Below are 109,963 nucleotides of genomic sequence, written 5' to 3'. Positions count from 1 at the left end.
GGGATCACCTAAATCCTGTGGGAGCGGGCTTGCCCGCGAAGAGGCCCGACCAGACACCGCAGAACCCAACGGTTATTCCCCGGAGAACCGCAATGACTGACACCCCCATGACCCCCACCGAATTCGAAGCGGCCCTGCGCGTCAAAGGCGCCTATTACCACATCCATCATCCATTCCACCAAGCGATGTACGCCGGGCGCGCCACCCGCGAGCAGATCCAGGGCTGGGTCGCCAATCGCTTCTACTATCAGGTGAACATTCCACTGAAGGACGCGGCAATCCTCGCCAACTGTCCGGACCGCGACGTGCGGCGGGAATGGCTGCAACGGATTCTCGACCATGACGGAGTCCCCGGCAGCGAAGGCGGCATCGAAGCCTGGTTGCGTCTGGGCGAAGCGGTGGGGCTGGATCGCGAACAAATTCTCTCGCAAGAGTTGGTGCTGCCGGGTGTGCGATTTGCCGTGGACGCCTACGTCAATTTCGCCCGCCGTGCTTGTTGGCAGGAAGCGGCCAGCAGTTCGCTGACCGAGCTGTTCGCGCCGCAGATCCATCAGTCTCGGCTCGACGCCTGGCCCAGCCATTACCCATGGATCGACCCGGCCGGTTACGACTATTTCCGTACGCGCCTGAGCCAGGCCCGGCGCGATGTCGAGCATGGTTTGCGGATCACCCTGGCGCATTACGTCACGGTCGAGGGCCAGCAGCGCATGCTGGAGATTCTGCAGTTCAAGCTTGATGTGCTGTGGAGCATGCTCGACGCAATGAGCATGGCCTATGAGCTGGACCGCCCGCCGTATCACACCGTCACCACCGATCGGGTCTGGCACCGGGGGATCGCCCTGTGAACGCGGTCGAACAGCAACCCGGCCCACCGTTGTGGCTGTTGGCGGAGCTGACCTATCGCTGCCCGCTGCAATGCCCGTATTGCTCCAATCCCTTGGATTTCGCCCAACAGGGTGAGGAGTTGAGCACAGAAGAGTGGATCCGGGTGTTTCGCGAAGCCAGGGAGATGGGCGCCGCGCAACTGGGGTTTTCCGGTGGCGAGCCGTTGGTGCGCCAGGACCTGGCCGAGCTGATCAAGGCCGCGCGGGATATGGGTTACTACACTAACCTGATCACCTCGGGTATCGGCCTGACCGAGCAGAAGGTCCGCGACTTCAAGGTCGCCGGGCTGGACCACATCCAGATCAGCTTTCAGGCCGCCGACGAAGCGGTCAACAACATGCTCGCAGGATCACGCAAGGCCTTCGCCCAGAAACTGGCCATGGCCCGGGCGGTGAAAGCCCAGGGCTACCCGATGGTGCTGAACTTCGTTACCCATCGGCACAACATCGACCAGATCGCGCAGATCATCGAGCTGTGCCTGGAGCTGGAGGCGGATTTCGTCGAGTTGGCGACCTGCCAGTTCTATGGCTGGGCCGAACTCAACCGCGTCGGCCTGTTGCCGACCCGCGAACAATTGCAGCGCGCCGAGCGCATCACCAACGAGTATCGCCAGCGGCTTGAGGCCGAGGGCCACCCGTGCAAGCTGATTTTCGTCACCCCGGACTACTACGAAGAGCGCCCCAAGACCTGCATGAATGGCTGGGCCAACCTGTTTCTCGACATCACCCCGGACGGCACGGCGTTGCCTTGTCATAGCGCGCGTCAGCTGCCGGTGCAGTTCCCCAATGTGCGCGAGCACAGCGTCGAACATATCTGGAACGACTCCTTCGGTTTCAACCGGTTTCGTGGCAATGACTGGATGAAAGAGCCGTGCCGTTCCTGCGATGAAAAGCATAAGGACCTGGGCGGATGCCGCTGCCAGGCGTTCATGCTCACGGGGGACGCGAGCAACGCCGACCCGGTGTGCAGCAAGTCGCCGCACCACAGCGTCATCCTCAAGGCCCGGGACGAAGCCGACGCGCCGGGGCAGGGCATGGAACACCTGACCTTGCGCAATGAAAAGGCTTCGCGGCTGATCTATCGCGGATAAATCGAACAGCACCACGTAAGCCGTCATGCGATCTGTAGCAGCTGGCGAAGCTTGCGTTCGGTGGTAGCAGCTGTCGAGCTCGCGAGGCTGCGTTCGGCTGCGAAGCAGTCGTAAAATCCAGCCATTTCGGTGCGTCAGGGACACCACGGCAACCGGACTCGCGACTGCTGCGCAGCCGAACGCAGCCTCGCGAGCTCGGCAGCTGCTACAACGAATGCGTCGCGGCTGAAATTGGCTCCCACAGGGATCTTCGTGCACCCCGGGTAGTTGCTACCCATTGGTCTGATTGCATTCGCAGCCGGATGCTTTAGTGTTGGCTTTACCTTTCAAAACAATAAAAACAGGCTTTCCAATGAGCCAGAATCTCAGTCAACTGCGTAAATTCGTTTCACCTGAAATCATCTTCGGTGCCGGCTGTCGGCATAACGTCGGCAACTACGCCAAGACCTTCGGCGCCCGCAAGGTGCTGGTGGTCAGCGACCCCGGTGTGATCGCCGCCGGTTGGGTCGCGGATGTCGAGGCCAGCCTGCAAGCCCAGGGCATCGATTACTTTGTGTACAGCGACGTTTCGCCCAACCCGCGGATCGAGGAAGTGATGCTTGGCGCCGAGCTGTACCGGGAGAATCACTGCGATGTGATCGTCGCGGTCGGCGGCGGCAGCCCGATGGATTGCGGCAAGGGCATCGGCATCGTCGTCGCCCACGGGCGCAACATTCTTGAATTCGAGGGCGTGGACACCCTGCGCATGCCCAGTCCGCCGCTGATCCTGATCCCGACCACCGCCGGCACGTCGGCCGATGTGTCGCAGTTCGTGATCATCTCCAATCAGCAAGAACGCATGAAATTCTCCATCGTCAGCAAGGCCGCGGTGCCGGACGTGTCGCTGATCGACCCGGAAACCACCCTGAGCATGGACCCGTTCCTGTCGGCCTGTACCGGCATCGACGCGTTGGTCCACGCCATAGAGGCCTTCGTTTCCACCGGACACGGGCCGCTCACCGATCCCCATGCGCTGGAGGCGATGCGGCTGATCAACGGCAATCTGGTGCAGATGATCGCCAACCCGAACGACATCGCCCTGCGGGAAAAGATCATGCTCGGCAGCATGCAGGCCGGGCTGGCATTCTCCAACGCGATCCTTGGCGCGGTGCACGCCATGTCCCACAGCCTCGGTGGATTCCTCGATCTGCCTCACGGTTTGTGCAACGCGGTGCTGGTGGAACACGTGGTGGCGTTCAACTACAGCTCGGCGCCGGAGCGCTTCAAGGTGATTGCCGAGACCTTCGGCATCGATTGTCGCGGCCTGAACCACCGGCAGATTTGCGGGCGTCTGGTCGACCACTTGATCGCCCTCAAACACGCCATCGGCTTCCACGAAACCCTGGGCCTGCACGGGGTGAGTACGTCGGACATTCCGTTCCTGTCGCAACATGCCATGGATGACCCCTGCATCCTTACCAACCCGCGCGAGTCCAGTCAGCGCGACGTCGAGGTCGTCTATGGCGAAGCCCTCTGACGAACAGCAACGGGCGCTGACCGGGTTACTCGGGCTGGGCAATCACTCGGCGCGCAAGAGTCATTACCCGGAACTGGCCGCGCGCCTGGATGAACTGGAGGCCGAGCGCAATCGCTACAAATGGTTGTTCGAAAACGCCGTGCACGGAATCTTCCAGGCCAGCCTGCAGGAAGGCATGCGCGCCGCCAACCCGGCGCTGGCGCGGATGCTTGGCTATCAGGACCCGCAGGAGGTGCTGTTTTCCCTGACGGACCTGGCGGGCACGCTGTTCGTCGGCGGCGCGCAAGAGCTGGAAGGCATCGGCGAAGTCCTCCAGCGTGAGCGCAGCCTGCTGGGCTATGAAACCCAGCTGCGGCGCAAGGACGGCACTGTCCTCGACGTGTTGATGAACCTGCTGCTCAAACCGGATCAGGAAGGCCTGGTGGAGGGGTTCGTCGCCGACATCACCGAACGAAAACAGGCCCAGGAGCGCTTGCAACAGCTCAATGATCAACTGGAGCAACGGGTCACCGCGCGCACCAATGAGTTGCTGGAAGCCGCCGAAGCCTTGCGCGACGCCCGTGATGCCGCCGAAGCGGCCAATCGCAGCAAGGACAAATACCTCGCCGCCGCCAGCCACGACTTGCTGCAACCGCTCAACGCCGCGCGTTTGTTGATCTCGACCTTGCGCGAACGGCATTTGCCCGACGTCGAACAGGTGCTGGTGGAGCGCACCCATCAGGCACTGGAAGGGGCCGAAGACCTGCTCACCGACCTGCTGGATATTTCCCGGCTCGATCAGGCTGCGGTGAAACCGGACATCGCCCTGTACCGCCTCGATGAATTGTTCGCGCCACTGGTCTCGGAGTTTCAGTCGGTGGCCGCGGCGACCGGGTTGAACCTGCGGGTGCACATGGGTGATTACGCGATTCATACCGACTTGCGCCTGATGACCCGCATTCTGCGCAACTTCCTCAGCAATGCCTGCCGCTACACCGACGACGGCAGCATCCTGCTGGGTGCCCGGCGCCGGGGCAACGCGCTGCGAATCGAAGTCTGGGACACCGGGCGCGGGATCCCGGCGGATCGTCTCGACTCGATCTTCCTCGAATTCAACCAACTGGACGTTGGCCGCGCCGCCGATCGCAAGGGCGTGGGCCTGGGACTGGCGATTGTCGAACGCATCGCCAAGATCCTCGATTACCGGATTCAGGTGCATTCGCGGCCAGGGCGCGGTTCGATGTTCAGCATCGAGGTGCCGATTTCCCGTGAGATTCCACTGCCGATCAGCCAGGCCGCACCGCAGCCGAGTACCGGCAACCCGTTGCCGGGCCGGCGCCTGTTGGTGCTGGACAACGAAGTCAGCATCCTTGAAAGCATGAGCGCGCTGCTCGGGCAGTGGGGCTGCGAGGTGGTCACCGCCACCGATGAGGCCACCGCGCTGGCGGCCTTGCAAGGGCAGGCGCCGGAACTGATTCTGGCGGATTACCACCTCGATCACGGGGTGGTGGGCTGTGAAGTGGTCCGGCATCTGCGCGAGCATTTCAGCCGGACGATACCAGCGGTGATCATCACCGCCGACCGCACCGATCAGTGTCGACGCTCGTTGCAGCGACTCGACGCGCCATTGCTGAACAAACCGGTGAAGCCCGGCAAGTTGCGTGCGGTGTTGAGTCAGTTGTTGGCGTAGCGAGCCTTGAAAAGATCGCAGTCTGCGATCTTTTCATTCCAGTTTTGGCGGTGATTTGGCTCAGTGGTTGTACGCCGCCTCGGTGTTATCGATCAGCGGGTTCTTTTCGGTCAGCACGATCTGGGCAATCTGATCCTTGCGCATGAAGCTGACCTTCGGATGGGACTTGGCGTAACGGATGAAACGTTCCACCGCCTCGACCATCGCCGGGGTGCCGCCGATCCGGTCATGCAGGCTCACCGACATCATCCGCCGCCGGCTGGCGCCTTCGGCGTACAGGCGGTCGAATTCCAGCACCAATTGCCGGTAGAACTGTTGCGCCGAGAAGTGCCGGCCTTCAATCAACACGATATCGTTGTTGCGCAGGGTGTAAGGCACTACGGCGAATTTCTTGCCACGAACCAGTGTCACAAACGGCTCGTCGCGGCTGACGTCATCGATGTGATAGGTGAAGTTCAGATCCTGCAGCACTTTCAGGGTATTGGGGCTGCGCCGCAGCCAGTTGGCGTTGTAGCCCACGGAGCGCTGGCCGGTGAGTTTCTGCACCGCGTCGACGCCGTCGCCGATGAAGGCTTTCTCTTGTTCGTAGCTCATGTTGTAGGAGTCGGCCCAGCGCATGCCGTGGGCGGCGACTTCATGGCCTCGGTCGGCGATCGCCCGCACCAGTTCGGGGTGTTTCAACGCCGCTTCGCCCACCACATGGGACGTGACCTTGATGCCGTTGCGGTCCCATAAGTCGAGCATCCGCCACAGGCCTTCCTTGTAGCCATAGTCGAACCAGGTCTGTGCCGGCATGTCCGGGTAACCCTTGGGCAATGGAGTGCCGGAGAACGGACTTTCGGCACCGTCGGGCTGGCCGCCGGTTTCGAATTGCATAGAGAACGAAATCACCAGTTGCGAGCCATCCGGCCACGGGCGTTCCTGGGCGAACGCGAGGGACGGCAGCAGCAGGGCGGCGGCCAGCAGATTTTTCAGCCAGCGGGGGGAGCGTTGCCAATGGGCAGTGGTCATAGGGGGCACCTTTTGAGTTGAACAGTGCCGTGAGGGTGTCATTTGGCGCACCCCGGAAAAATCCGCCGCGAGCGAGAAGACTTTTAAACAGAATTTACGAATCCCGCCGTACACATAATCCAGTATGGGAGCGGGCCTGTGGCGAGGGATTTGTGTTTCAGCTGTGGCAAACTGATCACACTCCTTGAACCAAGGCCACTGAATGAATCACTACACCCCGCGCGACTGGCAGCCCCACGAGCGGCCCAGCCTGCCCGGATCGCCCTCGACGCCGTTGCACTCCAACCCCAGGCGGCTGGCCTACGCGCTGGTGGGTGTGTTGGTGGCATTGACCGGTGGTCTCGGCAACTCGCTGGTGGTCGCCAACCTTCCGTACCTGCAAGGCGCGCTGGGCGCGACCACGGCCGAGATGGCCTGGCTGCCGGCGGCTTACGTGATGACCAACGTGTCGATGAACCTGCTGCTGGTGAAGTTTCGTCAGCAGTTCGGCCTGCGGGCGTTCACCGAAGTGTTCCTGATGCTTTATGCGCTGGTGACCTTCGGCCATCTGTTCGTCAACGACCTGAGTTCGGCGATCGCCGTGCGCGCGGCCCACGGCATGGTCGGCGCGGCGTTGAGCTCGTTGGGCCTGTATTACATGATTCAGGCCTTCCCGGCGAAGTGGCGGATGAAGGCGCTGGTATTGGGCCTCGGTACCTCGCAACTGGCCTTGCCCATGGCGCGGTTGTTCTCCGAAGACCTGTTGCAGATCGCCGAATGGCGCGGGCTGTATCTGTTCGAACTGGGCTTGGCGCTGTTGTCCCTGGGCTGCGTGTTTCTGCTGAAACTGCCGCCGGGTGATCGCTTCAAGACCTTCGAAAAACTCGACTTCCTGACCTTCGCCATCCTCGCCAGCGGCGTGGCCTTGCTTTGCGCGGTGTTGTCTTTGGGGCGGATCGACTGGTGGCTCGAAGCGCAGTGGATCGGGGTGGCCTCGGCGGCTTCGATCGTGTTGATCCTCACGGGCCTGGCCATCGAGCACAACCGCAGCAATCCGATGCTGATGACCCGCTGGCTCGGCAGCGGGGTGATGATTCGCCTGGCCCTGGCGGTGATCCTGATCCGCATGGTGACGTCGGAGCAGTCCACCGGGGCGGTGGGGTTCATGCAGGCGCTGAACATGAGCAGTCAGCAGCTGCACAGCCTGTATGTGGTGATGTTGATCGGCAGTATCGCTGGCCTTGCCACCAGCGCCCTGACCATCGACCCCAAGCACCTGATCATGCCGCTGAACATCTCCTTGGCGCTGATGGCGGTCGGTTCGGTGATGGACAGTTATTCGAACAATCTGACCCGCCCGGAAAACCTGTATTTCAGCCAGTTTCTGCTGGCCTTCGGCGGGACGTTCTTCCTTGGTCCGACCATGGTCTACGGCATGCGCAACGTGCTGTCCAGCCCGCGCAACCTGGTGAGTTTCTCGGTGCTGTTCGGTATCTGCCAGAACCTCGGCGGCCTGATTGGCGCGGCATTGCTGGGGACGTTCCAGATCGCGCGCGAGAAGTTTCATTCCAGTCACATCGTCGAGCAACTGACCTTGCTCGACCCGCGTGTGGCGGCGCGGGTCCAGAGCGGCGGCAACGCGGTCAGCTCGATGATCGCCGACCCAAGCCTGCGTAACCTGCAGGGCATCCGCAGCCTGGCCGCAGCGGCCACCCGCGAAGCCAATATCCTGGCCTACAACGACGTGTTTATGCTGATCGCCGTGATTGCGGTGCTGACCATGATCTGGATTTCCATTCGCGCCCTGTGGCTGATGAGCACTACCCAAGCCGTTGCCCCGGCGCCTGCCACTCCAACCAAACAAACCAGCGGTGCCACTTCTTCATGACCGAACCGACCACCACGACCACCAACACTATTGCCGCCACCCCCGAAGGCGTGACGCCGCCGTCCTCGCCGGGCACCGAACCGCGTTCGCTGCGGGTGCGGATCATGTCGTCCCTGGGCTTTGCGGCAATTGCCATCGTCGGTGTACTGATCGTGTTGTACGCCTGGCAACTGCCGCCGTTCAGCAGCGCGGTCGAGACCACGGAAAACGCCCTGGTGCGTGGGCAGGTGACGATCATCGGCCCACAGCTCAGCGGTTATGTGTACGAAGTGCCGGTGCAGGATTTTCAGTTCGTGAAGGCCGGGGATTTGCTGGTGCGTCTCGACGACCGCATCTACAAGCAGCGTCTCGATCAGTCCCTGGCGCAACTGGCGGTGGAGAAAGCCGCGCTGGCCAACGCGGTGCAGCAACGCAACAGCGCCGAAGCGACCATCAAGTTGCGTCAGGCTGCGGTCGCCGATGCCCAGGCACAGTTGCACAAAAGTGAAGCGGATCTGCGCCGTAACAAAGAGCTGGTCGGTGATGGTTCGGTGTCGAAACGCGAGCTGGACGTGACCCTGGCCGCCAACGCCCAGACCGTTGCCGCCGTGGCGCAAGCCCAGGCCAATCTGGACATTGCCCGCCAGGATCTGCAAACGGTGATCGTCAATCGTGGCTCGCTGGAAGCGGCGGTGGCCAGTGCTGAAGCGGCGGTGCAACTGGCGCGGATCGACCTGTCGAACACCCGCGTGGTGGCGCCGCGCGACGGTCAACTCGGGCAGATTGGCGTGCGCCTTGGCGCCTACGTCAACTCCGGGGCGCAGCTGATGGCGCTGGTGCCGAACCAGTTGTGGGTGATCGCCAACATGAAGGAAACCCAGATGGACAACGTGCGGGTCGGTCAGCCGGTGAGCTTCACCGTCGATGCGCTGAACCACCAGAAATTCCACGGGCGGGTGCAGCGGATTTCACCGGCCACAGGCTCCGAGTTCAGTCTGCTGCAGGCTGACAATGCCACGGGCAACTTCGTCAAGATCGCCCAGCGGGTGCCGGTGCGGATCAGCGTCGATGCCGATCAGGAGCAGAGTGAGCGGCTGCGGCCGGGGATGTCGGTGGTGGTGAGTATTGATACCGCTGCGCCGATTACCCCTGACTGACACCGCCCTTGTAGGAGCGAGGCTTGCCCGCGAAGAGGGACTGTCAGCCGACATCAATGTTGAATGACAGACCGCTTTCGCGGGCAAGCCTCGCTCCTACAGGGGAGGTGTGTTTCAGGTGGCGATCATTGGGGGCAGGGTGCCCAGCAGTGAAACCGCCGCCACCGCGCCGATCCCCAGTAACCATTCCAGCACAACGCTGGCACGCAGCAGGCCCGGGCGCTGTTGGCAATCCTCGATCCGCAACCGATTGAACAGCGCCAACCCCAGCATCGCGATCACCAGCACAACCTTGATCAACAGAATCAGCGCAAACCCGGACAGCAACGGCGTCGGCCAGAACACGCCGGTCAGTACGCGCACGTTGATCAGGCCGGTCATCACCAACCCCGCCACCAACGTGTAACCGATCCCGCTGAAGCGTTGCAGTATCGCGCTCAAGGGATGATCGTCCGGTTGGCGCAGGATCATCACCAGCAACATCAACCCACCGAGCCAGGCGCCGACGCACGTCAGGTGAACAATCTGGTTGAGGATTAACAGTTGGCCTTGCAGGCCATCGAGCATGGCGCCATGACCGACCGGGGCCAGGGTCGCCAGCAGCAGGCTGGCAAGGCCGATGCGCCAGGCCATGTTGGAACGCCAGGGCGTCAACAACAATGCCACGAGCAACAGATTGAGCAGCAGATGCCAGCGCCACACCTGACCGAAAAAGGTATTGCTCAGCACCAGGCTCAGCGTCGCCGGGTCGAATGCCGCCTCCGGGGAACTGGCCATGCTGGCGGTGATCAGTAGCAACCAGCCGACGCCGCTGAGTAACGCCACCACGCTGAGCCAGCGGGTCACTCGCGCCAGTGCCGGATCCAGCCACTTCGTTTCGCGGCCCAGCAGCAAAGGCCTGAACACCCAGGCCCCGAACAACATCAGCACCACGGTGAAATGCAGGAAGCGGCACAGCACCAGCGCATCGGTCATGAATTACTGACCCACCTTGAAGCGGTAGGCGCCTTCACTTTTATGGGTGTCGACCGACACGGCGTGCCATTCGACTTTGTAATCACCTGCGGCCAACGGCGCTGCCGGGGTGACGACCAGGGTTTTCTTGTCGCTGCCTTCGGTGGAGAGGCTTTTTACCGGTACGTCGGCACCGTCCTTGCTGATCGTCACTTTGGTGAATGTCGCTTCAACCCCTTCGGAAAACACCAGGCGCAGTTCCGTAGGCGCGCTCACCGTGCTGTCGGCCGCCGGGGTCTGGCTTTTCAGATGGGCGTGGGCAAACACCGATGAGGCGGCGAGCAGCGAGCCGAGCAGGGCAGTGGTGGTCAGGGCGTTCTTGAGCAGCATCGTGAAGATCTCGCAGGCTAGTTCAAAGTGGCGGGCAGTTTACCTGCCGCAGGGCCGCTCTACGAAGTTTCGTTTTCCCCTGTCGCCGCGACGTAGAGCGGATGCTAGTCTTGAGCAACGCTGTTGTCAGGGAGCCCTCATGGGCAATCACAAGATCGAGATTCGTCGCAGTAACGTCGAAAAAATCCTGTTGGCGGCCGAAAAGGTCTTCGCCGAAAAAGGCTTCGGCAGCACCGCCATGGCCGACATCGCCGCCGAAGTGCAACTGCCGCGCTCCAACCTGCATTACTACTTCAGCACCAAGAGCGAGCTGTACAGCGCGGTGCTCCTGGGTTTGCTGGATGTCTGGAAGCAGGACGCCCTGTGCTTCGAAATGTTCGACGACCCGCGCGTGGTGCTCAGCAGCTACATCCGCGCCAAGATGAACCATTCCCGCAGCCGGCCGTACGGTTCGAAAGTCTGGGCCAACGAAATCATCCACGGCGCGCCGACCCTCGGTGAGAAGCTGGACGCGAGCCTGTACGACTGGGCCAAGATGAAGGAAGCGAAAATTCGCCAGTGGGTGGAAGACAAACGCATCCTGCCGGTAGAGCCGTCCAGCCTGCTGTACATGATCTGGGCCTCGACCCAGCACTACGCCGACTTCGATCATCAGGTGAACATCCTTAATGATCATCAGCCGTTGTCGGACATGCAGTTCGAGCGGGCGGTGCAGACGGTGACCAGTGTGATCTTGCGCGGGATCGGGTTGGAGCCTTGAGGTTGGTGGTGCGGCTGCCGACCTCTTCGCGGGCAAGCCTCGCTCCTACAAATTTAGCGTCGATCATTTGATGTGGCTCGACATTAAACTGTAGGAGCGAGGCTTGCCCGCGAAGGCGTCAGTTCAGGCAACGCTGCGTTCAGACCGTGACATGGTAGGGATTGCGCGGATCATGGTTCCAATCCAGAAACGGCTTGCCCGTATCCACCGGCACCATCTCGATGCAATCCTGCACCGGGCAGGTGATCTGGCACAGGTTGCAGCCCACGCACTCCTCATCGATCACTTGATATTTATGCGTGCCATCGGCCTGTTTGAAGCTGGCAATCGCCTGGTGCGAGGTGTCTTCGCAGGCGATGTGGCAGCGGCCGCAACCGATGCACGCCTCCTGGTCGATTTTCGCAATCACCTGATAGTTGATGTCCAGGTACTTCCAGTCCGTGGTATTGCCCACTGCGCGCCCGGAAAAATCCGACACGCTGGCGTAGCCCTGACTGTCCATCCAGCGTGACAAACCGTCCTTCATCTCCTCGACAATCCGGAAGCCATGCAGCATCGCCGCCGTGCACACCTGCACCGAACCGCTGCCCAGGGCAATGAATTCCGCCGCATCGCGCCAACTGCCGATGCCGCCAATGCCGCTGATCGGCAAGCCCTGGGTCTGCGGGTCGCGGGCGATCTCGGCGACCATGTTCAACGCAATGGGCTTCACCGCCGAGCCGCAATAACCGCCATGGGTGCTTTGACTGCCGACGGCAGGGTTGGCGACCATGCGCTCCAGATTGACGCTGGTGATCGAGTTGATGGTGTTGATCAACGACACCGCATCGGCGCCACCACGGTGGGCGGCACGGGCGGCGACGCGGATGTCGGTGATGTTCGGCGTGAGCTTGACGATCACCGGCAACGAGCAATAGGTCTTGCACCAGCGAGTGACTTGTTCGACGTATTCCGGCACCTGGCCGACCGCCGCGCCCATGCCCCGTTCCGGCATGCCGTGGGGGCAGCCGAAATTCAGTTCGATGCCATCGGCCCCGGTGGCTTCCACCAGCGGCAGGATGTTTTTCCACGACTCTTCGACGCAGGGCACCATCAGCGACACGATCAGTGCGCGGTCCGGCCAGTCCTTTTTGACCTGGGTGATTTCCCGCAGGTTGATTTCCAGGGAGCGGTCGGTGATCAGCTCGATGTTGTTGAAGCCCATCACTTCACGGTTGGCACCGAAGTGCGCCGAGTAGCGTGACGACACGTTGACCGCCGCCGGGTCTTCCCCCAGGGTTTTCCAGACCACGCCGCCCCAGCCGGCCTCGAAGGCACGGACCACGTTGTAGGCTTTGTCGGTCGGCGGCGCGGAAGCGAGCCAGAACGGGTTGGGGGCCTTGATGCCGGCGAAGACAATCGAGAGATCGGCCATTTACGCAGCCTCCACGTTGAGCATGAGTTGAGCGTTGATCGCCTCGGCGGCCAGCTTGCCGTGCTGCACGGCTTGCACGGTGAGGTCCTGATCGAGGCTGGTGCAGTCGCCACCGGCATACACGCCGGGAATGCTGGTGCGCAGCTGTTCGTCGACGAGGATGCGATCGCCCTGACGCTTGAGTTCACGGGCCAGCGGGTCGGCGAGGGCGGAAGTGTCGAAGGTCTGGCCGATGGCTTTGAAGATCGCGTCGGCGGCCAGTTCGAAGGTTTCGCCGGTGGTTTGCAGGCGACCTTCCACCAATCGGGTACGGGCGAAGCGCATGCCGCGCACATTGCCCTGATCGTCGAGCAGCACCTCTTGGGGTTGCGCCCAGGTCAACAGCCGCACCTGATTGGCCTTGGCGATGTCCTGTTCGTGAGCGGTAGCGGCCATGTCCGCGACACCACGGCGGTACACCAGGTTCACGTCCCGGGCACCGAGACGGGCCATTTGCACGGCCATGTCGATGGCGGTGTTGCCGGCACCGAGGACGATGCAGCGCTCGGCCAGCGGCAGTTGCGTCAGGTCATCGGCCTGGCGCAGTTCGCGGATGTAGTCGGTGGCGGGGAGCAGGCCGGGGGCATCCTCGTTGGGCAGGCCCAGTTGTTTGCTGGCGGCCAGGCCCAGGCCGAGGAACACCGCGTCGAATTGCTGATGCAGTTCGCTAAGGGTCAGGTTATCGCCGAGCTTCTGCCCGTGGCGAATCTCGATTCCGCCAATCCCCATCAGGAACTCAAGCTCCTTCTGCGCGTAATCGTCCACCAGCTTGTACTTGGCGATCCCGTATTCGTTGAGGCCGCCGGCCTTTTCCCGGGCCTCGAAAATCACCACGTCATGGCCGTGCATGGCGCTGCGGTGCGCGCAGGACAAACCGGCCGGGCCGGCACCCACCACGGCGATGCGCTTGCCGGTTGCGGCGGCGCGCTGGAACGGGTGTTCGCTGAAGTGTGCGTTGTCCACGGCATAGCGTTGCAGCAGGCCGATCAGTACCGGCGCGCATTCCTGGGCGTTGTTGCGCACGCAGGCTTGCTCGCAGAGGATTTCCGTCGGACAGACCCGGGCACAACTGCCACCGAGGATGTTGGCCGAGAGGATTTTCTGCGCCGCACCCTGCACGTTTTCCTGATGGATATTGCGGATGAACGATGGAATGTCGATGTCGCTTGGGCACGCGTTCACGCACGGCGCGTCGTAGCAATACAGGCAGCGCGAGGCTTCCAGATGTGCCTGACGCTCGTTGAGCGGCGGCGCCAGGTCGGTGAAATGGCCGGCGAGGGCGACCGCGTCCTCATGGGGATGCGGGAGGTGGTTCAAGGTCTTGATCACGGTGTTGGCCTCACGGTTAATTGAGGTACTGCCTCTGGTGGGCATTGGTTTTGTGTTGTCTGGGCCGGCTTCTTCGCGGGCAAGCCTCGCTCCTACAGGGGAACGCATTCCAAATGTAGGAGCGAGGCTTGCCCGCGAAGGCCGAAGGCCTCGATTTCAGCGTTTTACTGCGGTCGGCTTGTGCAACTCAGCGCGCTTGCTCAGCAAATCAAACACCGCCGGATACGCCGGCCGTTCGATATACCGGCCCGCGCCACGCTCGGCGCGCAAATCACCATCGGCCCACACCACGCGACCCTGGCTGACGGTATGGCTCGGCACGCCGCGCACGGTCTTGCCTTCAAAAATGTTGAAGTCGACCTGCTGGTGGTGCGTCTTGGCTGAAATCGTCCGTGTGCCTTCCGGGTCCCACAGCACCAGATCGGCATCGGCACCGACACGGATCGCACCTTTGCGCGGGTAGAGGTTGAAGATCTTCGCGGTGTTGGTGGAGGTGAGGGCAACGAAGTGCTGCATCGACAAACGCCCGGTGTTCACCCCTTCATCCCAAAGCACCGCCATACGGTCTTCGATACCGGCGGTGCCGTTGGGGATCTTGCTGAAGTCGTCACGGCCGGCGGCTTTTTGCTCGGCGCAGAAGCAGCAGTGATCGGTGGCGGTGGTGTGCAGGTTGCCCGCTTGCAGGCCGTGCCAGAGGGCTTCTTGATGACCGCGCGGGCGGAAGGGTGGGCTCATCACGTAACCGGCGGCGGTTTGCCAGTCCGGGTGTTGGTAGACGCTGTCGTCCAAAAGCAGATGCCCGGCCAGCACTTCGCCGTAAACCGGTTGGCCCTTGGCGCGGGCATAGGTGATTTCGTCGAGGGCTTCCTTGGTCGAGACATGGACCAGATACAGCGGCGTGCCCAACGTTTCGGCAATGCGAATCGCCCGGCTCGCGGCTTCACCTTCTACCTGCGAAGGTCGTGATAGCGGATGCGCTTCCGGCCCGGTGATGCCCTGGGCCATCAACTTGCGTTGCAGGTGATAGACCAGCTCGCCGTTTTCCGCGTGTACGGTCGGCACCGCGCCCAATTCCAGACAACGCTCGAAACTCGCCACCAGCGTATCGTCGGCGGCCATGATCGCGTTCTTGTAAGCCATGAAATGCTTGAAGCTGTTGACCCCGTGCTGGCTGACCAGCTCGGCCATTTCCTCGCGGACTTGCTCGCTCCACCAGGTGATGGCGACGTGAAAGCCATAGTCAGACGCCGACTTCTCGGCCCAGCCGCGCCATTGATGAAAGGCCTCCATCAATGATTGTTGTGGGTTGGGTATCACGAAGTCGATGATCGACGTGGTGCCACCGGCCAATCCCGCCGCGGTGCCGCTGAAAAAGTCTTCGCTGGCCACCGTGCCCATGAAGGGCAGTTGCATGTGGGTGTGCGGATCGATGCCGCCGGGCATCAGGTATTGGCCGCTGCCGTCGAGCACTTGCGCATCGGCGGGAACATCGAGGTTTTCACCGATGGCTTTGATCACGCCGTCAGCGCAATAGACGTCGGCGCGATAACTTTCATCATGGGTAATAACGGTGGCGCCACGGATCAACAGAGACATTCCGAGTTCCTCGCAGGCATGACCGACTATTGCCGGTTCTAGATGTTTTATATGAAGCAGACGCCAATCGGTGTATTCCTGTCAGCGCTGTCAAGAATAGACGCTAGCTGCAGTTTGTGGATTGAGCAAGAATATTTTTTATAAGCTTATTACTGTTTTAACTGTTTGATAAATAACGATAAAAAATGAAAATCACCAAAATGGTGAGACCGCTCACCATTTTGACGCACTTGACAGGTTGGAAATATGGTCAAGATTTTCTATGTGAAATCAGCCGGTTGAGGATGGTCTATGGTTGATGCGCAACCTTTCAAAAAAAGATCGACGCACCAGATTGAGTCCTGACTGTTCGGACAACTTGCCTGGCATTCGGCCTGAGTGACGTGGCAACTGACCAGGGACTCGATAGTTGAATAAATAAAGCTGATTAACATCAGTTGGTTAGCGAAGTTTTATGGCACTGCCCGAGGCGCAAGCGGGGCACCCGGCACGTTTATTGATGCCGCCGCTGACACCGTGGCCGGTCCGTAAAAGTTGTCAGTTTCTCCGGCCATCGTCCGGCTCGCGCACGCTGCGCCAGCCCCTGATGAGCAAAAATAATCAAAAAAACAGTGGAGCGGCCATGCAACAGATCAGATCGCAAGTGACCGAGCGCGACGGCTTGTTTGAGCTCGAAGCCGGCAGCGATGTCCTCGACAGTCCCCGATACAACCACGACATGGCGCCGACCAAGGTGCGCGAACGAACCTGGAACAAATGGCACATCACCGCATTGTGGGTCGGCATGGCGATCTGCGTGCCGACTTACACCCTCGGCGGTGTGCTCACGGCCTACTTCGGCCTGACCGTGGGCGAAGCGCTGCTGGCGATTCTGTTCGCCAATATCATCGTGCTGATCCCGTTGACCCTGAATGCCTTCCCCGGCACCAAGTACGGCATTCCGTTTCCGGTATTGCTGCGCTCGTCCTTCGGCATTCTCGGTTCCAACATCCCGTGCCTGATCCGTGCCCTGGTGGCGTGCGGCTGGTTCGGCATCCAGACCATGTTCGGCGGGCTGGCGATTCACCTGTTTCTCGGCTCGGTGTTCGATGGCTGGAAGGCCCTTGGCGGTACCGGCGAGGTGATCGGCTTCATGCTGTTCTGGGCCTTGAACCTGTGGGTGGTGATTCGTGGCGCGGACTCGATCAAATGGTTGGAAACCCTCTCGGCGCCGTTGTTGGTGCTGGTGGGCGTGGGGCTGTTGGTGTGGGCCATGCCGAATGTATCGATGACCGAGTTGCTGGCGATCCCGGCCAAGCGTCCGGAAGGGGCCGGCGTGGCCAGTTATTTCGCCGCCGGGCTGACCGCCATGGTCGGCTTCTGGGCCACGTTGTCGCTGAACATTCCGGACTTCAGCCGCTACGCGAAAAGCCAGAAGGATCAGATCGTCGGGCAGATTATCGGCTTGCCCCTGACCATGTTCCTGTTCGCCTCCCTCGGTGTGGTGATGACGGCGGCGTCGGTGAAACTGGTGGGCGTCACTGTCTCTGATCCGGTCACCCTGATCGGCCATATCCAGAGCCCGGTCTGGGTCGCACTGGCCATGGCGCTGATCATCATCGCCACTTTGTCCACCAACACCGCGGCCAACATCGTGTCGCCGACCAACGATTTCCAGAACGTCGCCCCCAAATACATCAATCGCACCACAGCGGTGATGCTCACGGGGTTGGTCGGGTTGGCGCTGATGGCCCATGAGCTGCTGAAAAAGCTCGGGCTGATTGTCTCGGATCTAAGCCTGGAGACGGTGTATTCCAACTGGCTGCTCGGCTATTCGAGCCTGCTGGGGCCGATCGCCGGGATCATGGTGGTGGACTATTTCCTGATCAAGAAACAGGAGCTGGATCTGGCAGGCCTCTACCGCGACGACGTGTACCCGGCGTGGAACTGGTTCGGCTTCATTGCATTCGGTGTGCCGGTGGTGTTGACGCTGCTGTCGCTGGGCAGCGATGCCTTCAGCTGGTTCTACAGCTACGGCTGGTTCACCGGCTCGGCCCTTGGTGGGCTGATTTATTACGGGTTGAGTGTGATGCGGCCGAGTCCTACTGCCGTGAAATCTGCGGTGTGAGCACCGGCCTCATCGCGGGCAAGCCCGCTCCCACATGGATTTTGTGAACACTGAAAATCCCTGTGGGAGCGGGCTTGCCCGCGATGGCGCCCTCACAGTTACCAAAAATTTGCCTGAAGAAATCCATAACAACTGCCTGAGGAGATCACCATGAACGCTGCCATAGACGTTCTGCAATCCACCCATCAGCACATCAACCGCGACCGTCTGTGGCAGTCGCTCATGGAACTGGCCAAGCTCGGCGCCACGGTCAAGGGCGGTGTCTGCCGGCTGGCCCTGACCGACCTCGACCGCCAGGCGCGCGATATCTTCGTGAAGTGGTGCGAGGAGGCCGGTTGCACGGTCAGCATCGACGCCGTCGGCAACATCTTCGCCCGTCGTCCGGGGCGCAATCCGAACCTGCCACCGGTAATGACCGGCAGCCACATCGACACTCAGCCCACCGGCGGCAAGTTCGACGGTTGCTTCGGCGTGCTGGCCGGGGTCGAAGTCTTACGTACCCTCAACGACCTCGGCGTGGAAACCGAAGCGCCGCTGGAAGTGGTGGTCTGGACCAACGAGGAAGGCTCACGCTTCGCCCCGTGCATGATGGGCTCCGGCGTGTTCGCGGAAAAATTCACCCTCGAGGAAACCCTGGCCAAGGTCGATGCCGAGGGCGTGACTGTCGGCGAAGCCTTGAACGCCATCGGTTACGCCGGGCCGCGCCAGGTCAGCGGTCATGCTGTGGGTGCGTACTTCGAGGCGCACATCGAGCAAGGCCCGATTCTTGAGGACGAACACAAAACCATCGGCGTGGTGATGGGCGCGCTGGGGCAGAAATGGTTCGACTTGAAACTGCGCGGCGTCGAAGCCCACGCCGGTCCGACGCCAATGCACCTGCGCAAGGACGCGCTGGTCGGCGCCGCGGTGATCGTCGGCGCGGTCAATCGCGCCGCGCTCGGTCATCAACCCCATGCCTGCGGCACCGTCGGCTGCCTGCAAGCCTATCCCGGCTCGCGCAACGTGATTCCCGGCGAAGTGCGCATGACCCTGGACTTCCGTCATCTGGAACCGGCGCGACTCGACTCAATGATCGCCGAAGTCCGCCAGGTCATCGAAACCACCTGCGAGCAACACGGCCTGAGCTTCGAATTGACACCCACCGCGGACTTCCCGCCGCTGTACTTCGACAAGGGCTGCGTCGAAGCGGTACGCGGTGCGGCTCAAGGGCTCGGTCTGTCGCACATGGACATCGTCAGTGGAGCAGGGCACGACGCAATCTTCCTCGCCGAACTCGGCCCGGCCGGGATGATTTTCGTGCCTTGTGAAGGCGGCATCAGCCACAACGAAATCGAAAACGCCGCGCCGGATGATCTGGCCGCCGGGTGCGCCGTGTTGTTGCGGGCGATGCTGGCGGCGTCGCAGGCGATTGCCAGTGGTAAGCAGGCGGCTTGACCACTGGCTTGGCGGGGATGCTCAACGGCGGGTTTGCAGCGCTTTGAACATCAGCATCCCCGCCAGCATGGCGATGGCGAACACCCAGGCCTGCCAGTGCCCCGTCGGCAACAACACCAGTGCCGGGCCGGGGCAGATGCCGGCAATACCCCAACCGATGCCGAAGAGCAGGCTGCCACCGATCAGGCGTCGGTCCAGCTCACGGCTGACCGGCAATTGCATAGGCGCACCCAGCAAGGATGTCGGTTGTTTCATGGCCCAGTGAAACGGCCCCCAAGCCACGGCAATGGCGCCGATCATGACCAGCGCCAGTGACGGATCCCACAGGCCGGCAATGTCCAGAAAACCCAGCACTTTGGCCGGATTCGCCATGCCGGCCAGCAACAGGCCGACGCCGAACAGCAGGCCGGCGAGGAAAGCGGTCAGTTTGCGCATGTTCAATACCCCAGCAGATGGCGCAGGACGAACACCGTCACGAAGCCTGTGAACATGAAGCTCAATGTCGCGGCAATGGAGCGCGGTGACAGGCGCGAGATACCGCACACGCCGTGACCACTGGTGCAGCCGGAGCCATAACGAGTGCCGATGCCGACGCACAATCCAGCGATGATCAGCCCCACCGTACCGGTTTTGAATTCGATGGTCGGCCACACATGAAACAGCGCCCACACCAACGGTGCCGCCAACAGTCCAAGCAGGAACAGGGCTTTTTCACCTCGTCCTGAATCATTACGCTCAAGCAGGCTGCCCAACAGCCCGCTGATCCCGGCAACTCGCCCGTTGGCCACCACCATTACGCTCGCGGCGAGGCCAATCAGCGCTCCTCCCGCGAGGGCAGACCAGGGGGTAAAGTGAAGAGAATCAAACACCATGGCAACTCTCCGTATAGACAAAAAGCGGCACTAAACCACTCTTTCCCTATTGAGCATAGGGCTACTTTGGGAGGGCCGCGGGTGCCGGGCTTTTTGCACTATCACAAACGTCTGCGGTCGTAATCTTCACTGGGCAGCGCGCAAAAGTGCCGCCGCAATTGTGGAGTTCCAATGAGCCAGGACGTCCTGAGCACTGAAACCAATCGCCGCCAGTTGCAGCAGATCATCGCCGGCCTGTCTGATGGGGTGATTCTGCTGGAGCTCGACCAGACCATTCTCTGGGCCAATGACGCCGCGCTGGCCATGCACGGCGTCAGTGAGATTGGCGAGTTGGGGGCCAATGCCGGGGAGTACGCCAAGCGTTTTGCCTTGCGTTATCGCAACAATCATCCGGTAGCGATCGAGAACTATCCAATCAGCCGCGTGGCCCGTGGCGAGACGTTCAGCGATGTGATGGTAGAGGTGACGCCGCTGGAAAATGAAGAGCGCACCTGGGTTCACAGCGTGCGCAGCATGGTGCTGGCGGACCGTGCCGGTGAGCCGGAATCGTTGGTGCTGATCATGAACGATGTCACCGATTGGGCCAGCGCCGAGCAGCGTTTCGAAAGGACCTTCAACGCCAACCCGGCCCCGGCGGTGATCTGTCGCCTCAGTGATTTGCGCTACATCAAAGTCAACCAGGGCTTCGTGGACATGACTGGCTATGCCCGGGATCAGGTGATCGGCGCTTCGGCTTATGAGCTGGATGTGCTGGAGCGCGCCGAGAACAAGGACTTGGCTAAGCAGCGTTTGCGTGACGGCGCCACCATTCCGCAGATGCAGGCCGAGCTGCGATTGGCCGACGGTGGCAGCAAGCAAGTGATCGTTGCCGGGCAACCGCTTGAGCTCAACGACGAAGCTTGCATGCTGTTTTCCTTCGTCGACATGGAGCTTCGGCACAAGGCCGAAATCGCCCTGCGCCAGAGCGAGGAACGGTTCGCCAAAGCGTTTCGCCTCACTCCGGTGCCGATCCTGGTGTGCCGCGCCGCCGACCAAGTGGTGATGGACGTCAACGAAGCCTTTCTCGAGTCTCTGGCGTACCCCAGTGATGAGGTGCTCGGCAAGACCGTGGCGCAACTCGGTTTCATTGATGAAGCGGGCGCTCGCACTCGACTGTTTACGGCTCTGGAGAAGACGGGGCGGGTGGATCGTGTCGATGTCAGGGTGCGCAGAAAGGATGCCGGGCTGATTGATTGTGCGGTCTCGGCGGACACCGTGAACATTCAGGACGGCTCTTGCTACCTGCTGGTGTTGATGGACATCACCGAGCGCAAACGCACCGAGCTGGAGTTGGTGTCGGCGATCGAAGAGGTGATGAAAGATGCGTCCTGGTTCAGCCGCACGCTGATCGAAAAACTCGCCAATGTGAAAAATGTAAATTCGCCACAGTTACCCAGCGTGTCGTTCACTGACCTGACCGCCCGGGAGCGCGACGTGCTCGGCCTGATTTGTGAAGGCCTGGCCGACAAGGAGATCGCTGCACGCCTGAAACTGGCGCCCAATACGGTGCGCAATCATGTTTCGACGGTGTACTCCAAACTCGATGTGCATAGCCGTAGCGAGGCGATTGTCTGGGCCCGCGAACGAGGTCTTTTCTCCGGCGAGAGGCGGACCAAGGGCCAACGTTAAGGTGCAAATGCACTAATGCGGGTGGTGCATTTTAATGTGTTGATCAGGTGAGGCTTTTTTCTAGGCTGTCGGGGTGCGAGACGTGGCTTGGGCCCGTTGTCGCGTCCTCTTCGATGCAGCTGAAGGAACAACCTCATGGGTGCGAAAAGAACAAGCGGGCAGTCGATTTTGCGTCGTCGCCAAGGTGAGTCGGGATGAGTTACCTGGTGCAATTGCGTATGCAGTTGGAGCGGAGCTTTTTGCCGTTGGCCTGTGAATGTGCGCTTGCCGGGGATAATTCGTTGACGGTGAAGCTTTACCATCCGGCGACAGGGCAGGTGGATCTGGTGGTCAGCGGGTTGAACGTGGCGACGCTCCGGACGCCGGAGGCAGTGGCGGCGTTGATTGAAGAGCTGCGCTATGAGCTTGAAAGCAGTGGCTTGAATCGATCCTCCGCTCTTTAGGCGTCATATCCCGCAGGCCTGCGGTAATGCAGTGGTTACTGTCTTTCTGGCATTGGCGGGTAGCTAAGCTATAAGGAATGCGAGGGTATTTCTTTTCTGTGACAGGGCCGCGGGTTCGCGGGATGGTTTTCGAGTCGCGGAAAATGTCGATTACTTACCGCGGGTCAGCCTATGAACAATTTTGGGAAATGTGCTTTTTCACCACTGTCGCTCGCACTCTGCATGGCGATTCTGGGTGGTTGCGCCAGTCCACCGCCTCCACCCCCGGCCGTACCGCCACCGACACCGGTTCGTACCTGTTCGACCACCGAAAGTACCGATGTACAGGGTGATATGAGGGCTGAAGGGCAGGTGACCCGAACCACGACCCTGACCCGTTGCGTCACTCAGTAAACCGGGTCCGGTGTACCGCCAGTAGCACGTGCAACTGGCGGTGTATGACCTGAGCGTCGGTTCAGACTTCCTCGATCCTGACCCACCGCGACTCCCGTGCCGCCAGACGAATCGCCGTCGCCAGGCGTTCGACTTCCCATGCCTGCTCGAAATCCGTGCCGTCCTGACCGTGGCCGGCCAACGCCATTACCAACTCATGCACTTCAAGGGTCTTGAGTTCGTTGTAACCCAACTGGTGCCCCGGCGCCGGGCTGAAAGCGGCATAACCCGGCAAGTCCGGCCCCGCCAGCAGCCGTTGGAAACCGTCTTGTCCGGCACGATACAGCCGCAGTTCATTCAAGCGTTCCTGATCGAACGCCAGGGTGCCCTGGGTGCCGCTGATTTCAAAACTCAGGTGATTCTTGTAACCGTGTTTGAGCCAGCTGCTGCTGAACGTCCCTCGCGCGCCATTGGCGAACCGCAGCAACGCGTGGACCTGATCGTCGACCGCGACCTCGCGTCGTTCCTGACCACCCGCCGTCACGGGGCGCTGCGCATGCACGGTCTGGGTATCCGCGCACACCGCCTCGACGTCGCCCAGCAGATGACGGGCCATGGCCAGCAAGTGACTGCCCAGGTCCGCCAGGGCGCCGCCGGCGTAATTGGCGTCGCAGCGCCAGGACCAGGGTGAAACGGGATCGGCCATGAAGTCTTCGCTGAACTCGCCCTGGAAACTGATGATTCGCCCCAGCGCGCCGTTTTGAATCAAATCCCGAGCCAGGCCGATGATCGGGTTGTGCTGATAGTTGTAACCCACCCGCGTCACCACGCCTGCGGCTTTGGCTGCAAGGCGCATGGTACTGGCCTGCTCGAGGCTCACCGCCAGCGGCTTTTCGCAATACACCGGTTTACCGGCGGCGATGGCAGCCATGGCCATGGGGTAGTGCAGATGATTGGGGGTGGTGATGGCGATCAGGTTGACCTTGGGGTCATCGATCAGCTGTTGCCAGTCGCTGTGAGCAGCATCGAAGCCCCAGGCGTCGGCGCAGTGACGGGCGCGCAGCGGGTCGGCGTCGGCAAGGGCGGCGAGTTTGAGCTTCAGCGGCAATTCAAAAACAGCGCTGACATTGCGAAAGGCCAGGGCGTGGGCGCGGCCCATGAAACCTGTGCCGATGAGTCCGATACCGAGTTCGCGCATAGCCGGGGTCCTTTGGATTTTTATTTTCAGGAGGGCTATTTATGGAATAAAAATTCGTAACATGCAATAAAGTGGAATAAATATTCTTTTTTACGGGGTCAGGAAGCACTGGGAATGGCTACATCGCCTTGCGTCATTACCTACAGCAACGCCGGAATCTGCTGGCTTGTGCGTCGGCTAATTCGAAGGATCTCGAAAAAACGGCCTATGTTTTTATTGATGGTGATCGTCACGAAGCAAAGGTTGTACGTGATTCTGCAGGATTCCAGCACGGCGGCATTGGTTGGCTAACGAATGGTAAATTTGCAAGCCGCGTCACCGACTATCTGTGTTGAAATCCAGCACCCACATGGCCGCGTCAAAGTGAACTGGCCAACTGAAAATGCTGCTGTCTGCGCAACCTTTCTCCGAGACCTGCTGAGATGATTCGCATCGACTCCATCTGGCTCGCCACGGAGCCGATGGATATGCGCGCGGGTACCGGGCCATAGTTGGCAACCTATCTCGTTACGCAAGGCTTTATGCAAGGAGGCATAATAATGACATCCATAAATTTCCATTTCATCGACGCGCGCGGCGCGCTTATCGATCACCGTGATTGGCTTCACACCCGCCTGTTAGAAACCTACGCAAAAGCAACTGCGTTGATGCCGTTGCGCCCACTTGATGTGATAGTGAAAGCTGGCACTCATGTCATTCCAGAAAAGGGGCATCTAGGATATGCGTCGGAACCAGGTCTTATTTTTTTGACCGTAGATCCTGCAAGTGACATTTTCAGAGCAAACCAAGACGCGTCGCTCGAACGAATGTTTGCACATGAACTTCACCATGCCGCCCGATGGGATGGGCCAGGTTATGGATCATCATTAGGTGAAGCGCTTGTTTCGGAGGGGCTGGCGGGCGCTTTTGCACAGGAAATCTGTGGTGGTTTACCTGAACCATGGGAGCGCCTCGACGTGTCTGACATTCGACGCCATATCGGAATGGCGGAAAGCTACTGGAGTCGCAAGGATTATGGTCACGACGCGTGGTTCTTTGGTGCATCTGACCTCCCAAGATGGTTGGGCTATTCCCTTGGATTTCAGCTCGTAAAACGATTCCTGTTGGAGCATGAGGGCAGTACATCTTCTAGTCTCGTGGAGATAGAGGCACAAGTGTTTCGTGGAATGCTCGCAGTTATCTAAAACATTCGGGCTTAGGTCATCAAAATGGCCCCGCCAGTCATTGCTTGCCAAGGCAATGACATTACGCAAGACGGGATTGCCGGGCGTGTACGCCGTACTTGACCCTATGCGTGGAGAGCTGGTTGATAGCGTATGCCCGGACTTCAGCGCGATGAGTTTTTCGAACCAGATTCAGCAGTTCCACACCCGGATTTCGTCAGTGGGGATGACACCATCGCGGCTTCACGCAGCGCATTTATAGCGAATGCAATTCCACTCTTCGTAATCCACCCACCTAGGCATGTAGAGGTCATTGCTTATACGTGAGTTTCTGCACTTGCCCTGTAACACTTTTCAGGCCTGATTTCGGTAATTCAAGCGTATGGAACTCGACGCCCATTGAGTCAGCGTGGTGTCGCTTAAGCAAGTAGAGCATGTCGCCAGACTCTGCTACCTGGCATCCCTCGTACTGGTCGAGATTTGCGTAAACCACTTGGCGAACCATACATTCGGAAGCGAGTTCCAGCGCCGCCGCCCGTCCTGCGTTCGATGGCACCCGCACCAAGAGATACCAAGCAGACATCAGCAGAAACGCGAGTATGCAAATGGAGCCGACAACCACAAACGCGCCTCGATTTTCAACAGCCCGGTCGCGCATGTTGGCCATCCATTTCGGCACTATGACGGGCTTGCCCGTGTCGTTTCCTGGTTTCTCAAAAAGTACCAACAGAAGGGTTACTGTTCCGACCAGAGCCATTGCGAACACCAGAGCTGCAAGGAAGGACCCAAACCCGGCGGCTCCGTAGGCCACGAACTGCTGCGCGCTGATGCTCACCCGATCAATCGGCACATCCAGTGTTAGATAAAATTTCTCCAGGTGTGCAAAACCGCTAAGGGTAAAAGCTCCCACCATGCTCGCTATAAACAGGGCTGCGTCGATACGCAGATGCTTTCTGAAGCTGCGGAGGCTTTCCTCTCTTGTGATGCGGTCCGTCAAAATGTTGATCTCCTTAAAGTAGTCAGGCTGAGCGTTGCCCCACGAGTATCATGGGGGACTTCCTGATGGTCGAGTTGAAGCCATTTCTCAGACGCTATGACCGGCCATCAAATAAGCTGCTGAGTAGACTTTCCATATCTGATTTTGTAGTGGGCGCGAGCGTAACTGGCTGGCCGAGAGCCGCCCATCCCGACACGAAGTTATTCAGCGATCACACCTATTCGGCTTGCAACGGCTAGCGTCGTTGGTCGATCCCGCTATCATGCATGGCGTAGATCACGAATGTAGATAACGCTATGCCAAAATTGTCATTCGCCGTCAGAATTTTGTTCGCATGCTGCCTTTTCATCGCAACCGCTAATCACATTCATGCAGACGTTTCGCATGGGTTGCTCTGGGACTACGGATACGGGCCTAGCGCTTACTTGGCTAGCCGTATTTTCTGGGGGGCGCTTACGTTTTTTGACCCGCTCGCAGCATTGCTACTGTTCATCAAGCCAAGAGCCGGAATCGTGCTTACGTTAGCGATTATTTTGGTCGACGTGACCCATAACACTTTATACGTCGCGTTGAATCAACAATGGCTGGAGCCGTTTTACCTGTCCCAGGTAGCTTTCCTTGCCACAGTATTCCTACTCTCACCCATCGCTTGGAATCGCCCTATTCGAGGCGTAGCGCTCACCAATCCAGTCCGAATGTGATTCGCTCCATTTATGAAGTAGGAACTCTTCGATCTCACGCGGCTGCCTACGCATCGGGCGAGTGAAGTTGCTGACCTTCCGCCAAATAATTGGGCAATCAAATCACAGGATTAAAGGGAATTAACGATGGAAATAGATCACATTTTTATTTGTGTGAGTGATGACGGGCGAGGCGCTGACGCTCTGAAAGCCCTTGGGCTCGCTGAAGGGACGTCAAACGTACACCCAGGCCAAGGCACTGCCAATAGAAGGTTCTTCTTCCGAAATTCTTTCATTGAGCTTTTACATCTCACCGATGAAAAAGAAGCTCAAAGTCAGTTAACGGCGCCAACCCAACTCTTTGACCGACTCAAGTGCGCAGATGGAGTCGCCGCGCCCTTTGGAATTTGCTTCAGACCATCCACCGTAGGCGAGAAGCCAATATTTCCGGTCTGGGAATATCGACCTGTTTACTTACCAGCTGCCCTGAAAGTCGACGTGGGGCGTGCGCCTGTATCCGAACCGATGTGGTTTTTTCTTTCGTTTGCCAAGAGACCAGATGAGGCTCCGATTGAGCGAGCGCAGCCGTTTGAACATCCCAACGGCTTTCGCGACATTACATCTGTGCGAGTTAGCACCCCCAACAGCCAAGCTTTTTCTACCCCTGCGAACTGCGCAAATCAGCTGAAAGGATTTGAAATTGTTCATGGTGATGAGCATCTGGTCGTATTGGAAATCGATCATGGCGCAAGTGGCCAGACACACGATTTCCGTCCTGGGTTGCCGATGATTATGAACTGGTGATGGATTGGCCTAACTATTCAGCCGACATCTCGTTCTGATCCCAACGCTGGGGGCGCTGGTGTGTACGTCATTGAAGTTTAGATTCAGCAGCGCGGTTGGCCGGGAGCTTATGAGTACGCTCCCCCCAAAAACCGATATGGCTCTGCGAAGTTGCTGCCACATAGATGGAAATAGGCTTAGCTCCGTAGAGCGTTTTTTGGCTCAGTGCGTGCTGTGCTGTGGACTAGAATGAGAACCTCACTCATTTGGATAGGGACGGATGTGAATGGAAGCGTTAGCCACTTTTGCTACTAAGAATTTCAAACCAACAGGCCTGAGCCCAACCCCCGAGATTACTACCTCCTTACCAGTGTCTATCAGCACCATGGAGAAATGCTACTCAGGTGCTATCGACGGTGTTTCCTCAACAGTTTTTACTGCGGCGTTCGATCAGACGACCAGGACGGGCAGTTACATCGCTATTGAGAGCTTCAAAGGTGCGGTGAATGGAAAAGAAGGCGCCTTCAATTTCATCCACTCTGCCTCCACAACCGGCACTGATCGGGCAGATGAGTTTTTCTGCATAGTCGGAGGCAGTGGTACAGGTGATTTGAGAGGGATATCGGGATCAGGAGGGATCAAAGTCGATACCGATGGCACGCACCATATTTGGTTGAATTACCAACTCGAATAGGTCAGAAGTAAGTTTTGAGGTAATGCCGCAGAGGACCCCGTTGCCCTAGATGTTGCATCAGGGTGGGTGTCTTCACCGGATGCTTACGCTGGATTTGACTGGGAAGCCGGTTGAGTTTGTGCAGGGGGAATAGAGTCGTTCCTGGGTCCAGTCCCTCGAATACAAACCATTACCCGACACCCGATGCATCTCAGAAACAGGCGAGAGTCTTCCACGAGCCCTCCGATCAAACACCAAAGGCAGCCCTGAGGCTGCCTTCGGTTTATTCGCAAAACCGAATCAGGACAGGAACCCGCCATCCACATTCAGCGAAACCCCGGTCGTATAGCTGGAAGCATCACTCGCCAGGTACAACACCGCACCGGCCATTTCACTCGGATCCGCCACGCGCTTGAGCGGAATCTGCTGCAATGCGGTGTTCAAAATTGCCTCGTTCTTCACCAGCGCCGATGCAAACTTGGTATCCGTTAGACCCGGTAGCAGGGCGTTGCAGCGAATGCCGAACTGCGCGCATTCCTTGGCGAACACTTTGGTCATGTTGATCACCGCTGCCTTGGTCACCGAGTAGATGCCCTGGAAGATCCCCGGCGAGATGCCGTTGATCGAGGCGACGTTGATGATGCTGCCACCGCCGTGTTCGCGCATCAGCTTGCCGGCTTCCACCGACATGAAGAAGTAGCCGCGAATGTTCACGTCGACAGTTTTCTGGAAGGCGCTGAGGTCGGTGTCGAGCACGTTGCAGAACTGCGGGTTGGTCGCGGCGTTGTTGACCAGGATGTCCAGGCGCCCGAATTGTTCGCGGATGGCGGCGAATACCTGGGTGATCTGTTCCATCTCACCGATGTGGCAGGCAATGGCGGTGGCCTTGCCGCCGGCGGCGATGATCGCGTCGGCGACGTGCTGGCAGCCGTCGAGCTTGCGGCTCGAAACGATCACGTGGGCACCTTGCTGCGCCAGCAGTTTGGCGATGGCTTCACCGATGCCGCGACTGGCACCTGAGACGAAAGCGATCTTGCCGTCGAGGTCGAACAACTGAGTCTTGGACATGATTTTTCCTTGTTATGGGGCCTGATCAGAGGCTGGATTTCTGAATGACCTGCAAGCTCATCTGCTCCAGCAGTTTGTTCATGTGAATGAACTGTGCGAAGCGTTTGTCCTGGGTCTGACCATGGAAGAAGCGGTAGTAGATCTGCTGCACGATGCCGGCCAGACGGAACAGGCCATAGGTGTAGTAGAAGTCGAAATTGTCGATCTGGATGCCGGCGCGCTCGGCGTAGTAATCGACGAATTCGCGGCGGGTCAGCATGCCGGGGGCGTGGCTTGGCTGGCGGCGCATCAGTTGCACCGGTGCCGGGTCGTCGGCTTCGATCCAGTAGGCGAGGGTGTTGCCCAGGTCCATCAGCGGGTCGCCGAGGGTGGTCAGCTCCCAATCCAGCACACCGATGATCTGCATCGGGTTGTTCGGATCGAGGATCACGTTGTCGAAGCGGTAATCGTTGTGGACGATGCTCGACGTCGGGTGATCGGCTGGCATCTTGTCGTTGAGCCAGGCATTTACCGTTTCCCACTTCGGCGCGTCAGGGGTCAGGGCTTTTTCGTAGCGCTCGCTCCAGCCTTTGATTTGCCGCGCGACATAACCTTCGGGTTTGCCGAGGTCGCCCAGGCCATAAGCCTTGTAGTCGACCCGGTGCAGTTCGACGAACTTGTCGATGAAGCTCTTGCACAGGGTTTCGGTCTTCGCTGAATCAAGGCCCAGTTCCGGCGGCAGTTCGGAGCGCAGGATGATGCCCTTTACCCGTTCCATCACATAGAACTCGGCGCCGATCACCGATTCGTCAGTGCAGTGCACATAGGCTTTGGGGCAGTAGGGAAAACCGTCCCGCAGTTGATTGAGGATGCGAAATTCGCGGCCCATGTCGTGGGCGGACTTGGCTTTGTGGCCGAACGGCGGCCGACGCAGGACGAATTCCTGTTCGGGGTATTCCAGCAGGTAAGTCAGGTTCGACGCACCGCCCGGAAACTGGCTGATCACAGGCAAGCCACTCAGGCCCGGAATGTGCGCCTTGAGGTACGGATCGATCAAGCTGGCATCGAGTTCTTCGCCAGAGCGGATACGGGTGGACTGGTCAGTAAGCGCCATGCTTATCCCTTCTGCTTATTTTGGAGGCCAGACATCATTGGCTAATCTAATGGCGCTCCGGGGTGGCCACAAGCGCGGCACGGTCTTATAGGTTAGCGTGTTGCCGGATAATCAGCGTTCCTGATGTGCGCGAACAGGCGCGGCGGGCTATGGTTCAGGGAGCATCGCTTCCAGGAAGGAGATTCGACATGGGCTGTCCGCAAGTTTGCGCCACCGCGACCCTGCAATGCAGTTTCGGCGCGGCGCCGGCGGTACTCAACGTGCTGCCAGTGAACCGCACAATGACCGGGGGCATGCCGGCGGCGAACATCATGGACCACATTCCGTTGGTGAACGTCATGCCGTTCGGCACGTGCATGAGCATGGCCAACCCGATGGTCGCGGCCGCCACCGCCGCGGCACTTGGCGTGCTGACGCCGATGCCGTGCATCCCGGCCACCGCAACCCCGTGGATCCCCGGCGGCGCGCCGACCCTGCTGCTGGGCGGCATGCCGGCCATCGATGCCAACAGCACCTTGATGTGCAATTGGGCCGGAGTGATCAAAATCGTGATGCCGGGGCAAATGCAGATGCTGATTCCCTGATCGCCCACAACAGAGCTTAGGCCTGCTCGGGATCGCTCCAGCGTCTGAACCACCAGCGCACCCGTGAGATCGGCTTGCCGTCGGCGTCCAATGGTCGTCCGTCGCTGGCGAAGCCCTGTTCCGGTTCCAGCAATTGACCGTTGAGATACCGGGCTTCGACGGCCGGCTTGCCGTTCGGATGAAAGCGTTGATAGCGCCCGTCGCGCACGCCGTCGCGGTAAAACTCGACCTCCGCCAGTTGCCCATCGGGAAAGTAATTGAACGCCTCGCCATGCAACAGCCCTCGGCGATAAGTCGCCTTGCGCTGCAGACTGCCTTCGGGGGCATAGAAACTGGCAACCCCCTGCAGCTTGTCACGCACAAACGGCAACTGCGCCGAGACCTTGCCATTGGGGTGGTAGAGCAGGGTGGTGCCTTGCAGCTCGCCGTGGCTGTAGTGCAAATCAGCCTGCGCACGCCCGTCATCCTTGATGTGCAGCGCACCGTCGAGCTGGCCATCGAGCAGGCGCCCTTTGAGTTGTTTATCGTTCTGCTGCAAATCCAGCGGCGTGATGGCCATGGCGTCTCCTCATCAGTTGACCTGCACCAGACCGCCCTTGATGGTCAGCATGCCGCCGCCATCCACGGTCTGCGAAGCGGCGCCCTTGTTGGTCAGGCTGATCCCGGCATCGTTGGTCATGGTCGTGCCGGCCTTGTTTTCCAGCGAGGTGCCAGCCTGATTGCTCAGAGAGGTCCCGGCCTTCTGACTGATCGAAGTACTGGCCTCGGCCGCCAGATCGGCGCCGCTCTTGATCGCGAAACTGCCACCGCTTTGCAGGGTCAGGGTGCCGGTCACTTTGATGGTCAGGTTGCCGTCCACCGTCAGGCTGTAATCTCCGGTGACCTTGTGCGTGTAATTGCCGCCGGTACTGTGGGTCTGGTCGGCGCCCACGGTCACCGTGCGGCTGTCCTTCACATCGAGCGTGTCGCTGCCGGTCTGGATGGTCACGCTGCGTTTGCCTTTTTCCAGGGTCACGGTCTCGTCGCCGTCCTTCACCGTGCGCGTGCGAGCGTTCTGCACGGTCAGGGTTTCATCGTGGCCGACCGTGGCGGTGGTGTCGTTGAGCACGTTGATCTTCAAGTCTTTCTGCGCCTGCAAAAACACCTCTTCGGCGTCTTTTTTGTCCTCGAAGCGCAACTCGTTGAAACCGCCACCACCCTTGGACGATTGGGTCTTGATTCCCGACTGGGTCTGATTCGCCGGCAGCGCATAGGGCACGGCATTGTCACCGTTGTAGACGCAACCGGTCACCAGCGGTCGATCCGGATCGCCATCGATAAAGGTCACGATCACTTCCTGGCCGATGCGCGGCACGAACTGCATGCCGAAGCCCTTGCCGCTCCAGGGCAGTACAACTCGCACCCAACAGGAACTGGTTTCGTCGTTCTTGCCGTCGCGGTCCCAAGGGAACTGCAACTTGATCCGGCCGTATTCGTCGGTCCAGATTTCTTCGCCCGATTTGCCGACGACGATGGCGGACTGAGTGTGCATTCGTGGTTTGGGCGTTGTCCGCGCCGGGCGGAACGGCGTGGCTTTGGGGATCGCTTCAAAACGATTGCGATAATTTTCGTGACTGGCTTCGTGAGTCACCGCCGTCACCACCCAATCGATATTCAGACTCGCATCATCATGGCCCGCAAGGGTGAACCAATGCCCCGGCACCAGCCAGCGGCAGTCGCTTTCACCGACAAAGCGTTTCTCCTGACTGCGCAAGCCGTCGACCCGCTGCTTGGTCAATGCATCGCCGCGCGCCTTGGCGTTGTAGCCGCCCGGATGCTCGTACATCGAACGCGGCCCGGCCACCGCTTCAGCCTGACCGTAAAGCGAAGTGGTCGGGGTGGTGAACTCGTAATCCGTCGCTCGATACACCCCGGCCACCGCCTGCACACAGACCTGCCCGGAGCGAATGCCATGCAATTCACGTTCGCCCAATTGCTGGCCGAGATAGTTCACCTTGGGTCCATTGGGGATCTGCACGAACGCATCGTTACTGTCACCCAGCACCAACGTGTGCTTGCCGTCTTCATGGGTGAAAAACCAGAAAATCCCTTCTTCCTCCAGCAACCGCGAGACGAACGCAAAATCGGTTTCGCCGTACTGCACGCAGTATTCACGCGGGGTGTAACTGCCGGTGAGTGAGAGCTTGAAGTCGGTGAAGGCGTGGGCCTTGAAAATCGTGGTGACGATGTCTGAAGTGCTGAGGTTCTGGAACACGCGATTGTTGCTGGCCAGGGTCAGCCACCAGAGCCATGGCCTTAAAACAAGTTGATAGCGTTCGGCGGTGGCATCGGCGGGCAGTTGGCGGATTTCGGCGATCAGTGCATCCATTGGGCGGGACAGGGCGTCGTTGTGCAGGGTGGCGGTGACGTGGGTAGCGACGGCGGTGGTCAGGGTGAGCGAGGCGCCGTCGTTGAGGCCGTTGAGAATTTGCGAGCCGAGCTGGTTGAGAGCCTCTTCGCCGGAAAGGGATTCAGGGTAAAGCGCCGACAGTGAGGCGGCGGTGAGGGAAAGGCTGGTGGTGGCATCGACGGAGCGGGGCATCAAGTAGCCTCAGGTGGTCAATGAATCAGCTTCGCAGCGAACCATTCTTGGCGCGGCGGCATCAACCAAGCTTAAGTCCGGCCAATGAGCAGCGTTCATCTATTGAAGTGTCTGATATGAAACTAATTCTCGACTTGATAAGGTTGTAGAAGTCGCGTTTGCTGAGGCCGAATACCTCATTGCTACCCTTGGTTTTTCTGCTGCGGGCCATGATGGTCCGAATCACAAGATCGTTGATTTGATTGGCCGATAACTCGTCAAACATTAAGGTGAACAATACGGCTAATTGGTTGGCGTCTGCCAGATTTATGTTGGTGTTGTTTTCAGTAATGGCATATTCCTGATAGGTGTTCTGATAGTTGAGTGTCAGACGCTGTTTGATGGGAATATAGTGGTTCAGGGCAGAAATACTGGCCACCACCACGGCGATTCCATCGGGAACTTGAGCATTCCAGGGTAAATGGGCCATGGGTGCCGGTTTCTTTTTAGTGGGAACCGATTTTCCTGAAGTAGGATTGACTGTCATGGCGGTGAAGTTGTAAGTGGCAGCACCGACAATCATCACTCCGTTGTCACTGGTGCCCAGTGCCAATACACTTTTGTATTGCGTGCCTAATGCACCACTGGCGTCGAGGATAGGAGAAAGGTCATCCCTGATGTCTGGGTCCATTACCTGATAGATATGATCCGTAACAGTAGGGTTGTCGTCCCCGCCTAATGAATAAATGAACTGATCGGCGATATAACAGAAATCTTCGTCTTTGACGTGTATATGCAACCGTTCACCAACATATTCGACCTCGGTAACCTCTTTTAATAACTGCAGGTTGTGAGTTTCGCAAAGCTTGATGATCTTTGCATTCCTGGCCCCAGGCAGTACTGCTCCCGTGAATTCGGAGCCGCCGGGGCGGGCAAGCCAGTTCATCTTTGGCGAGTGTTTGCTGGCAATATCGACCACCCAGGCGGCGGTGGCGCTACCGCCGTAGATAGCGCGGTCAATATTGGGAACTTGTTGCTCCTCGTCTTCAAGAAATTCGATACCTTCGATAACTTGTGAGTATTCAACACCGGGCGCAGGTGTTCCTGTTATTTTGGGCGGTTTACGTTGGGCGCCAATGCCGGTGGCAATCACTATTTTTTCAACGATTAAGGCATGCGAGGTATCAAACCAGGCGACGTAATTTCCTGGTTGGGTGAGTGACTTGGATATCCGCCGTACCTTGCGTGAAGGATTGTGACCGTAGCGACTACCTTTGACGATTTCACTGACGCCTTGCTGAAAAACACCTGAGGAGAGGAAGTTGTCCAGGCTCATTTCACCATTGGCAACCGTGAACGACGGTGGTGGAGAACCCGGTAAGTGCAGGAGGTGGGCGGGCTGGCCCATGGGGTGTTCTACGAGTTTTGCCCATAGTCCATCCTCACCGACAACTACAGTTTTATAGCCATCGGATGAGGTGTTCAGGAACACTGCAGCGGAAACGCCTGCGCCTATTATCAGTCGGGTCGGCATGATGACTTACCTCATATTGGCTGCACTACCTTCATCGAAAAATAACCAGCACAGCACATGGCAACTGCTTCCTCTGCTGTGCGACATCTTCGGGTTTACACTTTGCTCCTGTTTACACAAGAGAGTCAGTCGTCCGGGACTTACTCCAACACCCACTCCGCCAACTTCCCCGTCACCTGCGTCATCAACACATTCTCGACATCCCTCGCACCCGCCGCACTGCACTTTGCCAACACCGCCTGCACGATCCCGGCATCGAACTCAAACTGCTTGCCGGTCGCGGCCTTGTACCGGCTGCGCAATTTCTCCAGCTTCGCCAACACAATCCCTTCCAGCGTCGCTTCATCCAGCGGTCGATACGCCACCACCGTCATGCGCGCCAGAAACGCCGGGCGAAAGGCTTTCAGCAGCACGTGATGCAGCACTTCGTTGAAGGCATCGGTGCCCAGTTGAGCGGTCGGTGTGTCGAGCAGCAACTCAGCCCCGACGTTGCTGGTGGCGAGCATTACGGTGTTTTTGAAGTCCACCACCAGCCCGGTGCCGTCTTCCATCACGCCTTTGTCGAAGACGTTGTAGAAAGCTTCGAGCACGTCCGGGTGGGCCTTTTCGATTTCGTCGAGCAGCACCACCGAATAGGGTTTGCGCCGCACCGCTTCGGTGAGTACACCGCCGCTGCCGTAGCCGACGTAGCCGGGTGGGGCGCCTTTGAGTTGGCTGACGGTGTGGGCTTCCTGGTATTCGGAAAGATTGATGCTGATCAGGTTGCGTTCGCCGCCATACAGCGCGTCGGCCAACGCATAGGCGGTTTCGGTTTTGCCCACGCCAGTGGGGCCGACCAGCAGGAACACGCCGACCGGTTTCTGTGGGTCGGTGAGGCCGGCGCGGTAGGCTTGCAGGCGTTGGGCGATGGTGTTCAGCGCGGTGCTCTGGCCCATCACCCGCAGGCCCATGCGCTGGCCGAGGGTGCGTACGGCGTGGGCTTCGTCGGCGAGCATCTTGCCCACCGGGATGCCGGTCCAGCCGGCGATCACCGCAGCCACGGTCTTGCCGTCGACCTGTTCCGGTACCAGCGGATCGTCCTGGCGAATGGCATCCAGCCCAGCCTCCAGGCGCACCAGTTCGGCGGCCAGATGATCGATGTGGCTGTCGGTCGCTTCGTCCGGTTTGTCGTTGTCGGCGCGTTCGCTCAAGGCGAGTAATTCGCGACGGGTTTCCAGCAGTTCGCGCACGGCGACCCGTTCTTCGTTCCAACGGGTTTCCAGCTCGCGAATGGCCTGCACGTTACCCACGGATTCGGTTTCCAGCAGGGTGATGCGTTCACGGTGATCGAGCCCGGTGGCCTGTTCGCGACGCAGGCGTTCGACTTCCTCCTTGAGGCTCTGCTGACGATGGCGCAGGCTTTCCAGCGGTGGCGGCACGTCATGCTGGCCGAGGGCGACCCGGGCACACGCGGTGTCGAGCACGCTGATGGCCTTGTCCGGTAGCTGGCGCCCGGAAATGTAGCGGTGGGACAGTTTCACCGCTTCGTGGATCGCCGCGTCCAGCACCTGCACACCGTGATGCTGTTCCAGTTTCGCAGCCACGCCACGGAGCATTTCTACTGCGGTGATTTCGTCCGGCTCCTCGACTTGCACCAACTGAAATCGACGGGCGAGGGCGGGGTCTTTCTCGAAGTATTTTTTGTACTCAAGCCAGGTGGTCGCGGCCAGGGTGCGCAACTCGCCACGGGCCAGCGCCGGTTTGAGCAGGTTGGCCGCGTCGCTGCCGCCTTCCGCGCCGCCAGCGCCAATCAGGGTATGGGCTTCGTCGATGAACAGAATGATCGGTTTGTCGGCGCTGCGCACCGCGTCGATCACGCCTTTGAGGCGCTGCTCGAACTCGCCCTTGACCCCGGCGCCAGCTTGCAACAGACCGAGGTCGAGTACCCGCAGGCTGACCTCTTGCAGCGACGGCGGTACATCACCGGCGGCAATGCGCAACGCCAGGCCTTCGACCACCGCCGTTTTGCCCACCCCCGGTGCGCCGACCAGGATCGGGTTGTTCTGCCGACGGCGCAGCAGGATGTCGATGCACTGACGAATCTCGCCGTCGCGGCCGACGATGGGGTCGATGCGCCCGGCGTGGGCATCGGCGGTCAGGTCCTGGGTGAACTGGTCGAGCACCGAATCCTGTTTCGGTTGCTGATGGCCGGCACTGACCGGCCGCGTGCCGCCAACGTGTTCGCGCGAGTTTTCGGTCCACTCCAGCAAATTGCTGCGCAAGGCTTCCCGTGGAATTTTCAACAGCGACGAGGCGCTATTGAGCAGCAGGCTGCGACGTTCATCACGGTCGAGCAGGGCCAGCAGCAGCAAGCCAGAGCGGATGCTTTCCAGGCCAAGCACACTGGCCTGAACCACCGCATCTTCAAGCAGGCCGATGGTGTGCGCCGAAAGCGCCGGGGTGCGGGTACTGCCGGATTTGAACAGTTCCAGGGCCTTGTTGATTTCCGCCGTCAGGGCATCGCGCTCCAGGCCGAAACGCGGCAGCAGCCAGGCGAAGTCACCGCCCTCGATGTCCAGCAACTCCAGCAGCAAGTGTTCGATTTCGACGTAATGATGACCCCGTTGCAGGCAGCGCTGCGCGGCCCGTTCGAGGGCGCGGCGGTTGTCCGGGTTGAGGCGTCCGATCAGGCTGGCCAGTTCCATGTTCAGGTGATCTCCAGCTGACGAAGGCGGGTTTCGATCCGTTGCACGGCAAGGCTGGTCTGGCGTTGCAGGCCGCCGTTCCAACTGAGCAAGGGCGGGGCCTGACGACCGAGTTTCATCGGACTGGCACCGCGCACCAACAGCACCAGTGTGCAATCCAGGTCGGGGCCGAAATACAGCGCGCTGAGACTGGCCAGTGCCGGATGGGCTTCACCGTCCGGCAGAAACCGCGCCGCCTGCGCCGAGGTCAGTGGGCCAAGGGTCAGGCGGATGCCGGCGTGTTCATCCCAGACCCGAGTGCCGGCCACCGCGTTACGACCCAGTTGCAGGTTGCGCCCGCCCGGTTGCAGTCGACTGCGACTGGCCGGTGGGATTTCCCGCCAGGCACCTTCATAGGCGCTGAGTTCTACTGGCAGTTCGAAGTGCTCGCGTACGATCGCGGCGAAGCCGGCCAGAGAACGACGACCGTCGGCAAATAGCGCGCTGCACGCCAGTACCGCAGAGTCGGGTACAGCCTGGCGTTCCTGCAAGGCTTTGGGCAACAGCCCGGTCAGGGCTCGCAGTTGCGCTTGCACCGGCGACGCGCCGGGGGCCGTGAAGCCGACGGCGATCCGGTGTTTGCGCATCACCTTGTACAGCAGGCTGAGCAAGCGATGCTGGAACAGATCGAGGAACTCGGCCGGGGCATAGTCCTTGGCGCGGGCCCGTTGTTGCAGCCATTCCTGATAGGCGTAGGGCAGGGGGCCGTCCGGTCCGCCGAGGCCGAACACTGGCGTCGTGAGCGTCGGTGGCTGGTCAGCTTCCTGAGTCAGGCTTTCGATTTCGCTGGCGGAAAACAGCGGCGTCAATGGCCCGCGCAGGCGCAAGGCTTCCGCTTGGGGGGCGGTGCCGCTGCCCAGGGATTCGGCTTGCGGGTGTTCGCGCTCCAGCAGCAACAATGCTTGCAGCAATTGGAACGCCTGCGGATCGCGCCGCAGCTTCTGACTCAGGCTCAGAGGGACAGCGGCATGCCGGCTTGGGGTTGCCATGTCTTGACCTCCTTGTCTGACTGGACCAGAACCGTGCGCACGAAGCGATTGGCCGTGGCATAGAGTGAAAAGAACTGCGCCAGCACCGCTGAGAACAGCACGGCGCTGCTGCCGACGAAATGCTGTGGGTCGAGTTGCAGCCGGACCTCCAGCCCATTGCGCCAGCCGCGCCACGCGTCTTCACCAACATGGGCGATCACCCGTTCGCAGCCGAGGCTTAACAAACCGTCGATTTGCCGCAAGGCGCTGGCCTCGTCACGCAGGTTGTGCAACTGCAGGATTTCCTTGAGGGCATCCAGCGCTTGCGGCCCCTCGACCAGTGACAAATGATTGAGGGTCAGTTGCGACACCAGCCGCCAACGGGATTCGCCATCCAGTCGCGGCAAACTCTGCGGGCTCGGCGGGTTACGCAAACGGGCCCAGGCCACCGGCCCCGGTCGTTCGAAACCCAGGGGCGTGCCGGCCGGCAGGCTCTGGGCCAGATGCCGGTTGGTGCACAGCAGTTCCCCGGTGAGGCTGTATTCGCTGGCCTCGGTCAGCGGATCGAGCCGGGTGTCCACCAGGCTCAGCATCAGGTCGGTGCCCAGCCGATTCGGAGTCATGCCGCTGACCCGTCGCGCATGCCAATAGCATTGTTTGTCGCCGCCGATATGCTGGCTGCCGTAATACGCCGGTACCCGTTGCACGCCATGGCTTGAGCTGGCGCGCATGGCGCGGATGCTGTGGATCTCGACGCTGTTTTCCCGGTGACTGTCGGCGACCAGGCGATACTCGCTGCGGGTGCCGTCCGGGCGCAGGGGCTCCGAGGTTCGTGGAAACAGGTTGATCACCGGTGCGCAGCCCAGGGCGAAGTCGCTGGCCTGAAGGTGCAGGCGGTTGGCCGGGGCGCGGTCGAACACGATGTACAGGTACAGCGTCTGGCTGTCGCTGGCGGCGCCGGTCAATGGAATGTCGAAGAAGTTGAATTTGTCCGGGAATGCAAAGTACTCGGCGAGCAGGCGCATGCCCGGATGCACACCATCCTCGTCCGGCAACAGCACTTCGTCGCTGGCAAAACCGACGATCTGCGGCAGCCCGGCCAGCATGACCGGCACGCTGCCGACCGGTCCGGCCAGCACCTTCACCGCGTGGGCACCGAGCAGGTCATACAGGCAGGCGTTGATCACCGGCGAGGCGGCCAGGTGCACGCGTAATTGTTTGATGGCCAGCGTCGACCACTGGCTTTCACCAAGGCAACGCAGGCTCAGGCGCAGGGCCGAACGCGCCTGCGCCACACCGGTCAGGGCCTGTGCTTCATCGCTGCCCAGCAGCAGCGCTTCGTTGATTTCCACCGGCCACAGTCGAACCGCAGCGCTGGTGCGAAAGTGGATGCTCTCGCCTTTGCTGGTGGTGACGAATAGCGGTGTGTCGCGGGGCAATGGATAACCATCGTTCAGGTTGCCCTTGCTCGGGTCCGGCTCGAACTGCACGATCGCGCAGGACGGCAGCGGCCGCATGGCCAACGGGTAAAGCTGTTCGAGCAAGGCGTCGCTGAATTCGGCGTAGTCGTCATCGAGCCGCCGTTGCAAGCGTGCCGCGAGCAGGGCGAAACCTTCGAGCAGTCGTTCGACATGCGGGTCGGGGCATTCACCGGGCGACAGTTCCAGGCGTCTGGCGACCTTGGGATAACGCTCGGCAAAAATGCTCCCGGCGTGGCGCAGCCAGGTCAGTTCGCGTTGGTAGTAATCGAGCAGTTGCGGGTCAATCGAGTCGCTCATGACGCACCTCAAGACCATGGCTGGCCTTCTCGATGACAAAGGCCACGGGCCAGTGCTGCTGGCCGCTGCGTAACTCGCCCACCAGCCGAATGCTCAATTGCTGCGGATGGCCGGGGACCGGATTGACCTGGACCTCGCCCAGTTGCAGGCGCGGTTCGAAATGGCTGATGGCTTCGCGGATTTCCCGCGCCAACTGACGACGGTCATCGCTGCGCTGCTGTTGCAAGGCAGTCCAGTCAGCGATGCCGTAGTCGAGAATGCTCGGCGGGGAGGTCAGCGGACGTGAGCCGCGTCGGGTATTGAACAGGCGCAGCAATTCCGTGTGCACCGAGTCGAGCAGCCCCTGGCGATCGAACACCTGCACGGTGTCGACCTCGCTGGCGGCGAGGCGCTCGAACAACGGTGGGAGCATGCCGGTACCTGCCATGACCGACGCGTCCGCTTACTTGACGAGCTTGTTGGCGGCCATGTCCCAGGTCGAGGCGGCCGTGCCTTCCTTGGTGCCGTCGTCTTTCTGGGCGGTGAGCTCCCACTTGATCTTGGTGAAGTTCAGAGAAATGGTTTCCACCGGTTTGCCACCCGTGCCGCCGCTGACGCTGACGTTGGACAGCACCACGTTGGTCAGGGTGTAGATGATGAACGGCATCAGCTTACCGCTGCCTTCGGCGGCATTACGGCCGATGGTGATCTTGGCTTCCGGGATCGGTTTGCCGGCGCAGCAATATTCGTTGAGGGAAGGCGTCGAGCTGTCGACGAACTTGGTCAGGGTGAACTCGCCGATGTGCGGCTTGCCGGAGGTGCGCTCCGAGTTGCTGACGTCATTGGTCACCTGCATCGCCACGTTGTGGCTGTAGGACATGACTTCGATCTTGTCCTTGTAACCCTCAAGCAAGCTATCGCCTTTGATGTCGCCGCCGAGGTCGAGAATGATTGCATCCATCGCATGAAACTCCTGAAAGTAATCGTGCTAGATAAGCAGGGGAATCCCGCCGGGTTGACCCCGACGGGAGGCAGGTCAGGCTGCTACCGGTGGCGGCAGGGTCGCGACCAGACGGATCGACGCGGTCAGTTCCTCAAGCTGGAAGTGCGGCCGCAGGAACACCGTGGCCTTGTAGGCTCCGGGCTTGCCGGCGACCTCGGTCACATCCACCCGGGCTTCACGCAACGGGTACTGCGCCTTGATCTCTTGCGGCGCGTTGTCGTTGATCAGCACGTAGTCGGCAATCCAGTTGTTAAGGTAGGTCTGCACATTGTCGCGGGTCATGAAACTGCCGACTTTGTCGCGCATGATCACCTTCAGGTAGTGCGCGAAACGCGAGGCCGCGAGCACGTACGGCAGCATCGCCGAAATCCGCGCGTTGGCGTTCGCCTCGTTGGTGTTGTAGAGCTTGGACTTGTTGGTGGTCTGGCCGCCGAAGAACACCGCCACGTCGCTGTTCTTCTTGTGGCACAGGGCGATGAAGCCGAGGTCGTTGAGCTCTTTCTCGCGACGGTCGGTGATCGCCACTTCGGTCGGGCATTTGAGCGACAGGTCGCCGGAGGTTGTACGGAAGGTATGGGCCGGCAGGCCTTCCACCGCACCACCGCCTTCGGCACCGCGAATCGCCGCGCACCAGCCGTATTTGGCGAAGGCTTCGGTGATCCGTTGCGACAAGGCCCACGCGGCATTGCCCCACAGGTATTTGCCGTGGTCGCTGCCGTTGACGTCTTCGACGTAGTTGATGCCTTCCACCGGCGATGTGTCAGGACCGTAAGGCAGGCGCAGCAGGAAGTGCGGCAGCACCAGCGATACGTAGCGCGAATCTTCGCTTTCACGGAACGAGCGCCACTTGATCAGCTCCTGGCTCTCGAACACTTTCGACAGATCCCGTGGCACGGCCAGTTCGGTGAAGCTGTTCATGTCGAACAACCGAGGGCTGGCGGCGGCAATGAATGGTGCATGGGCAGCCGCCGCGACGTTCGACAGTTTCTCCAGCAGGCCGATGTCCTGCGGGTGCCGGCCGAAGGTGTAGTCACCCACCAGCAGGCTGAACGGATGGCCGCCGAAGGTGCCGTATTCCTCTTCGTAGATCTTCTTGAACAGTGCACTCTGGTCGAACTCGACGGCTTTTTCCAGATCGTTCTGCAGCTCTTTCTGGGTCACGTTGAGCAGGCGCAGTTTCAGCCGGGAACTGGTCTCGGTGTTCTTTACCAACAAGTGCAGGCCGCGCCAGGAGGCTTCAAGTTTCTGCAGGTCCGGGTGGTGCAGCACTTCGTTCAGTTGAGCGCTGATCAGCTCGTCGATCTGGCTGATGCGGTCGTTGATCATCGCTACGGTGTCCTTGTCGACGGCCATGCCTTCGTCGAGGACCTGGGTGGCGAATTCCGCGAGCATGTCGCGGGCATAATCCTGTTGGCTGTCGTCATGGGCCATGCGGCCTTTGGCGATTATTTCATCGAGCAAGGACAAGGTCTCGGTCGTACTGTCACTGGCTTGGGTCTGGGCGGCGGATGAGGCGGGCATGGCAAAATTCTCCCTGGATGGATGAGCGATCAGGCTTGCGGTTCAGCCGGTGCTTCGCTGTCGCCAGCAGGAGCGGGAGCGGCGGTGTCCGGACGGGCCGATTTGATCTCTTGCAGTCCCTCGGTGTTGGCAATGACGTCACGCAGCAGCTTGTCCAGATCATCGTTGCCATCGAGTTTGGTCAGCAGGTCGCGCAGACGTTGACGCGCTTCGAACAGGCGCCGCAGCGGAGTGACTTGCTCGACCACTTTGACCGGATCGAAGTCATCGATGTGTTTGAAGTTGAGCTCGATGTTGAGCTTGCTGTCGTCGCCGCTGAGGGTGTTGTTGACCTGCAAGGTGGCGCGCGGGCCGATCGAGGCGAGGACTTCATTGAAGTTATCGCGGTCGATTTCGGTGAAACGCCGTTCATTCAATTTCGGGAGTGGTTCGAGAGGCTTGCCGGAGAGGTCGGCAAGAATACCGACAACCAACGGCAATTCTTTCTTCTCGATCGCGTTGCCGATTTCGACGTCGTAGGTGATTTGCACCCGGGGTGGGCGAACCCTGTCTAGCTTGTGCTGAGTACTTTCTGCCATGGTGGCTGACTCCGATGCATGAGGCGGGAGCAATGCATCGGGAGGCCCGTTTCATCGCATTCCCTTACTGGACCGTAGGTTAGAAAGGGAGGGCAGAGGACCTGTCATTCCTTTGACGAACCTTCCACATTCGTCGTGCCGACCGAACTACCCAAGACGCTAGAACAGGTCTATAAAAAAGCAAACGAAAAACGTTTTTGGACCGTGTCGAGAAAAGGAAAATTCATTTTGTACGCACGTCTTTTTTCTTTGCTTGTGCTCCTGTCGTTCGCCGGGTGTTCGTTGTTCGGGCCTCGCGTCGATCTCGATAGCCTGACGCTGGACGTCGCGCCCCGCGCCAACGACGACACGCCGATAGCGGTGGACTTCATTGCGGTGAACGACGCGGACCTGCTCAAGCAATTGTCGGGCATCACCGCCCGCCAGTGGTTCGCCGAACGTGAGCAGTATCAGCGCGACTACCGACAGCTGATGGCGGTCTGGGGACTGGAGCTGGTGCCGGGTCAATTCATCGATAAACAACCCTTCCCGCTGGGGGGCACGCGGGCGGCTGGACTTTTAGTCTTCGCCAGCTATAACACACCCGGAGCACACCGGTTGCGGCTGGACGATCAAAGCAACGCCTGGCTCAAGTTCGACAGTCGCGAGATGACACTGGTCAGCGACCACCCGAACTGAACACCGGGGGATTAAGGCGCGTAAACAGACATGTAGGAGCCAGGCCGCCATTGGTGCGGCGTCACGAGAGGTCGAAAGGAATCGTATGAGTCTGCTTCCTGACGCGGTTTGCTGGCATGAGGGCATGCAGTTGCTGCCCCAGCATTTTCAGTTGCAAGGGCTGCGGGCCGAGGCGTTGGTGGCGCATTTCGCCCAGGCGTGTAATCCGTGGTTCTGGGGCGTGACCCGCGTTGAATTCGATCCCTCGGCACTGAGTGCCGGGCTGGTGCGCCTGCTCAATTTGCAGGCGACGATGGCGGACGGTTTGCCGGTCAATCTGCAGGCTGGTGTCGGGCCGATGCTGGAGCTCGACGTCAGTGAGGCGATCGATGCCACGGACAATGCCACCATCACCGTTTACCTGGCGGTCAGCCCGCTATGGCGTGCCGGTCAGTTGCTGCCGCTCAAGGGGCGATTGCAGTCCGTCGTCGGCGACGCATTGCCGGACCTCACCAGCGGCGAGTCCCCCGAATCGATCACGGTCTGGCGTCCGAACCCGCGTTTGTGCACGCAGCTGAACAAGGCCGATTCCGTCTGCCTGCCGCTGCTGAGAATTCGCAAGGAGGGCGGCGGCTTTCTTGCGTTGCCTTACACACCGCCGACGCCGTGCCTGTTGCCCGAGTCGGTGGTGGGCCGGCGCGTGGCGGGACTGTGTGCCAGGGCGCGGGAGAAATGCATGTTCCTCGCCGGTCGTTTGCGCCAGGCGCAGCAGGCTGGTAATCAGGATGACGCGATGGAAATTCGGCGTCAGTTGACGGCGCTGTGGGCGCGACTGCCGGAAGTCGAAGGTCTGCTGAACAGTCGCGTGGCCACGCCGCAGGCGCTGTATGGCTTGTTGCTCGGGTTGGCCGGAGCCTGGTCGGCGCTCGATCCATTGGCGGGTGTTCCGCCGTTCGCCCCGCTGGATTTTCTGGAGTTGCAGCGCGGCTACGAAGCGGTGCTCGACTGGCTGGAAAAGACCCTCGAACTGATCCGCGCCGGCTATCGCAGCCTGGCGTTCGAGCGCAACGAACAATCCTTCTCGATTCAATTGCCCGACGACCAACCGAGCCAACGGCTGGTCATCGGTTTGCGCATGCCCAATGGCGCCAGCGAGCAGGCCGCCAGCGAATGGCTGAGCGGAGCGATCATCGCCTCGCAGCCGCACATCCCGTTGCTCAGCCGTCAGCGCATGAGCGGTTTGTCCCATCAGGCCATGAGTCGCAATGAGCAAGTGGCCTACGGCGTCGGCGACGATACGCGGTTGTTCGTGGTGACGGCCGAAGGCCAATGGTTCGACGGGCAGTTGCCGTTACTGATTGCCGCACCGGCTTCCAGGCTGGCCAGCAGTCCATGGCAAGTGGTGTTGTTTGTGGCCCAGGCGAGTGAAAGTGCTTGATCGAGGAAGGAACGTCATATGTCTGAGGGGAATGCCGGGACAGGTACACGAGGCCTCAACGAAGCGCCGCTGAGCAGTGCTTTTCGCCAGGCCTGGCAGCAATGGTCCCAGGACTGGAGCCAGTTGCCCAAGGACAGCGAAGACGAAGCGCTGGTGGAAGCGGTGGTCGAACTCTCCACGCAAATCTCCCAACGACTCTGGCGAACGGCTTTTGCCAAAGTCGGTGACGCCGCCACCGAGCAAGTCAAAGCACTGGTGTATGCCTTTGTCGCGCTGGTCGATGAAACCTTGCTGTTCACGTCATGGCCGGGCCAGTCAGCCTGGCAGGAAAAACCCCTGGAATCGCGAATGTACGCCAGCCGTCAAGCCGGCGAGCGGATACCGTCAGCGATCAAGGAACTGCTGGATGAGCAGCTTCCCACCACGCGCGATCTGGCCAATGTCTATTTGCAGTGCCTGGTGCTGGGTTTTCAAGGGCGTCTGCGGGGCGAACAGAATCAGGCCCAGCATGAGAAATGGCGCCTGGCGCTGTTCACCTTTGCCTGGCAGCACGAGGCGGATTATGCCGACGTCAGTGCCCGGCTCGAACAACCTTCGGCGGTGACGCCACTGCAATTGCCGGTGCGTCTTTCGTTGCCCGATGGCTTTCGCCTGGGGTTGGGAATTCTTGCCGTGGTCCTGCTGCTGACCGGGTTGGGGCAGTTGTTCTGGCGTGACATTCGTCAGGAGCTCGAACCGGTCTTGCAACTGACCGATTCGGTGGCCACCTCGGAGCAAGACTCATGAGCACGCTGGGGATTATCGGCCTGATCATCGTCGTGCTGTTGGTGCTGGCGATCGTCGCCGTGGCGGTCTGGTGGTTGCGCACGCAAAGCGGGGCGGCGATCCGCAGTTTTTACCTGGCGGTGCGGCAGATGGAGCAGGAGCAGGGCACCCAGGATCGTTACCAGATTCCCTGGCTGCTGATGCTCGGCAACGAGACTCAGGGCACGCAGTTGTGCACCCAGTGGCGCTTGCAGCCCACCGACAAACCGAGCTGGTTCGGTCGCTGGTGGTCGGACCCCGAAGGGGCGGTCCTGGTGGTGCCCCAGGCGCTGTTTTTGCCGGATGAAGGCATGCACCTGCAACGGGGTGGCTGGTGGCGCTTGCTGGGTTTGATCCTGCGCTTGCGCAGTCAGCGTCCGCTGGACGGCGTGATCTGGACGGTGCCGATCAGTCGGCTGGGCAATGCCGAGCAGGCGGCGGCCCTCGGCCTGGCGGCGCGTCGACGTTTTATCGATCTATTGCAGCGCTTCGGTTTGAGCCTGCCGGTGTACGTGGTCGTTACCGGCATGGAAGAGTTGCCGGGTTTTCAGGAGTTGATTAGCGCGCTGCCGGTCGAGGCTCGCGAACGTACGCTCGGCTGGTCCTCACCCCACGGGCCCGATGCGGTGTGGCAGGCGCAATGGAGCGATCAGGCGCTGGATCAGGTCAACCGGGCCCTGGCGGAATCGATCATCGAAATCGGCGCCTTGTCCGGGCAGTTGAGCGTCGATCTGTATGGCTTGCCGGAACGCTTCGAAACCTTGCGGCGCAATCTGCAATCCTTGCTGGAACCGGTTTTTCAGGGTAATGCGCAAGGCGAGGCGCCACGTTTTCGCGGTGTCTATTTCACCGCCAACCAGCCCTCGGACGACAGCGCTGACGGGTTTTCGGCCTACGACACCGGCTTGCAGCAGAGTGCTTTCGCCCGGCAACTGTGGCAGCGGCGGGTGGTCGCCGAGCGCGGTCTGGCTCAGGTGGTGCCGCGTCTGTTACGCCTGCGTCAGCGCTGGCAGCGCGTGACGGGTGGGGTGGCGCTGGTGGTCGCGCTGCTCTGGGGCGCTGGCATGCTGTGGGTCTGGCAGGACTCGGAAAAGGATGCCCATGAGTTGTCGCGCCTGATGCAAGGGGCGCAGAAAAATTACGTGGCGATCACGGATGAATCTCATCGGCTGGAGGCAACCCGACGCAACGTCCAGGGATTCTGGCGGGTGCTGGAAAAGGCGCCGCGCTGGCGCTTCACCTCGGTGGTGTTTCCGACCTCCTGGTTCTCCTCGCTGGATGCGCAGTTGGAGAACGAATTGCGCCTGACCGCACATAGTCACTTGTTGTTGCCGCTGCGCGATCTGTTGAGCGCGGATCTGGCGCAACTCAAGACCATTCGCAATACCGAACGACGGGGCAACGTCGAAAGCGAAGACCCGGCCCAATGGCAAAACTACGTCAAGGCCACGGAGCTGGTCGAGCGTGCGGTGAGTCTGGAGCAGCAGAACCAGTGGTTCAGTCAGGCGCTGAACAACACCAAGGCACCGCTCGAAGACCTGGTGTTGCTGAGCAACAACGCCCTGTCGCTGAACCTCAACGCCGGCACCTTGCACCGCGCCGGTTTTTACAACCGGGCGCTGCTGGATGCCGACAACAACGAGTTGAAACCGCTGGACCTGACCATCGAGCGCGCACAGATCGAGGAAAACTTCCTCGGGCTCATGGAGCGCTGGCTGGACCAGTATTTCCTTGCCGATAACTTTGTCCGCCAGGCCGGTTATCTGCGCTTGCACCTGGAGCGGCTGGAGGTTGGCAGCGGCAATTCCCTCACCGAGCTGGAAGATCTGCGGGCGCTGATCGACGACCTGCAAGCGCTGGTCAGCTTGACCAACTCGGCGTGGAGCCGGGGCAAGGGACAGGATCTGGTGCCCGGTTACCGGGCGATGATGGACAAGGTGCGCCAAAGCACATTGCTTGGCCCGCAGGTCGAGCAGCAACTGGATCAACAGGCGTCGAAGCTGCAACAGAGCTTTCGTGACCAGTGGATCACCCAGGCCGGGGCCAGGGACAATTTGCTGATTCAGCAAGGCAGCGGGCAACTGGTCTTGCAAGAGCATGTGGTGCAGTTGAACAACGCGGTGCAGGCGCTGTTCAAGCGCGATTTTGTCGCCATCGCCTTACAGGCGGATCAGTCCGACGTCCCGGACGGGCGGGGGCGCGGTGTTGATGGCGACGATCTCGACAGTGCGCTGAACTACTTCGCCAGTTACAAGAGTTATGCCGCCGAAGAGCTGCCGCGCATCCCCCCGGCGTATCGTGGCGCGTTGCTGCAAGCGGCCGAAGGCGCGGTGGTCAAGGCCATGTTGTCGAGCCTGCGCGAGCACAATGCGCAGGTCCACAGTGGTGTATTCAATGTGCAGGCTACCCAGGCGATTGCCTTGCAAAAGGCCTTTGTCGAAGTGCGCCGCAGCGATCTGGCCACGCGTTTGCAAACCGCCTTGAACCGCCGCGCCCTGGCCGACATCGTCAGTGGCCTCGATGAAATCGTCGCCCAGCCTCTGTTCAGCGGGCGCACCGAAATCAGCCAGTGGGACGGCTCGAAAAACTTCGGCCTGCAACTGTACGGCGCCAATGACGTGCAGGATCTGAAACTGAGCCTCAAGCAGCAGTTCAACACCATGCTCGGCATCACCGAACGCCGCACTTCGGCGCTGGAATGGCTGAAAGTCCAGCAACAGAACCTCTCGGCGCTGGATTACGAACGGGTGACGCAGTTCAGTGCGCTCAACGATGAACTGCTCAAATACAAAGAACAGAACCCCGCCAGTTCGCCAGCGCAGATCGAGCAGTTGGTGAGCCGCGACTTCGTCGAAATGGACGTCGCGTCCTGCGGGCAGATTCTGCAAACCGCCAACCTGTCCGGCGGGCGCGGAACCTTGGCGTTGCGGGCGGTGGATTTGCAACAAACCGCCATGCAACGTTGCCAGTTCCTGCAACAGCAGCAGGCGGCGGCAGCCTGGAATGAACTGGCCAATTATTTCAACCAGTACCTGGCAGAGCGCTTTCCGTTTGCCAATGGCTTGCAGGCCAGCGACGCCGATCCGGCCCGGGTCCAGCATTTGCTGGAGCTGATCGACAAGCGTTTGCCGGTGGCGCAGGCCGGATTGGCTCTGAGCCAGACCCCGGAACGCCTGGCCGCCGAGGACTTTCTCAATCGCCTGAAGCAAGCCAGCACCTGGCTGGGGCCGATGTTCGTGCGCGACAAGAGCGGCGTGCTGGGGGTGGAGATGGACGTGCGCTGGCGCACCGATCGGGAGGAAGAGCGCGGTGCCGACCAGGTGATTGCCTGGGGCTTGAACGCTGGCAATCAACAGATCAGCTACCCCGGCGAGGCTCAGCAGAACCTGCGCTGGATGGTCGGCCAACCAGTCCGGCTGACCTTGCGCTGGGCCAGAAACGGCTATCAACGTCCGGCCAACGATCCGTTGCAGCCGAGCCTGGTAGTGCGGGATCTGGAAGCGGGTTGGGAGTACAGCGGTCCGTGGTCGCTGTTGCGCTTGATGCGTTCGCACATGTCGGTGCAACGTCAACCCAGCATGGACTACACGGATTTTCCGTTGACCTTGCGCCTGCCGGTGACCACGCAGGCCAGCGCAGCAGAGCAAACCCTGATGTTTGTGCGCCTGTCGTTGATGACCCAGGGCTCGAAATTGCCGTTGTCCATCCAGCCCTTGCCGACCCGGGCCCCGCGTTCACCGTTCCTGGTGACGCGGTCGACCGCGGCCATTGAGTCCCATGAGGAGGGCCTGTGAATCAACCTTCAACACCGTTGCCGGAACTGATTGCGCAACTGCTCGAACCAATCAGCAGGGAGGCGCCTTGTGGTCAGGATTTGCGTTATGAACCCGAGTTCGACCGGTTGCGCGAACTGCGCCGCGAGGATGACACCAGTTTGCCGACGGGGGTGTGGCAGTCGTCGATCAAGCGCGCCCAGTGGCCGGAGCTGGAAAAACTGGCCACGAGCCTGCTGCTCGAGCGCAGCAAGGATTTGATGCTCAGCGCTTGGCTGGGGGAGGCCTGGCTGCATCAGGACGGGCTCGATGGGTTGCCGGGCAGCCTGGCGCTGGTGGCTGGGTTGTGCGAACGCTATCCCGAACACCTGCACCCACAGGCTGAGGATGGCGACCTGTCGTGGCGAGTGATACCGCTGGAATGGTTGGCTCGACGCTACGCTGAAGTGTTGCTGACCCGAGTGCCGTTGTTCGAACCGCACAACCACGAATTCGACGGCTTCTGTCTGGACGCCTGGCGCCGGTTGCAGTTGCAACAGGTGCAGGGCAGCGACAGTAAAGCGGCCAAGACCTCGGCCGAGAACGCGCGCAACGAACAGAAAAAAATCACCGAACAGATTCGTGCCACACCGTTGTCATTCTGGTTGCGCAGCCAGGGCAGTCTGCTGCTCAGTCAGCAGCACTTGCAGCGCCTGGAGGTGTGGAGCGACGCTTTTCTCGGGAATCAGGCCCCAGGCTTCAAGGCGCTGCAGGACGTGATCGACGCGTTGTTGACCCTGGTTCAGGAGTTTATCGCCATGCATCCACGAAAACCGACCCCGGCGCCTCCGGTCGAAACGCCAGTGGTGGCTGCATCGAGCCCCAGCTCGACCGCCGCGCCTGAAGTCCTTGCAGTGCCCCAGGTGTTCAGCGAACCGGCGAATCGTGAAGAGGCGTACCGGCAATTGCTGCTGATCGCCGAGTACCTGGCGCGCACCGAACCCCACAGTCCGGTGCCCTATCTGATCAAGCGGGGTGTGGAGTGGGGCAACAAGCCCCTGAGCGAGCTGCTGGGCGAACTGATCAGCGCCGATGCCGAATCCCGACGACTCTGGACACTGTTGGGCGTTCTTTAGTGGTTGAGTCGGGTGGCTGCCGACGGCGGCGGTAACGCAATAGGCGTCAGTACCGGTTGACCGGAAAAAAACGCCGTCAGATTTTTGCCGGCCAGTTCGACGGTGCCCTGGGTGGCCTCCGGGGACAATCCGGCGACATGCGGGGTCAGAATCACGTTGGCCAACCCCTTGAGGGCGTCCGGTACCTGGGGTTCGTGGTCGAACACATCCAGCGCGGCGCCGGCGATCCGCCGCTGTTCGAGCGCGCTGATCAGGTCTGCCGTGACGACCACACTGGCCCGGGCGATGTTGACGAGGAACCCGTTGGGCCCCAAGGCATCCAGTACCTGTCGGTTGATCAGGTGTTGGGTGCCGATCCCGCCCGGAGTGGCGACTATCAGAAAGTCCGAATGACGTGCCAGCTCGGTAGGCGTCGAGCAATAGCTGTAGGGGACGTCGCTGCGATGTTGGCGGTTATGGTAACTCACCCTCATATCGAAGCCGTTGGCGGCACGTTTGGCGATAGCGAGGCCAACCGCACCAAGGCCGAGGATGCCTATGTGTTTGCCAGTCAGGGAAGGGCGCATGATTTTCGGCCATTCGCCCCGACGGACGGCAGCATCGGCCCGAGGAATGTCACGGACCAGTGCCAGCAGCAATGCCATGGCGTGATCGGCGACGGAAGAAGCATTGACGCCAGCGCCGTTGGTCACGGTGATCCCCCGGTTGACGGCGGCTTGCAGGTCGACGTGTTCGTAACCGGCGCCGATCACGCAGATGATCTTGAGGTTGGGCAGGGCGGCGATTTCATCGGCGTACAGGCCCAACGGGCCACGGGTCAGCACCGCATCGATCTGGTTGCCCTGTCGGGCAATGGCAGCGGCGCGCTCGGCCGGGGTTGGGGCCAGGATCAAATGAAACCCTTGGTGTTCGAGAATCGGCAGGTATTCATTGATGGTTTCAACCAGTACCAGAACGGTTGCGGTCATGCTGGGCTCCTGTGGGCAGCGCAGTGTCGGGGCTCGAACGTCGCGTCAGATTGCTGACTCCAGAGCGGATTGGCAATGGTCAGCAGTCATAGGCTATTGGTTGGCAAGCACCCGTGCAGGGGGTGGCGATTCCGGCGAGCTTCTTAGATACAACACTAGATCAGAGCGCGGCAGATGGAGAGGATTTGTCCGCGATGAAATTGCCGTAGCAGCTGTCGAGCCTGCGAGACTGCGTTCGGGTGTAGCAGCTGTCGAGCTTGCGAGGCTGCGTTCGGCTGCGCAGCAGTCGTAAAATCAGGCACTGCGGTCCGTCAGGCACACCGTACATTCAGGGTTTACTAAAGCGTGTCAGAAAACGACACATCGCATACCCACTGCCGACAGTTATTTTTCTAAAAACGACAGGCCTTTGATCTGCTCCGCATAACCATTGCTCAGCTAAGCCTTTGCTTCTGCTCGTTTATCGCGGAGAATCCCGCCCCTGTTTCGGCCGGAGCATGTCTGTCGGTTTTTTCCGACGTGTCCTGGCCGAGTGGCAAGTGACCGGAAAGCGGAGATCCGACCGGATGAATGATCAGGCCAATAGCGTCGACGAACGCTATGTAGCGGCGACACCAGCGAGCCTCGAAAGCTGGAATCGCCATGACACCACCTGGATGCTGGGCCTGTTCGGCACGGCAATCGGGGCTGGTACCCTGTTTTTACCGATCAACGCAGGGCTGGGCGGCTTCTGGCCGCTGCTGATCCTGGCGTTGCTGGCGTTCCCCATGACGTTTTACGCGCACCGTGGCCTGACCCGCTTTGTGCTGTCCGGTCGTGAAGGTGCGGACATCACCGAAGTGGTGGAAGAACATTTCGGCATCAAGGCCGGTGCGCTGATCACCTTGCTGTATTTCTTCGCGATCTTCCCGATCCTGTTGATCTACAGCGTGGCCCTGACCAACACCGTGGGCAGCTTCCTCGAACATCAGCTGCACATCATGCCGCCACCGCGCGCCGTGCTGTCGTTCGTGCTGATTCTCGGCCTGCTGGCGGTGGTGCGTTGCGGTGAGCAGGTGATCGTCAAGGCCATGAGCCTGATGGTGTATCCGTTCATCGTCGCGCTGCTGTTCCTGGCGGTGTTCCTGATTCCTCACTGGAATGGCGGCATCCTCAGCACCGCGTCCACGCTGCCTGAGTCGTCGGCGCTGCTGCACACCCTGTGGCTGGCGATTCCGGTGATGGTGTTCTCGTTCAACCATTCGCCGATCATTTCGGCGTTCGCGGTGGACCAGAAACGTCGCTACGGCACGCATGCCCAAGAGCGCAGCTCGCAGATCCTGTCCCGCGCCCACCTGTTGATGGTGGTGATGGTGCTGTTCTTCGTCTTCAGCTGCGTGCTGACCCTGTCGCCGGCGCAACTGGCGGAAGCCAAGGCGCAGAACCTGTCGATCCTGTCGTACCTGGCCAACCACTTCAGCAACCCGACCATTGCCTTCGCGGCGCCGCTGATTGCCTTCGTGGCCATTTCCAAGTCATTCCTGGGTCACTACATCGGCGCCAGCGAAGGCTTGAAGGGTTTGATCGTCAAGAGCGGCAAACGCCCGGCGCCGAAGACCCTGGACCGCATGACTGCAGCGTTCATGCTGGTGGTCTGCTGGATCGTCGCGACCCTGAACCCGAGCATTCTCGGCATGATCGAAACCCTCGGTGGCCCGGTCATCGCGGCGATTCTGTTCCTGATGCCGATGTACGCGATCCGCAAAGTACCGGCGATGGCGCGTTACCGTGGCCAAGCCTCCAACGTCTTCGTGACGCTGGTGGGCCTGGTGGCGATTACAGCGTTGATCTACTCGCTCACCGCCTGAAGCAGCGGGCGATCAATCGGGGCTGCCCCGGTTGATCGCCCCCTTCGAATGCCCGGCCACACGACCTTTGGTTCGCTGGCGGCAATGCTCGATAGCCGCAACGGCTTTTTCGCAGGCCTTGCACAATGTGGCCGGCGCAGTGGCTTGCTGCGGTGCGAACCATTCGGGGCAGAAGCTGATCACGCCGTCCGGCGAGTGCATCCATTGACTGACAACATGTTGAACCGTCCCGCCCAGTCCCTTTCTGGCTCGTAACGCGTTGAGCTGTGGCGCACAGAGTTGGTCCAGCATCAGCCGGTGGGTCTCGCGCAAGAACGGTGAAATCTGTACCGAAAGGTATGCGATGCCAAACCTCTCCTGGGCCACACGTGCGCCCAACGCCCAGAATGAGCCCACCACCACGATATCCTCATGGCGCCGCGCCGCAATGTAGTCATAGGTCGGTTCGAGCAGGTGTGAGACGGCGCTCCACTGCATGGCCAAAGCGCTTTTCGAGTCTCGCAGGTGGGGTGTGTCGTCGCAGGCTTGCTGGCATAACGGTTCGAATTCCAGCCCATACCGTTCGATGGTGGCCTTGAACGTCGGCTGGCTGCACAGGGTCGCGCGATGACCACGCAGGTTCAGCGCATTGGCCAGGCCAATAAAGGGGAAAACGTCACCGGCCGAACCGATGGCGATCAGGATGACCCGCATGACTCCTCCTTGAGATAAGGCTCGCGAGGTCTTGTGGCACGCCGTCCTGGTGCCGACATCAGGCAAAGATAGCTGGGTAATTGGTGTCAGGCATAAAAAAACGCCGCTCATCTCGCGATGGGCGGCGTTTTTCATGGCTTTGTAGCGTTAGGCTTGAACGACCGGGATGTTGGCGTTCGCAGCAGCTTCACGGAACTCGGCGATCTGGTCGAAGGACAGGTAGCGGTAAACGTCGGCCGCCATGCTGTCGATCTTGCCAGCGTATTCCATGTACTCCTCGACGGTCGGCAGGCGACCCAGGATGGACGCAACGGACGCCAGCTCGGCCGAAGCCAGGTAGACGTTCGCGCCGTCACCCAGACGGTTCGGGAAGTTACGGGTCGACGTCGACACCACGGTGGAGTTCGGCTCTACACGTGCCTGGTTACCCATGCACAGCGAGCAGCCTGGCATTTCCATGCGTGCGCCGGCCTTGCCGTAGATGCCGTAGTAGCCTTCTTCGGTCAGCTGGTGAGCGTCCATTTTGGTCGGCGGCGACAGCCACAGACGGGTTGGCAGCTGACCTTTGACCTGTTCCAGCAACTTGCCGGCAGCGCGGAAGTGACCGATGTTGGTCATGCACGAACCGATAAACACTTCGTCGATTTTCTCGCCAGCAACGCTGGACAGCAGACGGGCGTCGTCCGGATCGTTTGGTGCGCAGAGCACAGGCTCATTGATGTCCGCCAGATCGATTTCGATGACTTCGGCGTATTCGGCGTCAGCATCGGCTTCCATCAGTTGCGGGTTGGCGATCCAGGCTTCCATCGCTTGAGCGCGACGTTCCAGGGTACGTGCATCGCCGTAGCCTTCGCCGATCATCCAGCGCAGCAGGGTGATGTTGGACTGCAGGTACTCGGTGATCGACTCTTTCGACAGCTTGATGGTGCAACCGGCAGCCGAACGTTCGGCCGAGGCGTCGGACAGCTCGAAAGCCTGTTCCAGCGTCAGGCCTTCCAGGCCTTCGATTTCCAGGATGCGGCCGGAGAAGGCGTTTTTCTTGCCTTTCTTCTCGACGGTCAGCAGGCCATTCTGGATGGCGAAGTAAGGAATGGCATGAACCAGGTCACGCAGGGTGATGCCAGGTTTCATTTTGCCTTTGAAGCGCACCAGGATCGATTCCGGCATGTCCAGCGGCATGACGCCGGTGGCTGCGGCGAACGCGACCAGACCGGAACCGGCCGGGAACGAGATGCCCATCGGGAAACGGGTGTGCGAGTCGCCACCGGTACCCACGGTGTCTGGCAGCAGCATGCGGTTCAGCCACGAGTGGATGATGCCGTCGCCCGGACGCAGGGAAACACCGCCGCGGGTCATGATGAAGTCAGGCAGGGTGTGGTGGGTGGTCACGTCGATCGGCTTTGGATAAGCCGCGGTGTGGCAGAAGGACTGCATCACCAGATCAGCGGAGAAGCCCAGGCACGCCAGGTCTTTCAGTTCGTCACGGGTCATTGGACCGGTGGTGTCCTGGGAGCCCACGGTGGTCATCTTCGGTTCGCAGTAGGTGCCAGGACGAACGCCTTTGCCTTCTGCCAGGCCGCAAGCCTTGCCGACCATTTTCTGCGCCAGGGTGAAACCCTTGGTGCTTTCGGCCGGTGCTTCAGGCTTCTTGAACAGGTCGAACGGCGGCAGACCCAGCTCGGCGCGAGCCTTCTCGGTCAGGCCACGGCCGATGATCAGCGGAATACGGCCGCCGGCACGGACTTCGTCAAGCAGAACCGGGGTCTTCATTTCGAAGGTGGTGATGACTTCGTCGGTACCGTGCTTGCAGACTTTGCCTGCGTGCGGGTACAGGTCGATCACGTCGCCCATGTTCATGTTGGAAACGTCGAACTCGATTGGCAGTGCGCCGGCATCTTCCATGGTGTTGTAGAAGATCGGAGCGATTTTGCTGCCGAAGCAGAAACCGCCAGCGCGCTTGTTCGGCACGTAAGGAATGTCGTCGCCGAAGAACCACAGTACCGAGTTGGTAGCGGATTTACGCGAGGAACCGGTACCGACCACGTCACCGACGTAGGCGATAGGGAAACCCTGGCCGCGCATTTCTTCGATCTGCTTCATCGGGCCGGTCTTGCCTTGCTCGTCCGGAACGATGCCGTCACGGGCCATTTTCAGCATGGCCAGGGCGTGCAGCGGGATGTCTGGACGCGACCAGGCGTCTGGAGCAGGGGACAGGTCGTCGGTGTTGGTTTCGCCGGTCACCTTGAAGACGCGCAGGCTGATCTTGTCGGCCAGCACCGGGCGCTTCTTGAACCACTCGCCGTCGGCCCAGGATTGCAGGACGCCTTTGGCGTGAACGTTGCCGTTCTTGGCTTTTTCAGCCACGTCGTGGAAGGCATCGAACATCAGCAGGGTGTGCTTGAGTTCTTCGGCAGCTACTGGTGCCAGTTCGGCGTCGTCCAGCAGGTTTACCAGGGTCACGATGTTGTAGCCGCCCTGCATGGTGCCGAGCAGTTCAACAGCGCGTTTCTTGTCGATCAGAGGGGATTTGGCTTCGCCCTTGGCGAGGGCAGACAGGAAACCGGCCTTTACATAGGCGGCTTCGTCCACTCCTGGCGGAACGCGATTGGTGATCAGGTCAACGAGGAAAGCTTCTTCGCCAGCCGGGGGATTCTTCAGCAGCTCGACCAGGCCTGCAGTTTGTTCGGCGTTAAGCGGCTGGGGAACGATACCCAGTGCTGCGCGCTCTTCGATATGTTTGCGGTAGGCTTCAAGCACAGTTATTACCCTCATCAGTGGTCCCAAATGGGTGTCCGGGACGCTCATCCCGAAATTACCGTACTCATGCGCTGCGTGGCGTTGTGGGCCGCTTAGCCAGAATTACCGGCAATTCCTTACAGAAGCTGCTTTCAAAGTTTTACGCCTGCAGAACGGGGAGCTGATGAGGGTTGGCGTTGGGCTTTTCCCCGCTGGAAAAACCCTTCGCCAACACCGCTCTGAAGGAACGACTGTGCTCGTGACGCTTTGAAAACAGCTTCTAACGGACATTGGCGCCTTAAAAGGCTGGCTGATTCTACGGCAAAAAAATTTGAAAGGTAAGTTAGCTTCCAAACTTTGAGGGGTGATGAATGTTAGACAAAGGGCTAACATGCCGACCTGTTCTGCTTTCCCGTGTTTTGTCTACCTATGCCCAATCAGACCATCAAGACCCCCTGCGTCGGCCTCTGCTCCACTGTTTACGGTGATTTGGTGTGCCGTGGCTGCAAGCGTTTCCACCACGAAGTGATCCACTGGAACGGTTACAACGAGGAAGAAAAACGCGCGGTGTGGTTGCGTCTTGAGCAGCTGTTGTCCCAGGTGATGGCCGCCAAGGTAGAAATTTTCGATCCCGCGCTGCTGAGAATGCAGCTGGAACAGCGCAAGATCCGCTTTGTGCCGCATCAGTCGGAGTATTGCTGGGCTTATCAGCTGATCGCCAGGGGCGCGCGGGTCATCAACAACCTGGAAGCCTACGGGATGGTGCTGCTGCCCGAGTTCCGCGACTGGAACCTGCCGGAACTGAGGGATGCCATTGATCGGGAGTTTTTCCTGCTCTCGGAAGCGCATTACCAGCGCTACATTGCGCCGGGGTTCCTAAAAGACGCCTTCGGCGGCTGATTTTTAAAAGCTTCGCGGGCAAGCCTCGCTCCTACAGTCTTGCGTTGCTTACCCTGTAGGAGCGAGGCTTGCCCGCGAAGGCGATCGACCCGACGCCGAAAATCTCAATGCCGGGTCACGATCTCTTCCAGGTGATCCATGATGTCGTCCGGCTTGAGCACCAGCACATCGCTCTCCAGCGCATCAAGCACCACTTCCGCCGTATTCCCGATCAACGCCCCGGACAACCCGGTCCGCGCCACCGTGCCGATCACCGTCACGGAGGCCCCCAGCTTATGTGCCATGAACGGAATCAATACATCCGCCGGGCCTTCCTCGATGTGCAGGTGGTCGTCGTCGATGTCGAACTCGGCCTGGAACGCCTTGCACTGCTCGCGGTAACGGGCCTCGATGGTTTCCTTGAGCTGCAACGTCGGGTCGGCCGCCGACAGCATTGGCGACGGATGGGCGCTGATCACGTGCAGATGGGCCTTGGCCAAGCTGGCAATGTCGTAGCCATGATCGATGATGCTGGCATGCAAGGTGCGGTGTTCGCCGTCCATATTACCGACATCGATGGCCGCCAGGATCACGCCACCGGCCCAGGGCTTGGCGGTTTTCACCAGCAGCACCGGAGTCGGGCAATAGCGCAGCAGTTTCCAGTCCGCCGGGGTCAGCAGGGCCTTTTTCAGTGGGCTGTCGGGATAATGCTGCTTGACCACCAGCCCGCAACCTTCAGCCTGCTGCACGTCGATAATGGTTTCGTGCAGGCTTTCGTTCCAGGCTTGCTCGGTGGTGACGTTGTAACCGTCCGCCAGCAGGGCCGCCTTGAGCACGCTGAGCATCGCGCTGTGGTCGTGCTTTTTATCGCAGACCAGCAGGTGCAGATGAGCCTGGGTCACGCCAGCGATCAATTTGGCCCGTTTGAGCGCCAGGCTTTCCGAGTGTTCGGGTTCGATGACCACCAGAATGCTGCGAATGGCTTGCATGATCGGGTTCTCCAGGAGGGTAAAAACACTGCGTTGGACAACTATAGTTGTTGGTCGGGCATTCGCGACTTGATGCATATCAACGGTGGCGACTGGTGGTCTGTCGGCAGGCCGGTATAATCGGCGCCCTTCGTTTTGAACCTTTTATCCGTGAGCCCCATGATCCTTCCCGAAATTCACGAGTTCCTCGGCTGCCGCACGCCCGACGGTTGGGTCCAGGCCGCGCTGGCCGATCAGGAAACGCTGCTGATCGACCACAAAAACTGCGAATTCAAGGCGGCCAGCACGGCGTTGAGCCTGATTGCCAAGTATCACTCCCACGTCGATCTGATCAACCTGATGTCGCGTCTGGCCCGGGAAGAACTGGTGCACCACGAGCAGGTCATGCGCCTGATGAAGAAACGCAAGATCGAGCTGCGCCAGTTGTCTGCCGGGCGTTACGCCTCGGGGCTGCGCAAAGTGGTGCGCAGCCACGAGCCGGTGAAACTGGTGGATACGCTGGTGGTCGGCGCCTTCATTGAAGCTCGCAGTTGCGAGCGTTTCGAGGCGTTGGTGCCGCATCTGGATGAGGAACTGGGCAAGTTCTACTTCGGCCTGCTGAAAAGCGAGGCCCGGCATTTCCAGGGTTACTTGAAACTGGCCTATCAGTACGGTGACGCCAAGGACATCGCCCAGGTGATCGACAAGGTGCGCGACGCCGAACAGGCGTTGATCGAGTCGCCGGATGTGGAGTTCAGGTTTCACAGTGGTGTGCCGGTCGCGGCCTAACGGCTCAAACCCAGGCGTTCATGCCACTGGGCAATGGACTCTACGGGGTAGACCTCGAATTGCTGGTCCCCCGGATGCACCTCGACTTCCACCCACGGCGCCTTGGAGCCGAGCATCAGATGCGTGTGCTCGGGCGGCACCGGCAACGGGGTGTCGATGGCCGAGGCAAACGGGTGAATCAGCTCCGGCCATTCAGGGCTGAACAGCCATAGCCCCGAACCGCACAGGGAACAGAAATGTCGCTCGGCGGTGCTGCGCCGGGCGCGTTTATCGCCTTCGTCCTTGAGCCGCGCATGGTAAATCGAGATGTGCTTGCGACCACGCACCTTGAGGCTCTGGGCGTCGCCCGCCAGGTTGATCGCATAACCGCCACCGCCCTGGGTCTTGCGACAGATGGAGCAGTAGCAACGCTGATAAGGGTAGGGGTGGGCGCTGGTCAGGCTGAACGACACCGCGCCGCAATGGCAGGAGCCTTCGAGCTGCATGGGAGCCTCCGATGGGGTTGGGATGACTCAAGACAGACTAGACCGTAAGCGTTTCTGGACAGTTGAATTTATGCTGGCCGTTCGGGCGTCTTCGCGGGCAAGACACAGGCGGGCTTGCTCGCGAAGAACGATGACGCGGTCTGCGCTACGAGCACTGCCCCTGCGGCACCCTCAGGCAATGAGCCTCGCGACCCTCCCACTTGGCGATCACCAGTGGCGCCAGTGCATTGCCAAGCACATTCAGGGCGGTGGTCGGCATCTCCATCAACCGATAAACCCCGGCAATGAACGCGATGCCTTCCAGCGGTAATCCGGCACTGGCCAGGGTGGCCGAGAGAATCACGAACATGAACCCCGGCACACCGGCAGCCCCCTTGGAAGTCAGGACCATGGTCACCACCAGCAACGCTTGATCACCCAGGCTCAGGTCGATGCCGTACAACTGGGCGACGAACAAGGTGCCGATGCCGAGAAACAGCGACGCACCGTCAAGGTTGAAGGAATAACCCACCGGCACCACGAAACTGACCAGCGACGGCGGCACGCCATAGGTCTCGAGTTTCTTCATCAGTTGCGGCATCACCGCCGCCGAGCTGGCGCTGGAGAAGGCCAGGACCAGTTCATCCTTGATGTGGCGCATCAACGCGAACAGGTTGATCCCGCACAGTCGCGCCACCAGGTTGAGCACCACCAGCACGAAGAACGCGATCGCCACGTAACTGACCATGATCAGCTTGGCCAGTGGCAGCAAAGAGCTGAAACCGAAGTTGGCCACGGTCACGGCAATCATCCCGAACACACCGATCGGCGAGTAGGCCATGATCATCGACGTGACCTTGAACATCGCTTCCGAGACCCCGCGCAGCAACGCGATCAACGGCTCCTTGCGTTCGTTGCCAAGCTTCGAAACACCGAGGCCGAACATCACGGCGAAGAACAGCACCGACAGCAGACTGCCCTGGGCCATCGCGTTGACGACGTTGTCCGGAATAATGCCGACGATGATCTGCCCCAGGCTGTGCCCTCCGGTTGCGCCGCTGGTCGGCAGGGTAACGGCGGCTGCCTTGAGGCTCGCCAGATCAGTGCCGGCACCGGGTTTTAACAGGTTGCCGATTACCAGTCCGACGATGATTGCCAGGGTGGTGATGCTGAAGAAATACGTCAGCGACTTGACCCCGATGCGGCCCAGGGATTTGCCGTCACCATGACCGGCAATGCCGACCACCATGCAGGAAAACACAATGGGTACGACGATCATTTTCATCAGCTTGATGAAAATGTCGCCGGCCGGTTGCAGCAGGTTGTTCACCAGCCATGGACGAGATTCGGGAAAGCTGTGCAGCAGGGCGCCGATGGCAATGCCGGCGAGCAGGCCGATCATGATTTGCCAGACCAGCGCGATACGGGGCTTGTGCATGGGGGATGCCTCATTTGATGACATGATTATGAGTGTTGTTCTAGGCAGTCAATGAGCAGCCGTCCGATGGCTGTCGGGTGTAGCGATCAGCCGTCAGCGCAAGCGTTGGCACGCTTCTTTGAGACGACGGCAACCTTCTTCGATCACGTCCAGCGCACTGGCAAACGACAGACGGATATATGGCGACATGCCGTACGCCGCACCGCTGACCGTGGCTAGGCCGTGCTCCTTGAGCAGGTAGGCGACCAGTTGCGAATCGCTGTCGATGCGCTCGCCGCTGGTGGTGGTTTTGCCCATCAGCCCGCTGACGTTGGCGAACACATAGAACGCCCCGTCCGGTGGGGTGAAGCTCAGGCCGTTGATCGGTTGCAACAGTTCGAGCATACGGTCACGGCGTTGTTGGTAAACCTCGCGCATGCCGGCAATCGGTGCCTGATCTCCGGCGAAAGCCGCGACCGCAGCCGCCTGGCTGACCGAACTCGGACACGTGGTGGTCTGCGACAGCAGTTTGCCGATGGCACCGATCAACCACGCCGGACCTGCGCCAAACCCAAGACGCCAACCGGTCATGGCGTAACCCTTGGACGCGCCGTTGACAATCAGCGTGCGCGATTTGAGGTCTGGGACGAGTCGGGTCAGCGGCACGTGCCGGGCATCGCCATAGACGAACTGCTCGTAGATTTCGTCGGCCATGATCAATACGTGAGGATGCCGACGCAGGACGTCTGCCAGTGCCAACAGCTCGGTTTCGCTGTAGACCGCGCCACTCGGGTTGTTCGGCGTGTTGAGGATCACCCATTTGCTGCGCGGGGTGATTGCCTGTTCAAGCGCCGCTGGCGAGAGCTTGAAGCCGTTGGATTCATCGCCGGGAATGATCACCGGCGTGGCGTCGTTCAACCGGGCGATGTCCGGGTAAGACACCCAGTACGGCGTGTGCACGATCACTTCATCGCCCAGGTTCAGTGTTGCGGCCAGGGCGTGGTAGATGATGTGCTTGCCGCCGCAGCCGGTAACCACTTCGTCGAGCCCGTAATGCAGACCGTTATCGCGCTCAAGCTTGAGGCAGATCGCTTTGCGCAAGGCGAGTGTGCCGTGGGTGGCCGTGTAGTGCGTGTCACCGCTGTGCATCGCGGTGCTGGCGGCGTCGAGGATATGTGCAGGAGTGTCGAAATCCGGTTCGCCCATGGTGAAGTTGACGATGTCCCGACCCTGGGCACGCAACTCGGTCACCAGTGCGTTGGCGGCGATGCTCGGCGAAGGCTGAATGCCCAGCACCCGATCAGACAAAAATGCAGTGCTCATTGTGTTCCCCTTAATCGGCCAGGCCGGCCTGCTGCAAGACCTTGTCCATCCAGCTCTGACGCAGGGCGCCGGTGGCGATTTCGGCTTTGACTTGTTCTTCGTGGGCCGCATGTTGTGCGGCGCGACGCAGCACTTCGGCGGCATCGGCCTGGGAAAACGCCACCAGTCCGTCTTCGTCGCCGACCAGCAAATCGCCCGGTTGAACCAGCATGCCGCCGATCGACACCGGCACGTTGATCTCGCCCGGACCGCTCTTGTAAGGGCCGCAGTGCACGACGCCGCGGGCGTAGCAGGGGGTATCGTCGAAACTGGCGACATCGCGAATCGCGCCGTCAATCACGAAACCGACGCAGCCACGCTGCTGGGCGTAGAGCTTGACCAGTTCGCCGATCACCGCGTTGTTGGTATCGCCCTGGGCGTCCACCACCAACACATGGCCGGGTTGCAGCATGCTCATGGCCTTGTAGATCAGCAGGTTGTCGCCTGGACGGGTTTTGACGGTCAGGGCGGTGCCGACCAATTTGCCGCTGCGGTTGTAGCGGGTCAGGCCGCGAGCACCAATGTGCCGGCCGAGGTTGTCGCTGATGTGCGGCGTGACCACATTGGCGAACGCTTCGAGCACTTCGGCAGCGGCCAGCGGTGGGTTGGGAAGAATGCGTGAACCGGGCAAGGACATGGCTGATATCCTGAAGAATGAGTTAGCAGCCGATCAGGGCTGTGGCTCGATCTTAGGAGTGATAAACAAACAGTTTTAGCGATATTTTATTATGCGGTAGTATCGCTTTTTTTCATGTGGTGTTTGCAATGATCACCTTTAAGCAGATTGACGCGTTGTTCTGGATTGCCGAGTTGGGCAGCTTCGAAGCGGCAGCGAACAAGCTGAACATGTCTCAGTCGGCGATTTCCAAACGTATCCAGGAGCTGGAAGAAACCTTCGACGTGGAGATTTTCGACCGCAGCAAGCGCAACGCACGGCTGACCGAGAAGGGCGGCGAACTGCTGGATTACGCCAAGGATTTGCTGGAACGCCGTGACTATTTGCTGGAGCGGGTCAGCGCCCGTGAAGTATTGGTGCGCAGGTTTCGCCTCGGGGTCACCGAACTGACGGCGTTGACCTGGTTGCCGGCGCTGGTCGAGTCGCTGCGGCAGGCTTACCCCAAGGTGCAGATCGAGCCTTCGGTGGAGCTGAGTAGCGAACTGTTTCGCAAACTGGAAAACGATCAACTCGATCTGGTCATCGTCCCGGATGTCTACAACGATGCGCGGTTCGTCAGCACCCCACTGAAGTCCGTCGAAAACGCCTGGATGTGCGCCCCGGGTCTGATCACCGACCCGGATCCGGTGAGTATCGAGCGCCTGGCCGGTTGCACGGTGTTGACCCAGGGTTCGCAGTCCGGGACAGGCTTGATCTACGAGCGCTGGATGGCTTCCCACAATGTACAGATGCCTAAAACCATCACCAGCCATAACTTGCTGGTGCAGGTCGGATTGACCTTGTCCGGGGTTGGTGTGAGTTATTTGCCCAAGGCCTGCCTGTCGCACTTGATCGAACGAGGCGCATTGCGCGCTCTGGTGACGACGCCGGGCCTGCCGCGGATTCGCTACGCCGCGCTGCACCGTACCGATCGTCAATTCGGTCTGAATCAGGATGTCGCGCAGTTGGCGCTGCAGTGTTGCGACTTTTCGCGGTTGTTGCTCTGAACGTCAGATGTCGGGCTTGCCCGCGATGAACGATTACACGGTCTACCGGTTAGGCACCCGCCACAAATACCACGACGCCACCGTCCGATAAGGGCTCCACGCCAACCCGATATCAATCATCTGCTTGCGACTCGGCTGTTGTCCCAGCCCCTTTAACCGGCGATAACCCTCACGCACCCCGAAGTCATCGGCCGGCAAAACGTCTGGCCGCTCCAGGCTGTAGATCAGCAGCATTTCCACGGTCCAGCGGCCCACTCCGCGCAAGGTGATCAAGCGCTCGATCAACGCTTCATCATCCATGGCCAGCGCCGTGGCGTAGTCCGGCACCACGCCGTTCAGAGCCGCCTGGGCGATGCCCTGGATGGTCGCGATCTTGCTGGCGGAAAAGCCGCAACCGCGCATCTGCTCGAAGTCGGTCGCCAGGATCTGCTCGGGTCTGGGGAAGGGGCTCGCGGGAAACAACGCCAGCAGCCGGCCGACAATCGCATCGCCAGCCTTTGTATGCAGTTGCTGATAGGCAATCGCCCGCACCAGCGACTCATAAGGATCGCGCGCCGCATGGGGTTGATGCAGGCAGGGGCCGATGGCGCTGATGTGGCGCTGCCAGTCGGTATCGAGGGCCGAGAGAAATTCGCTGGCCAGTTGATAGGTGTCGGGCATGGAACATCCTGAGGGGCGGGTGGCTGCGGGAAGACTAGTCGTCCCCCCGCAGCGCCGCACTCCATTGCTTGCGGTCAAACTTTCCCGGTCGGGGCCAGCAGGGCGTTCACTTGGCTATAGGTGAAGGCTTGGAGGTGGCTGCTGTCGAGCGTGCCGGTTTGCAGAAAGCTTTTGGCCAGGCCGGCCATGGCGCCGTAGAGGAATTCGGCGATGCCCGAGCCGGCGCTCAAGCGGCGCACACCGAGGGCTTGCAGTTCTTCAGGTGAAGGCAGGCCCGGGAAGCCGAGCACGTTCAGCGGCAGCGTCGTGCCATGGCACAGGGCGTCGATCTCGTACGCCGCCGTGACGCCAGCGGCGAACAGCCCGTCGGCACCGGCCGCCTGATACAACGCGGCGCGTTTGAGCGTCTCGGCGACACGATCTTCGGCCGGTACCAGCCCCCTGAGGTACACGTCAGTGCGGGCATTGATGAACAGCTTCACATCCCGGCGATTGGCAACCTGGCGCGCGATTTCGATCTTGCGGGCCAGCAGGTCGGGCGGGGCAGCACCGTCCTCGATATTGATCCCCACGGCACCGGCGGCGATCACCGCGTCGACCACTTGCGCAACTCGCCCCAGGTCATCGGAATAACCCGCCTCGATGTCCACGCTCAACGGCACGCTGATGACCCGGGCGATGGATTCGACGGTGGAAACCAGCCGCCCAAGCGGCAAGGTGTTGCCATCCGGATAACCATGCACCCAGGCCACCGCAGCGCTGCTGGTGGCCACGGCTTTACTGCCCAGATGTTCCACCAGTCGCGCCCCGGTGGCATCGGCGACGTTGGTCAGAATCAGCAGGCCGCTCTGGTGCAGTTGGTGGAATTGAGTGTCGAGTGTGTCCATCGAATGTCCTTCCTTATGACTCTTTATTGGAAAACCTTTTTTTGAAAAGCCGTGGAGTGATCAGAATGCCAGTTGTTGGGTGATTTGCACCGCGGCGCTTTCCAGCCTGAGCAGAAACGCTTTACGCGGTTGTCCACCACCATAGCCGGTCAACGAGCCGTCTGCGCCGATCACCCGATGACAGGGCAGCACAATCGCCAGACGGTTTTGCCCGTTGGCCATGCCCACGGCGCGACTGGCGCCGGGCTTGCCCAGTTGCGCGGCAATCGCGCCATAGGTGCTGGTCTGGCCGTAGGGGATCTTCATCAATTCGTTCCACACCTGCTTGGCGAAAGCGCTGCCGGGCAGGTGCAGGGGCACGTTGAATTCGCTCCGTTTGCCGGCGAAGTATTGCGCCAGTTCTTCTTCAATCTGCTGCAAATGCCTGTTGTGTCCGGGGGCCACGGCGTAGCCATAACGGTTCTGCAGTTCTTCGATTTCCTTGGTCAATGCCGGTCGATCGAGAAACTCCAGCAGCACCAGCCCACGCCATTCGGCCATGGCGATCATCGGCCCCAGTGGCGTGGTCAATCGGGTGAACAGCAGCGGCTCGCTGTGGGCGGCGCGACCGGGGGTGATGTGGAATGACTTTTGAAACGCATCGCGAAAACCGCTCAAGGATTCATAGCCGGAATCGAACGCCGCGTTGTCGATGGATTCGCCTTGCTTGATGCCACCGAGGGCGATGCCCAGGCGTCGGCTGCGCAGCCAGGCGTGAAAGGTCATGCCGAAATGCTGCTTGAACCAGCGCCGCAGTTTCAGCGGCTCGATGCCTTCGGCGAGCAATTGGGCATCGGTCCAGCGTAGGTCGGGGTCGGCGTCGACGGATCTCAGCAGTTGTTGCACCCAGTCCGGCGCAATGGCCGCGGCGTCCAGCGGTTTGCACCGCAGGCAGGCCCGATAACCCGCCGACATCGCCTCATCGGCATGGGCGAAGAACTCGACGTTTTCCGGCTTCGGTTTGCGCGCCGTGCAACTGGGGCGGCAGAAGATACCGGTGGTTTTGACCGCGGTAAAGAACACCCCCTCGTAGGCGGTGTCGCGTTCGAGCATGGCGCGAACCATCTCGGCGTGGGGCGGAAGCACAGCGTTTTGTAGGTTCATGGGCTGAGCATAAGCCGCGTTGCCTGGCGCCTCCACCGGAAAATCGACAGAGAATTTTTGTCCCCTGAGCTACAGTCATCGGGTCACCGGCAATGCTGTAAACGATATTTTCAGGAATCCATCCCAATGCAAGCATTCACGATCAAACACATCGATCACATCGTCCTGCGCGTCGAGAACCTCGAACGCAGCATCGCGTTTTACGGCGAGGTACTCGGCGCCGAACTGGTCAAGCGCCGCGACGATCTGGGCCTGGTGCATTTGCGTGCGGGCACCTCGATGATCGACCTCGTCGACATCCAGGGCGAAATCGGCCGCACGGGCGGGGCTGCCGCTGGCCGCGAACGGCGCAACGTCGACCACTTCTGCTTGCGCATTGAACCGTTTGACGAGGAAGCGCTGGTCAGTCACTTGCAGTCCTTCGGCCTGAAACCCGAGAAAGCCGCCGTGCGTTTCGGTGCCGAGGGCAACGGGCTGTCGATCTATTGCTTCGATCCGGACGGCAACCAGGTCGAACTGAAAGGACCGTCCCAAGCGTAAAGGTCAGGCCCGTTTCGCCATCAACAGCACCGAAGCCGCCGCCGACAGCAACCCCGCGCAGCAACGGTTGAACATCCGCTTGCCCCGTGGTTCGGCGAACCAGCGGCGCATGTGCAGGCCCATGTAGGCGTAGGCGCTGATGGCGATCCATTCCAGCAGCAGGAACAACGCGCCGAGCACCGCGAATTGCGGAGCCACCGCCTGGGTCGGGTCGACGAACTGCGGCAGGAAGGCGGTGAACAGCAAAATGGCCTTGGGATTACCCGCTGCCACCAGAAACTCCTGGCGCGCCAGGGCCAGGATCCCCACCGGCGTGCCGGTGATGTGCTGCTCGGCTTCGGGATTGGCACGCCACAGTTGCCACGCCAGGTACAACAGGTAGGCGGCACCGATGATCTTGATCGCGTAGAACAACCATTCCGAGGTTTTCAGCACCACCGACAATCCGGCGGCGGCCAGGCCGATCATCCCGGCAAACGCCAGCAAGCGGCCGACGCCGGCCACACAGGCGCGACGATAGCCATAACGGGTGGCGTTGCTGACCGACAGCAGATTGTTCGGGCCGGGGGCCATGTTCAGGGCAAAGCAGGCCGGCAAAAACAGGAAGAGGGTGGCGAGGTCCATGAACGGGCTCCAGGAACGAGAGCGGTATTTTTATCACGGGTGGTTGGTGATTTGGCCCATACAGCGGTGGATGCAAATAGCCGTACAGAGAACAACACGGGACAGACCACGAGAAAAACACGGGACAGACCACGATTGTTCGGCATTTGCCTTAAATCGTGGTCTGTCCCTTTTTGCGTTTACGGATCGCAGCCTTCGGCAGTTCCTACGCCGGACGCGGTGCTTCTACGGGCGGGGTGCCGTCGTGGAACATTGTCTTCAGTTGAGCACGCAGTTCTGGTGAATCGGTGTGCTTGTGAACACTGACCGCATGCTGTGCCGCGGCCTCCAGCAGTTCGTTTTCAGAGTCTGCGGACAGGGCGACCGAGCATTTGGACGCGCTTGGGAACTCGCGGCAGTCGATGTATTTACGCGCCATGATCTTCTCCTCCCTACGATGAAGGCAGGCTGTGGCCTGCGTGAACGATCACTCGACGCGCCCCGCATCGAGTGTGCCGACTCTTGAAGTATAGGCCCGCCATAAGGTGCCTCGTGACAGTCTTGCAACCTACAGGGCGCGACATGCATCGCGGAACAGGCAGGGTTGTTTTCTTCAATACAGCATTCCGCTGGCTCTTTACCTTGAGCCCGGGTTCAACTGAATTGAAGAAGGTATGCAATGAGTCTGATTCTTTCCATGGCGGCGTTTGCCTTGGTCGCTTCCATTACACCGGGGCCGGTGAACATTGTGGCGTTGAGTTCGGGGGCGCAGTTTGGTTTTCGCGCCAGTCAGCGGCATGTCGCCGGAGCAACGCTGGGTTTCGTTTTATTGTTGGTATTGATGGGATTGGGTTTGCATGAGGTTTTGCAGCTATGGCCGGCGCTGACGCAGGTGGTGCAACTGGGGGGGGTAGCGTTTCTGTTGTTCATGGCCTGGAAACTGGCGGCGGACGATGGCCGCATCGGTGCGGAAAAATCGCACAGGGCGCCGTCGATGTTATATGGCGCGGTGATGCAATGGCTCAATCCGAAGGCCTGGCTGGCCTGTGTAGCGGGCATGGGCGCGTTCGTCGCGGACGGCGAGGCGCGGCTGGTCTGGCAGTTTGCAGCGGTGTATCTGGTGATCTGCTATGTGTCTGTCGGCTGTTGGGCGTATGCCGGCACATGCCTGCAGGGTTATCTGAATAATCCTGTAGGCATGCGATTGTTCAACCGGCTCATGGCATTGTTGCTAGGAGTGAGCGCGGTGTATTTGTTGCTTTCCTGAGCGACACACCCTCAGGCATTCACCTTAATCGAGTCCGTGCAGCAAACTGAACTCTTGTTTTGTCAGCGGTGTGAACCGGTTGTTTCGAAGCTGGCTGATGGCATACAGGGCACGACCCGTACGGCCATTACCGTCGCCTAGACCGTGGAAACCTACGACGGTCGCCAGCAACTGTTTGTCGAAATGCTCATGACTGGAATTCAGTGTTTTCAGATGTTGTTCCATCGCGGCGAATCCACTGATGTTGCTAGCGTATTTCTTGTCATTGACGCCCACGCGTACGACGTCCGAGGTGGCTGGCGCGATACGGGCATGCAGCTGTTTGATCACGGTCGGATCAGTCAGTGTTTTTTGATTGCCGGCGTACTCGCGCAGTACCAAAACGATGCTGTCGAGGTCGTTGCCAGGGGAGGTAGAACCATTGACGATCCAGGCGCCGGCCCTTTGCGAGTTATCGGTAAAGCCTATTGGATTGAAGGCGGACTCTGGCATGACCTGATTAAACGGTGTCTTGCCCAGGTCTTGCTGTAATACGTTTTGTTGGTAATTCTTCATGTAGGTGACGTTTTTCGTTTCGACCTGGGCAAAGGTTGCCAGCGTATCGGCGTAACTTTGGGCAGCGGATGCGGAGCGGGCGCTGGTGTAGCTGTATTGAGCTTTTTCCAGGACGGCCTTGAAAAGATCATCAACAGCCGTTCGGCCGATCAATGCCTGCAGATCTTGTGTTTGCCTAAGTCCGGTCGCCGATTCAACAAGCGCATTGTTGAACAGATGCTCCAGTTCTGACGGCAGAGCGCCATCTGGCAGTCGACTGTGCTTGTTGCCCAGGCGGGTCACAATCTGTTCAACGGTTTGAATGCTGTCGTCCTTGAACAACGCACGACCATGGGCAACCGTGTCCAGTGACATGCGGATCCGGGGAGCCGAGCCGGTATGGTTGATGGCCTTGATCAAGTCGTAGCCGTTTGCACCGGACATAAAACGCAATTGCTGTCTGGCCAGGTGAGAAGCGGAGCGGGCGTGGCTGCTCAACTTCATTACACCTCGAGCCAGCAGCTTGCTGCCACCGGTGAGTAACTTTGTAGGATCGTCAATGGGAGTGAAGAGGCTGATGACGGTACTGCCAACCACTTTGGAAGTTGAAAGCAGTTTCGAGACCAGGGTTGTGCCCTTCGCGCTGATAGCGGCCACTTTAATGCCGATGACGGCAACGGAAACAGCGAGGGCCGCGGCATCCATGATACAGCCGGAAATGGCGCGGTTTTGTCGGCTAGGAACCCCCGAAGAAAGCTCCTCGACGCACTCCTTGAATGGAATGATCAGGTTCAGAATGAACGTGTATATGGCTTCGGTCTTTTCAATCGCTTTTTCACGTTTGGTCTGATCGAGGCCCAGTTGCATCAGTTCATCTTCAGTGAAATAAGGATTCTCTTTTGCAATAAGATTGCTGATGGCTTCTTTTCGCGTCGAACGAAAGTAGGGGTTCGGTGTGGTGGTGTCTGCACTTGCTGATGGGTTGAACTCACGGATCTTGTGGATGAAAAAAGCGGATTTTGCATAGCTGCGGGGGGCCGTGTTCGCTTGATAAGCCTGTATATCCAGTCGGCCTTCCAAATGTTGTTTGTGGTTCATAAATGTTGCGGCAGCGGACCCACTGGCCATGAAAAGAGGACGAAGCACTTCGCTAAGCTCTTTGCTGTATACGCATTCCGTCCTCATCGGAAACAGTTGATAACAACGAAACTCTGAATCAAGTACCGCACAAATGAGAACACCGTAACGACCTGTCTTTCCAGGGATGGGCGTCGCGGGTCTTACTACGCCCGTCGGGTTGGGAATATTGGTAAATCGGGTGGTGGTGTATTCCTGAACACAATAGATACCCAGGTGGCCGTCCTCAATGAACGACCTGTCCATCGGGCTTAGTTGCGAAAAGGTGACGTTGATAATGGCCGACAATGCTTCGGTCATTGAGTTGTGATGATTGTGGATCGCTTGCTGAAATAAATCCGCAACGGGGTACATGTCAGCCAGATCAGGAAAGGACTCGTAAATGCTGGTCCCTTTGACTCGATCCCAATCCTGGGTGTGAAGCTCGTCGCCCAGGTAAAGATCGACAACCGATACCCGCCTTCCTGCGCCGCCGCCCGTTCCGCGATGTTTGACCAACAGTTCCTCGGGGTCACAATCCGGCACCTGGGATTTCAGTTCTTTAAGCGCGAGCGCCTTGCGATGGGGCAGCGGTTTGCCCAGATCAATCAAGGCGCTCGTCATCATGTCCGCATGTTGCTTGTACTCATCCATCGCCACCGTAACGGCTTGCTGACTGAGGTTGCCCTCTGAATCCCGGGAGATCAGGTCGTTCATCAGCGCCCAGGTGATCACCGGGTCAGCGGAGTGTGCGGCAAACACTGCTCTGAGCTCGGGTGTCAACTGCGATGCGCGGGCGAACCCCAGCAGGTGTTGGTAGGCCATGCTCCGGGAAACCCCGGGGGTGATCGCTTCGGCAAAGTGTACGGCCTGGGTGAAGACGACCCACGCCGGTGTGCCGATACGCAGATTGGACGGCAGTTCATCGGCAAGATATTCCGGCGCCATGCCACCCAGGACCAGTTCCGCGACGAGCGGGGCAACCATGGCGTCGAGCTTGAGTTGGCTGACCAGATGCTGTTCAAGTTGCGTGCGGACCGCTGAGGGGGGAAGCAACAAATAACGTTTCGAGTAGAGGTCAAAACCTGCAAACGAGGTATTGGCGCTGTCCAGTTCCGGATCAAGGTCAAGCAGCATCACCGCAATCATCAGCTGTTCGATGAACTGCTCGGTGGGCTTGGGGCCGTTTTCATCAGCGAACCAGCCTAATGCCGTCATGAACGCATACCCATTATTCGCGCTCGACACTGCAATATCGATCAGCCGTGTCAGACGGTAACCTTGGCTGGTGGGCAGTTTGTCGGCGGAAAAGCTTTCAAGTTTCAGCGCATGGCCATAAATCGAAACCAAAGGAAGTTCGCCTCCGGTTTCTTCCTCGATCACATCGCGAATGAGGGCGCGATTTTTCTCCGTGAGTTCGAACGGTGAGTCTTTGGGAGGGCTCAGCAACTCCCAGTAGTTCCCATAGGGCGACGGTGCTGGAAGTGTGGTGACATTCAGTAAATCAATTAACTCTTTTGCACTTTCCACGCTGGCCGGAAGTGGCATGCCGTGAAAACGCAACCACTGGCTTATTGTGATTTTTTCGGTGGACGTCACCCATCCGCCGGTCAGCTTGGCACTGTCTGAAAGGAGGCCTAGCTGTTCATCGATATCGGCAACGCCGGTGTAGTGATGGGCGATGTCGTTACGCTCGGAGAAGAAACCAACGGTGACCAGCTCGCCGTTGACTTCACGGGTACTGATATTGTCATAGGCGTAAAAGAGTTGGCCGTGTTCATTGACATGAAAGATGTTTGTTTGGGGGATGCCTTGTTCGCCGCCGATTTTTTTGAAGTCGGGTTGCCGGGTGAGCCTCGCCAGGCAGGTAGTAGCTGGACGATGTAACTGGGAGAAGTCGGAATTCGGGTCACAGGTAACGGATACACGATCCCACGACCATCCAACGGTTGCCATGACGTCTTCATCGCTGAGGAAGTTGGCGATGGCTTCAATGACTGATTGTTTCTCGCGTTGGTTGCTGGAATGAAGTACGTGGTTATTCGGCGTGTTCAAGTAAGAAGCTCCATCTTCTGATATTGAGTTGTAGCGTGGGAAGGGAGCTTAAATAATAGTTTGGAGTGTTGTCATATTAGTTATATGACTTTGTATGACTTTTGTCGGTATGGCTCGTGGGTTGATATTAACTAACCTGTTTTTAACAGGGGCGTTTGTCGGCGTATTAACTTACCCGCGATATTGCCCCGGTGTCGCCGCCAGATGTTGCTTGAACGCCCGCTGAAAATGCGCCTGATCGGCAAACCCGGCTTCCAGTGCTACATCGGCGATCAGCCTGCCGCTGCGCAGTCGATCCCGGGCGAACTGGATGCGCCGGTTGACCAGAAATGCATGGGGCGTCATGCCGTAATGCTGTTTGAACGCGCGGATAAGGTAGGACGGCGACAGTTGCGCCGCTTCGCAAATGTCTTCGAGCTTGAGCTGATGCGTGCAGTTATCGCGGATGTAGTCGGCGGCCCGTTCCAGCTTGAAGTTAGGCTCGCGCAACGGTTGATCTATAGGGTTGAGCCGCTGTTGCACCTCGGTGAAAAACTCCACCGCCGCGCTGTGCTTGCGCAGCACGTCTTGCTGCTGATCGATCAACACCTCGTATACGTTCTTCAGGCCGGCAAACAGCTCGACATCGCGATTGTGGGTGATGGAAAACCGGCGAAACGCCGAATCCTGGCTGAAGCCGAGCTGATGCTGCAAGTCGGTCAGCCAAGGCGTCTCGACGTACAGCATCAGGTACGACCAGGGCTGGTCGTCGATCGGATTGCAGGCATGCACATCGCCGGGGTTCATCAACACCACGGTGCCGGAGCTGACCTGAAACTCCGATTGCTCATGGATGTAGGTGCTGCGCCCGGCGGTGATTGCACCGATGGAAAAGTGTTCGTGGGAATGCCGTGCGTAGCAGACCTCGCGGCCGTCGGCGATGGAGCGGGCTTCGATGAAGGGCAGGGCGTCGTCGCGCCAGAAACGCGGGGCTTTGTCTGCATCTTTGGCGACGGTGTGCTTCATCTCGATGTCCTCGGCGGGCCAGTGCCTGAGTGTATTAGCTCTGGCCGGCAAAGGCTCGTTCCAGTTCGGCTATGTCGAGCTTTTTCATTTGCAGCATCGCTTGCATCGCGCGCTGGGACTTGTGCGTATCGGGGTCTTGCATCATGTGCATCAGCGCGATTGGCACGATCTGCCATGACACGCCGAATTTATCCTTGAGCCAGCCACATTGCTGCGCCTGCACAGGCCCGCCGGCGGACAGGTTGCCCCAGAAGTGGTCGACTTCCTCCTGATTCTGACAATTGACCTGGAACGACACCGCTTCGTTGAAGGTAAACACTGGCCCGCCATTGAGACCGGTGAAGGTCTGGCCATCGAGCTCGAAGCTGACCGTCATCACCGAACCTTCCGGGCGGCCGTGGATTTCCTGACCGGCCTTGCCGTAATGGGTGATGGCGGTGATTTTCGAGTGATCGAAGATCGAGCAATAAAATTTCGCCGCCGTTTCGGCCTGATCGTCAAACCACAGGCAGGGCGTGATTTTTGGAAAGCGTTGCATGGCGGTTGTCCTCGGCAGGTTGAACACACTGGATTATCAGATTAGCCAGTCCGCAGTAGACGGGTGGCGCCGTAGATCGACAAGTCCGTAGCAGCTGCCGAGCTGCTACGGGACGGGAGCGACCGGTGGTCGATGAACATGGCTTGTGGGTGAAATTGCGCTTAGCTGTAGGGATGACCCAAGGCGCCGCGTAGGTATTTCGCTGCCACAGCGGCGCCCCTTCAGAACACCGTGAGTCTGAGGAAATCAGCCATGCTGACCCTGAATATCAATGGCAAGGACCAGGAACTGGATGTCCCGGCGGACATGCCGTTGCTCTGGGTTCTGCGCGATGTCGCACACCTGACGGGCACCAAATTCGGATGTGGCATGGCCCAGTGTGGCGCCTGCACCGTCCACGTCGACGGCGCGCCGTTGCGCTCCTGCATCACGCCCGCCACGGCGGTGGCCCATGGGCAGAAAATTCTCACCATCGAAGGCCTGTCCAGCGACGGCTCGCACCCGGTGCAACAGGCCTGGGCCGAGCTTGATGTAGTCCAGTGCGGATATTGCCAGTCCGGGCAGATCATGTCGGCGGCCGCCTTGCTGGCGAAGATCCCCAAACCCACCGACAGCGACATCGACCAGGCATTGTCCGGCAACATTTGCCGTTGCGGCACCTACCCAAGAATCCGTGCCGCGGTCAAACGCGCCGCCGAGATCGGGTGAGGCGACGTTGAAGCCACGTTGAAGGGAGTCTGAGCAATGAACAGCATCAACCCTGTCTCGCGTCGCGGTTTTCTCAAGGGCAGTGCGGTGTTGGGTGGCGGTCTGGTGGTGGGGTTTGTCATCCCGGGTGGTCATCGCTTTGCCTTCGGTGCCGAGAATCAAGGAAATATCTTCGCTCCCAATGCCTTTTTACGCATCGGCAACGACAACAGCATCACTGTGCTGCTCGGTCATTCGGAAATGGGCCAGGGCATCTGGACCGGCCTGACCATGTTGATCGCCGAAGAACTGGACGCCGACTGGTCGAAAATCCGCGTCGAACATGCGCCGGCCTCGGCCGCCGAGTATGGCCTGCCGGCGTTTGGGGGGATGCAGATCACCGGCGGCTCGACCTCGACCTGGATGGAGTTCGACCGCTACCGTCAGGCCGGGGCGGCAGCGCGCCTGATGCTGATCGAGGCGGCGGCCAAGCGCTTCGACATGGCGCCTTCGCAGATCCACACCGAATCGGGCGTGGTCATTGCCGGCGACAAACGCGCCACTTACGGCGAACTGGCGGATGACGCCGGCAAGTTGCCGGTGCCGGATCCAGCCTCGATCAAGTTCAAGGAAGCCAAGGACTGGAAGGTCATCGGCAAACCCACCAAGCGCCTCGATACCCCGGAGAAAATCACCGGGCGGGCCAAGTTCGGCATGGACGTGCAATTCGATGGGCTCATGACCGCAGTGGTCGCTCGCCCACCGGTGTTCGGTGGCAGTGTCAAATCCTTCGAAGGTGCCGAGGCGCTGGCGGTGCCGGGCGTGCACAAAGTGGTGCAGGTGCCCACGGGTGTCGCGGTGATTGCCGATCATTATTGGGCGGCGAAGCTGGGGCGCGATGCGCTGAAGGTCGAATGGGATCTGGGGCCGAACGCCGAGCTCGACAGCCAGCAACTGCTGGAAAGCTTCCGCAAACTCGCCGCGACCCCCGGCACCTCGGTCAGCCAGGCCGGGGACGCGACGGTGATGTTGGGCAGAGCAGCGAAGACTATCGAGGCCGAATACAGCGTGCCGTACCTGGCCCACGCGCCGATGGAACCGCTCAATTGCACGGTGAAAATCACCAAGGACAAATGCGAAATCTGGACCGGCACGCAGTTCCAGACCCTGGATCAGATGATCGCGGGGAAGATCACCGGGCTCAAACCCGAACAGGTCGAGATCCACACCCAATTCCTGGGTGGCGGCTTTGGGCGTCGGGCCAACCCGACCTCGGATTTTGTCAGCGAGGCGGTGTACGTCGCCAAAGCGGCGGGCGAACCGGTGAAAACCGTCTGGTCCCGAGAGGATGACATTCGCGGCGGTTACTATCGCTCGGCATTCCTGCATCAGGCACGCATCGGGCTGGACGCCGACGGTATGCCGATCGCCTGGAAGCATGTGCTGGTCGGGCAGTCGATCATGGCCGGCACGTCGTTCGAGGCGACCATGGTCAAGGACGGTGTCGACAAAACCTCCGTCGAAGGTGTGGCCGACAGTCCTTATCTGGAGGGATTGACCAATCACCTGGTCGACCTGCATTCGCCGCAAACCGGCATCAGCGTGCTGTGGTTGCGGTCGGTGGGGCATACCCATACGGCATTCGTCATGGAGTCGTTGATCGATGAACTGGCAGACGCGGCCGGCAAGGACCCGGTGGAATACCGACGAACCTTGCTCAAGGCGCATCCACGGCATCTGGGAGTCCTGAATCTGGCGGTGGAGAAAGCCGACTGGAAAGCCCCGTTGCCCGACGGCCATGCATTGGGCGTGGCGGTGCATGAGTCTTTCGGCAGCTACGTCGCCCATGTGGCCGAGGTATCCCAGGACAATCTGGCGATTCGCGTACACCGGGTGGTGTGTGCGGTGGATTGCGGCATTGCGGTCAACCCGCAGAGCATCGCCGCGCAGATGGAGTCAGGCATCACCTTCGGCCTCGGATTTACCTTGCACAGCAAACTGACGTTCAAGAACGGCCAGGTGCAGCAATCCAATTTTCACGACTATCAGGTGCTGCGCCTGAACGAAATGCCCGTGGTCGAAGTGCATATCGTCCCCAGCACCGACAAACCCGGCGGCATTGGCGAGGTCGGTGTACCGCCCGTGGCGCCGGCCGTGGCGAATGCGGTGTTTGCCCTGACCGGGCAGCGTCTGCGCGAACTGCCACTGCAATTGTCGGGGGTGTGACATGAGGCGACATGTGTTTCTGGGGGCAGTGATGCTGATCGGTTTGGGAGGCTATGCCTCGGACCTGTTCGCTGACGACAAGGAGGCGCTGAAGGCGTTCGACACGGTACAGAAAGTGTTCCAGAGCCCGCGCTGTCAGAACTGTCATATCCCTGGCGATTCGCCGTTGCAGTTCAATGCCGGTGTTCCCCATGCGATGAATGTGGTTCGCGGGATGGACGGCAAGGGCGCGGCGGGTCTGCCGTGTGCCAGTTGCCATGCCGAAAGCAACCCGCCCGCCAGTTATGGACCCCACGCACCGCCTGGAGCGCCGCATTGGAGCCTGCCGCCGGCCGCGCACAAAATGGCCTGGATCGGTCTGCCGCCCGACAGGTTGTGCACGATGATCAAGGACCGTTCCAGCAATGGCGATCGTGATTTTGCGGCACTGATCAAACATGTCAGCGAGGACAAACTGGTGCTCTGGGGCTGGCATCCGGGTGAGGGGCGGGCGCCGGTGCCAGTGCCCCACGACATCTTCGTCACCCAGTTCAAACTCTGGGCGGACGCTGGAGGGCCGTGTCCGGTGGCGGGTAGCTGACCAGCGGCGCGTTTATAGGGAGTCAAACCGGGTGCGAACGACTCTAATGTTCATACCCATCAAGGAGTGAGTGATGCTAACCCCTGACAAACCGGCCAAACCCGGCGCTGTCGCGTCGAATGCCCTCGACAGCGCAGTGCAGGAGCGCGATGTACTGCGCGACATGGCGCGCAAGGCCGAGCAAGAGCTGATGGGCGTGCAGATGGCGAGCATGGATGAGTTGACGCTGCTCTCCAATCGTCATGGTTTCGAGGCCTTGGCCCGGATGGGGCTGGAGGCCTGTCGGCAGATGGGCAAACCCGCGACCCTGCTGTTTTTCGACCTCGACGACTTCAAGCGCATCAACCAGCTGTATGGTCGCGCCGAGGGCGACAACGCCCTGAAAACCTTTGCCGATGTGCTGCGCATCGCTTTTCGTGAAAGCGATGTGATCGGTCGGCTGGGCAGCGATGAGTTTGCTGCCTTGTTGACTGGTTCCAACGCGGTGGAAATTGCCGCGATCAGGGCGCGCCTCGAAGAAATACTCGATGAGCGCAATGCCACGGTGCATCGTGGCTACGACATTCGCTTCAGCGTCGGGCAGATCGAGGTTGATGCTCAGCTAACCCAAACGGCGCAAGACCTGCTGGCTCTGGTCGATAAGGCGTTGCGTGCTCGTCATTCTTGAATGGCGCCTTGCAAAACCGCTGCAACATGCTCGGCCGTTCGTAACAGCCGACCATCCTCTCTGAACCTTCCGATCATCTGTAGCCCGACAGGCAACATGGCTTGGCCGGGCCTCAGCGGGATGTTCAGTTGCGGCCAGCCAAACGCCCCCCAGAACTTGATGAAATCCGACGGTCCGGTGCTTTCCAGGCCGACCGGCGCGACCATCCCGCAAGAGGCGCCGAGCATGGCGTCGAAGGGTTGGCAAAGCTCGCTCAAGCGTGGGGCAAGATCAGCCAGGCGCGCCTTGGCAGCGGATTCCTGTTGCCAGGTTGTGGTTGCTGCTCGCTCAAACATGGCCAGCATCGAAGGGCTCAATTGTGTTCGGTGTTGTTGAAACTCCTTCGCCAGCGAGCGGGCACCTTCGCAATCGTTAATCAACTGATGATCGTCGAATACACCGGCAAACTCATCCGGCAGCCATACATCGCTCACGTGATGGCCGGCGCTGCGCAACTGATCCACCGCCTGTTCCAGGGCAAGGACCACGTCGGGGTCCACTTGATTCCAGCGTGATGTACGACAGAACCCCAATTGCAGTGGACGCCGCTCGATGTCAGGCACCACGAACCCGGGAATCAACACGCGCGCTACCAGGTGCAGGTCGCGCACTGACTGGCCATACCAACCCACGGTGTCGAAGCTCGGCGCCAACGGTTTTACCCCTTCCAGCGACACCAGACCCAGCGACGGTTTGAAGGCGAAGAGGCCGCAGTAGGATGCCGGCTTGAGCAACGAGCCAGCGGTCTGGGTGCCCAGCGCCAGGGCAAAGAACCCTGCAGCCATCCCGGCCGCCGAGCCCGCGCTGGAGCTGCCCGGCGTTCGCGTAAGGTCGTGGGGATTGCGGGTTGGACCGGTGTGCATGTACGCAAACTCGGTGGTATGGGTCTTGCCCATGATCAGCGCCCCGGCCTGGCGCAGCAGTGTCACGACGTGGGCGTCCCGGGAGGGTTGATGGTCGATATAAATGGGCGAATAGAACTGCGTAGGGTAGGCCGCAGTGTCGAAAATGTCCTTGATGCCCACGGGGACGCCGGCCAGCAGGCCACGGCCGTTGTGCTGCGCCGCATCGGCGCGGACCTGCCGGGCGTCGAACGAGACAAAAGCCTGGATATCCGGCTCTTGCGCCTGAATGCGCTCAAGAAAGGTTTCGGCGATGATGGCGGCGGTAGTTTCGCCATTGACCACCGCTTGACTGAGGGTGGTGGCGTCAAGGGGCGAGCGGGTCATTTGGCGAACAACTGATCGATATTTTTGAACGCCTTGAACTCCAGAGCATTGCCGCAGGGGTCGAAGAGAAACATCGTGGCTTGTTCGCCCACCAATCCCTGAAACCGGATGCCCGGCTCGATCACGAAGTGTGTACCCAGGGCTTTCAGGCGTTCGGCCAGCGCCTCCCATTCTTCCATCGGCAATACCACACCGAAATGCGGCACCGGTACGTCGTGGCCATCCACGGCGTTGGTATGGGCAGCTTCCTGAGAAGCGTTTTTGGGGGCCAGATGAATCACCAGTTGATGGCCGAAAAAGTTGAAATCGACCCAGTGATCGCTGGAGCGACCTTCTTCCAGGCCAAACACCTCGCCATAGAAACGCCGGGTAGCGTCCAGATCGTAAACCGGGATGGCCAAATGAAAAGGGGACAGTTGCATCGGATGTGCCTCGACGGGTTAGGAGTTAAGGCTGAGTTTAGTCCTGTGCTTTTTGATTGAAAGACGATAGTTTTTGCAGCGAGCTCAAATTATTTCGATCAATTGGGGAGCCGTATGCTGCGGGAACTGAAAACCTTCATTGCCGTGACGCGCCATGGCACGTTCGCAGCGGCAGGCATGCACATCGGCCTGACTCAGTCGGCGGTCAGCGCGCAGATCCGCAATCTGGAGCAGGCGTTGGGCATACGTCTGTTCGATCGCACCGGGCGTCAGGCGCTCCTCAATGCCGCAGGGCAGCGAGCGTTGCCGATGGCTCAGGAAATGCTCGAGATCTTCAGTCGCATGGCCGTCAGTGATGACATCAGCGAGTTTCGTGGTGAATTGAAGATCGGCGCGGTGGCCACCGTCCAGACCGGTTTGTTGCCACAGGCGTTGTTGCGACTCAGGCAACAGGCGCCCTTGCTGGAGGCGAAACTGGTGCCGGGGGTGTCCTTGAACCTGTTGAGCCAGGTAGACACTGGCGAAGTGGACCTGGCGATTCTGATCAAGCCGCCGTTTGAATTACCCAAGGAATTATCGGTGCAAGTCATTCGCCGGGAGCCGTTTGTGCTGATCGTGCCGGCCGACCTTGAGGGGGATGACCCGCTTCTGTTACTCGCTAGCCATCCCCACGTACGCTACGACCGCAATTCATTCGGTGGGCGATTGGTGACGCGCTTTTTGCGCGAGCAGCAGATTGATGTGCAAGTAGCGCTGGAGCTCGACGAGCTGGAAGCGATCGTGAAGATGGTTGAATGTGGACTCGGCGTTTCACTGCTGCCCGAGGCGGGGCTGTGGCTTGAGCATGGGGCGAAGGTCAGGATCATCCCGCTGGGAGAGCTGACGTTCTACCGGGAGATCGTGCTGTTGCAGCGTTATAGCCAGCGTACACAGCCGATCCAGCAGTTGTTTGCCCAGTGTTTGACACAAGTCGACGGTTGAACGCTAACCCTTGTGGGAGCGGGCTTGCTCGCGAAGGCGGTGTCCGGCATACAGAAAATGTCGACTGGCACACCGCTTTCGCGAGCAAGCCTGCTGCCACACCTGACCGAGTCGAGCCTTGAATTGCGGGCATAAAAAACCCGCCTGACATCGGCGGGTTTTTTAACGGCTAACCGAAGATCACTCTTCGATGTTGCCCATGGCGGTGGTGTTGAAGCCGCCGTCTACGTACATGATTTCGCCGCTGATGCCGGACGCCAGGTCCGAGCACAGGAAAGCGCCGGCGTTGCCGACTTCTTCGATGGTGACGTTACGACGCAGCGGGGTTTGCGCTTCGTTGGCGGCCAGCATTTTGCGGAAGTTCTTGATGCCGGAAGCGGCGAGGGTGCGGATCGGGCCAGCCGATACGCAGTTGACGCGGGTGCCGTCCGGGCCCAGGGAGCCGGCCAGGTAACGTACGCCGGCTTCCAGGGAAGCCTTGGCCATGCCCATGACGTTGTAGTTCGGCATGGTGCGCTCGGCGCCCAGGTACGACAGGGTCAGCAGGCTGCCATTGCGGCCTTTCATCATTTCGCGACCAGCCTTGGCCAGGGCCACGAAGCTGTAGGCGCTGATGTCGTGAGCGATGCGGAAACCTTCACGGGTGGTAGCTTCGGTGAAGTCGCCGTCCAGTTGGTCGCCCGGGGCGAAGCCGACGGAGTGCACGATGCAGTCCAGGCCGTCCCACTTCTTGCTCAACTCTTCGAAGACCTTGGCGATTTCGGCATCGCTGGCCACGTCGCACGGGAAGCACAGTTCAGGGCTCGAACCCCAGCCTTGTGCGAACTCTTCGACACGACCCTTGAGTTTGTCGTTCTGATAAGTGAAGGCAAGCTCAGCGCCCTCGCGATGCATGGCGGCAGCGATGCCGGATGCGATGGACAGCTTGCTGGCGACACCGACGATCAGTACGCGCTTACCGGCGAGAAAACCCATGTGTTGCTCCTCTCTTTCAGGTTTATTGCGCAGTGGCTGGTGCCAGAAAAGCGGCTTCCAGCAACTGCTGTGTATACGGATGTTGGGGGGCGGCAAAGATACTTTGCGCGTCTCCCTGTTCGACCACTTGGCCATGCTTGACCACCATCAGCTGGTGGCTCAGCGCTTTGACGACAGCCAGGTCATGGCTGATAAACAAATACGTCAGGTTGTACTTGGTTTGCAGTGAACGTAGCAGCTCCACCACTTGGCGTTGCACGGTGCGGTCGAGGGCCGAAGTCGGCTCGTCCAGCAGAATCAACGCCGGTTTTAGCACTAAAGCCCGGGCAATGGCGATTCTCTGCCGCTGCCCACCGGAAAATTCATGGGGGTAGCGGTGCCGGGTTTCCGGATCCAGGCCTACCTCCTTGAGTGCCGCAATAATCGCTTGTTCCTGCTCGGCCTCGGTGCCCATCTTGTGGATCCGCAGGCCTTCACCGACGATCTGGCTCACGCACATCCGTGGGCTCAGGCTGCCGAAAGGGTCCTGGAACACCACCTGCATTTCCCGCCGCAGCGGCCGAACCTGTTGCTGCGTCAGGCAGTCTAGCTGCTTGCCTTCAAAACGGATTGCGCCTTTGCTGCCGATCAGCCGCAAAATCGCCAAACCGAGCGTCGACTTGCCGGAACCGCTTTCTCCCACAATCCCCAGGGTCTGGCCCTGGGGCAGGCTGAAATTGATGCCGTCCACCGCTTTGATGTGGTCGACGGTCTTTTTCAGAAAGCCTTTCTTGATCGGGAACCAGACTTTCAGGTCCTCGACCTGCAGCAATGGCGGGCCAATCACGTTGGTCGCAGGCTTGCCGCTGGGCTCCGCTGCCAGCAGTTCCCGGGTGTACGGATGCTGCGGCGCGCGGAACAATTCTTCGCACGATGCCTGTTCGACGATGCAACCGCGCTGCATGACACATACGCGATGCGCAATTCTTCGTACAAGGTTCAAATCGTGACTGATCAGTAACAACGCCATACCCAGGCGGGCCTGCAATTCCTTGAGCAATTCGAGGATTTTCAGCTGAACAGTCACGTCCAGCGCGGTGGTCGGTTCGTCGGCGATCAGCAGTTCCGGCTCGTTGGCCAAGGCCATGGCGATCATTACCCGCTGGCGCTGGCCACCGGACAATTCATGGGGCAGGGCCTTGAGACGTTTCTCGGGTTCCGGGATGCCGACCATCTCCAGCAGCTCCAGCGTGCGCTTGGTCGCGACTTTGCCGGTCAGGCCCTTGTGGATGCCCAAGACCTCGTTGATCTGCTTCTCGATCGAATGCAGTGGGTTGAGCGAGGTCATCGGCTCTTGAAAGATCATCGCGATCCGGTTGCCGCGGATATGGCGGATGGTTTTCTCTTTCAGCTCCAGCAGGTTTCGGTCGGAATAGGTGATGGTGCCGGACGGATGCCGGGCCAGCGGATAGGGCAGCAGCCGCAGGATCGAGTGGGCGGTCACCGATTTGCCGGAGCCGCTTTCACCCACCAGCGCCAGGGTTTCGCCGCGCTTGATGTCGAAGCTGACGCCTTCGACCACCCGCTGAACGTGCTCGCCAACGACAAATTCGACGGCCAGGTCGCGCACTTCGATCAGATTGTCCTGATTCATTTCACTTCCTCGGGTCGAAGGCATCGCGAGCGGACTCGCCGATGAATACCAGCAAACTCAACATCAACGCCAGCACCGCAAACGCACTCATACCGAGCCACGGCGCTTGCAGATTGGATTTGCCCTGGGCCACCAACTCACCCAGCGACGGGGCGCCCGGCGGCAAACCGAAGCCGAGGAAGTCGAGGGCGGTCAGCGTGCCGATGGCGCCGGTCAGGATGAACGGCATGAAGGTCATGGTCGAGACCATGGCGTTGGGCAAAATGTGGCGGAACATGATCGCACCATTCTGCATGCCCAGCGCCCGGGCCGCGCGCACGTATTCCAGATTCCGCCCGCGCAGGAACTCGGCGCGCACCACATCCACCAGGCTCATCCACGAGAACAGCAGCATGATCCCCAGCAGCCACCAGAAGTTCGGCTGCACGAAACTGGCAAGGATGATCAGCAGGTACAGCACCGGCAGCCCGGACCAGATCTCCAGAAAACGCTGCCCGGCCAGGTCGACCCAGCCGCCATAGAAACCCTGCAGTGCCCCGGCGATCACGCCGATGATCGAGCTGAGGATGGTCAGCGTCAAAGCGAACAGCACCGAAATCCGGAAACCGTAAATCACCCGGGCCAACACGTCGCGGCCCTGATCGTCGGTGCCCAGCAGGTTATCGGCGGACGGCGGCGCGGGGGCCGGGACTTTCAGGTCGTAGTTGATGCTCTGGTAGCTGTAGGGGATCGGCGCCCACACCACCCAGGCGTCCTTGGCCTTGAGCAGTTCGCGGATGTATGGGCTCTTGTAGTTGGCTTCCAGCGGGAATTCGCCGCCGAACGCGGTTTCCGGATAGCGCTTGAGCGCCGGGAAGTACCAGGCGTTGTCGTAATGCACCACCAGTGGTTTGTCGTTGGCGATCAGCTCGGCGCCGAGACTTGCGCCGAACAGAATCAGAAACAGCCACAACGACCACCAGCCACGCTTGTTGGCCTTGAACAGCTCGAAACGTCGGCGATTGAGAGGGGACAGGTTCATCTCAATGCTCCCGGCTTTCGAAGTCGATGCGCGGATCGACGAGGGTGTATGTGAGGTCGCCGATCAGCTTCAGCACCAGCCCCAACAGAGTGAAGATGAACAGCGTGCCGAAGACGATCGGGTAGTCGCGGTTGATCGCCGCTTCGAAACTCATCAGGCCGAGGCCGTCGAGGGAGAAGATCACTTCCACCAGCAATGAGCCGGTGAAGAAGATCCCGATGAGCGCTGAAGGGAACCCGGCGATCACCAACAGCATGGCGTTGCGAAACACATGGCCGTAGAGCACGCGGTGACGGGTCAGGCCCTTGGCTTTGGCGGTGATCACGTATTGCTTGTTGATTTCGTCGAGGAAGCTGTTTTTGGTCAGCAGGGTCATGGTTGCGAAGTGGCCGATCACGAGTGCGGTGACCGGCAGTGCCAGGTGCCAGAAGTAATCGAGGATCTTGCCGCCGGTGCTGAGCTCATCGAAGTTGTTCGAGGTCAGGCCCCGTAGCGGGAACCAGTCGAAATAACTGCCGCCGGCGAACACTACAATCAGCAGGATGGCGAACAGGAACGCCGGGATCGCGTAGCCGATGACAATCGCCGAACTGGTCCACACATCGAAGTGGCTACCGTGTCGCGTCGCCTTGGCAATCCCCAGCGGGATCGACACCAGGTACATGATCAACGTGCTCCACAATCCGAGGGAGATCGACACCGGCATCTTTTCCTTGATCAGGTCGATGACCTTGGCGTCGCGGAAGAAGCTGTCGCCGAAATCCAGGGTGGCGTAGTTCTTGATCATGATCCACAAGCGTTCCGGCGCCGACTTGTCGAAGCCGTACATGTGCTCGATTTCCTTGACCAGCGCCGGGTCCAGGCCTTGCGCCCCACGATAGGCCGAGCCGGCCACCGACACTTCGGCACCGCCGCCGGCGATGCGGCTGGTGGCGCCTTCGAAGCCTTCGAGCTTGGCGATCATCTGTTCCACCGGCCCACCGGGGGCGGCCTGGATGATCACGAAGTTGATCAGCAAAATGCCAAACAGGGTCGGGATGATCAGCAGCAGTCGCCGAAAAATATACGCCAGCATCTGATTACTCCGTGCCCGCAGGGTCGGCTTGCAGTTTGGTTTCGACTTCTATTGCAGGTGTCGCGTTAGGCTTGACCCACCAGGTGTTGATGCCGATGTCATATTTAGGCGAAATCTTCGGGTGGCCGATGTGGTTCCAGTACGCCACGCGCCAGGTCTTGATGTGCCAGTTGGGGATCACGTAATAGCCCCATTGCAGTACCCGGTCCAGCGCCCGGGCGTGGGCCACCAGGCTTTTGCGCGAATCGGCGTTGATCAGTTGCTCGACCAATTGGTCCACCACCGGGTCTTTAAGGCCCATGGAATTGCGGCTGCCGGGTTTGTCGGCGGCGGCGGTCATCCAGAACTCGCGCTGTTCGTTACCCGGCGAGTTGGATTGCGGGAAACTGCCGACGATCATGTCGAAGTCCCGGGAGCGTACGCGGTTGATGTATTGCGAAACGTCGACCCGACGGATCACCAGATCGATGCCCAGGTCGCTGAGGTTGCGCTTGAACGGCAGCAGCACCCGCTCGAACTCGGTCTGGGCCAGCAGGAACTCGATGGTCACCGGTTTGCCGGTGGCGTCGACCATCTTGTCGTCGACGATCCGCCAGCCGGCCTCTTGCAGCAGTTGATAGGCTTTGCGTTGCTGAGTGCGGATCATGCCGCTGGCGTCGGTCAGCGGATTCTGGAACGCCTCGCTGAACACCTGCTCGGGAATCTTGCCGCGGAACGGGTCGAGAATCGCCAGTTGATCGGCGTCCGGCAGGCCGGTGGCGGCCATCTCCGAGTTTTCGAAGTAACTGCGGGTGCGCACGTAGGCGCCGTTGAACAGTTGCTTGTTCGTCCATTCGAAGTCCAGCAACAGAGTCAGCGCCTGGCGCACGCGCACATCCTGGAACACCGGACGGCGCAGGTTGAATACGAAGCCTTGCATGCCGGTGGGGTTGCCGTTGGGGATCTCTTCCTTGATCAGCCGACCCTCTGTCACCGCGGGGATGTTGTAGGCCTTGGCCCAGTTCTTCGCGGCCATTTCCAACCAATAGTCGAACTGACCGGCCTTGAGTGCTTCCAGCGCGACGGTGTTGTCGCGGTAATAGTCAGTGGTCATCACGTCGAAGTTGTAGAACCCGCGATTGACCGGCAGGTCCTTGCCCCAGTAATCCTTGACCCGTTCATAGCGCACCGAACGCCCGGCCTTCACTTCGCTGACTTTGTACGGACCGCTGCCCAGCGGCAGTTCCAGGTTGCCCTTGTTGAAGTCGCGGGTGGCCCACCAATGTTTGGGCAATACCGGCAATTGGCCGAGGATCAGCGGCAGTTCGCGGTTGTTGGTGTGCTTGAACTTGAACAGCACGGTGAGCGGGTCTTCGGCGATCGCTTCTTCCACGTCGCTGTAATAGCCGCGGTAGAGCGGGGCGCCGTCCTTGATCAGGGTCTGGAAGCTGAACACCACGTCTTCGGCGCGCACCGGGTGACCGTCGTGAAAACGCGCTTCGGGGCGCAGGTAGAAACGCACCCAGCTGTTGTCCGGGGCTTTCTCGATCTTGCCAGCGATCAGGCCGTATTCAGTGAAGGGTTCATCCAGACCCTGTTTGGCCAGGGTGTCGTAGATCATGCCGATGTCATCGGCCGGCACGCCTTTGCTGATGAACGGGTTGAGGCTGTCGAAGCCGCCGAACCCGGCCTGGCGGAAGATCCCGCCCTTGGGCGCGTCGGGGTTTACGTAATCGAAATGCTTGAAGTCGGCCGGGTATTTAGGCGGCTCGTTGTACAGGGTCAATGCATGTTGCGGGGCGGCGCAGGCCAGCCCGGCGAACAACAGACCGCTGGCCTGCAAGAGCAGGGCACGTACGGGTTTCATTGATCTTTCTCCGAAGATTTCAGCCACCACGCACTCAGGCCCAGGGTGTAGGGCGGCGTCGTGACGAAGGCGAACCGGTTGCGGTAGGCCAAACGGTGATAATTGAGGTACCAGTTGGGAATGATGTAGTGCTGCCATAGCAGCACCCGGTCGAGCGCCTTGCCGGCGGCGACTTGTTCATCCCTGGTCTGGGCGCCGAGCAGTTGTTCGAGCAAATGGTCGACTACCGGGTTGGCGATGCCTGCGTAGTTCTTGCTGCCCTTGATCCCGACCTGGCTGGAGTGGAAGTACTGCCATTGCTCCAGGCCCGGGCTGAGGGTCTGGTTGAGGGTCATCAGGATCATGTCGAAATCGAATTGATCGAGGCGCTGTTTGTACTGGGCGCGATCGACCGTGCGCAGCCGTGCGTCGATACCGATGCTGGCGAGGTTCTCGACGTAAGGCTGAAGGATCCGCTCCAGGTTCGGGTTGACCAGCAGGATCTCGAAGCGCAGTGGTTGGCCGATGGCGTTCTGCAGGCGCTGACCGTTGAGCTTCCATCCGGCCTCGGCCAGCAGCCCCAAGGCCTTGCGCAGGGTTTCCCGTGGAATGCCGCGGCCTTCGGTCTGCGGCAGGCTGAACGGCTCGGTGAGCAGCTTGGCGGGCAACTGATCGCGGTAGGGCTTGAGCATCAGCCATTCGTGACCGACCGGAAGTCCCGTGGCGGAGAACTCGCTGTTGGGGTAGTAACTCATGGCGCGTGAGTAGGCGCTACTGAACAGCGTGCGGTTGGTCCACTCGAAGTCGAACATCAGCCCCAGTGCTTCACGGACCTTGATCTCGGCGAAGGTCGACCGCCGAGTGTTCATGAACAGGCCTTGGCTCTGGGTCGGGATCTGGTGCGGGATCTGTGCCTTAATCACCTCGCCACGGCGCACGGCCGGGAAGTCGTAGCCGTTGGCCCAGTTTTTCGCCTGATGCTCGATGTAGATGTCGAACTCGCCGGCCTTGAATGCTTCGAAGGCCACATCGCTGTCACGGTAGAACTCGACTTCCATGCGGTCGACGTTGTACTTGCCGCGATTGACCGGCAGGTCCTTGCCCCAGTAATCCTTGACCCGTTCGAAGACGATCTGCCGCCCAGGGGTTACCGAAGTGATGCGATACGGCCCGCTGCCCAATGGCGGTTCGAAGGTGGTGGCCTTGAAATCGCGATCTTTCCAGTAGTGCTGGGGCAACACCGGCAGCTCGCCCAGGCGCAGGATCAGCAACGGATTGCCGGAACGTTTGAAGACGAAACGAATGCGCTGCGGGTTGAGGATGTCGACCCGCGACACCTCCTGAAGGTTGGTGCGGTATTGCGGATGACCTTCCTTGAGTAGCAGGCGATAGGAGAACGCGACATCGTAGGCGGTGATCTGCGTGCCATCATGAAAACGGGCTTCGGGGCGCAGGTTGAACACCACCCAGCTGCGGTCCTCGCTGTATTCCACCGATTGGGCGATCAGGCCATAACTGGACGTCGGCTCATCGCCCGACGGCGCGTATTGGCCAGTGCCGACCATCAGCGGTTCGTTGAGTTCGTTGATGCCGTATTGCAGGAAGTTGGCCGTCGAAACCGGGCTCGAACCTTTGAAGGTGTAAGGGTTGAGCGTATCGAAGGTGCCAAACGCCATCACCCGCAACGTACCGCCCTTGGGCGCTTGCGGGTTGACCCAGTCGAAGTGGGTGAATCTGGCCGGGTACTTGAGCGTGCCGAACTGCGCATAACCGTGGCTTTCGCTGATCGTCGCGCTTGCGGAGGAGCTCAAGGCCAGGCTGATCAGGAGAAGGAGGGGACGCTTCAAGTCAGAGATCCGATCCAGGCGGCTTGGGCTTTGTGGGCCGTACAGTAACAGCTTGTATCGACAGGAAAAAGACGGGGGCTTAATGCATTGTTAACCGCTGCCTCGATAGCCCTGCGGATCGCAGAACCTGTGGCGAGGGAGCTTGTCGGATCGCCGCACCGTCCCGCTCGGCTGCGAAGCAGTCGTAAACCCTAGTGCGCGGTGTGTCAGAAGTTACCGGATTTCAGGTTTTGGGCCTGCTTCGCAACCCAGCGGGAGCAAGCTCCCTCGCCACAAAAGCCCCTAGGCAGGGCGTGCTGTTTAATGCGGGGAAGAAACCGTCAGCATCTGCCCCGGCTTCAGCGCCTGGCCTACGCGAGGGTTCCAGCGCTTGAGGTGTTGCATTTCGACATTGAAACGTTTGGCAACCATGTACAACGAGTCGCCTTGCTGGACCTTGTACTGGGTCTGCGGTTTCTGTTTGTCTGCCTTGCCGCTGGTTTTGCTGTTCACCGCCACGACAGTGTTGATGCGACCGCCGCTGCGCTTGGTGGTGTCCTGCATAACAAGGGTCTGGCCGACCTTGAGGTTCTTGCCGTTCAGCTTGTTCCAGCGTTGCAGGTCCTTGACGTCGACCTTGTTGGCCCTGGCAATGGAGGCCAGATTTTCTCCGCGCTTGACCCGGTAGGCACGCTTGATGCTGGCGATTTCGCTGTCGTCGGAACCTTCAAACACCGGCTTGAGCGGCCGCTGGCTGATCAGCTCTTCAGGACGCATGGTCGACAGGCTGGCGGTCAGCAGTTGCGCCTTGGACGTCGGCACCAGCAGATGCTGGGGGCCGTCGATAGTAGTGCGTTGCTTGAAAGCCGGGTTGAGCTGGAACAGTTCGTCTTCGTCGATGTTGGCCACCGCGGCAACCTTGGACAGGTCCATGCGCTGGTTGATTTCGACGACCTGGAAGTACGGTTCGTTGGCGATCGACTTGAGGTTCACGCCATAGGCATCGGGCGCCAACACCACTTGCGACAGGGCCAGCAGCTTCGGTACATAGGCCTGGGTTTCCGCTGGCAGCGGCAGGTTCCAATAGTCGGTTGGAAGACCGAGTTTCTCGTTGCGCTCGATGGCCCGGCTGACCGTGCCTTCGCCGGCGTTGTAGGCCGCCAGGGCCAATAGCCAGTCACCGTTGAACATGTCGTGCAGGCGGGTCAGGTAATCCATGGCCGCGGTGGTCGAGGCGGTGATATCGCGACGGCCATCATAGAAACGGGTTTGACGCAGGTTGAAGTAACGCCCGGTGGAAGGAATGAATTGCCAAAGGCCCACCGCGTCGGCCCGGGAATAGGCCATCGGGTTGTAGGCGCTTTCAATCACTGGCAACAGCGCCAGTTCCAGCGGCATGTTGCGCTCTTCAAGGCGTTCGACGATGTAGTGAATGTAGAGGCTGCCGCGTTCGCCGGCGTTTTCGAGGAAGGACGGGTTGCTGGCGAACCACAGGCGCTGCTGCTCGATGCGCGGGTTGACGCCCAGGTTGTCCTGCAACTGGAAGCCCTGGCGCATGCGCTCCCAGACGTCCTGGGGAACTTGCGGTGTTGGTTTTTCGCTGAGCCAGATTGGTTTTTGCTTGGCTCGCGCTGCGATATTCGGTGTGTGTGTCGCTTCGGTCTGCGGCACATGGCTTGAACAGCCCGCCAAAGTGGCGGACACAGCCACCGCGATGGCTTGAGCCAAGCGGGTCAATGCGTCTGAATTGGTGGCTTTACGAATAGGTGACGACATTGGCTGGAAGTAAGTTCCGGGCGAAAATGTCGGGCGATTCTAGAAAGCACACCCTCTGCGGTCAACCATTCAGAATTTTTGTACCATCGCGCAGGTTGGTTAGAACGTATCTTTCCAAGCACGCAATGCCGCAAAGACCGCACTCGGCGCCCGGTTTTCCGGTCCGTTCCGTTCGTCCACTTTTTCTTTAACGGATGTTTCGCCGGTACGCAAAAACGGATTGGTGAGCTTTTCCAGCGCCAGGGTCGAAGGCAGTGTCATGGTTCCGGCTTCCCGTTGACGGGTGACTTTGGCCAGTCGTTCGAGGGTGTCGGAGTTGCCCGGTTCGACCGCCACGGCAAACTTCAGATTGCTCAGGGTGTATTCGTGGGTGCAGTAGACCAGCGTGTCTTCGGGAAGCGCCGCGAGGCGGCTCAGCGATTGATGCATTTGCTCGGGCGTGCCTTCGAACAAGCGTCCGCAACCGGCCGCGAACAGGGTGTCGCCGCAAAACAGATGACCGCGGTGGTAATAGGCGATATGCCCGAGGGTATGGCCCGGTACTGTGATGACATCGAAGTCCCAACCCAGCACGTTGATCCGGTCGCTGTCCTTGAGGGCCACGTCCCGTGCCGGGATGGTCTCGCTGGCCGGGCCATGGACGGTTGCGTCTGTCGCTTTTTTCAGCCGCTCGACGCCGCCGACATGGTCATGATGGTGATGAGTGATCAGAATATCGCTTAGCACCCAACCCGGGTGCGCCGCGAGCCACGCCTCTACGGGCGCGGCATCGCCCGGATCGACTACGGCGCAGCGCTGGGTGCTGTGGTCTTGTAACAACCAGATGTAGTTGTCGGTGAAGGCGGGCAGGGCACTGATCTGTATCATCGTCGGATTCGCCAAGCGGAAAACATTGGCGCATCTTAGAGCTTCCTGGCGCGTTGGAGAATGCAATGACCGATAAAGCGTTCGCTCAGGCTGATCCTGACTGGCTGGCATTGATCAGCGCGGCCCGTGACTGGCTGTCCGGTCCCATCGGGCAGTTTTTACTGGACGAAGAACGACGCATGCTCGAAGACGAGTTGGGGCGCTTCTTCGGCGGCTATCTGGTGCATTACGGCCCCTCGGCACAGACGCCACCGTCGGCGCCGCAGGTGCAGCGCAATGTGCGACTCGGCGCGCCGTTGCCGGGGGTCGAGATCGTCTGTGAAGAGCAGGCCTGGCCCTTGAGCGAGCATGCCGCCGATGTGGTGGTGTTGCAGCATGGGCTGGATTTCTGCCTGTCGCCCCACGGCCTGCTGCGCGAAGCGGCGAGCAGCGTGCGTCCCGGCGGGCATCTGCTGATTATCGGGATTAACCCCTGGAGCAGTTGGGGTCTGCGTCATGTGTTCGCCCATGACGCCTTGCGCAAGGCGCGCTGCATTTCACCCTCGCGGGTCAGCGACTGGCTGAACCTGCTGGGCTTCGCGCTGGAGAAACGCCGCTTCGGGTGCTATCGTCCGCCGCTTGCGTCACCTGCCTGGCAGGCCCGTCTGGCCGGTTGGGAGCGCAAGGCCGGTGACTGGCAACTGTCGGGTGGCGGCTTCTATTTATTGGTCGCGCGCAAGATCGTGGTGGGGCTGCGACCGGTGCGTCAGGAACGGCGCGAGCCGATGGGCAAGCTGATTCCGTTACCGATGGCCAAGGTCAACCGTCGTCACATCGAACCGTAATACACTTTTTTATTTTCCCGGCCGGGTGTGCCCCGGCCTCGGGCATCGTCGGTCACAGATCGGCGAGCCACCGCATTTTCTGGATAGATTGGCATGAGCGATAGCGTAGAACTCTTCACCGATGGCGCCTGCAAGGGCAACCCTGGCCCAGGCGGCTGGGGCGCGTTGCTGGTGTGCAAGGGTGTTGAAAAAGAACTCTGGGGCGGCGAAGCCAACACCACCAACAACCGCATGGAATTGATGGGCGCGATCCGCGGCCTGGAAGAGCTCAAGCGTTCTTGCGACGTGCTGCTGGTGACCGACTCCCAGTACGTGATGAAAGGCATCAACGAGTGGATGGCCAACTGGAAGAAGCGCGGCTGGAAAACCGCCGCGAAGGAACCAGTGAAAAACGCCGACCTGTGGAAACTGCTCGACGAGCAGGTCAACCGCCACAACGTCACCTGGAAATGGGTGCGCGGGCACATCGGCCATCATGGCAACGAACGGGCCGACCAACTGGCCAACCGTGGCGTGGATGAAGTGCGCGGGTACAAGCAGGCTTGATTCCGGCGTAACGCGGTCTATCTGAAAGACCCACGCGAGCGTGTTAACATCGCCGCTTTTGCACGATTGCCCCGTTGAGAGCTGAGCACTGATGGCCACCAGATCCGTTGTACTCGATACCGAAACCACCGGCATGCCGGTGACCGACGGCCACCGGATTATTGAAATCGGTTGTGTCGAGTTGATCGGTCGGCGCCTGACCGGCCGGCATTTCCACGTTTACCTGCAACCGGATCGCGAGAGTGATGAAGGCGCCATTGGCGTCCACGGCATCACTAACGAATTTCTGGTGGGCAAGCCGCGTTTCACTGAAGTGGCCGATGAATTTTTCGAGTTCATCAAGGGCGCACAGCTGATCATCCATAACGCGGCGTTCGACGTTGGCTTCATCAACAACGAATTTGCCTTGATGGGCCAGCACGATCGCGCGGACATCACGCAGCACTGCACGATCCTCGACACCCTGATAATGGCCCGGGAACGTCACCCGGGGCAGCGCAACAGCCTCGACGCCTTGTGCAAACGCTATGGCGTCGACAACTCCGGCCGTGAACTGCACGGCGCCTTGCTCGACTCCGAGATTCTCGCCGACGTTTACCTGACCATGACCGGCGGCCAGACCAGCCTGTCGCTGGCCGGTAACGCGTCCGATGGCAACGGTTCGGGCGAAGGCGCCGATAATTCCGCCACGGAAATCCGTCGTCTGCCGGCCGATCGTCAGCCAACCCGGATCATCCGCGCCAGTGAAGAGGATCTGGCCCAGCACGTTGCGCGCCTTGAGGCCATTGCCAAATCCGCCGGCGCGCCGTCGCTGTGGCAGCAATTGGCCGAGGCTAAGGCCCAGGCCTGATCGTGATGCGCTTTTGTGGCGAGGGAGCTTGCTCCCGCTCGGCTGCGCAGCAGTCGCAAATCCTGCCAGCACGGTTTATCTGAGGCAATGCAGGGGGCCGCTTCGCAGCCCAGCGGGAGCAAGCTCCCTCGCCACAGGTAATCATCCTTGGCCACATGATGGTGCACCGGTTGTTCCACCACAGGGCACGCCCCCTCGCCACATGCGCTCCAACCCTCTACCCTGAGGTGATTGGCAGGCCACGGTCTGCCGCCTCAGGACGCCGAGCCTCATGTATAAAGATTTGAAATTTCCGGTCCTGATCGTCCACCGCGACATCAAGGCCGACACCGTTGCCGGTGATCGTGTGCGGGGCATTGCCCGGGAACTGGAGCAGGAAGGCTTCAGCATTGTCTCGGCGGTCGACTACACCGAAGGGCGTATGGTCGCTTCGACCCATCACGGCCTCGCCTGCATGTTGATTGCCGCCGAAGATGCCAGCACCAATGCTCATCTTCTGCAGAACATGGCCGAGCTGATCCGTCGGGCACGGGTTCGGGCGCCGGACCTGCCGATCTTCGCCCTGGGCGAACAGGTCACCCTGGAAAACGCCCCGGCCGACGCCATGGCCGAGCTCAATCAGCTGCGCGGCATTCTCTATCTGTTCGAAGACACCGTGCCATTCCTTGCCCGTCAGGTTGCCCGCGCGGCGCGCAAGTACCTGGACGGCCTGTTGCCGCCGTTCTTCAAGGCGCTGGTGCAACACACCGCCGACTCCAATTATTCCTGGCACACGCCGGGGCACGGCGGCGGTGTGGCGTATCACAAAAGCCCGGTGGGGCAGGCGTTTCACCAGTTTTTCGGGGAAAACACCCTGCGTTCGGATTTGTCGGTGTCGGTGCCGGAACTCGGTTCGCTGCTCGATCACACCGGTCCCTTGGCCGAGGCGGAAGCGCGAGCGGCCCGCAACTTCGGCGCCGATCACACCTTTTTCGTGATCAATGGCACCTCGACCGCCAACAAGATCGTCTGGCATTCCATGGTGGCCCGCGATGATCTGGTGCTGGTGGATCGCAACTGCCACAAGTCAGTGTTGCACGCGATCATTATGACCGGCGCGATTCCGCTGTACCTGTGCCCGGAGCGCAATGAGCTGGGGATCATTGGCCCGATTCCGTTGAGTGAGTTCAGCCGCGAATCGATCCAGGCCAAGATCGACGCGAGCCCGCTGACCCAGGGCCGTGAACCCAAGGTCAAGTTGGCGGTGGTGACCAACTCGACTTACGACGGCCTCTGTTACAACGCTGAACTGATCAAGCAGAGCCTGGGTAACAGCGTCGAGGTGCTGCATTTCGACGAGGCCTGGTTCGCCTACGCGGCATTCCACGAGTTCTTCGCCGGCCGTTATGGCATGGGCACGTCCCGCAGCGAAGACAGCCCCTTGGTGTTCACCACTCACTCCACACACAAACTGCTGGCGGCGTTCAGCCAGGCGTCGATGATTCACGTGCAGGACGGCGGTGCGCGGCAGCTGGATCGCGATCGTTTCAACGAAGCGTTCATGATGCACATCTCGACGTCGCCGCAGTACAGCATCATCGCCTCGCTGGACGTGGCCTCGGCGATGATGGAAGGGCCGGCCGGTCGTTCGCTGCTACAGGAAATGTTCGACGAGGCCCTGAGTTTTCGCCGGGCGCTGGCCAATCTGCGCCAGCACATCGCCGCCGACGATTGGTGGTTTTCCATCTGGCAGCCGCCCTCGGCCGAAGCCATCGAGCAGGTGGCCGCCGAAGACTGGCTGCTGCAACCCGATGCCGATTGGCACGGCTTTGGCGGCGTGACCGACGACTATGTGCTGCTCGATCCGATTAAGGTCACGCTGGTGATGCCCGGTTTGACGGCGGGCGGCGCGCTGAGTGCGCGCGGGATTCCGGCGGCTGTGGTCAGCAAGTTCCTCTGGGAGCGTGGGTTGGTCGTGGAAAAGACCGGGCTGTATTCGTTCCTGGTGTTGTTCTCCATGGGCATTACCAAGGGAAAATGGAGCACGCTGCTGACCGAGTTGCTGGAATTCAAGCGCAGTTACGACGCCAACATCAGCCTGGCCACCTGCCTGCCGTGCGTGGCGCAACAGAATGTGGCCCGTTATCAAGGCATGGGTTTGCGCGATCTGTGCGATCAATTGCACGCCTGTTATCGCAGCAACGCCACGGCCAAACACCTCAAACGCATGTACACGGTGTTGCCGGAAGTCGCGATGAAGCCAGCGGACGCCTATGATCAATTGGTACGCGGGGAAGTGGAGGCCGTTTCGATCGATGCGCTGGAAGGGCGGATCGCGGCAGTGATGCTGGTGCCGTACCCGCCGGGGATCCCGTTGATCATGCCCGGCGAGCGTTTCACCGAATCGACCCGCTCGATCATCGATTACCTGAAGTTTGCCCGGACGTTCGACAGCAGCTTCCCCGGGTTTGTCGCCGATGTGCATGGCTTGCAACATGAAGACGAGGGCAATGGACGGCATTACACCGTCGATTGCATCAAGGAATGAGGACCTTTGCGAGTATGCAACCCGTCATGAATCCCAAATACCCAGGCCTCTCGGTGCGTGTCGCCGATGAGGGTTTTGCGGCTTATATCTGGGGCAGTGATTTCAGCTTTGAAGTCGCGGCCTATGGCGCAGCAGAAATCGGCAAGCCAGTGACGCAGTGGCCGGTGACGCCGATCACCCCGTATCGAAAGTGCTACGGCATCGATCCCGAAGAGTTCAGCAGTTTTCGCGACGCCGCCGACAGTGAGATTTTCATGGCTTATCTGGATGACGAGCCGGTGGGCCACCTGGTGGTCAGCACCAACTGGAATGGCTTTGCCCATATCGATGAGTTGGCGGTGCATGCGCCGGCGCGTCGTCATGGCGTGGCCAAGGCCTTGCTGGACGTGGCGCAGTTCTGGAGCCGCAAGAAAAAGCTGCCGGGCATCATGCTGGAAACCCAGAACAATAATCTTGGGGCCTGCCGGCTGTATGAACGCTGTGGCTACGTGGTTGGCGGGATCGATCATCTGCGTTATCGCGGGATCGACCCGAACACCGCCGAAGTCGCATTGTTCTGGTATCGATTGTTCGATAACCCGCTGGAAAAACCGATCAGCTCGCCAGCATCGCCACGGCTTGTTCCGTGATGATGTCCAGTAGCGTCTGAACCGCCGGAGAGGGTTCGGCATTTTTCAGGCGCAAGGCATAGACGCTGATCGGTACCGCAGGCGCCAGCGGGCAGGCATCGAGCCCGGCCGATTTGGCGCCGAGGGCGGTAAACGGATCGACAATCGCCAGGCCTTCACCGGCCTCGACCATGCTGCGCATCATTTGATGCGTCTGCACCCGGGTCTGGATGACCGGGGCAGGGCGCAGCGCATGCAGCTTGTTGTCCAGCGCCGGGCTGAGCGGATCGTGACCTTCCAGGCCGACCATCGACTGGCCGGCCAAGTCTTGCAGCGAAATGTACTTCTGTTTCGGTTGCAGCCAGCCATGGGGTGCCAATAGCTGGAGCTTGCCCTGGGCGATGACCTGGCAATCGATATCAGCGTGATCCGGGTCGTGCAGGCTCAGGCCCAGATCGCTTTCGCGCAGCAACAGGCTTCTGACTATGTCGCGGGTCGGCTGGCTCAGGAGGGTGCAAGGTGCGTCGGGGAGGCGTCGGCGCAGCGCCGCAATGCTCTGGGGCAACAATTGTTGCGCCAACGGCGGAGTGCAGATGATTCGCAGGGGCGGGGCCAGATATTGCTTGAGGCTGCTGGCCAGTCGCTGGACCGGTTCAAGGGCCTCATAGACGCGGGCGATCTCGACCTGCAACTCCCGCGCCTCGCGCGTGGCTTGCAGACGGCCACGCACGCTGGCAAACAGCATGAAACCCAACAGATCCTCGGCATCGCGCAGCGTGCGTTCAACCTCGGTCACGGGCAACTGCAACCATTCGGCGGCGGTGCCCAGGTGACCGGTCTGCAGGAGCGCCTGGATCACTTCGATATGACGTAAACGCATGCGTGAAGTCCATGTTCAGCAGGTGAGGGAGTCAGTGACTGAATCCTAACTCAAGTGCGCGCATATGACTTCTGCTCATAACAGCGGGTTATGAAGCGACGTTCGTTTCAGGTTCGCGAATAAGGGTGACACCGGTTTGCACCAGCACAAACGCGTTGTCATCGAGCTTGTTGACCCGATCGCCAATGGCCAGTTTATAGGTGGTGACAGGCGCAGAGCCGGCGAGGCCGTCGTGCGACAGGGTGGATTCCTGGAACTCATGCACGGAATAAACACGGCCTTCCGCGTCTCTTGCATGGAACTGACCGACGAGTACTGCTGCCATCTGCTTAGAACCTCTGGAGATAAATCACTCAATTTGCGGTTCTGTAGACCGTGGTTGGGCGAGGTAAGTTTTCCTACAGGAAAAAAATAGTCAGGGGCGGCGATTTTCCGTCGCCCGCTGGTTGAATCGTCATTTGATCATCTATAACTAGAAGCTCTTTCCATCGAACAGTCGAGTATCTTCCATGAGCAACGTCTACGAGATCGCCGTTCTGGTCGGCAGCCTGAGAAAAGCATCGATCAACCGCAAGGTCGCGCTGGCGCTGGCCGAGCTGGCGCCTGCCAATCTGAAGCTGACGATCGTCGAAATCGGCGATTTGCCGCTGTACAACGAAGACATCGATGGCGATTCACCGCCGGCAGCCTACAGCACTTTCCGACAACAGGTGCGTTCATCCGACGCGGTGCTGTTCGTGACCCCGGAATACAACCGTTCGGTGCCGGCGCCGTTGAAGAATGCGATTGACGTCGGTTCGCGTCCCTATGGCCAGAGTGTCTGGGACGGCAAGCCCGGTGCGGTGATCAGCGCTTCACCGGGCGCCGTCGGCGGATTTGGTGCCAACCACAATGTGCGCCAGTCGATGGTGTTTCTCAATGTGCCGTGCATGCAGCAGCCGGAAGCTTATCTGGGCGGCGCGGGGTCAGCGTTCGACGAGGCGGGCAAGTTGTCGGAGTCGCTCAAGCCGTTCCTGCAGAAATTCATCGATGCGTATGGGCAGTGGGTCGAGCAGCATAAAAAGCTGTGACCCCATGAGGTTCTGACCCATCCCTGCGGTAAACCACAATCCCTGTGGGAGCGGGCTTGCCCGCGAAGAATGCGTTGCGGTTTTTCAGGTACTGCGCGTCATCGTTCTTCGCGGGCAAGCCACGCTCCCACAGGTTCTGCGTCTTGAGCACACCACAGAACCTTCACTTTACGGCCTGTTCGATCCTCCCTATATTCCCCGCTTCGTTTTTCCGTCGGGCTGGAACCGGGTTTATATGCTCATCGCATCGTTGATTTTTTTGCTGACCATCACCTTGGTGATCTGGCAACCCAAAGGCCTGGGCGTCGGCTGGAGTGCGGTATTCGGCGCGGTGCTGGCGCTGCTGTCCGGGGTGGTGCACCTGAGCGATATTCCGCTGGTGTGGCAGATCATCTGGAATGCCACCGGCACCTTTGTTGCGCTGATCATCATCAGCCTGTTGTTGGATGAAGCAGGGTTCTTTGCCTGGGCCGCGTTGCATGTGGCCCGTTGGGGGCGGGGCAGCGGGCGCAAGCTCTTTGCTTATATGGTGCTGCTCGGCGCACTGGTCTCGGCGTTATTCGCCAATGACGGCGCGGCGCTGATTCTCACGCCGATCGTGATTTCCATGCTGCTTGCGCTGCGTTTTTCCCCGGCGGCGACCCTGGCGTTCGTGATGGGGGCCGGTTTCATCGCCGACACCGCGAGCCTGCCGCTGGTGGTGTCGAACCTGGTGAACATCGTTTCCGCGGACTTCTTCAAGATCAGTTTCAACCGCTACGCTGCGGTGATGATTCCGGTCAATCTGGTAAGCGTGGCGGCGACCCTGGCGATGTTGATGGTGTTTTTCCGTCGCGACATCCCCCGTGATTACCATCCCGAGCAATTGGCAGACCCGGCCACCGCGATTCACGACACCGCGACGTTTTATGCCGGTTGGGTCGTGCTGGTGATTCTGCTGCTCGGCTGCTTTGCCCTCGAGCCGCTGGGCATTCCGATCAGCGCGATTTCCGCGGTGTGCGCCGCGTTACTGCTGGCCATTGCCGCCCGTGGCCACAAGATTTCCACGCGCAAAGTCATGAAAGAAGCGCCGTGGCAGATCGTGATTTTTTCCTTAGGCATGTACCTGGTGGTGTATGGCTTGCGCAATGCCGGGCTCACCGGGTATCTGGCCGGTTGGCTGGACGGCTTTGCCGGTTACGGCGTGTGGGGCGCGGCCATGGGCACCGGGGTGCTGACGGCGTTGCTGTCGTCGGTGATGAACAATCTGCCGACCGTGCTGATCGGCCTGCTCTCGATCGATGCCAGTCAGGCGACCGGCGTGGCGAAAGAGGCGATGATCTACGCCAACGTCATCGGCAGCGACCTGGGGCCGAAAATCACCCCGATCGGCAGTCTGGCGACCTTGCTGTGGCTGCATGTGCTGCAGCGCAAGAATATCCGGATTGGCTGGGGCTACTACTTCAAGGTCGGGGTTGTGCTGACGGTGCCGGTGTTGTTGATGACGTTGGCGGCCTTGGCGTTGCGGCTGTCCATCTAGACCAGGGTGGCCCATTCGCGGGCAAGCCTCGCTCCTACAGGTTTTTGTGTCGTTCACATTTCATAATCAATACAAAAACCGTAGGAGCGAGCGGTGCGGCGATCCGACTTGCCCGCGAAGAGGCCCGCCCAGGCACTACAAAACTCAACCATTACCCGGCACATTCGGCCAAAGATCTGAAACCAGAAACAACCGCTCGGCCTCTTCCCAATCGCCTTTGGCATTCTCTGTCAGCCGCACCATCAATTGCGCCGGTGCCAGCGGGTCCAGGTCACTCAGCCACGCGTTCAGCTGTTCAGCATCCCAGGTCTGCTCCTTGGGGTAGTGCGCCGGCGCCAGCCAGGCGTGGCGGGGCAGGGGTTGCCAGCGACCGAACGGACGCTGCACGACAAACTCCGCCCAGTCCTTCTGGTGCAGCCAGCTACCGCGCAGATGCTGAGGATGTGCGCCACTCGGTGGTTCGGCCTGCCCTGGCCACGGATAGAGCAGATAACCGCCCAGCCATAGATGCGCGCTGAACTGCTGGATATCCAGCGACGCCAGCACCTCACGGCTCTCCGCCCGCGCGGAAATCGGCAATTGATGCCGGCTCAGGTGTTCCAGTTTGCGGTCCAGCCGATCATGACAACCCGGTCCGAGCCACTGCGCGGTGTCATGGCCGTCACCGTTCTGCGGGCCGAGGTAGAGCTTGATCGCCAGTTCCAGATGATGCACGCCATCGCGATCGCGCAGCAGCATGTCCAGTTCACCCAAGGTGTGGCCTTCACGGCGGATCGGCATGTTGGCGGCGATCAGCTCGATCCCCGGCGCGTGCCGCACGGCGTACTGCCAAAGCCGTTCGTAGTACAAACCCAGGCGCCGGGTCCTGGCCTGGGCCAGCCAGTGCAGCAAATCGTAACTGTCACGATCCAGTTGCCTGAGCCAGTGTTCCAGGCGCTCCGGCGCCTGCACCCAATCACTGCCGGCCAGGGGGTGACGCTGCGGCCACGGGGTGGCGTCGAGCATCGGCGGCGCGAGGATGACCCAAGCCAGGTCGCGCACTTCAGGGTGGCGCAACTGGTGAGGTAACTGGAGCAAGTCTGGAAATAGGATCATCTTGCGAGCATAGCCCGAAACTAGAGCACACCGTTGTAGCTGAAAGGGTTTTGTCTACGCCGCGCTTTCGCCCATAATCGTGTTTTTCGCCGCCACACGCGTTAGGGGCCTCATGGAGCAATTTCGTAATATCGGCATCATCGGTCGCCTGGGCAGTTCTCAGGTGCTGGATACCGTCCGCCGACTGAAACGGTTTCTGCTCGATCGTCACCTGCACGTGATCCTCGAAGACACCATCGCCGAAGTCCTGCCGGGCCATGGCCTGCAAACTTCGTCGCGCAAGATGCTCGGTGAAGTCTGTGACATGGTGATTGTGGTCGGCGGTGACGGCAGCCTGCTGGGCGCTGCCCGGGCGCTGGCCCGGCACAACATCCCGGTGCTCGGCATCAACCGTGGCAGCCTGGGATTCCTCACCGATATTCGCCCCGATGAGCTGGAAGTCAAAGTCGCCGAAGTGCTCGACGGCCATTACCTGGTGGAAAACCGCTTCCTGTTGCAAGCCGAAGTCCGGCGCCACGCCGAGGCCATCGGCCAGGGCGATGCGCTGAACGATGTAGTGCTGCACCCCGGCAAGTCGACGCGGATGATCGAGTTCGAGCTGTACATCGATGGCCAGTTCGTCTGCAGCCAGAAGGCCGACGGCCTGATCGTTGCCACGCCGACCGGTTCGACCGCTTACGCGCTGTCTGCGGGCGGCCCGATCATGCATCCCAAGCTCGACGCTATTGTGATTGTGCCGATGTACCCCCATACCTTGTCAGGTAGACCGATCGTGGTCGATGGCAACAGTGAGCTGAAAATCGTCGTGTCCAAAGATATGCAGATTTACCCGCAAGTCTCCTGTGACGGGCAGAACCACTTCACCTGCGCACCCGGTGACACCATCACCGTCAGCAAGAAAGCGCAGAAGCTGCGGCTGATTCACCCACTCGACCACAACTACTACGAAGTCTGCCGGACCAAGCTCGGCTGGGGCAGCAAGTTGGGTGGTGGAGGCGACTGATGCTCGATCCCGCGCGTAGCTACGACCTGATCGGTGACGTGCACGGTTGCGCTCTGACCCTTGAGCACTTGCTCGACCGGCTCGGTTACCACAAACAGGCAGGTGTCTGGCGGCATCCGTCGCGCATGGCGGTGTTCCTCGGCGACATCATCGACCGCGGCCCGCGGATTCGCGAGGCGCTGCACATCGTCCACGACATGGTCGAGGCCGGCCAGGCGCTGTGCATCATGGGCAACCATGAATTCAACGCCCTCGGCTGGAGCACGCCGGCGCTGCCGGGCAGCGGCAAACAGTTCGTGCGCGAGCACACCCCGCGCCACGCCCGACTGCTTCAGGAAACCCTGACCCAGTTCGAAGATCACCCCCAGGATTGGCACGACTTCCTGCAATGGTTCTACAAGCTGCCATTGTTCGTCGATGCCGAGCGTTTCCGCGTGGTGCACGCCTGTTGGGATGCCAGCCTGATCGAGCCGTTGCGCGGGTTGTTCCCCGACGGTTGCATCGACGAACACTTCCTCCAGGCCTCCGCGGTGCCGGGCAGTTTCGCCTGCACCGTGTTCGATCGTCTGCTGCGCGGCACCGACATGCGCTTGCCCCACGGCTTGACCATGACCAGCGGCGACGGCCTGACGCGCTCGTTCTTCCGCACCAAATTCTGGGAAGACGACCCGCAAACCTACGGAGACATCGTGTTCCAGCCCGACGCCTTGCCCGAGCCGGTGGCCCGCACACCGCTGTCGTCCCGCGAAAAAGACAACCTGCTGCGCTACGGTATCGATGAACCGATGCTGTTCGTCGGCCACTACTGGCGCAGCGGCAAACCGGCGCCGATCCGCCCGAACCTGGCGTGCCTGGATTACAGCGCGGTGCTCTACGGCAAACTGGTCGCTTATCGTCTGGATCAGGAAACCCGTCTCGACCCGCATAAATTTGTCTGGGTCGATGTCGAGCGGCCGGAGGTGTTGCAATGACGGCGGTGGCGGTATTGCGTCTACCACTGGCGGTAGATTTGAGCGGGTTCGTCAAGCTGCTGCAACGCATGCAAGTGCCCCATCGGGTCAGCGAAGAGGCGGGCGAGCAAGTGCTCTGGGTGCCGGCCAGCATCAGCGAAGACGTGCGCTCGTTGTACGAACGCTTCCCGGCCGGCGACCCGGATCAGCAACTGGATATCCCGGTGGCGCCGACCCTGCAACGTCCGGGCTTTGTCGAGCAGGTGCGCCAGAGCAAGGCCACGGCGTTCGTGCTGTTGCTGAGCCTGATCGTCGGTTTGGTGACGCTGCTGGGCGAGAATCTCGAGACGCTGCGCTGGCTGACCTTCCTCGATTTCCGCGTGGTTGGCGAATACATCCATTTCACGCCATTGGCCGACAGCCTGGCGGCGGGGCAGTGGTGGCGCCTGGTGACGCCGATGCTGATCCACTTCGGCATCCTGCACCTGGCCATGAACGGCATGTGGTACTGGGAGCTGGGGCGGCGCATCGAGTCGCGGCAGGGCAGCATCAACCTGATCGGCCTGACGTTGCTGTTCAGCCTGGTGTCCAACTATGCCCAGTTCTTTTTCAGCGGTCCGACCCTGTTTGGCGGGTTGTCCGGGGTGCTGTACGGTCTGCTCGGGCATTGCTGGATCTTCCAGCTGTTGTCGCCAAACCCGGCATATCGCCTGCCTCGCGGGGTGTTGGTGATGATGCTGGTGTGGTTGCTGCTGTGTCTGTCGGGGCTGGTCTCGATGGCCGGCTTCGGCCAGATAGCCAACGCCGCCCACGTCGGGGGGTTGCTCATCGGATGCTTCACCGGTTTGTTGGGCGGTTTGTACAACCGCCGTAAACTGGCCGTCTAAACAGTTATGAATAAAGAGCGCGGAGCCCTTGATGTCCTCTTTTAACGAAATGATCAAAAACATCACCCCGGATATCTACCAGAGCCTGAAACTGGCGGTGGAAATCGGCAAATGGTCCGACGGCGGCAAACTCACCGCCGAGCAGCGCGAACTGTCCCTGCAAGCGATGATCGCCTGGGAAATCCAGAACCTGCCCGAGGAAGAGCGCACCGGTTACATGGGCCCGCAGGAATGCGCGTCGAAGTCGATCGAAGTGCCGAATATTCTGTTCAAGTCGGATGCCATCCATTGATCGAGATTGGCCGCGGTGCAATCAGCAAAATGTCGGCGCGCCTTGACGGGCCGAACGTGCAGTACGCTTTTCGTCTGGGCGACGTCGAAGTGCCGGTCAATCCGTTGATCGGCACCACGGTTCGCCTGGAATACCTGGGGGCGATCCACTGCACCCATTGCGGACGCAAGACCAAAACCAGTTTCAGTCAGGGTTACTGCTACCCGTGCATGACCAAACTGGCCCAGTGCGACATCTGCATCATGAGCCCGGAGCGTTGTCACTACGACGCCGGCACTTGCCGGGAGCCTGAGTGGGGCGAAAAGTTCTGCATGACCGACCATGTGGTTTACCTGGCCAATTCGTCGGGGATCAAGGTCGGCATTACCCGCGCCACCCAACTGCCGACCCGTTGGCTCGATCAGGGTGCCAGCCAGGCCTTGCCGATCGTGCGCGTCTCGACCCGCCAGCAGTCGGGCTTCGTCGAAGACCTGTTCCGCAGTCAGGTCGCTGACAAGACCAACTGGCGTGCTTTGCTCAAGGGCGATGCGGTGTCGGTGGACCTGGCGCAGGTTCGCGATCAGCTGTTTGAAAGCTGCGCCGAAGGTTTGCACAGTTTGCAGGAACGATTCGGCCTACAAGCAATCCAGACGATTACCGATGTCGAACCTCTGGAAATCCGCTATCCGGTCGAGCAGTACCCGGCCAAAATCGTCAGCTTCAACCTGGACAAGAACCCGATTGCCGAAGGCACACTGTTGGGGATCAAGGGTCAATACCTGATTTTCGACACCGGCGTGATCAATATTCGTAAATACACGGCCTACCAACTCGCCGTGCATCAGTAAGGACTCCAGCATGCGCACCGAACAACCGAAGATGATCTACCTGAAGGACTATCAGGCGCCTGAGTACCTGATCGACGAGACGCACCTGACCTTCGAGTTGTTCGAGGACCACAGCCTGGTCCATGCGCAACTGGTGATGCGCCGCAACCCTGAGCGTGGCCCGGGCCTGCCGCCATTGGTGCTCGACGGCCAGCAACTCGAGCTGTTGTCGGTGACCCTGGCCGACCAGGAGCTGAGCGCCGCCGACTACCAACTGACCGAGAACCATCTGACCCTGCACCCGACCGCAACAAGCTTCACGGTCGACACCAGCGTCCGGATCCACCCGGAAACCAACACCGCTCTGGAAGGCCTGTACAAATCCGGCACGATGTTCTGCACCCAGTGCGAGGCCGAAGGTTTCCGCAAGATCACCTATTACCTCGACCGCCCGGATGTGATGAGCACGTTCACCACCACGGTGGTCGCCGAGCAGCACAGCTATCCGGTGCTGCTGTCCAACGGCAACCCGATTGCCTCCGGTCCCGGCGAAGACGGCCGCCACTGGGCGACCTGGGAAGACCCATTCAAGAAGCCTGCCTATCTGTTCGCGTTGGTGGCCGGTGACTTGTGGTGTGTCGAAGACACTTTCACCACCATGACCGAGCGCTCCGTGGCGCTGCGCATTTACGTCGAGCCGGAAAACATCGACAAGTGCCAGCACGCCATGAACAGCCTGAAGAAGTCCATGCGTTGGGACGAAGAAGTCTACGGTCGCGAGTACGACCTGGACATCTTCATGATCGTTGCGGTCAACGACTTCAACATGGGCGCCATGGAGAACAAAGGCCTCAACATCTTCAACTCCAGCGCCGTGCTGGCCCGTGCCGAAACCGCTACCGACGCCGCACACCAGCGGGTCGAGGCGATTGTCGCCCACGAATACTTCCACAACTGGTCGGGCAACCGCGTGACCTGCCGCGACTGGTTCCAGCTGTCGCTCAAGGAAGGCTTCACCGTGTTCCGCGATTCGGAGTTCTCGGCCGACATGAACTCGGCCACGGTCAAGCGCATCCAGGACGTGGCGTACCTGCGCACCCACCAGTTCGCCGAAGACGCCGGCCCCATGGCCCACGCCGTGCGCCCGGACAGCTTCATCGAGATTTCCAACTTCTACACCCTGACCGTGTACGAAAAGGGTTCGGAAGTGGTCGGCATGATCCACACCTTGCTCGGGGCCGACGGTTTCCGCAAAGGCAGCGACCTGTACTTCGAACGCCATGACGGCCAGGCCGTGACTTGCGATGACTTCATCAAGGCCATGGAAGATGCCAATGGCGTCGATCTGACCCAGTTCAAACGCTGGTACAGCCAGGCCGGCACACCGCGCCTGGCGGTGAGCGAGTCCTACGATGCCGCAGCGAAAACCTACAGCCTGACCTTCCGCCAGAGCTGCCCGCAAACCCCGGACAAGGTTGAGAAGCTGCCGTTCGTGATTCCGGTGGAGCTGGGTCTGCTTGATTCGAAAGGTGCGGCGATTGCATTGCGTCTGTCCGGTGAAGCCAGTGCTCAAGGTACTTCGCGGGTGATCTCGGTGACTGAAGCCGAGCAGACCTTCACCTTCGTCGACATTGCTGAAAAACCACTGCCGTCGTTGCTGCGCGGCTTCTCGGCGCCGGTGAAACTGAGTTTCCCGTACGACCGCGATCAACTGATGTTCCTGATGCAGCACGACAGCGACGGTTTCAACCGTTGGGATGCCGGCCAGCAGTTGTCGGTGCAGGTGCTGCAAGAGTTGATTGCCCAGCAGCAGAAGGGCGAAGCGCTGGTGCTGGATCAGCGTCTGGTTGTAGCGCTGCGTACCGTGCTGTCCGACGAGACGCTGGATCAGGCCATGGTCGCTGAAATGCTCTCGCTGCCAAGCGAGGCGTACCTGACCGAAATCAGCGAAGTGGCTGATGTCGAAGCCATCCACACCGCTCGCGAATTTGCGCGCAAGCAACTGGCGGACACGCTGTTCGAAGCGCTGTGGCTGCGTTATCAGGCCAATCGTGATCTGTCGAAGAAGACGCCGTATGTGGCCGAGGCGGAGCACTTCGCCCGCCGCGCCCTGCAGAACATTGCGTTGTCGTACCTGATGCTCAGCGACAAGCCAGAAGTGTTGGCGGCAACCCTTGAGCAGTTCGACAGCTGCGACAACATGACCGAGCGCCTGACCGCGTTGGCCGTGTTGGTGAATTCATCGTTCGAAGCGCAGAAAGCCAAGGCACTGGCGAGCTTCGCCGAGCACTTCAAGGACAATCCGCTGGTCATGGATCAGTGGTTCAGCGTTCAGGCCGGCAGCACGTTGCCTGGCGGTCTGGCACGGGTCAAAGCCTTGATGCAACACCCGGCGTTTAACATCAAGAACCCGAACAAGGTGCGTGCCCTGGTCGGCGCGTTTGCCGGACAGAACCTTATCAACTTCCACGCGGCGGATGGTTCCGGGTATCGCTTCCTGGCAGATCTGGTGATTGAGCTCAACGGCTTTAACCCGCAGATTGCTTCTCGCCAACTGGCGCCGCTGACGCGCTGGCGCAAGTACGACAGCGCCCGTCAGGCGTTGATGAAAGGCGAACTGGAGCGGATTCTCGCTTCGGGGCAGCTGTCCAGCGACGTGTACGAAGTGGTCAGCAAAAGCCTGGCCTGAGTTTGGCCTTGCTCCCTCAGGGTTCACTTGGACCCTGTAGGAGCGAGGCTTGCCCGCGAAGGCGGCCTGATGGCCGGCCGGGTTTTTGATGGTGTACATATCCGTTTCTGCGGTAACGGCTACTTATGGTTTCGCCCTTACGGCCATCCCTTTCAAGGTCTTTTCGTTTTGGCGGCCTTGATTACCCGGTCCGTTGAAACATGTGCATGCACCGCAGTGCCTTGCACCCATGC

At 60.1% G+C, this 109,963-nt stretch carries 96 protein-coding genes; 45 read left to right on the top strand and 51 right to left on the bottom strand.

The features are described 5' to 3' along the window. Nucleotides 1–92 precede the first annotated feature (92 nt). The 4 genes from pqqC to AC30D7_RS22320 all read left to right on the top strand — a co-directional run bounded on the left by pqqC (nucleotide 93) and on the right by AC30D7_RS22320 (nucleotide 5,160). Nucleotides 93–845 (top strand): pyrroloquinoline-quinone synthase PqqC, encoded by a 753-nt coding sequence (gene pqqC / locus AC30D7_RS22335; RefSeq protein WP_490135504.1) that lies wholly within the window; start codon nucleotides 93–95, stop codon nucleotides 843–845. Then, nucleotides 842–1,975 carry a pyrroloquinoline quinone biosynthesis protein PqqE gene (gene pqqE, locus AC30D7_RS22330; RefSeq protein ID WP_490135503.1) on the top strand — a complete coding sequence of 378 codons (1,134 nt, stop codon included), beginning with the start codon at nucleotides 842–844 and terminating at the stop codon, nucleotides 1,973–1,975. The genes pqqC and pqqE overlap by 4 nt, the downstream gene beginning before the upstream one ends. Before the next feature lie 352 nt (nucleotides 1,976–2,327). Further along, on the top strand, nucleotides 2,328–3,491 hold the full coding sequence (ercA, locus tag AC30D7_RS22325; protein ID WP_018929698.1) for an alcohol dehydrogenase-like regulatory protein ErcA: 1,164 nt from the start codon (nucleotides 2,328–2,330) through the stop codon (nucleotides 3,489–3,491). Beyond that, nucleotides 3,475–5,160 (top strand): PAS domain-containing hybrid sensor histidine kinase/response regulator, encoded by a 1,686-nt coding sequence (locus tag AC30D7_RS22320; protein WP_490135502.1) that lies wholly within the window; start codon nucleotides 3,475–3,477, stop codon nucleotides 5,158–5,160. Before ercA ends, AC30D7_RS22320 begins: the two co-directional genes overlap by 17 nt. A gap of 60 nt (nucleotides 5,161–5,220) precedes the next feature. On the opposite strand, the gene AC30D7_RS22315 is transcribed toward AC30D7_RS22320, so the two are convergent. Continuing rightward, on the bottom strand, nucleotides 5,221–6,171 hold the full coding sequence (locus tag AC30D7_RS22315) for a polysaccharide deacetylase family protein (protein WP_028940423.1): 951 nt from the start codon (nucleotides 6,169–6,171) through the stop codon (nucleotides 5,221–5,223). A gap of 202 nt (nucleotides 6,172–6,373) precedes the next feature. Between AC30D7_RS22315 and AC30D7_RS22310 the strand changes: the two genes are divergently transcribed. Continuing rightward, a complete protein-coding gene (locus AC30D7_RS22310; protein ID WP_490135501.1) occupies nucleotides 6,374–8,038 on the top strand; it encodes an MFS transporter in 1,665 nt (554 codons plus the stop codon). Further along, complete coding sequence (locus AC30D7_RS22305) at nucleotides 8,035–9,174, top strand: HlyD family secretion protein (protein WP_490135500.1); 1,140 nt, start codon at nucleotides 8,035–8,037, stop codon at nucleotides 9,172–9,174. The genes AC30D7_RS22310 and AC30D7_RS22305 overlap by 4 nt, the downstream gene beginning before the upstream one ends. A gap of 114 nt (nucleotides 9,175–9,288) precedes the next feature. Here the strand turns inward: AC30D7_RS22305 and copD are convergent, their stop codons facing one another. Continuing rightward, nucleotides 9,289–10,149, bottom strand: coding sequence for a copper homeostasis membrane protein CopD (copD, locus tag AC30D7_RS22300; protein ID WP_490135499.1), 861 nt, complete (start codon nucleotides 10,147–10,149; stop codon nucleotides 9,289–9,291). Nucleotides 10,150–10,152: 3 nt separating this feature from the next. Further along, nucleotides 10,153–10,518, bottom strand: a complete 366-nt coding sequence (gene copC, locus AC30D7_RS22295) for a copper homeostasis periplasmic binding protein CopC (protein ID WP_490135498.1) — start codon at nucleotides 10,516–10,518, stop codon at nucleotides 10,153–10,155. A gap of 139 nt (nucleotides 10,519–10,657) precedes the next feature. Between copC and AC30D7_RS22290 the strand changes: the two genes are divergently transcribed. Next, nucleotides 10,658–11,278, top strand: a complete 621-nt coding sequence (locus AC30D7_RS22290; RefSeq protein WP_490135497.1) for a TetR/AcrR family transcriptional regulator — start codon at nucleotides 10,658–10,660, stop codon at nucleotides 11,276–11,278. A gap of 139 nt (nucleotides 11,279–11,417) precedes the next feature. Here AC30D7_RS22290 and preA read toward each other — a convergent pair whose 3' ends face one another. The 3 genes from preA to hydA all read right to left on the bottom strand — a co-directional run bounded on the left by preA (nucleotide 11,418) and on the right by hydA (nucleotide 15,656). Further along, nucleotides 11,418–12,692 carry an NAD-dependent dihydropyrimidine dehydrogenase subunit PreA gene (gene preA / locus AC30D7_RS22285; RefSeq protein WP_490135496.1) on the bottom strand — a complete coding sequence of 425 codons (1,275 nt, stop codon included), beginning with the start codon at nucleotides 12,690–12,692 and terminating at the stop codon, nucleotides 11,418–11,420. After that, complete coding sequence (locus AC30D7_RS22280) at nucleotides 12,693–14,060, bottom strand: NAD(P)-dependent oxidoreductase (RefSeq protein WP_490135495.1); 1,368 nt, start codon at nucleotides 14,058–14,060, stop codon at nucleotides 12,693–12,695. Between the two features lie 156 nt (nucleotides 14,061–14,216). Next, on the bottom strand, nucleotides 14,217–15,656 hold the full coding sequence (gene hydA / locus AC30D7_RS22275) for a dihydropyrimidinase (RefSeq protein WP_018929684.1): 1,440 nt from the start codon (nucleotides 15,654–15,656) through the stop codon (nucleotides 14,217–14,219). A gap of 622 nt (nucleotides 15,657–16,278) precedes the next feature. Between hydA and AC30D7_RS22270 the strand changes: the two genes are divergently transcribed. Beyond that, on the top strand, nucleotides 16,279–17,763 hold the full coding sequence (locus tag AC30D7_RS22270) for an NCS1 family nucleobase:cation symporter-1 (protein ID WP_490135494.1): 1,485 nt from the start codon (nucleotides 16,279–16,281) through the stop codon (nucleotides 17,761–17,763). A 150-nt stretch (nucleotides 17,764–17,913) separates the two neighbouring features. Next, the gene (locus tag AC30D7_RS22265) at nucleotides 17,914–19,197 is read left to right on the top strand and encodes a Zn-dependent hydrolase (RefSeq protein WP_490135493.1); all 1,284 of its coding nucleotides are present in this window, start codon (nucleotides 17,914–17,916) and stop codon (nucleotides 19,195–19,197) included. Nucleotides 19,198–19,218: 21 nt separating this feature from the next. Here AC30D7_RS22265 and AC30D7_RS22260 read toward each other — a convergent pair whose 3' ends face one another. Then, the gene (locus AC30D7_RS22260; RefSeq protein ID WP_018929681.1) at nucleotides 19,219–19,632 is read right to left on the bottom strand and encodes a DUF6691 family protein; all 414 of its coding nucleotides are present in this window, start codon (nucleotides 19,630–19,632) and stop codon (nucleotides 19,219–19,221) included. Nucleotides 19,633–19,634: 2 nt separating this feature from the next. Continuing rightward, nucleotides 19,635–20,069, bottom strand: coding sequence for a YeeE/YedE family protein (locus AC30D7_RS22255; protein ID WP_111453505.1), 435 nt, complete (start codon nucleotides 20,067–20,069; stop codon nucleotides 19,635–19,637). A gap of 171 nt (nucleotides 20,070–20,240) precedes the next feature. Between AC30D7_RS22255 and AC30D7_RS22250 the strand changes: the two genes are divergently transcribed. Continuing rightward, nucleotides 20,241–21,737, top strand: coding sequence for a helix-turn-helix transcriptional regulator (locus AC30D7_RS22250; protein ID WP_490135492.1), 1,497 nt, complete (start codon nucleotides 20,241–20,243; stop codon nucleotides 21,735–21,737). Nucleotides 21,738–21,931: 194 nt separating this feature from the next. Further along, nucleotides 21,932–22,180 (top strand): DUF1652 domain-containing protein, encoded by a 249-nt coding sequence (locus AC30D7_RS22245; protein WP_019579377.1) that lies wholly within the window; start codon nucleotides 21,932–21,934, stop codon nucleotides 22,178–22,180. Between the two features lie 454 nt (nucleotides 22,181–22,634). Here the strand turns inward: AC30D7_RS22245 and AC30D7_RS22240 are convergent, their stop codons facing one another. After that, nucleotides 22,635–23,750 carry a Gfo/Idh/MocA family protein gene (locus tag AC30D7_RS22240; protein ID WP_490135491.1) on the bottom strand — a complete coding sequence of 372 codons (1,116 nt, stop codon included), beginning with the start codon at nucleotides 23,748–23,750 and terminating at the stop codon, nucleotides 22,635–22,637. Between the two features lie 128 nt (nucleotides 23,751–23,878). On the opposite strand from AC30D7_RS22240, the gene AC30D7_RS22235 reads away from it, so the two are divergent. Together AC30D7_RS22235 and AC30D7_RS22230 are read left to right on the top strand one after the other, a co-directional pair. Next, complete coding sequence (locus AC30D7_RS22235) at nucleotides 23,879–24,085, top strand: hypothetical protein (RefSeq protein WP_490135490.1); 207 nt, start codon at nucleotides 23,879–23,881, stop codon at nucleotides 24,083–24,085. 204 nt (nucleotides 24,086–24,289) lie between these two features. Further along, on the top strand, nucleotides 24,290–24,934 hold the full coding sequence (locus tag AC30D7_RS22230; RefSeq protein ID WP_490135489.1) for a DUF2268 domain-containing putative Zn-dependent protease: 645 nt from the start codon (nucleotides 24,290–24,292) through the stop codon (nucleotides 24,932–24,934). Between the two features lie 289 nt (nucleotides 24,935–25,223). Here the strand turns inward: AC30D7_RS22230 and AC30D7_RS22225 are convergent, their stop codons facing one another. After that, nucleotides 25,224–25,910, bottom strand: a complete 687-nt coding sequence (locus AC30D7_RS22225; protein WP_490135488.1) for a hypothetical protein — start codon at nucleotides 25,908–25,910, stop codon at nucleotides 25,224–25,226. A gap of 827 nt (nucleotides 25,911–26,737) precedes the next feature. Between AC30D7_RS22225 and AC30D7_RS22220 the strand changes: the two genes are divergently transcribed. After that, the gene (locus tag AC30D7_RS22220) at nucleotides 26,738–27,394 is read left to right on the top strand and encodes a VOC family protein (protein WP_490135487.1); all 657 of its coding nucleotides are present in this window, start codon (nucleotides 26,738–26,740) and stop codon (nucleotides 27,392–27,394) included. Between the two features lie 265 nt (nucleotides 27,395–27,659). Further along, on the top strand, nucleotides 27,660–28,067 hold the full coding sequence (locus AC30D7_RS22215; RefSeq protein ID WP_204123784.1) for a DUF3224 domain-containing protein: 408 nt from the start codon (nucleotides 27,660–27,662) through the stop codon (nucleotides 28,065–28,067). A 279-nt stretch (nucleotides 28,068–28,346) separates the two neighbouring features. On the opposite strand, the gene AC30D7_RS22210 is transcribed toward AC30D7_RS22215, so the two are convergent. Together AC30D7_RS22210 and AC30D7_RS22205 are read right to left on the bottom strand one after the other, a co-directional pair. Further along, a complete protein-coding gene (locus AC30D7_RS22210; RefSeq protein WP_018929676.1) occupies nucleotides 28,347–29,114 on the bottom strand; it encodes an SDR family oxidoreductase in 768 nt (255 codons plus the stop codon). 25 nt (nucleotides 29,115–29,139) lie between these two features. Then, nucleotides 29,140–30,207 (bottom strand): phosphotransferase family protein, encoded by a 1,068-nt coding sequence (locus AC30D7_RS22205; protein ID WP_490135486.1) that lies wholly within the window; start codon nucleotides 30,205–30,207, stop codon nucleotides 29,140–29,142. 188 nt (nucleotides 30,208–30,395) lie between these two features. Between AC30D7_RS22205 and AC30D7_RS22200 the strand changes: the two genes are divergently transcribed. Further along, complete coding sequence (locus AC30D7_RS22200) at nucleotides 30,396–30,791, top strand: DUF4280 domain-containing protein (protein WP_018929674.1); 396 nt, start codon at nucleotides 30,396–30,398, stop codon at nucleotides 30,789–30,791. Nucleotides 30,792–30,807: 16 nt separating this feature from the next. Here the strand turns inward: AC30D7_RS22200 and AC30D7_RS22195 are convergent, their stop codons facing one another. From AC30D7_RS22195 to tssB, 10 genes are all read right to left on the bottom strand, one after another. Beyond that, nucleotides 30,808–31,350, bottom strand: a complete 543-nt coding sequence (locus tag AC30D7_RS22195; protein WP_490135485.1) for a toxin-antitoxin system YwqK family antitoxin — start codon at nucleotides 31,348–31,350, stop codon at nucleotides 30,808–30,810. Between the two features lie 12 nt (nucleotides 31,351–31,362). Further along, the gene (locus tag AC30D7_RS22190) at nucleotides 31,363–33,372 is read right to left on the bottom strand and encodes a type VI secretion system Vgr family protein (RefSeq protein WP_490135484.1); all 2,010 of its coding nucleotides are present in this window, start codon (nucleotides 33,370–33,372) and stop codon (nucleotides 31,363–31,365) included. Nucleotides 33,373–33,433: 61 nt separating this feature from the next. Next, a complete protein-coding gene (locus AC30D7_RS22185) occupies nucleotides 33,434–34,885 on the bottom strand; it encodes a hypothetical protein (RefSeq protein ID WP_490135483.1) in 1,452 nt (483 codons plus the stop codon). Between the two features lie 140 nt (nucleotides 34,886–35,025). Further along, entirely contained in the window at nucleotides 35,026–37,569 is a 2,544-nt protein-coding gene (gene tssH, locus AC30D7_RS22180) for a type VI secretion system ATPase TssH (RefSeq protein ID WP_490135482.1), read from the bottom strand. A gap of 2 nt (nucleotides 37,570–37,571) precedes the next feature. Beyond that, entirely contained in the window at nucleotides 37,572–38,597 is a 1,026-nt protein-coding gene (gene tssG, locus AC30D7_RS22175; RefSeq protein WP_019579361.1) for a type VI secretion system baseplate subunit TssG, read from the bottom strand. Then, the gene (tssF, locus tag AC30D7_RS22170; RefSeq protein WP_490135481.1) at nucleotides 38,561–40,354 is read right to left on the bottom strand and encodes a type VI secretion system baseplate subunit TssF; all 1,794 of its coding nucleotides are present in this window, start codon (nucleotides 40,352–40,354) and stop codon (nucleotides 38,561–38,563) included. Before tssF ends, tssG begins: the two co-directional genes overlap by 37 nt. After that, nucleotides 40,338–40,781 (bottom strand): type VI secretion system baseplate subunit TssE, encoded by a 444-nt coding sequence (gene tssE, locus AC30D7_RS22165; protein WP_258668705.1) that lies wholly within the window; start codon nucleotides 40,779–40,781, stop codon nucleotides 40,338–40,340. Before tssE ends, tssF begins: the two co-directional genes overlap by 17 nt. A gap of 15 nt (nucleotides 40,782–40,796) precedes the next feature. Beyond that, on the bottom strand, nucleotides 40,797–41,294 hold the full coding sequence (locus tag AC30D7_RS22160; RefSeq protein ID WP_018929664.1) for an Hcp family type VI secretion system effector: 498 nt from the start codon (nucleotides 41,292–41,294) through the stop codon (nucleotides 40,797–40,799). 75 nt (nucleotides 41,295–41,369) lie between these two features. Further along, nucleotides 41,370–42,857, bottom strand: a complete 1,488-nt coding sequence (tssC, locus tag AC30D7_RS22155) for a type VI secretion system contractile sheath large subunit (protein ID WP_349747298.1) — start codon at nucleotides 42,855–42,857, stop codon at nucleotides 41,370–41,372. Between the two features lie 29 nt (nucleotides 42,858–42,886). After that, nucleotides 42,887–43,435, bottom strand: a complete 549-nt coding sequence (gene tssB, locus AC30D7_RS22150; RefSeq protein WP_026331704.1) for a type VI secretion system contractile sheath small subunit — start codon at nucleotides 43,433–43,435, stop codon at nucleotides 42,887–42,889. 228 nt (nucleotides 43,436–43,663) lie between these two features. On the opposite strand from tssB, the gene AC30D7_RS22145 reads away from it, so the two are divergent. The 5 genes from AC30D7_RS22145 to tssA all read left to right on the top strand — a co-directional run bounded on the left by AC30D7_RS22145 (nucleotide 43,664) and on the right by tssA (nucleotide 51,222). After that, a complete protein-coding gene (locus AC30D7_RS22145; protein WP_490135480.1) occupies nucleotides 43,664–44,113 on the top strand; it encodes a type VI secretion protein in 450 nt (149 codons plus the stop codon). Between the two features lie 85 nt (nucleotides 44,114–44,198). Continuing rightward, nucleotides 44,199–45,530 carry a type VI secretion system baseplate subunit TssK gene (tssK, locus tag AC30D7_RS22140; protein ID WP_490135479.1) on the top strand — a complete coding sequence of 444 codons (1,332 nt, stop codon included), beginning with the start codon at nucleotides 44,199–44,201 and terminating at the stop codon, nucleotides 45,528–45,530. An 18-nt stretch (nucleotides 45,531–45,548) separates the two neighbouring features. Beyond that, the gene (locus AC30D7_RS22135) at nucleotides 45,549–46,316 is read left to right on the top strand and encodes a DotU family type IV/VI secretion system protein (RefSeq protein ID WP_490135478.1); all 768 of its coding nucleotides are present in this window, start codon (nucleotides 45,549–45,551) and stop codon (nucleotides 46,314–46,316) included. After that, nucleotides 46,313–50,128: a type VI secretion system protein gene (locus AC30D7_RS22130; RefSeq protein WP_490135477.1), complete on the top strand. Its 3,816-nt coding sequence runs from the start codon at nucleotides 46,313–46,315 to the stop codon at nucleotides 50,126–50,128. Before AC30D7_RS22135 ends, AC30D7_RS22130 begins: the two co-directional genes overlap by 4 nt. Further along, a complete protein-coding gene (tssA, locus tag AC30D7_RS22125; RefSeq protein ID WP_490135476.1) occupies nucleotides 50,125–51,222 on the top strand; it encodes a type VI secretion system protein TssA in 1,098 nt (365 codons plus the stop codon). The genes AC30D7_RS22130 and tssA overlap by 4 nt, the downstream gene beginning before the upstream one ends. Here the strand turns inward: tssA and AC30D7_RS22120 are convergent. Continuing rightward, a complete protein-coding gene (locus AC30D7_RS22120) occupies nucleotides 51,219–52,190 on the bottom strand; it encodes a 2-hydroxyacid dehydrogenase (protein ID WP_490135475.1) in 972 nt (323 codons plus the stop codon). The two genes, tssA and AC30D7_RS22120, sit on opposite strands and share 4 nt — an antisense overlap. Before the next feature lie 566 nt (nucleotides 52,191–52,756). Between AC30D7_RS22120 and AC30D7_RS22115 the strand changes: the two genes are divergently transcribed. Next, nucleotides 52,757–54,037 (top strand): serine/threonine transporter, encoded by a 1,281-nt coding sequence (locus AC30D7_RS22115; RefSeq protein WP_490135474.1) that lies wholly within the window; start codon nucleotides 52,757–52,759, stop codon nucleotides 54,035–54,037. Between the two features lie 12 nt (nucleotides 54,038–54,049). Here AC30D7_RS22115 and AC30D7_RS22110 read toward each other — a convergent pair whose 3' ends face one another. Continuing rightward, nucleotides 54,050–54,730 (bottom strand): glycosyltransferase, encoded by a 681-nt coding sequence (locus tag AC30D7_RS22110; RefSeq protein ID WP_490135473.1) that lies wholly within the window; start codon nucleotides 54,728–54,730, stop codon nucleotides 54,050–54,052. Between the two features lie 147 nt (nucleotides 54,731–54,877). Then, on the bottom strand, nucleotides 54,878–57,487 hold the full coding sequence (gene acnB, locus AC30D7_RS22105) for a bifunctional aconitate hydratase 2/2-methylisocitrate dehydratase (RefSeq protein WP_490135506.1): 2,610 nt from the start codon (nucleotides 57,485–57,487) through the stop codon (nucleotides 54,878–54,880). Between the two features lie 408 nt (nucleotides 57,488–57,895). Between acnB and AC30D7_RS22100 the strand changes: the two genes are divergently transcribed. Continuing rightward, nucleotides 57,896–58,366 carry a DUF1289 domain-containing protein gene (locus tag AC30D7_RS22100; RefSeq protein ID WP_007937731.1) on the top strand — a complete coding sequence of 157 codons (471 nt, stop codon included), beginning with the start codon at nucleotides 57,896–57,898 and terminating at the stop codon, nucleotides 58,364–58,366. 104 nt (nucleotides 58,367–58,470) lie between these two features. On the opposite strand, the gene AC30D7_RS22095 is transcribed toward AC30D7_RS22100, so the two are convergent. Continuing rightward, nucleotides 58,471–59,334: a universal stress protein gene (locus tag AC30D7_RS22095; protein WP_490135472.1), complete on the bottom strand. Its 864-nt coding sequence runs from the start codon at nucleotides 59,332–59,334 to the stop codon at nucleotides 58,471–58,473. Nucleotides 59,335–59,493: 159 nt separating this feature from the next. Here AC30D7_RS22095 and AC30D7_RS22090 point away from each other — a divergent pair, with 159 nt between their 5' ends. Further along, nucleotides 59,494–60,102 (top strand): MiaE family protein, encoded by a 609-nt coding sequence (locus AC30D7_RS22090; protein ID WP_008010271.1) that lies wholly within the window; start codon nucleotides 59,494–59,496, stop codon nucleotides 60,100–60,102. Here the strand turns inward: AC30D7_RS22090 and AC30D7_RS22085 are convergent. From AC30D7_RS22085 to AC30D7_RS22070, 4 genes are all read right to left on the bottom strand, one after another. Continuing rightward, entirely contained in the window at nucleotides 60,099–60,587 is a 489-nt protein-coding gene (locus AC30D7_RS22085) for a GFA family protein (protein ID WP_111453528.1), read from the bottom strand. The two genes, AC30D7_RS22090 and AC30D7_RS22085, sit on opposite strands and share 4 nt — an antisense overlap. Before the next feature lie 145 nt (nucleotides 60,588–60,732). Further along, a complete protein-coding gene (locus AC30D7_RS22080) occupies nucleotides 60,733–62,004 on the bottom strand; it encodes a cation:dicarboxylate symporter family transporter (RefSeq protein ID WP_019579347.1) in 1,272 nt (423 codons plus the stop codon). 93 nt (nucleotides 62,005–62,097) lie between these two features. After that, nucleotides 62,098–63,306 carry a pyridoxal phosphate-dependent aminotransferase gene (locus AC30D7_RS22075; protein WP_490135471.1) on the bottom strand — a complete coding sequence of 403 codons (1,209 nt, stop codon included), beginning with the start codon at nucleotides 63,304–63,306 and terminating at the stop codon, nucleotides 62,098–62,100. Nucleotides 63,307–63,316: 10 nt separating this feature from the next. After that, on the bottom strand, nucleotides 63,317–63,982 hold the full coding sequence (locus tag AC30D7_RS22070; RefSeq protein WP_018929645.1) for an RraA family protein: 666 nt from the start codon (nucleotides 63,980–63,982) through the stop codon (nucleotides 63,317–63,319). 128 nt (nucleotides 63,983–64,110) lie between these two features. Between AC30D7_RS22070 and AC30D7_RS22065 the strand changes: the two genes are divergently transcribed. Next, entirely contained in the window at nucleotides 64,111–65,007 is an 897-nt protein-coding gene (locus AC30D7_RS22065; RefSeq protein WP_018929644.1) for a LysR family transcriptional regulator, read from the top strand. A gap of 42 nt (nucleotides 65,008–65,049) precedes the next feature. Here AC30D7_RS22065 and AC30D7_RS22060 read toward each other — a convergent pair whose 3' ends face one another. From AC30D7_RS22060 to AC30D7_RS22050, 3 genes are all read right to left on the bottom strand, one after another. Then, the gene (locus AC30D7_RS22060; protein WP_490135470.1) at nucleotides 65,050–65,667 is read right to left on the bottom strand and encodes a DNA-3-methyladenine glycosylase family protein; all 618 of its coding nucleotides are present in this window, start codon (nucleotides 65,665–65,667) and stop codon (nucleotides 65,050–65,052) included. 74 nt (nucleotides 65,668–65,741) lie between these two features. After that, on the bottom strand, nucleotides 65,742–66,554 hold the full coding sequence (locus AC30D7_RS22055; protein WP_490135469.1) for an isocitrate lyase/PEP mutase family protein: 813 nt from the start codon (nucleotides 66,552–66,554) through the stop codon (nucleotides 65,742–65,744). A gap of 60 nt (nucleotides 66,555–66,614) precedes the next feature. Beyond that, nucleotides 66,615–67,697: a bifunctional transcriptional activator/DNA repair enzyme AdaA gene (locus tag AC30D7_RS22050; RefSeq protein ID WP_490135468.1), complete on the bottom strand. Its 1,083-nt coding sequence runs from the start codon at nucleotides 67,695–67,697 to the stop codon at nucleotides 66,615–66,617. Nucleotides 67,698–67,823: 126 nt separating this feature from the next. Between AC30D7_RS22050 and AC30D7_RS22045 the strand changes: the two genes are divergently transcribed. Then, nucleotides 67,824–68,237, top strand: a complete 414-nt coding sequence (locus AC30D7_RS22045) for a VOC family protein (protein WP_019648941.1) — start codon at nucleotides 67,824–67,826, stop codon at nucleotides 68,235–68,237. Between the two features lie 3 nt (nucleotides 68,238–68,240). On the opposite strand, the gene AC30D7_RS22040 is transcribed toward AC30D7_RS22045, so the two are convergent. Then, entirely contained in the window at nucleotides 68,241–68,861 is a 621-nt protein-coding gene (locus tag AC30D7_RS22040) for a LysE family translocator (protein ID WP_413696545.1), read from the bottom strand. 205 nt (nucleotides 68,862–69,066) lie between these two features. Beyond that, nucleotides 69,067–69,279, bottom strand: a complete 213-nt coding sequence (locus AC30D7_RS22035) for a DUF1059 domain-containing protein (RefSeq protein ID WP_007937743.1) — start codon at nucleotides 69,277–69,279, stop codon at nucleotides 69,067–69,069. Nucleotides 69,280–69,519: 240 nt separating this feature from the next. On the opposite strand from AC30D7_RS22035, the gene AC30D7_RS22030 reads away from it, so the two are divergent. Continuing rightward, nucleotides 69,520–70,107, top strand: a complete 588-nt coding sequence (locus AC30D7_RS22030; protein ID WP_490135467.1) for a LysE family translocator — start codon at nucleotides 69,520–69,522, stop codon at nucleotides 70,105–70,107. A gap of 24 nt (nucleotides 70,108–70,131) precedes the next feature. Here the strand turns inward: AC30D7_RS22030 and AC30D7_RS22025 are convergent, their stop codons facing one another. From AC30D7_RS22025 to AC30D7_RS22015, 3 genes are all read right to left on the bottom strand, one after another. Beyond that, a complete protein-coding gene (locus AC30D7_RS22025) occupies nucleotides 70,132–73,812 on the bottom strand; it encodes a hypothetical protein (protein ID WP_490135466.1) in 3,681 nt (1,226 codons plus the stop codon). 171 nt (nucleotides 73,813–73,983) lie between these two features. After that, nucleotides 73,984–74,817, bottom strand: coding sequence for an AraC family ligand binding domain-containing protein (locus AC30D7_RS22020; RefSeq protein WP_490135465.1), 834 nt, complete (start codon nucleotides 74,815–74,817; stop codon nucleotides 73,984–73,986). 34 nt (nucleotides 74,818–74,851) lie between these two features. Further along, nucleotides 74,852–75,355, bottom strand: a complete 504-nt coding sequence (locus AC30D7_RS22015; RefSeq protein WP_018929635.1) for a VOC family protein — start codon at nucleotides 75,353–75,355, stop codon at nucleotides 74,852–74,854. Between the two features lie 252 nt (nucleotides 75,356–75,607). On the opposite strand from AC30D7_RS22015, the gene AC30D7_RS22010 reads away from it, so the two are divergent. From AC30D7_RS22010 to AC30D7_RS21995, 4 genes are all read left to right on the top strand, one after another. Then, nucleotides 75,608–76,063 (top strand): (2Fe-2S)-binding protein, encoded by a 456-nt coding sequence (locus AC30D7_RS22010; RefSeq protein ID WP_007937751.1) that lies wholly within the window; start codon nucleotides 75,608–75,610, stop codon nucleotides 76,061–76,063. A 36-nt stretch (nucleotides 76,064–76,099) separates the two neighbouring features. After that, nucleotides 76,100–78,268 (top strand): xanthine dehydrogenase family protein molybdopterin-binding subunit, encoded by a 2,169-nt coding sequence (locus tag AC30D7_RS22005; RefSeq protein ID WP_490135464.1) that lies wholly within the window; start codon nucleotides 76,100–76,102, stop codon nucleotides 78,266–78,268. A gap of 1 nt (nucleotide 78,269) precedes the next feature. Next, nucleotides 78,270–78,848 (top strand): hypothetical protein, encoded by a 579-nt coding sequence (locus AC30D7_RS22000; protein ID WP_490135463.1) that lies wholly within the window; start codon nucleotides 78,270–78,272, stop codon nucleotides 78,846–78,848. 73 nt (nucleotides 78,849–78,921) lie between these two features. Next, the gene (locus tag AC30D7_RS21995) at nucleotides 78,922–79,515 is read left to right on the top strand and encodes a GGDEF domain-containing protein (RefSeq protein ID WP_490135462.1); all 594 of its coding nucleotides are present in this window, start codon (nucleotides 78,922–78,924) and stop codon (nucleotides 79,513–79,515) included. Here AC30D7_RS21995 and AC30D7_RS21990 read toward each other — a convergent pair. Both AC30D7_RS21990 and AC30D7_RS21985 read right to left on the bottom strand, forming a co-directional pair. Next, nucleotides 79,506–80,783, bottom strand: coding sequence for an amidase (locus AC30D7_RS21990; protein ID WP_490135461.1), 1,278 nt, complete (start codon nucleotides 80,781–80,783; stop codon nucleotides 79,506–79,508). The two genes, AC30D7_RS21995 and AC30D7_RS21990, sit on opposite strands and share 10 nt — an antisense overlap. Further along, nucleotides 80,780–81,205, bottom strand: coding sequence for a VOC family protein (locus AC30D7_RS21985; RefSeq protein WP_490135460.1), 426 nt, complete (start codon nucleotides 81,203–81,205; stop codon nucleotides 80,780–80,782). The genes AC30D7_RS21990 and AC30D7_RS21985 overlap by 4 nt, the downstream gene beginning before the upstream one ends. Before the next feature lie 114 nt (nucleotides 81,206–81,319). Here AC30D7_RS21985 and AC30D7_RS21980 point away from each other — a divergent pair, with 114 nt between their 5' ends. Then, nucleotides 81,320–82,186 carry a LysR family transcriptional regulator gene (locus AC30D7_RS21980; RefSeq protein ID WP_490135459.1) on the top strand — a complete coding sequence of 289 codons (867 nt, stop codon included), beginning with the start codon at nucleotides 81,320–81,322 and terminating at the stop codon, nucleotides 82,184–82,186. A gap of 180 nt (nucleotides 82,187–82,366) precedes the next feature. Here AC30D7_RS21980 and fabI read toward each other — a convergent pair whose 3' ends face one another. The 8 genes from fabI to gloB all read right to left on the bottom strand — a co-directional run bounded on the left by fabI (nucleotide 82,367) and on the right by gloB (nucleotide 93,184). Beyond that, complete coding sequence (gene fabI, locus AC30D7_RS21975; RefSeq protein ID WP_007937760.1) at nucleotides 82,367–83,161, bottom strand: enoyl-ACP reductase FabI; 795 nt, start codon at nucleotides 83,159–83,161, stop codon at nucleotides 82,367–82,369. Nucleotides 83,162–83,183: 22 nt separating this feature from the next. After that, nucleotides 83,184–84,794, bottom strand: coding sequence for an ABC transporter ATP-binding protein (locus AC30D7_RS21970; protein ID WP_490135458.1), 1,611 nt, complete (start codon nucleotides 84,792–84,794; stop codon nucleotides 83,184–83,186). Between the two features lies 1 nt (nucleotide 84,795). After that, nucleotides 84,796–85,815, bottom strand: coding sequence for an ABC transporter permease (locus AC30D7_RS21965; protein WP_007906755.1), 1,020 nt, complete (start codon nucleotides 85,813–85,815; stop codon nucleotides 84,796–84,798). A gap of 1 nt (nucleotide 85,816) precedes the next feature. Further along, nucleotides 85,817–86,890, bottom strand: a complete 1,074-nt coding sequence (locus tag AC30D7_RS21960) for a microcin C ABC transporter permease YejB (RefSeq protein WP_490135457.1) — start codon at nucleotides 86,888–86,890, stop codon at nucleotides 85,817–85,819. 4 nt (nucleotides 86,891–86,894) lie between these two features. After that, nucleotides 86,895–88,736: an extracellular solute-binding protein gene (locus AC30D7_RS21955; protein WP_490135456.1), complete on the bottom strand. Its 1,842-nt coding sequence runs from the start codon at nucleotides 88,734–88,736 to the stop codon at nucleotides 86,895–86,897. Further along, entirely contained in the window at nucleotides 88,733–90,562 is a 1,830-nt protein-coding gene (locus AC30D7_RS21950; RefSeq protein WP_490135455.1) for an extracellular solute-binding protein, read from the bottom strand. The genes AC30D7_RS21955 and AC30D7_RS21950 overlap by 4 nt, the downstream gene beginning before the upstream one ends. A 300-nt stretch (nucleotides 90,563–90,862) precedes the next feature. Then, entirely contained in the window at nucleotides 90,863–92,317 is a 1,455-nt protein-coding gene (locus tag AC30D7_RS21945; protein ID WP_490135454.1) for a transglycosylase SLT domain-containing protein, read from the bottom strand. A gap of 99 nt (nucleotides 92,318–92,416) precedes the next feature. Beyond that, nucleotides 92,417–93,184 carry a hydroxyacylglutathione hydrolase gene (gloB, locus tag AC30D7_RS21940; protein ID WP_490135453.1) on the bottom strand — a complete coding sequence of 256 codons (768 nt, stop codon included), beginning with the start codon at nucleotides 93,182–93,184 and terminating at the stop codon, nucleotides 92,417–92,419. 65 nt (nucleotides 93,185–93,249) lie between these two features. On the opposite strand from gloB, the gene AC30D7_RS21935 reads away from it, so the two are divergent. The 5 genes from AC30D7_RS21935 (at nucleotide 93,250) to AC30D7_RS21915 (ending at nucleotide 98,560) form a co-directional block, all read left to right on the top strand. After that, nucleotides 93,250–94,008: a methyltransferase domain-containing protein gene (locus AC30D7_RS21935; protein ID WP_490135452.1), complete on the top strand. Its 759-nt coding sequence runs from the start codon at nucleotides 93,250–93,252 to the stop codon at nucleotides 94,006–94,008. 93 nt (nucleotides 94,009–94,101) lie between these two features. Further along, nucleotides 94,102–94,554: a ribonuclease HI gene (gene rnhA / locus AC30D7_RS21930; protein WP_003180633.1), complete on the top strand. Its 453-nt coding sequence runs from the start codon at nucleotides 94,102–94,104 to the stop codon at nucleotides 94,552–94,554. A 91-nt stretch (nucleotides 94,555–94,645) separates the two neighbouring features. Further along, nucleotides 94,646–95,404: a DNA polymerase III subunit epsilon gene (gene dnaQ, locus AC30D7_RS21925; protein WP_007937771.1), complete on the top strand. Its 759-nt coding sequence runs from the start codon at nucleotides 94,646–94,648 to the stop codon at nucleotides 95,402–95,404. A 271-nt stretch (nucleotides 95,405–95,675) separates the two neighbouring features. Next, the gene (locus AC30D7_RS21920; protein ID WP_490135451.1) at nucleotides 95,676–97,931 is read left to right on the top strand and encodes an Orn/Lys/Arg family decarboxylase; all 2,256 of its coding nucleotides are present in this window, start codon (nucleotides 95,676–95,678) and stop codon (nucleotides 97,929–97,931) included. Between the two features lie 14 nt (nucleotides 97,932–97,945). Next, nucleotides 97,946–98,560, top strand: a complete 615-nt coding sequence (locus tag AC30D7_RS21915) for a GNAT family N-acetyltransferase (protein WP_490135450.1) — start codon at nucleotides 97,946–97,948, stop codon at nucleotides 98,558–98,560. Here the strand turns inward: AC30D7_RS21915 and AC30D7_RS21910 are convergent. Both AC30D7_RS21910 and AC30D7_RS21905 read right to left on the bottom strand, forming a co-directional pair. Then, a complete protein-coding gene (locus AC30D7_RS21910) occupies nucleotides 98,526–99,419 on the bottom strand; it encodes a LysR substrate-binding domain-containing protein (protein WP_490135449.1) in 894 nt (297 codons plus the stop codon). The two genes, AC30D7_RS21915 and AC30D7_RS21910, sit on opposite strands and share 35 nt — an antisense overlap. 88 nt (nucleotides 99,420–99,507) lie before the next feature. After that, nucleotides 99,508–99,744: a hypothetical protein gene (locus AC30D7_RS21905; RefSeq protein ID WP_018929617.1), complete on the bottom strand. Its 237-nt coding sequence runs from the start codon at nucleotides 99,742–99,744 to the stop codon at nucleotides 99,508–99,510. Nucleotides 99,745–99,928: 184 nt separating this feature from the next. Between AC30D7_RS21905 and AC30D7_RS21900 the strand changes: the two genes are divergently transcribed. Further along, nucleotides 99,929–100,489 carry an NADPH-dependent FMN reductase gene (locus tag AC30D7_RS21900; protein ID WP_490135448.1) on the top strand — a complete coding sequence of 187 codons (561 nt, stop codon included), beginning with the start codon at nucleotides 99,929–99,931 and terminating at the stop codon, nucleotides 100,487–100,489. Nucleotides 100,490–100,724: 235 nt separating this feature from the next. Next, nucleotides 100,725–102,008: an arsenic transporter gene (locus AC30D7_RS21895; protein ID WP_490135447.1), complete on the top strand. Its 1,284-nt coding sequence runs from the start codon at nucleotides 100,725–100,727 to the stop codon at nucleotides 102,006–102,008. 144 nt (nucleotides 102,009–102,152) lie between these two features. On the opposite strand, the gene AC30D7_RS21890 is transcribed toward AC30D7_RS21895, so the two are convergent. Beyond that, a complete protein-coding gene (locus tag AC30D7_RS21890; RefSeq protein ID WP_490135446.1) occupies nucleotides 102,153–103,103 on the bottom strand; it encodes a DUF1853 family protein in 951 nt (316 codons plus the stop codon). Between the two features lie 112 nt (nucleotides 103,104–103,215). Here AC30D7_RS21890 and AC30D7_RS21885 point away from each other — a divergent pair, with 112 nt between their 5' ends. The 6 genes from AC30D7_RS21885 to pepN are packed head-to-tail and all read left to right on the top strand — an operon-like array spanning nucleotide 103,216 to nucleotide 109,730. Next, nucleotides 103,216–104,106 carry an NAD(+) kinase gene (locus AC30D7_RS21885; protein WP_007988608.1) on the top strand — a complete coding sequence of 297 codons (891 nt, stop codon included), beginning with the start codon at nucleotides 103,216–103,218 and terminating at the stop codon, nucleotides 104,104–104,106. Continuing rightward, the gene (locus AC30D7_RS21880; protein WP_490135505.1) at nucleotides 104,103–105,077 is read left to right on the top strand and encodes a metallophosphoesterase; all 975 of its coding nucleotides are present in this window, start codon (nucleotides 104,103–104,105) and stop codon (nucleotides 105,075–105,077) included. The genes AC30D7_RS21885 and AC30D7_RS21880 overlap by 4 nt, the downstream gene beginning before the upstream one ends. Then, nucleotides 105,074–105,943 carry a rhomboid family intramembrane serine protease gene (locus tag AC30D7_RS21875; protein WP_490135445.1) on the top strand — a complete coding sequence of 290 codons (870 nt, stop codon included), beginning with the start codon at nucleotides 105,074–105,076 and terminating at the stop codon, nucleotides 105,941–105,943. The genes AC30D7_RS21880 and AC30D7_RS21875 overlap by 4 nt, the downstream gene beginning before the upstream one ends. A gap of 31 nt (nucleotides 105,944–105,974) precedes the next feature. Then, a complete protein-coding gene (locus AC30D7_RS21870) occupies nucleotides 105,975–106,235 on the top strand; it encodes a YeaC family protein (RefSeq protein ID WP_019579318.1) in 261 nt (86 codons plus the stop codon). After that, nucleotides 106,232–107,062 (top strand): DUF2797 domain-containing protein, encoded by an 831-nt coding sequence (locus AC30D7_RS21865; protein ID WP_019579317.1) that lies wholly within the window; start codon nucleotides 106,232–106,234, stop codon nucleotides 107,060–107,062. The genes AC30D7_RS21870 and AC30D7_RS21865 overlap by 4 nt, the downstream gene beginning before the upstream one ends. A 10-nt stretch (nucleotides 107,063–107,072) precedes the next feature. Next, the gene (gene pepN / locus AC30D7_RS21860; RefSeq protein ID WP_490135444.1) at nucleotides 107,073–109,730 is read left to right on the top strand and encodes an aminopeptidase N; all 2,658 of its coding nucleotides are present in this window, start codon (nucleotides 107,073–107,075) and stop codon (nucleotides 109,728–109,730) included. Nucleotides 109,731–109,963 lie beyond the last annotated feature (233 nt).

The organism is Pseudomonas sp. DF5, from assembly GCF_058148225.1.
This window is presented reverse-complemented; position numbering and strand designations above follow the sequence as displayed.

Excerpts from the sequence above, each read along its gene's own strand:
- AC30D7_RS22055 (WP_490135469.1), bottom strand. The coding sequence starts at position 66,554 with ATGGACACACTCGACACTCAATTCCACCAACTGCACCAGAGCGGCCTG.
- pqqC (WP_490135504.1), top strand. The coding sequence starts at position 93 with ATGACTGACACCCCCATGACCCCCACCGAATTCGAAGCGGCCCTGCGC.
- AC30D7_RS22205 (WP_490135486.1), bottom strand. The coding sequence starts at position 30,207 with ATGGCGCTTACTGACCAGTCCACCCGTATCCGCTCTGGCGAAGAACTC.
- AC30D7_RS22110 (WP_490135473.1), bottom strand. The coding sequence starts at position 54,730 with ATGCGGGTCATCCTGATCGCCATCGGTTCGGCCGGTGACGTTTTCCCC.
- AC30D7_RS21935 (WP_490135452.1), top strand. The coding sequence starts at position 93,250 with ATGACCGATAAAGCGTTCGCTCAGGCTGATCCTGACTGGCTGGCATTG.
- AC30D7_RS21915 (WP_490135450.1), top strand. The coding sequence starts at position 97,946 with ATGCAACCCGTCATGAATCCCAAATACCCAGGCCTCTCGGTGCGTGTC.
- AC30D7_RS22240 (WP_490135491.1), bottom strand. The coding sequence starts at position 23,750 with ATGCGCGAACTCGGTATCGGACTCATCGGCACAGGTTTCATGGGCCGC.
- AC30D7_RS22095 (WP_490135472.1), bottom strand. The coding sequence starts at position 59,334 with ATGCAAGCCATTCGCAGCATTCTGGTGGTCATCGAACCCGAACACTCG.
- AC30D7_RS21910 (WP_490135449.1), bottom strand. The coding sequence starts at position 99,419 with ATGCGTTTACGTCATATCGAAGTGATCCAGGCGCTCCTGCAGACCGGT.
- AC30D7_RS22320 (WP_490135502.1), top strand. The coding sequence starts at position 3,475 with ATGGCGAAGCCCTCTGACGAACAGCAACGGGCGCTGACCGGGTTACTC.
- AC30D7_RS21985 (WP_490135460.1), bottom strand. The coding sequence starts at position 81,205 with ATGCAACTGTCCCCTTTTCATTTGGCCATCCCGGTTTACGATCTGGAC.
- AC30D7_RS21920 (WP_490135451.1), top strand. The coding sequence starts at position 95,676 with ATGTATAAAGATTTGAAATTTCCGGTCCTGATCGTCCACCGCGACATC.
- AC30D7_RS22045 (WP_019648941.1), top strand. The coding sequence starts at position 67,824 with ATGCAAGCATTCACGATCAAACACATCGATCACATCGTCCTGCGCGTC.
- AC30D7_RS22010 (WP_007937751.1), top strand. The coding sequence starts at position 75,608 with ATGCTGACCCTGAATATCAATGGCAAGGACCAGGAACTGGATGTCCCG.
- AC30D7_RS22040 (WP_413696545.1), bottom strand. The coding sequence starts at position 68,861 with ATGGACCTCGCCACCCTCTTCCTGTTTTTGCCGGCCTGCTTTGCCCTG.
- AC30D7_RS21895 (WP_490135447.1), top strand. The coding sequence starts at position 100,725 with ATGCTCATCGCATCGTTGATTTTTTTGCTGACCATCACCTTGGTGATC.
- AC30D7_RS22195 (WP_490135485.1), bottom strand. The coding sequence starts at position 31,350 with ATGGCCATCACGCCGCTGGATTTGCAGCAGAACGATAAACAACTCAAA.
- tssK (WP_490135479.1), top strand. The coding sequence starts at position 44,199 with ATGAGTCTGCTTCCTGACGCGGTTTGCTGGCATGAGGGCATGCAGTTG.
- AC30D7_RS22310 (WP_490135501.1), top strand. The coding sequence starts at position 6,374 with ATGAATCACTACACCCCGCGCGACTGGCAGCCCCACGAGCGGCCCAGC.
- AC30D7_RS22060 (WP_490135470.1), bottom strand. The coding sequence starts at position 65,667 with ATGCCCGACACCTATCAACTGGCCAGCGAATTTCTCTCGGCCCTCGAT.
- AC30D7_RS22190 (WP_490135484.1), bottom strand. The coding sequence starts at position 33,372 with ATGCCCCGCTCCGTCGATGCCACCACCAGCCTTTCCCTCACCGCCGCC.
- AC30D7_RS22305 (WP_490135500.1), top strand. The coding sequence starts at position 8,035 with ATGACCGAACCGACCACCACGACCACCAACACTATTGCCGCCACCCCC.
- AC30D7_RS22100 (WP_007937731.1), top strand. The coding sequence starts at position 57,896 with ATGCCCAATCAGACCATCAAGACCCCCTGCGTCGGCCTCTGCTCCACT.
- AC30D7_RS22115 (WP_490135474.1), top strand. The coding sequence starts at position 52,757 with ATGAATGATCAGGCCAATAGCGTCGACGAACGCTATGTAGCGGCGACA.
- copD (WP_490135499.1), bottom strand. The coding sequence starts at position 10,149 with ATGACCGATGCGCTGGTGCTGTGCCGCTTCCTGCATTTCACCGTGGTG.
- AC30D7_RS21970 (WP_490135458.1), bottom strand. The coding sequence starts at position 84,794 with ATGAATCAGGACAATCTGATCGAAGTGCGCGACCTGGCCGTCGAATTT.
- dnaQ (WP_007937771.1), top strand. The coding sequence starts at position 94,646 with ATGGCCACCAGATCCGTTGTACTCGATACCGAAACCACCGGCATGCCG.
- AC30D7_RS22315 (WP_028940423.1), bottom strand. The coding sequence starts at position 6,171 with ATGACCACTGCCCATTGGCAACGCTCCCCCCGCTGGCTGAAAAATCTG.
- AC30D7_RS22130 (WP_490135477.1), top strand. The coding sequence starts at position 46,313 with ATGAGCACGCTGGGGATTATCGGCCTGATCATCGTCGTGCTGTTGGTG.
- AC30D7_RS21875 (WP_490135445.1), top strand. The coding sequence starts at position 105,074 with ATGACGGCGGTGGCGGTATTGCGTCTACCACTGGCGGTAGATTTGAGC.
- AC30D7_RS22015 (WP_018929635.1), bottom strand. The coding sequence starts at position 75,355 with ATGCAACGCTTTCCAAAAATCACGCCCTGCCTGTGGTTTGACGATCAG.
- AC30D7_RS22200 (WP_018929674.1), top strand. The coding sequence starts at position 30,396 with ATGGGCTGTCCGCAAGTTTGCGCCACCGCGACCCTGCAATGCAGTTTC.
- AC30D7_RS22080 (WP_019579347.1), bottom strand. The coding sequence starts at position 62,004 with ATGCACAAGCCCCGTATCGCGCTGGTCTGGCAAATCATGATCGGCCTG.
- fabI (WP_007937760.1), bottom strand. The coding sequence starts at position 83,161 with ATGGGTTTTCTCGCCGGTAAGCGCGTACTGATCGTCGGTGTCGCCAGC.
- AC30D7_RS21965 (WP_007906755.1), bottom strand. The coding sequence starts at position 85,815 with ATGAACCTGTCCCCTCTCAATCGCCGACGTTTCGAGCTGTTCAAGGCC.
- AC30D7_RS22065 (WP_018929644.1), top strand. The coding sequence starts at position 64,111 with ATGATCACCTTTAAGCAGATTGACGCGTTGTTCTGGATTGCCGAGTTG.
- AC30D7_RS22070 (WP_018929645.1), bottom strand. The coding sequence starts at position 63,982 with ATGTCCTTGCCCGGTTCACGCATTCTTCCCAACCCACCGCTGGCCGCT.
- AC30D7_RS22120 (WP_490135475.1), bottom strand. The coding sequence starts at position 52,190 with ATGACCGCAACCGTTCTGGTACTGGTTGAAACCATCAATGAATACCTG.
- AC30D7_RS22135 (WP_490135478.1), top strand. The coding sequence starts at position 45,549 with ATGTCTGAGGGGAATGCCGGGACAGGTACACGAGGCCTCAACGAAGCG.
- AC30D7_RS22020 (WP_490135465.1), bottom strand. The coding sequence starts at position 74,817 with ATGAAGCACACCGTCGCCAAAGATGCAGACAAAGCCCCGCGTTTCTGG.
- copC (WP_490135498.1), bottom strand. The coding sequence starts at position 10,518 with ATGCTGCTCAAGAACGCCCTGACCACCACTGCCCTGCTCGGCTCGCTG.
- AC30D7_RS22085 (WP_111453528.1), bottom strand. The coding sequence starts at position 60,587 with ATGCAGCTCGAAGGCTCCTGCCATTGCGGCGCGGTGTCGTTCAGCCTG.
- AC30D7_RS22230 (WP_490135489.1), top strand. The coding sequence starts at position 24,290 with ATGACATCCATAAATTTCCATTTCATCGACGCGCGCGGCGCGCTTATC.
- AC30D7_RS22160 (WP_018929664.1), bottom strand. The coding sequence starts at position 41,294 with ATGGATGCAATCATTCTCGACCTCGGCGGCGACATCAAAGGCGATAGC.
- AC30D7_RS22265 (WP_490135493.1), top strand. The coding sequence starts at position 17,914 with ATGAACGCTGCCATAGACGTTCTGCAATCCACCCATCAGCACATCAAC.
- AC30D7_RS22215 (WP_204123784.1), top strand. The coding sequence starts at position 27,660 with ATGGAAGCGTTAGCCACTTTTGCTACTAAGAATTTCAAACCAACAGGC.
- AC30D7_RS22245 (WP_019579377.1), top strand. The coding sequence starts at position 21,932 with ATGAGTTACCTGGTGCAATTGCGTATGCAGTTGGAGCGGAGCTTTTTG.
- AC30D7_RS21885 (WP_007988608.1), top strand. The coding sequence starts at position 103,216 with ATGGAGCAATTTCGTAATATCGGCATCATCGGTCGCCTGGGCAGTTCT.
- rnhA (WP_003180633.1), top strand. The coding sequence starts at position 94,102 with ATGAGCGATAGCGTAGAACTCTTCACCGATGGCGCCTGCAAGGGCAAC.
- tssF (WP_490135481.1), bottom strand. The coding sequence starts at position 40,354 with ATGAGCGACTCGATTGACCCGCAACTGCTCGATTACTACCAACGCGAA.
- tssB (WP_026331704.1), bottom strand. The coding sequence starts at position 43,435 with ATGGCAGAAAGTACTCAGCACAAGCTAGACAGGGTTCGCCCACCCCGG.
- AC30D7_RS22260 (WP_018929681.1), bottom strand. The coding sequence starts at position 19,632 with ATGCGCAAACTGACCGCTTTCCTCGCCGGCCTGCTGTTCGGCGTCGGC.
- tssG (WP_019579361.1), bottom strand. The coding sequence starts at position 38,597 with ATGGCAACCCCAAGCCGGCATGCCGCTGTCCCTCTGAGCCTGAGTCAG.
- AC30D7_RS22290 (WP_490135497.1), top strand. The coding sequence starts at position 10,658 with ATGGGCAATCACAAGATCGAGATTCGTCGCAGTAACGTCGAAAAAATC.
- AC30D7_RS21900 (WP_490135448.1), top strand. The coding sequence starts at position 99,929 with ATGAGCAACGTCTACGAGATCGCCGTTCTGGTCGGCAGCCTGAGAAAA.
- AC30D7_RS22250 (WP_490135492.1), top strand. The coding sequence starts at position 20,241 with ATGAGCCAGGACGTCCTGAGCACTGAAACCAATCGCCGCCAGTTGCAG.
- AC30D7_RS21890 (WP_490135446.1), bottom strand. The coding sequence starts at position 103,103 with ATGATCCTATTTCCAGACTTGCTCCAGTTACCTCACCAGTTGCGCCAC.
- AC30D7_RS21945 (WP_490135454.1), bottom strand. The coding sequence starts at position 92,317 with ATGTCGTCACCTATTCGTAAAGCCACCAATTCAGACGCATTGACCCGC.
- AC30D7_RS21980 (WP_490135459.1), top strand. The coding sequence starts at position 81,320 with ATGCTGCGGGAACTGAAAACCTTCATTGCCGTGACGCGCCATGGCACG.
- AC30D7_RS21955 (WP_490135456.1), bottom strand. The coding sequence starts at position 88,736 with ATGAAACCCGTACGTGCCCTGCTCTTGCAGGCCAGCGGTCTGTTGTTC.
- AC30D7_RS21995 (WP_490135462.1), top strand. The coding sequence starts at position 78,922 with ATGCTAACCCCTGACAAACCGGCCAAACCCGGCGCTGTCGCGTCGAAT.
- AC30D7_RS21870 (WP_019579318.1), top strand. The coding sequence starts at position 105,975 with ATGTCCTCTTTTAACGAAATGATCAAAAACATCACCCCGGATATCTAC.
- AC30D7_RS21905 (WP_018929617.1), bottom strand. The coding sequence starts at position 99,744 with ATGGCAGCAGTACTCGTCGGTCAGTTCCATGCAAGAGACGCGGAAGGC.
- AC30D7_RS22035 (WP_007937743.1), bottom strand. The coding sequence starts at position 69,279 with ATGGCGCGTAAATACATCGACTGCCGCGAGTTCCCAAGCGCGTCCAAA.
- tssC (WP_349747298.1), bottom strand. The coding sequence starts at position 42,857 with ATGCCCGCCTCATCCGCCGCCCAGACCCAAGCCAGTGACAGTACGACC.
- AC30D7_RS22270 (WP_490135494.1), top strand. The coding sequence starts at position 16,279 with ATGCAACAGATCAGATCGCAAGTGACCGAGCGCGACGGCTTGTTTGAG.
- hydA (WP_018929684.1), bottom strand. The coding sequence starts at position 15,656 with ATGTCTCTGTTGATCCGTGGCGCCACCGTTATTACCCATGATGAAAGT.
- tssE (WP_258668705.1), bottom strand. The coding sequence starts at position 40,781 with ATGGCAGGTACCGGCATGCTCCCACCGTTGTTCGAGCGCCTCGCCGCC.
- pepN (WP_490135444.1), top strand. The coding sequence starts at position 107,073 with ATGCGCACCGAACAACCGAAGATGATCTACCTGAAGGACTATCAGGCG.
- tssH (WP_490135482.1), bottom strand. The coding sequence starts at position 37,569 with ATGGAACTGGCCAGCCTGATCGGACGCCTCAACCCGGACAACCGCCGC.
- AC30D7_RS22005 (WP_490135464.1), top strand. The coding sequence starts at position 76,100 with ATGAACAGCATCAACCCTGTCTCGCGTCGCGGTTTTCTCAAGGGCAGT.
- AC30D7_RS22185 (WP_490135483.1), bottom strand. The coding sequence starts at position 34,885 with ATGCCGACCCGACTGATAATAGGCGCAGGCGTTTCCGCTGCAGTGTTC.
- AC30D7_RS22220 (WP_490135487.1), top strand. The coding sequence starts at position 26,738 with ATGGAAATAGATCACATTTTTATTTGTGTGAGTGATGACGGGCGAGGC.
- gloB (WP_490135453.1), bottom strand. The coding sequence starts at position 93,184 with ATGATACAGATCAGTGCCCTGCCCGCCTTCACCGACAACTACATCTGG.
- AC30D7_RS22255 (WP_111453505.1), bottom strand. The coding sequence starts at position 20,069 with ATGGTGTTTGATTCTCTTCACTTTACCCCCTGGTCTGCCCTCGCGGGA.
- AC30D7_RS22210 (WP_018929676.1), bottom strand. The coding sequence starts at position 29,114 with ATGTCCAAGACTCAGTTGTTCGACCTCGACGGCAAGATCGCTTTCGTC.
- AC30D7_RS22000 (WP_490135463.1), top strand. The coding sequence starts at position 78,270 with ATGAGGCGACATGTGTTTCTGGGGGCAGTGATGCTGATCGGTTTGGGA.
- AC30D7_RS21960 (WP_490135457.1), bottom strand. The coding sequence starts at position 86,890 with ATGCTGGCGTATATTTTTCGGCGACTGCTGCTGATCATCCCGACCCTG.
- ercA (WP_018929698.1), top strand. The coding sequence starts at position 2,328 with ATGAGCCAGAATCTCAGTCAACTGCGTAAATTCGTTTCACCTGAAATC.
- AC30D7_RS22030 (WP_490135467.1), top strand. The coding sequence starts at position 69,520 with ATGAGTCTGATTCTTTCCATGGCGGCGTTTGCCTTGGTCGCTTCCATT.
- preA (WP_490135496.1), bottom strand. The coding sequence starts at position 12,692 with ATGGCCGATCTCTCGATTGTCTTCGCCGGCATCAAGGCCCCCAACCCG.
- AC30D7_RS21990 (WP_490135461.1), bottom strand. The coding sequence starts at position 80,783 with ATGACCCGCTCGCCCCTTGACGCCACCACCCTCAGTCAAGCGGTGGTC.
- AC30D7_RS22090 (WP_008010271.1), top strand. The coding sequence starts at position 59,494 with ATGATCCTTCCCGAAATTCACGAGTTCCTCGGCTGCCGCACGCCCGAC.
- AC30D7_RS22075 (WP_490135471.1), bottom strand. The coding sequence starts at position 63,306 with ATGAGCACTGCATTTTTGTCTGATCGGGTGCTGGGCATTCAGCCTTCG.
- AC30D7_RS22050 (WP_490135468.1), bottom strand. The coding sequence starts at position 67,697 with ATGAACCTACAAAACGCTGTGCTTCCGCCCCACGCCGAGATGGTTCGC.